Source organism: Pseudoxanthomonas sp. 134C1, from assembly GCF_057773065.1.
On record NZ_JBYMTH010000010.1, the window covers coordinates 1 to 115343 of the forward strand.

96 protein-coding genes and 1 riboswitch (1 of these 97 running past the window's edge) are annotated in these 115343 nt (G+C 64.7%); of the genes, 48 read left to right on the forward strand and 48 right to left on the reverse strand.

Annotated elements, in window-relative coordinates:
- The 20 genes from AC3DEZ_RS16335 to AC3DEZ_RS16430 all read left to right on the forward strand — a co-directional run.
- Positions 1-1536 (forward strand): ShlB/FhaC/HecB family hemolysin secretion/activation protein (locus AC3DEZ_RS16335; RefSeq protein ID WP_488389162.1); only part of this gene is annotated, 1536 nt, incomplete at its 5' end.
- Positions 1537-1571: 35 nt separating this feature from the next.
- Positions 1572-3377 carry a DUF2341 domain-containing protein gene (locus tag AC3DEZ_RS16340; protein ID WP_488388307.1) on the forward strand — a complete coding sequence of 602 codons (1806 nt, stop codon included), beginning with the start codon at positions 1572-1574 and terminating at the stop codon, positions 3375-3377.
- A 10-nt stretch (positions 3378-3387) separates the two neighbouring features.
- Positions 3388-3798: an ExbD/TolR family protein gene (locus AC3DEZ_RS16345; protein ID WP_488388306.1), complete on the forward strand. Its 411-nt coding sequence runs from the start codon at positions 3388-3390 to the stop codon at positions 3796-3798.
- A 4-nt stretch (positions 3799-3802) separates the two neighbouring features.
- Complete coding sequence (tolA, locus tag AC3DEZ_RS16350; RefSeq protein WP_488388305.1) at positions 3803-4489, forward strand: cell envelope integrity protein TolA; 687 nt, start codon at positions 3803-3805, stop codon at positions 4487-4489.
- A gap of 54 nt (positions 4490-4543) precedes the next feature.
- Entirely contained in the window at positions 4544-6262 is a 1719-nt protein-coding gene (locus tag AC3DEZ_RS16355; protein WP_488388304.1) for a putative porin, read from the forward strand.
- An 88-nt stretch (positions 6263-6350) separates the two neighbouring features.
- Positions 6351-6641: a hypothetical protein gene (locus tag AC3DEZ_RS16360; RefSeq protein WP_488389163.1), complete on the forward strand. Its 291-nt coding sequence runs from the start codon at positions 6351-6353 to the stop codon at positions 6639-6641.
- A gap of 49 nt (positions 6642-6690) precedes the next feature.
- On the forward strand, positions 6691-7446 hold the full coding sequence (locus AC3DEZ_RS16365; RefSeq protein WP_488389164.1) for a SapC family protein: 756 nt from the start codon (positions 6691-6693) through the stop codon (positions 7444-7446).
- A 37-nt stretch (positions 7447-7483) separates the two neighbouring features.
- The gene (locus AC3DEZ_RS16370; protein ID WP_488389165.1) at positions 7484-8095 is read left to right on the forward strand and encodes an OmpH family outer membrane protein; all 612 of its coding nucleotides are present in this window, start codon (positions 7484-7486) and stop codon (positions 8093-8095) included.
- Positions 8096-8160: 65 nt separating this feature from the next.
- A riboswitch (cobalamin riboswitch) is annotated at positions 8161-8396 on the forward strand.
- 106 nt (positions 8397-8502) lie between these two features.
- Positions 8503-10365, forward strand: a complete 1863-nt coding sequence (btuB, locus tag AC3DEZ_RS16375; protein ID WP_488389166.1) for a TonB-dependent vitamin B12 receptor — start codon at positions 8503-8505, stop codon at positions 10363-10365.
- A gap of 12 nt (positions 10366-10377) precedes the next feature.
- Positions 10378-10950: a hypothetical protein gene (locus AC3DEZ_RS16380; protein ID WP_488389167.1), complete on the forward strand. Its 573-nt coding sequence runs from the start codon at positions 10378-10380 to the stop codon at positions 10948-10950.
- 14 nt (positions 10951-10964) lie between these two features.
- Positions 10965-11576 carry a hypothetical protein gene (locus tag AC3DEZ_RS16385; protein WP_488389168.1) on the forward strand — a complete coding sequence of 204 codons (612 nt, stop codon included), beginning with the start codon at positions 10965-10967 and terminating at the stop codon, positions 11574-11576.
- The gene (gene cobO, locus AC3DEZ_RS16390; protein ID WP_488389169.1) at positions 11573-12199 is read left to right on the forward strand and encodes a cob(I)yrinic acid a,c-diamide adenosyltransferase; all 627 of its coding nucleotides are present in this window, start codon (positions 11573-11575) and stop codon (positions 12197-12199) included. Before AC3DEZ_RS16385 ends, cobO begins: the two co-directional genes overlap by 4 nt.
- Positions 12200-13501 carry a cobyrinic acid a,c-diamide synthase CobB gene (locus AC3DEZ_RS16395; protein WP_488389170.1) on the forward strand — a complete coding sequence of 434 codons (1302 nt, stop codon included), beginning with the start codon at positions 12200-12202 and terminating at the stop codon, positions 13499-13501.
- A gap of 14 nt (positions 13502-13515) precedes the next feature.
- Positions 13516-14436: an adenosylcobinamide-phosphate synthase CbiB gene (gene cbiB, locus AC3DEZ_RS16400; RefSeq protein WP_488389324.1), complete on the forward strand. Its 921-nt coding sequence runs from the start codon at positions 13516-13518 to the stop codon at positions 14434-14436.
- On the forward strand, positions 14429-15424 hold the full coding sequence (cobD, locus tag AC3DEZ_RS16405) for a threonine-phosphate decarboxylase CobD (protein ID WP_488389171.1): 996 nt from the start codon (positions 14429-14431) through the stop codon (positions 15422-15424). The genes cbiB and cobD overlap by 8 nt, the downstream gene beginning before the upstream one ends.
- Positions 15421-16902 (forward strand): cobyric acid synthase, encoded by a 1482-nt coding sequence (locus AC3DEZ_RS16410; RefSeq protein ID WP_488389172.1) that lies wholly within the window; start codon positions 15421-15423, stop codon positions 16900-16902. Before cobD ends, AC3DEZ_RS16410 begins: the two co-directional genes overlap by 4 nt.
- Complete coding sequence (gene cobU, locus AC3DEZ_RS16415; protein ID WP_488389173.1) at positions 16890-17411, forward strand: bifunctional adenosylcobinamide kinase/adenosylcobinamide-phosphate guanylyltransferase; 522 nt, start codon at positions 16890-16892, stop codon at positions 17409-17411. Before AC3DEZ_RS16410 ends, cobU begins: the two co-directional genes overlap by 13 nt.
- Positions 17411-17977: a histidine phosphatase family protein gene (locus AC3DEZ_RS16420; RefSeq protein ID WP_488389174.1), complete on the forward strand. Its 567-nt coding sequence runs from the start codon at positions 17411-17413 to the stop codon at positions 17975-17977. Before cobU ends, AC3DEZ_RS16420 begins: the two co-directional genes overlap by 1 nt.
- Positions 17978-18329: 352 nt before the next feature.
- Positions 18330-21419 (forward strand): TonB-dependent receptor, encoded by a 3090-nt coding sequence (locus AC3DEZ_RS16425; RefSeq protein ID WP_488389175.1) that lies wholly within the window; start codon positions 18330-18332, stop codon positions 21417-21419.
- A gap of 85 nt (positions 21420-21504) precedes the next feature.
- On the forward strand, positions 21505-23025 hold the full coding sequence (locus AC3DEZ_RS16430) for a tryptophan halogenase family protein (protein ID WP_488389176.1): 1521 nt from the start codon (positions 21505-21507) through the stop codon (positions 23023-23025).
- A gap of 49 nt (positions 23026-23074) precedes the next feature.
- On the opposite strand, the gene AC3DEZ_RS16435 is transcribed toward AC3DEZ_RS16430, so the two are convergent.
- Positions 23075-23962 (reverse strand): LysR substrate-binding domain-containing protein, encoded by an 888-nt coding sequence (locus AC3DEZ_RS16435; RefSeq protein ID WP_488389177.1) that lies wholly within the window; start codon positions 23960-23962, stop codon positions 23075-23077.
- A 149-nt stretch (positions 23963-24111) separates the two neighbouring features.
- Here AC3DEZ_RS16435 and AC3DEZ_RS16440 point away from each other — a divergent pair, with 149 nt between their 5' ends.
- On the forward strand, positions 24112-24792 hold the full coding sequence (locus tag AC3DEZ_RS16440; protein WP_488389178.1) for an ankyrin repeat domain-containing protein: 681 nt from the start codon (positions 24112-24114) through the stop codon (positions 24790-24792).
- Positions 24793-24931: 139 nt separating this feature from the next.
- Positions 24932-26380 (forward strand): amidohydrolase family protein, encoded by a 1449-nt coding sequence (locus AC3DEZ_RS16445; protein ID WP_488389179.1) that lies wholly within the window; start codon positions 24932-24934, stop codon positions 26378-26380.
- Positions 26381-26408: 28 nt separating this feature from the next.
- Here AC3DEZ_RS16445 and AC3DEZ_RS16450 read toward each other — a convergent pair whose 3' ends face one another.
- From AC3DEZ_RS16450 to AC3DEZ_RS16480, 7 genes are all read right to left on the reverse strand, one after another.
- Positions 26409-27110 carry a glutamine amidotransferase-related protein gene (locus AC3DEZ_RS16450; protein ID WP_488389180.1) on the reverse strand — a complete coding sequence of 234 codons (702 nt, stop codon included), beginning with the start codon at positions 27108-27110 and terminating at the stop codon, positions 26409-26411.
- Positions 27107-27676: a redoxin domain-containing protein gene (locus AC3DEZ_RS16455; protein WP_488389181.1), complete on the reverse strand. Its 570-nt coding sequence runs from the start codon at positions 27674-27676 to the stop codon at positions 27107-27109. Before AC3DEZ_RS16455 ends, AC3DEZ_RS16450 begins: the two co-directional genes overlap by 4 nt.
- A gap of 114 nt (positions 27677-27790) precedes the next feature.
- Complete coding sequence (locus tag AC3DEZ_RS16460; protein ID WP_488389182.1) at positions 27791-28027, reverse strand: hypothetical protein; 237 nt, start codon at positions 28025-28027, stop codon at positions 27791-27793.
- Positions 28028-28117: 90 nt separating this feature from the next.
- Positions 28118-28762 (reverse strand): MarR family winged helix-turn-helix transcriptional regulator, encoded by a 645-nt coding sequence (locus AC3DEZ_RS16465; RefSeq protein ID WP_488389183.1) that lies wholly within the window; start codon positions 28760-28762, stop codon positions 28118-28120.
- A gap of 31 nt (positions 28763-28793) precedes the next feature.
- On the reverse strand, positions 28794-29048 hold the full coding sequence (locus AC3DEZ_RS16470; RefSeq protein ID WP_488389184.1) for a hypothetical protein: 255 nt from the start codon (positions 29046-29048) through the stop codon (positions 28794-28796).
- Positions 29049-29051: 3 nt separating this feature from the next.
- A complete protein-coding gene (gene pdxK, locus AC3DEZ_RS16475; protein ID WP_488389185.1) occupies positions 29052-29957 on the reverse strand; it encodes a pyridoxine/pyridoxal/pyridoxamine kinase in 906 nt (301 codons plus the stop codon).
- Positions 29954-30649, reverse strand: coding sequence for a YggS family pyridoxal phosphate-dependent enzyme (locus AC3DEZ_RS16480; RefSeq protein ID WP_488389325.1), 696 nt, complete (start codon positions 30647-30649; stop codon positions 29954-29956). The genes pdxK and AC3DEZ_RS16480 overlap by 4 nt, the downstream gene beginning before the upstream one ends.
- Positions 30650-30877: 228 nt before the next feature.
- On the opposite strand from AC3DEZ_RS16480, the gene ptsJ reads away from it, so the two are divergent.
- Complete coding sequence (gene ptsJ, locus AC3DEZ_RS16485) at positions 30878-32179, forward strand: MocR-like B6 salvage transcription factor PtsJ (RefSeq protein WP_488389186.1); 1302 nt, start codon at positions 30878-30880, stop codon at positions 32177-32179.
- A 2-nt stretch (positions 32180-32181) separates the two neighbouring features.
- Here ptsJ and AC3DEZ_RS16490 read toward each other — a convergent pair whose 3' ends face one another.
- The 6 genes from AC3DEZ_RS16490 to AC3DEZ_RS16515 form a co-directional block, all read right to left on the reverse strand.
- Positions 32182-33822, reverse strand: a complete 1641-nt coding sequence (locus AC3DEZ_RS16490) for an alkaline phosphatase D family protein (RefSeq protein ID WP_488389187.1) — start codon at positions 33820-33822, stop codon at positions 32182-32184.
- Positions 33819-35027: a hypothetical protein gene (locus AC3DEZ_RS16495; RefSeq protein ID WP_488389188.1), complete on the reverse strand. Its 1209-nt coding sequence runs from the start codon at positions 35025-35027 to the stop codon at positions 33819-33821. Before AC3DEZ_RS16495 ends, AC3DEZ_RS16490 begins: the two co-directional genes overlap by 4 nt.
- 108 nt (positions 35028-35135) lie before the next feature.
- Positions 35136-38393: an outer membrane beta-barrel protein gene (locus tag AC3DEZ_RS16500; RefSeq protein WP_488389189.1), complete on the reverse strand. Its 3258-nt coding sequence runs from the start codon at positions 38391-38393 to the stop codon at positions 35136-35138.
- Positions 38394-38482: 89 nt separating this feature from the next.
- Complete coding sequence (locus AC3DEZ_RS16505) at positions 38483-39412, reverse strand: FecR family protein (RefSeq protein WP_488389190.1); 930 nt, start codon at positions 39410-39412, stop codon at positions 38483-38485.
- A gap of 28 nt (positions 39413-39440) precedes the next feature.
- Positions 39441-40010, reverse strand: coding sequence for an RNA polymerase sigma factor (locus AC3DEZ_RS16510; RefSeq protein ID WP_488389191.1), 570 nt, complete (start codon positions 40008-40010; stop codon positions 39441-39443).
- Positions 40011-40267: 257 nt separating this feature from the next.
- Entirely contained in the window at positions 40268-40525 is a 258-nt protein-coding gene (locus AC3DEZ_RS16515) for a heavy-metal-associated domain-containing protein (RefSeq protein WP_488389192.1), read from the reverse strand.
- Positions 40526-40683: 158 nt separating this feature from the next.
- Here AC3DEZ_RS16515 and AC3DEZ_RS16520 point away from each other — a divergent pair, with 158 nt between their 5' ends.
- Both AC3DEZ_RS16520 and cueR read left to right on the forward strand, forming a co-directional pair.
- Positions 40684-43113 carry a heavy metal translocating P-type ATPase gene (locus AC3DEZ_RS16520; protein ID WP_488389193.1) on the forward strand — a complete coding sequence of 810 codons (2430 nt, stop codon included), beginning with the start codon at positions 40684-40686 and terminating at the stop codon, positions 43111-43113.
- Between the two features lie 9 nt (positions 43114-43122).
- The gene (cueR, locus tag AC3DEZ_RS16525) at positions 43123-43578 is read left to right on the forward strand and encodes a Cu(I)-responsive transcriptional regulator (protein ID WP_488389194.1); all 456 of its coding nucleotides are present in this window, start codon (positions 43123-43125) and stop codon (positions 43576-43578) included.
- A gap of 120 nt (positions 43579-43698) precedes the next feature.
- Here the strand turns inward: cueR and AC3DEZ_RS16530 are convergent, their stop codons facing one another.
- Positions 43699-45576 carry a CocE/NonD family hydrolase gene (locus AC3DEZ_RS16530; protein ID WP_488389326.1) on the reverse strand — a complete coding sequence of 626 codons (1878 nt, stop codon included), beginning with the start codon at positions 45574-45576 and terminating at the stop codon, positions 43699-43701.
- Positions 45577-45937: 361 nt separating this feature from the next.
- Between AC3DEZ_RS16530 and AC3DEZ_RS16535 the strand changes: the two genes are divergently transcribed.
- The 3 genes from AC3DEZ_RS16535 (at position 45938) to AC3DEZ_RS16545 (ending at position 48238) form a co-directional block, all read left to right on the forward strand.
- A complete protein-coding gene (locus AC3DEZ_RS16535; RefSeq protein ID WP_488389195.1) occupies positions 45938-46897 on the forward strand; it encodes an alpha/beta fold hydrolase in 960 nt (319 codons plus the stop codon).
- Positions 46898-46985: 88 nt separating this feature from the next.
- Positions 46986-47519, forward strand: coding sequence for a GFA family protein (locus tag AC3DEZ_RS16540; protein WP_488389196.1), 534 nt, complete (start codon positions 46986-46988; stop codon positions 47517-47519).
- A 287-nt stretch (positions 47520-47806) separates the two neighbouring features.
- The gene (locus AC3DEZ_RS16545) at positions 47807-48238 is read left to right on the forward strand and encodes a CBS domain-containing protein (protein WP_488389197.1); all 432 of its coding nucleotides are present in this window, start codon (positions 47807-47809) and stop codon (positions 48236-48238) included.
- Positions 48239-48326: 88 nt separating this feature from the next.
- On the opposite strand, the gene AC3DEZ_RS16550 is transcribed toward AC3DEZ_RS16545, so the two are convergent.
- From AC3DEZ_RS16550 to AC3DEZ_RS16565, 4 genes are all read right to left on the reverse strand, one after another.
- Positions 48327-50996, reverse strand: coding sequence for a TonB-dependent receptor (locus AC3DEZ_RS16550; protein WP_488389198.1), 2670 nt, complete (start codon positions 50994-50996; stop codon positions 48327-48329).
- A gap of 66 nt (positions 50997-51062) precedes the next feature.
- Positions 51063-52280: an MFS transporter gene (locus AC3DEZ_RS16555; RefSeq protein WP_488389199.1), complete on the reverse strand. Its 1218-nt coding sequence runs from the start codon at positions 52278-52280 to the stop codon at positions 51063-51065.
- Positions 52281-52297: 17 nt separating this feature from the next.
- A complete protein-coding gene (locus AC3DEZ_RS16560) occupies positions 52298-53245 on the reverse strand; it encodes a carbohydrate kinase family protein (protein ID WP_488389200.1) in 948 nt (315 codons plus the stop codon).
- 61 nt (positions 53246-53306) lie between these two features.
- Positions 53307-54557, reverse strand: a complete 1251-nt coding sequence (locus AC3DEZ_RS16565; protein WP_488389201.1) for an ROK family transcriptional regulator — start codon at positions 54555-54557, stop codon at positions 53307-53309.
- Between the two features lie 133 nt (positions 54558-54690).
- On the opposite strand from AC3DEZ_RS16565, the gene AC3DEZ_RS16570 reads away from it, so the two are divergent.
- The 3 genes from AC3DEZ_RS16570 to AC3DEZ_RS16580 all read left to right on the forward strand — a co-directional run bounded on the left by AC3DEZ_RS16570 (position 54691) and on the right by AC3DEZ_RS16580 (position 57539).
- Entirely contained in the window at positions 54691-56571 is a 1881-nt protein-coding gene (locus AC3DEZ_RS16570) for a glycoside hydrolase family 9 protein (protein WP_488389202.1), read from the forward strand.
- A gap of 299 nt (positions 56572-56870) precedes the next feature.
- Positions 56871-57308 carry a DUF4124 domain-containing protein gene (locus AC3DEZ_RS16575; RefSeq protein ID WP_488389203.1) on the forward strand — a complete coding sequence of 146 codons (438 nt, stop codon included), beginning with the start codon at positions 56871-56873 and terminating at the stop codon, positions 57306-57308.
- Between the two features lie 99 nt (positions 57309-57407).
- A complete protein-coding gene (locus AC3DEZ_RS16580; protein WP_488389204.1) occupies positions 57408-57539 on the forward strand; it encodes a hypothetical protein in 132 nt (43 codons plus the stop codon).
- A gap of 81 nt (positions 57540-57620) precedes the next feature.
- On the opposite strand, the gene AC3DEZ_RS16585 is transcribed toward AC3DEZ_RS16580, so the two are convergent.
- Complete coding sequence (locus AC3DEZ_RS16585; protein WP_488389205.1) at positions 57621-57953, reverse strand: DUF3653 domain-containing protein; 333 nt, start codon at positions 57951-57953, stop codon at positions 57621-57623.
- A 304-nt stretch (positions 57954-58257) separates the two neighbouring features.
- Between AC3DEZ_RS16585 and AC3DEZ_RS16590 the strand changes: the two genes are divergently transcribed.
- The 10 genes from AC3DEZ_RS16590 (at position 58258) to AC3DEZ_RS16635 (ending at position 77579) form a co-directional block, all read left to right on the forward strand.
- Complete coding sequence (locus AC3DEZ_RS16590) at positions 58258-58512, forward strand: hypothetical protein (RefSeq protein WP_488389206.1); 255 nt, start codon at positions 58258-58260, stop codon at positions 58510-58512.
- Between the two features lie 377 nt (positions 58513-58889).
- Positions 58890-60719, forward strand: coding sequence for a transposase (locus tag AC3DEZ_RS16595; RefSeq protein WP_488389207.1), 1830 nt, complete (start codon positions 58890-58892; stop codon positions 60717-60719).
- 8 nt (positions 60720-60727) lie between these two features.
- Positions 60728-61591 carry a TniB family NTP-binding protein gene (locus AC3DEZ_RS16600; protein WP_488389208.1) on the forward strand — a complete coding sequence of 288 codons (864 nt, stop codon included), beginning with the start codon at positions 60728-60730 and terminating at the stop codon, positions 61589-61591.
- 1299 nt (positions 61592-62890) lie between these two features.
- On the forward strand, positions 62891-63652 hold the full coding sequence (locus AC3DEZ_RS16605) for a SpvB/TcaC N-terminal domain-containing protein (protein ID WP_488389209.1): 762 nt from the start codon (positions 62891-62893) through the stop codon (positions 63650-63652).
- A gap of 121 nt (positions 63653-63773) precedes the next feature.
- On the forward strand, positions 63774-70253 hold the full coding sequence (locus AC3DEZ_RS16610; RefSeq protein ID WP_488389210.1) for a toxin TcdB middle/N-terminal domain-containing protein: 6480 nt from the start codon (positions 63774-63776) through the stop codon (positions 70251-70253).
- Positions 70254-70268: 15 nt separating this feature from the next.
- Positions 70269-70739 (forward strand): hypothetical protein, encoded by a 471-nt coding sequence (locus tag AC3DEZ_RS16615; RefSeq protein WP_488389211.1) that lies wholly within the window; start codon positions 70269-70271, stop codon positions 70737-70739.
- A 308-nt stretch (positions 70740-71047) separates the two neighbouring features.
- Positions 71048-71452 (forward strand): hypothetical protein, encoded by a 405-nt coding sequence (locus AC3DEZ_RS16620; RefSeq protein ID WP_488389212.1) that lies wholly within the window; start codon positions 71048-71050, stop codon positions 71450-71452.
- 71 nt (positions 71453-71523) lie between these two features.
- The gene (locus tag AC3DEZ_RS16625; RefSeq protein WP_488389213.1) at positions 71524-72033 is read left to right on the forward strand and encodes a hypothetical protein; all 510 of its coding nucleotides are present in this window, start codon (positions 71524-71526) and stop codon (positions 72031-72033) included.
- Between the two features lie 432 nt (positions 72034-72465).
- On the forward strand, positions 72466-76200 hold the full coding sequence (locus AC3DEZ_RS16630) for a hypothetical protein (protein ID WP_488389214.1): 3735 nt from the start codon (positions 72466-72468) through the stop codon (positions 76198-76200).
- A 1208-nt stretch (positions 76201-77408) separates the two neighbouring features.
- Positions 77409-77579 carry a hypothetical protein gene (locus AC3DEZ_RS16635; protein WP_488389215.1) on the forward strand — a complete coding sequence of 57 codons (171 nt, stop codon included), beginning with the start codon at positions 77409-77411 and terminating at the stop codon, positions 77577-77579.
- 383 nt (positions 77580-77962) lie between these two features.
- Here the strand turns inward: AC3DEZ_RS16635 and AC3DEZ_RS16640 are convergent, their stop codons facing one another.
- Entirely contained in the window at positions 77963-82324 is a 4362-nt protein-coding gene (locus AC3DEZ_RS16640) for a P-loop domain-containing protein (RefSeq protein WP_488389216.1), read from the reverse strand.
- 187 nt (positions 82325-82511) lie between these two features.
- Positions 82512-83567, reverse strand: a complete 1056-nt coding sequence (locus tag AC3DEZ_RS16645) for a site-specific integrase (protein WP_488389217.1) — start codon at positions 83565-83567, stop codon at positions 82512-82514.
- A 134-nt stretch (positions 83568-83701) separates the two neighbouring features.
- Between AC3DEZ_RS16645 and AC3DEZ_RS16650 the strand changes: the two genes are divergently transcribed.
- Positions 83702-84712: a DNA-binding protein gene (locus tag AC3DEZ_RS16650; RefSeq protein WP_488389218.1), complete on the forward strand. Its 1011-nt coding sequence runs from the start codon at positions 83702-83704 to the stop codon at positions 84710-84712.
- A 197-nt stretch (positions 84713-84909) separates the two neighbouring features.
- Entirely contained in the window at positions 84910-85161 is a 252-nt protein-coding gene (locus AC3DEZ_RS16655; protein ID WP_488389219.1) for a DUF3653 domain-containing protein, read from the forward strand.
- A gap of 629 nt (positions 85162-85790) precedes the next feature.
- Here the strand turns inward: AC3DEZ_RS16655 and AC3DEZ_RS16660 are convergent.
- The 11 genes from AC3DEZ_RS16660 to AC3DEZ_RS16710 all read right to left on the reverse strand — a co-directional run bounded on the left by AC3DEZ_RS16660 (position 85791) and on the right by AC3DEZ_RS16710 (position 91204).
- The gene (locus tag AC3DEZ_RS16660; protein WP_488389220.1) at positions 85791-87089 is read right to left on the reverse strand and encodes a zonular occludens toxin domain-containing protein; all 1299 of its coding nucleotides are present in this window, start codon (positions 87087-87089) and stop codon (positions 85791-85793) included.
- Positions 87090-87398, reverse strand: coding sequence for a phage coat protein (locus AC3DEZ_RS16665; protein ID WP_488389221.1), 309 nt, complete (start codon positions 87396-87398; stop codon positions 87090-87092).
- Position 87399: 1 nt separating this feature from the next.
- The gene (locus tag AC3DEZ_RS16670) at positions 87400-88602 is read right to left on the reverse strand and encodes a hypothetical protein (RefSeq protein WP_488389222.1); all 1203 of its coding nucleotides are present in this window, start codon (positions 88600-88602) and stop codon (positions 87400-87402) included.
- A gap of 91 nt (positions 88603-88693) precedes the next feature.
- The gene (locus AC3DEZ_RS16675; protein ID WP_488389223.1) at positions 88694-88888 is read right to left on the reverse strand and encodes a hypothetical protein; all 195 of its coding nucleotides are present in this window, start codon (positions 88886-88888) and stop codon (positions 88694-88696) included.
- Between the two features lie 52 nt (positions 88889-88940).
- Positions 88941-89078: a capsid protein gene (locus tag AC3DEZ_RS16680; protein WP_488389224.1), complete on the reverse strand. Its 138-nt coding sequence runs from the start codon at positions 89076-89078 to the stop codon at positions 88941-88943.
- Positions 89079-89115: 37 nt separating this feature from the next.
- A complete protein-coding gene (locus AC3DEZ_RS16685; protein WP_488389225.1) occupies positions 89116-89364 on the reverse strand; it encodes a hypothetical protein in 249 nt (82 codons plus the stop codon).
- Positions 89365-89661, reverse strand: coding sequence for a single-stranded DNA-binding protein (locus AC3DEZ_RS16690; RefSeq protein WP_488389226.1), 297 nt, complete (start codon positions 89659-89661; stop codon positions 89365-89367).
- Positions 89649-90701 carry a replication initiation factor domain-containing protein gene (locus AC3DEZ_RS16695; protein WP_488389227.1) on the reverse strand — a complete coding sequence of 351 codons (1053 nt, stop codon included), beginning with the start codon at positions 90699-90701 and terminating at the stop codon, positions 89649-89651. The genes AC3DEZ_RS16690 and AC3DEZ_RS16695 overlap by 13 nt, the downstream gene beginning before the upstream one ends.
- Positions 90698-90820, reverse strand: coding sequence for a hypothetical protein (locus AC3DEZ_RS16700; RefSeq protein WP_488389228.1), 123 nt, complete (start codon positions 90818-90820; stop codon positions 90698-90700). The genes AC3DEZ_RS16695 and AC3DEZ_RS16700 overlap by 4 nt, the downstream gene beginning before the upstream one ends.
- On the reverse strand, positions 90817-91002 hold the full coding sequence (locus AC3DEZ_RS16705; RefSeq protein WP_488389229.1) for a hypothetical protein: 186 nt from the start codon (positions 91000-91002) through the stop codon (positions 90817-90819). Before AC3DEZ_RS16705 ends, AC3DEZ_RS16700 begins: the two co-directional genes overlap by 4 nt.
- Positions 90995-91204 carry a hypothetical protein gene (locus AC3DEZ_RS16710; protein ID WP_488389230.1) on the reverse strand — a complete coding sequence of 70 codons (210 nt, stop codon included), beginning with the start codon at positions 91202-91204 and terminating at the stop codon, positions 90995-90997. The genes AC3DEZ_RS16705 and AC3DEZ_RS16710 overlap by 8 nt, the downstream gene beginning before the upstream one ends.
- A 152-nt stretch (positions 91205-91356) precedes the next feature.
- Between AC3DEZ_RS16710 and AC3DEZ_RS16715 the strand changes: the two genes are divergently transcribed.
- Positions 91357-91749: a DUF3693 domain-containing protein gene (locus AC3DEZ_RS16715; RefSeq protein WP_488389231.1), complete on the forward strand. Its 393-nt coding sequence runs from the start codon at positions 91357-91359 to the stop codon at positions 91747-91749.
- A 163-nt stretch (positions 91750-91912) separates the two neighbouring features.
- On the opposite strand, the gene AC3DEZ_RS16720 is transcribed toward AC3DEZ_RS16715, so the two are convergent.
- The 4 genes from AC3DEZ_RS16720 to AC3DEZ_RS16735 form a co-directional block, all read right to left on the reverse strand.
- Positions 91913-92401, reverse strand: coding sequence for a hypothetical protein (locus AC3DEZ_RS16720; protein WP_488389232.1), 489 nt, complete (start codon positions 92399-92401; stop codon positions 91913-91915).
- Complete coding sequence (locus tag AC3DEZ_RS16725; RefSeq protein ID WP_488389233.1) at positions 92398-99681, reverse strand: FG-GAP-like repeat-containing protein; 7284 nt, start codon at positions 99679-99681, stop codon at positions 92398-92400. The genes AC3DEZ_RS16720 and AC3DEZ_RS16725 overlap by 4 nt, the downstream gene beginning before the upstream one ends.
- Before the next feature lie 323 nt (positions 99682-100004).
- Positions 100005-100421, reverse strand: coding sequence for a hypothetical protein (locus tag AC3DEZ_RS16730; protein ID WP_488389234.1), 417 nt, complete (start codon positions 100419-100421; stop codon positions 100005-100007).
- A gap of 32 nt (positions 100422-100453) precedes the next feature.
- On the reverse strand, positions 100454-101731 hold the full coding sequence (locus AC3DEZ_RS16735; protein ID WP_488389235.1) for a hypothetical protein: 1278 nt from the start codon (positions 101729-101731) through the stop codon (positions 100454-100456).
- 122 nt (positions 101732-101853) lie between these two features.
- On the opposite strand from AC3DEZ_RS16735, the gene AC3DEZ_RS16740 reads away from it, so the two are divergent.
- Positions 101854-102498 carry a DUF2306 domain-containing protein gene (locus AC3DEZ_RS16740; RefSeq protein WP_488389236.1) on the forward strand — a complete coding sequence of 215 codons (645 nt, stop codon included), beginning with the start codon at positions 101854-101856 and terminating at the stop codon, positions 102496-102498.
- 28 nt (positions 102499-102526) lie between these two features.
- Here AC3DEZ_RS16740 and AC3DEZ_RS16745 read toward each other — a convergent pair whose 3' ends face one another.
- The 3 genes from AC3DEZ_RS16745 to AC3DEZ_RS16755 all read right to left on the reverse strand — a co-directional run bounded on the left by AC3DEZ_RS16745 (position 102527) and on the right by AC3DEZ_RS16755 (position 105253).
- Positions 102527-103294: a phytanoyl-CoA dioxygenase family protein gene (locus AC3DEZ_RS16745; RefSeq protein ID WP_488389237.1), complete on the reverse strand. Its 768-nt coding sequence runs from the start codon at positions 103292-103294 to the stop codon at positions 102527-102529.
- 145 nt (positions 103295-103439) lie between these two features.
- On the reverse strand, positions 103440-104465 hold the full coding sequence (locus tag AC3DEZ_RS16750; RefSeq protein ID WP_488389238.1) for an NADP-dependent oxidoreductase: 1026 nt from the start codon (positions 104463-104465) through the stop codon (positions 103440-103442).
- Between the two features lie 173 nt (positions 104466-104638).
- Positions 104639-105253, reverse strand: coding sequence for a TetR/AcrR family transcriptional regulator (locus tag AC3DEZ_RS16755; RefSeq protein WP_488389239.1), 615 nt, complete (start codon positions 105251-105253; stop codon positions 104639-104641).
- 93 nt (positions 105254-105346) lie between these two features.
- On the opposite strand from AC3DEZ_RS16755, the gene AC3DEZ_RS16760 reads away from it, so the two are divergent.
- Both AC3DEZ_RS16760 and AC3DEZ_RS16765 read left to right on the forward strand, forming a co-directional pair.
- Positions 105347-106579 carry a glycosyltransferase gene (locus tag AC3DEZ_RS16760; RefSeq protein WP_488389240.1) on the forward strand — a complete coding sequence of 411 codons (1233 nt, stop codon included), beginning with the start codon at positions 105347-105349 and terminating at the stop codon, positions 106577-106579.
- 54 nt (positions 106580-106633) lie between these two features.
- Positions 106634-107182 carry a VOC family protein gene (locus AC3DEZ_RS16765; protein WP_488389241.1) on the forward strand — a complete coding sequence of 183 codons (549 nt, stop codon included), beginning with the start codon at positions 106634-106636 and terminating at the stop codon, positions 107180-107182.
- Between the two features lie 27 nt (positions 107183-107209).
- Here the strand turns inward: AC3DEZ_RS16765 and AC3DEZ_RS16770 are convergent, their stop codons facing one another.
- Positions 107210-108127, reverse strand: coding sequence for a LysR family transcriptional regulator (locus tag AC3DEZ_RS16770; RefSeq protein WP_488389242.1), 918 nt, complete (start codon positions 108125-108127; stop codon positions 107210-107212).
- Positions 108128-108242: 115 nt separating this feature from the next.
- On the opposite strand from AC3DEZ_RS16770, the gene AC3DEZ_RS16775 reads away from it, so the two are divergent.
- Positions 108243-109085 (forward strand): type 1 glutamine amidotransferase domain-containing protein, encoded by an 843-nt coding sequence (locus tag AC3DEZ_RS16775; RefSeq protein ID WP_488389243.1) that lies wholly within the window; start codon positions 108243-108245, stop codon positions 109083-109085.
- Between the two features lie 42 nt (positions 109086-109127).
- On the opposite strand, the gene AC3DEZ_RS16780 is transcribed toward AC3DEZ_RS16775, so the two are convergent.
- The 7 genes from AC3DEZ_RS16780 to AC3DEZ_RS16810 form a co-directional block, all read right to left on the reverse strand.
- Complete coding sequence (locus tag AC3DEZ_RS16780) at positions 109128-109499, reverse strand: hypothetical protein (protein ID WP_488389244.1); 372 nt, start codon at positions 109497-109499, stop codon at positions 109128-109130.
- Between the two features lie 443 nt (positions 109500-109942).
- Positions 109943-111022: a polysaccharide biosynthesis/export family protein gene (locus tag AC3DEZ_RS16785; protein ID WP_447102194.1), complete on the reverse strand. Its 1080-nt coding sequence runs from the start codon at positions 111020-111022 to the stop codon at positions 109943-109945.
- 154 nt (positions 111023-111176) lie between these two features.
- Positions 111177-111929 (reverse strand): YdcF family protein, encoded by a 753-nt coding sequence (locus AC3DEZ_RS16790; RefSeq protein ID WP_488389245.1) that lies wholly within the window; start codon positions 111927-111929, stop codon positions 111177-111179.
- An 11-nt stretch (positions 111930-111940) separates the two neighbouring features.
- Positions 111941-112999 carry an EpsG family protein gene (locus tag AC3DEZ_RS16795; RefSeq protein ID WP_488389246.1) on the reverse strand — a complete coding sequence of 353 codons (1059 nt, stop codon included), beginning with the start codon at positions 112997-112999 and terminating at the stop codon, positions 111941-111943.
- Complete coding sequence (locus AC3DEZ_RS16800) at positions 112996-113838, reverse strand: glycosyltransferase family 2 protein (protein ID WP_488389247.1); 843 nt, start codon at positions 113836-113838, stop codon at positions 112996-112998. Before AC3DEZ_RS16800 ends, AC3DEZ_RS16795 begins: the two co-directional genes overlap by 4 nt.
- Entirely contained in the window at positions 113835-114983 is a 1149-nt protein-coding gene (locus AC3DEZ_RS16805) for a polysaccharide pyruvyl transferase family protein (RefSeq protein ID WP_488389248.1), read from the reverse strand. The genes AC3DEZ_RS16800 and AC3DEZ_RS16805 overlap by 4 nt, the downstream gene beginning before the upstream one ends.
- Positions 114983-115343 carry the final stretch of a lipopolysaccharide biosynthesis protein gene (locus AC3DEZ_RS16810; RefSeq protein WP_488389249.1) on the reverse strand. It continues 920 nt past the right edge of the window, so 361 of the gene's 1281 nt are visible here — the last part of the coding sequence; the start codon falls outside the window, past its right edge — the gene reads right to left on this strand; it ends in the stop codon at positions 114983-114985. Before AC3DEZ_RS16810 ends, AC3DEZ_RS16805 begins: the two co-directional genes overlap by 1 nt.

Genomic DNA, 115343 nt, shown 5'->3' on the forward strand with positions numbered 1-115343 from the left:
GCGCAGGCGCAGGCCGGCGAGCCGGGAGCGGGGGCGAGCGCGCCGGTGGCGCGGGTGAACATCCAGGAGTACCGGGTGCGGGGCAACACGGTGCTGGAGGCGCGGGCCATCGAGCAGGCGGTGAGCCCGTACCTGGGCCCGGGGCGGACCCTGGCCGACGTGGAAGCCGCGCGCGCGGCGCTGCAGGCGGCCTACCAGCAGCGCGGCTACCAGTCCGTGTACGTGGACCTGCCCGGGCAGCAGGTCAGCGGCGGGGTGGTGCTGCTGCAGGTGACCCAGACCCGGGTGGGGACGGTGCAGGTGGTGGGGGCGCGTTACCACGACCCGGCGCGGCTGCGCGCGGCGGTGCCGGCGCTGGCGGCCGGCCAGGTGCCGGACTTCACCCGCGCCCAGGCCGAACTGGCCGCGCTCAACCGCACCGCGCGCCGGCAGGTGGTGCCGCTGGTCAAGCCCGGGGCGGGCGAGGGGACGATGGACGTGGACCTGAAGGTGGAGGACGCCTCGCCGTGGCGGGTCAGCGCCACGGTCAACAACGACCACAGCGTGGACACCACCCCGACCCGCAGCATTCTGACGGTGGGCCACGAGAACCTGTGGCAGCGCGAGCACAGCGCCTCGCTGACCTGGTTCGCCGCCCCGCAGGACCGGGACGAGGCCAGCGTGTGGTCCGGGTCCTACCGGCTGCCGCTGGGCGGCCCGGACGGGGCGCTGGAGGTGTCCGGCTACCGTTCCGACAGCAACGTGGTGTCCAGCGGGCAGACCCAGGTCACCGGCAAGGGCCACGCGCTGGGGGTCAAGTTCAGCCGCACCCTGCCGGTGAGCGGGCCCTGGTGGCACCAGGTCGCGGTGGGGGTGGACTTCAAGGACATGGACGAGGCGGTGGCCCTGACCGGGATGGCGGCCGACTTCGCGCCGCTGAAGTACGCGCCGGTGAGCCTGGCCTACAGCGGGTTCCGGCAGGGCGAGCGGCACCAGTTCGCGCTGGGGCTGCAGGCGGTGTTCGGGGCGCGCAGCCTGCTGGGCTACGGCAGCGGCGCGGACGCGTTCGACTGGAAGCGGGCCTATGCCGATGCCAGCTTTTTCGTGCTCAAGGCCGATGTCAGCGACACCCTCACCCTGGCCAGCGGGGCGCAGTGGTTCGCCAAGGTCTCGGCGCAGCTGACCGACCAGCCGCTGGTGTCCGGCGAGCAGTTCGCCGCCGGCGGCATGTACACCACCCGCGGCTACCGCTCGGCCGAGGCCATCGGCGACTACGGGGCGATGTTCACCCTGGAGTGGCGCAGCGCGCCGGTGGCGCGCTGGGGCCTGCGCGACTGGCGCTTCCACGGCTACCTGGACGGGGCCTGGCTGGGGCTGCGCAAGCCGCTGCCCGAGCAGGCCGCCGAGGCCTCGCTGGCCGCGCTGGGGTTCGGGACCAGTTTCCAGGTGACCGAGCATTTCAACGTGCGCCTGGACTACGGCCACAGCCTGCTGGACGGCCCCACCACCACCCGCGGCGCCGACCGCCTGCACATCAGCGTGGGCGCCAGCTACTGAGCGCCTTCCCCCGTCTTTCTTTTCTGGAGATTCACATGCAACGCGTGCTCATTCTGTTGTTGACGTGCCTGGGCCTGTTCCTGCCCGGGCTGGCCTGGGCCCAGGCCCCGGCCCCGTGGTGGCAGGCCGACTGGAAGTACCGCAAGCCCATCACCGTGGACGCCGGTCCGCAGGGCGCCGGGCTGGGCGCCAGCGTCGGGCGCATGCCGGTGCTGGTGCGCCTGCACACCGGCAATTTCGCTTTCGACGGGGTGGGCCAGGGCGGCAAGGACCTGCGCTTCCTGGCCGCCGACGGCCGCACGGTGCTCAACCACCAGGTCGAGCTGTACGACGCGGACCTGGGCATGGCCCTCATCTGGGTGGACGTGCCGGCGGTGACGGCCAGCGCGCAGACCCTGTGGATGTATTACGGCAACCCGAAGGCCCCGGCCGCCGGCAACGGGCAACTGGTGTTCGACCCGGACTACACCGCGGTGTACCACTTCGCCGGTCCGGACACCCAGGCCCGCGACGTCACCGCCTACGCCAACCACGCCACCGGCGCGTTCACCCCGCTGGCCGCGGCGGTCATCGGCCGCGGCGCGCAGCGCGGGGAGGCGTTGCAGTTGCCGGCCTCGGCCTCGCTGGCGGTGCCGGCCGGCGGCTCCCTGACGTTCTCGGCCTGGGTCAAGCCCGAGCAGCTGGGCCCGACCCAGGCGGTGTACGCGCGCCGCGACGGCGAGCACGTGCTGCTGCTGGGCGTGGACAACGGCGTGCCGTTCGTGCAGGTGGACCAGGCGCGCAGCGCGCCGGTGCCGGCGCTGACGGCCGGGCAGTGGAGCCACCTGGCCTTCACCGCCGATGCCGGCGGGGTGGTGCTGTATGTGGGCGGGCGCGAAGCGGCGCGGCTGGCCAGTCCGCTGCCGGCGCTGGCCGGCCCGGCGCGGCTGGGCGCCGACCCGCTGGCCGCCGAAGCCAGCGCCCCGGTGCCGGCCGCCCAGCCCTTCGCCGGGGCCCTGGACGAGGTGCGCCTGTCCAAGGTCGCGCGCCCGGCCGGCCTGCTGCGGGCCGAGGCGCTCTCGCAGGGGGCGGCCTCGCGCCTGACCGCCTTCGGGGAAGACGAACAGAACGCCGGGGTGAGCCATTTCGGGTTCATCCTGAAGGCCATGCCGGTCGATGCCTGGGTGGTGGTGGCCATCCTGACCGCCATGCTGCTGCTGTCCTGGGCCCTCATGCTGACCAAGGGCCGCTATTTCGGGGCCGTGACCCGGGCCAACGCGGCCTTCTCGGCCCAGTACCAGCAGGTCGCCGGCCAGCCGGCCGCCGCCCTGCAGGAACGCGCCGGCACCGGCGCCCTGGGCCAGGACGTGTGCCAGGCCTCCTCCCTGTGGCGGCTGTACGCCATCGCCATGGCCGAACTCAAGGGCCGCCAGGCCCACGCCCACGGCCTGAGCGCGGCCGCGCTGGCGGCCATCCGCGCGGCCATGGACGCCGAACTCATCCGCGAGACCGAACGCATGGGCCGGCGCATGAACTGGCTCTCCACCACCATTGAAGGGGCGCCCTACGTGGGCCTGTTCGGCACCGTCATCGGCATCATGCTGGTGTTCGCCGTGGCGGCCATGGCCGGGGCGGTGGACATCAACTCGGTGGCCCCGGGCATGGCCGCGGCGCTGCTGTGCACGGCCGCCGGCCTGGGCGTGGCCATCCCGGCGCTGTTTGGCTACAACTGGCTGGCCGCCCGCGCCGAGGCCATCGCCGCGGACATGGCGGTGTTCGTGGACGAGTTCAGCGCCCGCCTGGCCGAAGAGTTCGACGCCGCCGGCGCCGCGCCGCCGGTGCTGCACTCGGTGCGGGCCTGAGGAGCGCGCCATGGCCGCCAAGAGATTCGGCGTCAAGAAGCGCGAGAAGGGCATCAACGTCACCCCGTTCGTGGACGTGCTGCTGGTGGTGCTGGTCATTTTCATTCTGACCAGCAACGCCACCATCCCCGGCATTGAAGTGAACCTGCCCAAGGCCAGCGCCTCGGTGGCGCTGGAGAAGCCGCAGACCAAGGCCATCACGGTGGACAACGCCGGGCAGGTTTTCCTGGACGCCTACCCGGTGAGCCTGGCCGAACTGGAAGAGCGCCTGCGCACCGAGCAGGCGGTCAACCCGGACCTGCCGGTCATCGTGCGCGGAGACGCGCAGGTGCAGTACGCGCGGGTGGTGGAGGTGCTGGACCTGCTGCGCAAGCTGGAACTGACCCAGGTCGGCCTGGTCACCGGCAAGGTGCCGGGGTGAGCGCATGAGCCTGCCCCCGTCCCCCCCGCCGGCCCGCGCGCGGCGCTGGCCGGTGGCCGCCGGCGTGCTGGGCCTGCTGGCGCTGCTGGCCCTGACGGTCGGGTGGCTGCTGTTCCAGGGCCCGGCCAGCAGCAAGCGGCCGGTCGCCCCGGTGCCGCTGCTGGCCCTGCCGCCACCCCCGCCGCCGCCGCCGGAACCGGAACCCACGCCCGAACCGGACGTGGAACCCGAAGAGGTCATGCCCGAGCCCGAACCGCTGGAGGACGTGCCCAAGCCCACCGAGGAAGCCCCCACCCCGGACACCGCCGACCCGGTGACCATGAACGCCGACGCCCAGGCCGGCAGCGACAACTTCGGCATCCAGTCCGGCAGCGGCGGCGGCATGAGCGGCGCGGGCGCGGGCGGCGCGGGCAACGCCGCCTATGGCCGCTACCTGGGCTACGTGCTGCAGCAGGCCGTGGCCCGCGAGGAGCGCCTGCGCCCGCTGGCCTTCCAGCTGACCCTCAACATCTGGCTCGACCCCGGCGGCGAACTGAGCCGGGTCGAACTGGTGCGCGGCAGCGGCAACCCCGAGGCCGACCAGGCGGTGCTGGCGGCCATCCGCGCCGTGGGCCGCCTGGACGAACGCCCGCCGGCCTCGCTGGCCTTCCCGGCCCGGGTGCTGGTGCAGGGCCGCCGGCCGGCCGGCTGAGCCGGCCCGTCCGCCTTTCTTCCTCTTTTCCTGATGACTTTCTGCGAGCCCCCCATGACCCGTTCCCCCCTCCGTAGCGCCCGCCCGCTGGCCGCCCTGGCCGCCGGCCTGGGCCTGGCCCTGGCCCTGTCCACCGCCGCCCGGGCCCAGGACGCCCCGGCCCCCGACAGCACCCTGGTCAAGCTCATCCGCGGCCTCATCGACAGCGGCGCCCTCACCCCGGAGGTGGGCCAGGCACTGCTGGACGAGGCCCGCCGCGAAGCCGCCGCCCGCCCGGCCACCGCCGCCGGCCCGGCGCTGGAACCGGGCGACGTGCGCGTGCCCTACCTGTCCGAGTCCGTGCGCCAGGGCCTGCGCGAGGAGGTCAAGGCCGACGTGCTGGCCCAGGCCCAGGCCGAACGCTGGGCCGCCCCGGACGCGGTGCCCGAGTGGACCCAGCGGGTGCAGGTGACCGGGGACGTGCGCGTGCGCAACGAGTCGCGCCTGTTCTCCGAACGCAACAGCCCCATCGAGACCGACTGGGCCCGCATCAACGCCGGGGCCGGCTACGACATCAACCCCAACACCCACCTGGACCTGCCGCCGCTGCGCAACACCCGCCAGGACCGCAACAACTCCTGGCGCATCCGCGCCCGCCTGGGCGTGCTGGCGCAACTGGGCCAACACACCCGCGCCGGCGTGCGCCTGGCCACCGGCAACGACACCAGCCCGGTCTCCACCACCCAGACCCTGGGCGGCGGACTGGCCAAGAAGGACGCCTGGCTGGACCAGGCCTGGCTGGCCTGGACACCGCTGCCGGGCCTGGAACTGACCGGCGGACGCTTCGCCAACCCGTACCGCTCCACCGACATCCTGTTCTCCAATGACCTGAACTTCGACGGCGTGGCGGTCAAGTACGAACGGGCCGCGGGCGAAGGGCTGGACCTGTTCGCCACCCTGGGCCTGAGCCCGCTGGAGTACTCGGCCGACAACTTCCCGGCCACCAGTCAGGACAAGCAGGCCAGCCGCGACAAGTGGCTCAACGGCCTGCAGGTGGGGGCCAACTGGCGCTTCGGGGACGACCAGCGCCTGCGCGCGGCCCTGGCCTACTACCAGTTCCGCAACATCTCCGGCGAGTACTCGGCCCCCTGCGCGCTGTATGCCGGCGCCCAGGTCTGCAGCACCGACGGCACCCGCCCGGCCTTCATGCAGAAGGGCAACACCCTCATGCTCCTGCGCAACCTGGCCCTGGACCCGCTGGACCCGGCCAACACCCCGCTGCCGCAGTACGTGGGCCTGGCCGCCAGCTTCAAGCTGGTGGACGTGAACCTGAGCTGGGAAACCCCGGCCCTGGCCGACACCCGCCTGCGCCTGGAAGGCCACTGGCTGAAGAACACCGCCTACGACCCGCAGGCCCTGTGGACCCGCGCCCACGGCGGCATCGTCACCAACCTGGCCACCCCGGCCGGCGCGGCCCCCACCGCCGCGGACATCCGCAGCGGCGACACCGCCTGGCTGTTCCAGGCCACCTTCGGGGACCTGGCCTTGCGCCAGGCCGGGGACTGGAACCTGTGGCTGGGCTACAAGCACATCGACCCGGACGCGCTGCCCGACGGGTTCAACGACTCCAACTTCCACCTGGGCGGCACCAATGCGCGCGGCTACACCCTGGGCGCCTCGTATGCCTTCGACCGCAACGTCTGGCTCACCGGCCGCTGGATGGCGGCCAAGGAGGTGTTCGGCCCGCCGCTGTCCATCGACGTGTTCCAGCTGGAGGTCAACGCCGGGTTTTGAGGCCGTACGCCGCGGCCCCCCTGCGGTGGCCGCGTATCCGCAGGAAGGGAAGGGCGTTGCCCGGATCCCCGCAACAAGAAGTGCAACCGTGAAAGAACGTTTCATCTCGCTGAGGAAATTCACCGACAAGTTCGCCGAAGTCGTGCTGGTGGCAGACGGCCCGGTCCTGGTCACCCGGGGCAAGGTGCCGCTCGGGTTCTACCTGCCAATCAAGGTCTGGGGCGAGCAGCACGATTCGGAGATCCGCCGGCATATGGTTGAAATGGTTCTGCGGCAATCTGGGCAGACGCCGGAGGACATCAGCGAGTGCGTCGATTCCTTCATCGAGGGGAAGCAGATCCTGTACGCCATGCGCGGCCGGTTCGATCCCCCCGCCTGAACCGCAAATCGTCCCGCCGGCATCCGATCACGCAACGAATGGAAAAAGCATGAACACGCAGAACCCCGAATCCGAATCCCCGGCTCCGAACGGCGGCGCCGACGCCAGTTCCTGGCCGCTCTTCTATCGCGAACCGCGCGTGCTGTCCTCGATCGAACACGCCGGCTGGCGGGTGCGTCCGAGCGGCGCCGGCTTCGCCGCCGCCAGCAACTCCGTGCCGGTGGTCATCGGCGAATTCGCCGCCGCTTCGCGCAACTACCCGCTGGTGTTCGCCGGTCCGGAACACACGCCGCTCGCGGTGCTGGGCGTGGAAGCCGGCCGCAACCGCTTCGTCAATGACGGCGCCTGGGCCGAAAACGCCTACGTCCCCGCGTACGTGCGCCGTTATCCGTTCGTATTCGTGCAGACCGGAGAGCCGGATGGCTACGTGCTGGCCATCGATGCCGGCGCGGATGCGGTGATCCGGTCGGGCGAGGAGGGCAACCCGCTGTTCGAGGACGGCCAGCTCAGCGAACTGACCCGGCAGGCCCTGCAGTTCTGCGACACCTTCACCCGCGAGGACCAGGCCACCCGCCTGTTCGCCGCGGCCCTGGCCGAACAGGGACTGCTGATCGAACGCAGCGCCAACATCGCTTTCGCGGATGGCCGCCGTTCCAGTGTCGATGGCTTCCATGTGGTCGACGCCGAGCGGTTCGCCGCATTGCCGGATGCGGTGATCGTCGACTGGCATCGCAAGGGCTGGCTGGCGCTGGTCCATTTTCACCTGGCCTCGCTGGGCCGGTTCAACGATCTGCTGGCGCCCTGAGCGTTTTCCCTTCATTCCCTTCGAACCAGGTATCGCCATGTCCATGTCCCTCACCCCGATGTACCGCCGCACCGCAATCCTGCTGGTGCTGGCGTTCTCCACCGCCGCCGCGCACGCCGCCGACGGGGTCGCCTCGATGGAAGGTCCGGCGGTGGCAGGCGTCTGCTATCTCAGCCGCGAAGCGGTGTTCGCCAATGCCGCCGCCGGCAAGGACGCCGGCGTGCAATTGCAGAAGCTGGTCACCGACGCGCAGGCCGAGATCGAGCGTGACAAGGGCCGCGCCGAGTCGGAACTGTTGCGTCTCGGCCTGCGCGGAAACATCACTGCCGACAAACTCACGCCGGAGCAGACCAAGGCCGTGCAGGAAGCGCAGGCGGTGCAGCAACGCGCCGCACAGCGTTCGCGCGAGATCGAGGCGACCCGGTCAGGCGTCCTGGAACAGATTTCCACCGCGGCGCAGCCGCTGATCGCCGAAGCCTACAAGCAGCATGGCTGCGGCGTGCTGATCGATCGCGGCACCGTGCTGGCCGGCAACATGAGCCATGACCTGACCGCCGATGTGGTCAAGGCACTCGACGCGCGGGTGAAGTCGATTCCGGTGACGCTGCGTCGCGAGACCACCGCGGCATCCGCGCCCGTCGGCCGCTGATCAGCGCGACTGCCAGACCGCTCCGGCACCACGCAAGGCACCGGAGCGGCACTCCCGCCAACTGCTATACTCGCGCCGCCTGAGGTGACCGCCGGCCTGGCCGGTGGTTGAAACGGGAATCCGGTGCGCCTGATCGTGCATGCATGATCGGCAATTCCGGAGCTGCCCCCGCAACGGTAGGCGAGACAAGGTCCGCAAACAGCCACTGTGCTTGATGCATGGGAAGGCGCGGATCCGGAGCACGGCCCACGGCCACGCTTCACTCGCGAGCCCGGAGACCGGCCTTTGAGCGACGTGACATGCGGTGGGCGATGTCATGGGGCTCGATCCGTGTCGGGCTGCCATGACACTCCCTTTCCGCCTGTCCTTATCCAACGTTCCCGCGCGGGCAGGCGCGGTCAAGGAGTGTGTCCGTGCATCCGCAATCGTTCTTCCGTCGCCATCGCCTGGCGGCGTCGTTGCTGTCTTCCCCTTTCCTCGTCGCGCCGGCATTCGCCGAAAGTCCCACCGATCTCGACGGTGTCGTGGTCACCGCCAGCCGCACCGCGCAGACCCAGGATCAGACGCTGGCCGCGGTCACCGTCATCGACCGCGAGGAAATCGAACGCCTGCAGCCGGCTTCGCTGCCGGATCTGCTGACCGGACGGGCGGGGTTCTCGCTCGCCAACAACGGTGGTCCCGGCAAATCCACCTCGGTGTTCCTGCGTGGCACCGAATCGGATCACGTGCTCGTGCTGGTGGATGGCATCAAGCTGGGATCGGCCACCAGTGGCGGGGCGTCGCTGCAGGACATCCCGGTCGAGCAGATCGAACGCGTCGAGATCGTGCGCGGCCCGTTCTCGAGCCTGTATGGATCCGAGGCGCTGGGCGGCGTGATCCAGATCTTCACCCGTCGTCCGCACGGTGCGTTCACGCCCAACTTCAGCGCGGCCGTCGGCAGCGAGCGCACCCGCCGGGTTTCCGTGGGCGCGGGCGGCCGGAGCGGCGACGCAGCCGGCGGCGGCTGGTATGCGATCCAGGCCGGACACGAGGAAACCGACGGCATCAATGCCTATCGGGGAACCCGTAACTTCGATCCGGACCGCGACGGCTACCGCAACACGTCGTTGACCCTGCAGGGCGGCTATCGCTTCGACGAGCACTGGGATGCGGAACTGCGGCTGTTCCGCGCCGAAGGACGCAACGAATACGACGGCAGCCTCAACAACGAGGCCGACACCGTCCAGCAGGTGGTGGGCGGACGGATACGCTACGCCGCCAACGACCAGGTCCGCATCACCGCCAGCGCGGGAACCAGCGCGGATCTGAGCGAGAACTTCCTCGACGGCGTGTATTCCTCCAATTTCGACACGCGCCGCAAACTGGCCTCGTTGCAGGCCGATCTGGGCGTTGGTGGCGGGCTGCTGAGCCTGGGTTTCGACTGGTCCGCCGATCAGGTGGACAGCAATACCCGCTACGCGCGCGATCACCGCATCAACCGCGGTCTGTTCGGTCAGTGGCAGCAGGACTTCGGCGATCATTCGGTACAGGCCGGCGTGCGGCGCGACGACGACAGCCAGTTCGGCGGCGAAACCACGGGCAGCGTGCTGTGGGGCTGGAACTTCACCCCGCAGTTGCGACTGGGCGCGAGCTACGGCACGGCGTTCAAGGCGCCCACCTTCAACGAGTTGTACTTTCCCGGTTATGGGAATCCGGAACTGGGTCCGGAGACGTCGCGCAGTTTCGAGTTGAGCCTGCGCGGTGAACACGGCAAGGCGCGCTGGGCGCTGCATGCCTTCGACACCCGCATCGACGACATGATTGCGTTCGATGCCTCGCTCGGCGACTTTGGTGGCCCGAACAACATCGATCGGGCGCGCATCCGCGGCATCGAGGCCGAGGGCGGGGTGCGCGTGAAGGATTGGGATCTGCGCGCCAGCCTGACCCGCCTGGATCCGCGCAACGACGGCGACAATCCGAATCACGACAACGTGCTGCCGCGCCGCGCGCGCGCCAGTGGCCGCATCGACGCGGATCGGCGTTTCGGCCGCTTCAGCCTGGGCGCGAGCGTCGTCGGCGTGGGCGAGCGCTACGACAACCTGGCCAACACCACCCGGCTGGGTGGCTATGGCCTGCTGGATCTTCGCGTGGGATATGCGTTCGCCCCCGCCTGGAACCTGCAGCTGTCGGGTGGAAACCTGTTCGACAGGCGCTACGAGACCGCGGCGCTGTACAACCAGCCGGGACGCACGTGGTTGCTGACCCTGCGTTACCAGCCCGTCGCACGCTGAGCGGAGGCATCGATGAATCCCTTGTCGTCCTCCGTTCGCCTCGGCCTGCTGGCCACGTTCGCCGTCCTGATGGTGGCCACGCGCTTCCATCACTTCGGCACCGTCCTGCATCTGCCGGATGCTTCGATGGCGCTGTTCTTCCTCGGTGGCCTGTATCTGCGCCGGCACCTTCCATTCCTGGCGCTGCTGGCGCTGGCGGTGCTCATCGACTGGGCCGCCGTCAGCGTGGCCGGTGTCAGCGATTTCTGCGTGACGCCGGCCTACGCGTTTCTGCTGCCCGCATACGCGGTGCTGTGGTACGGCGGTCGGGCCTGGTCCGACAGCGGGATGCGGGGATGGCGCGGCCTGGCCGGCGCGCTGCTGGTCGCATGCGCCTGCGCGTCACTGTCCTTCCTGATCTCCAATGGCGCCTTCTATTGGCTGGGTGGACGCTATCCGCATCCCGAGTGGCCGCAATACCTCGCACGCGTCTGGCAATGGGGGCCGCTGTTCGTGCGCACCACCATGACCTACGTGATCAGCGCATTGCTCGTGCACGCCCTGATCGTGACCTTCCGTCGCCGTTCCGCTTCCCTCGATACCTGAGCAGGAGAACCCCGATGTCCCTGAAGCCCGTTTCCGGTTCCGTCCTGCCGCTGGCGTCGACACGCGCGCAGATCCTGGCCGGCACCGCCCTGGCGATGCTGATGATCACTACCCGCGGCCAGCATTTCGCCAGCGTCGACGCACTGCCCAGCGCGTCCTGGGCGGTGTTCTTTCTGGCCGGCGCGCTGCTGCGGCCGATGTGGACGCTGCCCGCGTTCTTCCTGTTGTCCTCGCTGCTGGATTTCGCCAGCCTCGCCAGCGGCACGATCACCGACTGGTGCCTGTCGCCTGCGTACTGGGCGCTCGCGTTCGCCTATGCGTCGTTGTGGCTGGGCGGGCATGTCTATCGCGGCCTGCACCGGGATCGGATAAGCACTGTGCCGCGGCTGGCGCTGGTGCTGGTGGCGAGCGCGACCGTCGCCTACCTGCTGTCGAAGGGAGGTTTCTTTTTCTTCTCCGGCCGCCATCCGGATCCGACCCTGGGCGGTTTCATCGCCCGCGTCCCGCACTACTATCCCCGTGCGCTCGGCACGCTGGCCGGCTATGTCGGCGTCGCCTTCGCGGTGCGGGCGGTGATCCGCGCCTTCGCCGCGCGGACCGCCGCCCGGACGGGCACGCCGGCATGAGCCGGGGCAGCGAACGCCGCGGCCTGGACGAGGACGCGCACTACCGCGAACGCGCGCAACGCAAGAAGGAACTGGTCGACCGCCGCATCGCCCGCGCCACCATCGATCGCGGCGTGCTGGTGGTGAACACCGGCAACGGCAAGGGCAAGAGCTCTTCCGGTTTCGGCATGCTGGCGCGCAGCCTCGGCCATGGATTCCGCTGCGGGGTCGTGCAGTTCATCAAGGGCAGCTTCTCGACCGGCGAGGAAGCGTTCTTCCGCCGTTTCGGCGAGGATCTGGACTATCGGGTGATGGGCGAGGGCTTTACCTGGGAAACCCAGGATCGAAGCCGCGATATCGCTGCGGCGGACGCCGCATGGCGGGAAGCCGCGCGCATGCTGTCGGATTCCGCCTATGATTTCGTCCTGCTCGACGAACTCAACATCGCGCTGAACAAGGACTACGTGCCGCTGGACACCGTACTCGCCGCGTTGGCCGCGCGGCCAACGCGCCAGCACGTGGTCATCACCGGCCGTGGCGCACCGGAGGCATTGATCGAGGTCGCCGATACGGTCACCGAAATGCGTCTGGTGAAACATGCGTTCAAGGCGGGCATCAAGGCCCAGCATGGGATCGAACTGTAGATGACGGATTCCCCGGCCTCCCTCTGTCCCGCGTTGCTGGTCTCCGCCCCGGCATCGGGGCAGGGCAAGACCAGCGTGACCGCCGCGCTGGCGCGATGGCATGCCCGCCAGGGACGGCGCGTGCGGGTTTTCAAGACCGGTCCGGACTTCCTGGATCCGATGGTGCTGGCGCGGGCCAGCGGTGCGCCGGCGTATCAACTGGATCTGTGGATGACCGGCGAGGCCGATGTGCGGGCGCGCCTGCATGCGGCCGCACGCGAGGCCGATCTCATCCTGATCGAAGGCGTGATGGGCCTGTTCGACGGCGCGCCGTCGAGCGCGGATCTGGCCATCGCGCTCGGTGTGCCCGTGCTCGCGGTCATCGATGGTTCGGCGATGGCGCAGACCTTCGGCGCGCTGGCGACCGGCCTGGCACGCTACCGCGAAGGCCTCACGGTCCACGGCGTCGCCGCCAACCGCATCGGCAGCGCGCATCATGGCGAACTGCTGCGCGGCAGCCTGCCCGCGGATCTGCACTGGCTCGGAGCGCTGCCGCGCGACACGCAACTGGCCTTGCCCGAGCGTCACCTGGGCCTGGTCGCGGCGGAGGAACTGGACGATATCGATCTCCGCCTGGACGCGCTGGCCGATGCCTGGGCCAAGCACGCCAGCACCGCGCTGCCACCGCCGGTGGCGTTCGCGGCGACGGAGGTCGAATCGGTGCCCGGGCTGCTGCGTGGCCGGCGCATCGCCATCGCGCGCGACGCCGCGTTCTGCTTCCTGTATCCGGCCAACCTGGACCTGCTGCGCGCGGCCGGCGCCGAGCTGCGTTTCTTCTCGCCGCTGGCCGGCGACGCGCTGCCGGACTGCGACGCGGTCTGGTTGCCGGGCGGCTATCCGGAACTGCACCTGGATACGCTGTCGCGACGGCATGATCTGAAAGCCGCGCTGCACGCGCATCGCGATGCCGGCAAGCCCCTGTTGGCCGAATGCGGCGGGATGCTGTACGCCCTGGACACGCTGACCGGCAAGGATGGCCGGCGCGCATCGATGGCGGGGTTGCTCGCGGGCGAGGCGGTGCTTCAAACCCGATTGGCGGCGCTCGGCCTGCAATCGGTGGATCTGCCCGAAGGCACCTTGCGCGGGCACACCTTCCACTACGCGCAGGCGCGGATGGCGATCCCCGCGCTGGCCGATGCCCACAATCCGAATGGCGGTCCCAGCCGCGAGGCGGTCTATCGGGATCGCCGGTTGACCGCCAGCTTCGTGCATTTCTATTTCCCCTCGAATCCGCGGGCCGCGCTGCGGCTGTTCCTGCCGTGACCCTGCTGTTGGCGATGCTCGCCGGCATGGGCCTGGATGCCGGCCTGGGCGAACCCCGACGCTGGCATCCGCTGGTCGGCTTCGGCGGTTGGGCGAACCGGCTCGAACGGCGTCTGCACCGTGATGGCAGGGCGGCGGGAGTGCTGGCATGGACGTTGGCCATCCTGCCGTTCGTGGCGGTGGCCGCCTGGGCGCAGCATTCGTTGGCACTCGTGTCTCCATGGTTCGCGACCGGTTTCGGGGCGGTGGTGCTGTATCTGGCGATTGGCCGCCGCAGCCTCGACGAACATGCGCGACGCGTGGAAGCCGCGCTGGGCGCCGCTGATCTGGACGGTGCAAGGCGCGCGGTCGGAGACATGGTCAGTCGCGACACCGCCGCGCTGGACGGATCCCAGGTGGCCGCGGCGGCCACCGAATCGGTGCTCGAGAACGGCAATGACGCGGTGTTCGCCGCGATGTTCTGGTTCGCCTTGCTCGGCGCACCGGGTGTGGTCCTGTACCGGCTGGCGAACACGCTGGACGCGATGTGGGGATACCGCACGGCGCGCTACCTGCGATTCGGCTGGGCGGCGGCGCGCGCGGACGACGTGCTCAACTGGGTGCCGGCGCGCCTGACCGCGTTGACCTACGCGGTGCTGGGGCGAACCTCGCGCGCACTGCACTGCTGGCGCGTCCAGGGGCGGCGATGGAAAAGTCCCAACGCCGGACCGGTGATGGCCGCCGGCGCCGGCGCCCTGCAGATCCGGTTGGGCGGGCCGGCGCCGTATCACGGGAGCTGGCAGGACCGCCCGCCGCTGGGAGAGGGCGGGGTGGCGGACGTGGCCGGGATTGCAGCGGCGCGTCGGCTGGTGAATCGCGGCGTGATGACATGGCTGTTGATCGCATTGTTGATCGCGCTGCTGACCGGAATCGGTGGGGAGGCGATGCATGCTTGAACATGGTGGCCGGTTGCTGCGCGCCGCGCGGCGGCATCGGATTCCCGTCGATGAATGGCTCGACCTGTCCACCGGTGTCAGTCCGTTCCCGTGGCCGGTGCCGACGCTGCCGGCGTCGGTCTGGCAGCGCCTGCCGGAAGAGGACGATGGCCTGATCGAGATTGCGCGCCGGTACTACCGGGCGCCGACGCCGCTGCCGGTGGCGGGATCGCAGGCGGCGATCCAGGCGCTCCCGCACCTGCGCCCGCTCTCGCGGGTGGGCATCATCGCGCCGGGTTACGCGGAGCATGCGCACGCCTGGCGCCAGGCGGGGCACGACGTCGCGACGATGCCGGCGGATGCGCTGCTGGCGGCGGCGGATCGGTTCGACGTGATCGTGCTGATACATCCGAACAACCCCGGCGGCGAACGATTCCCGCCGGAACGGCTGCTCGCCCTGCACGCCGGGCTGGCCAGCCGGGGCGGCTGGCTGGTGGTGGACGAAGCGTTCATCGACGTGGAACCGGAAGCCAGTCTGTGCGGCGAAAGCGGACGCGAGGGACTGGTGGTGCTGCGCTCGATCGGCAAGTTCTTCGGCATGGCCGGCGCCCGCGCCGGTTTCGTCTGCGCAGCCGCTCCGCTGACGGAGCGGCTGTGCGAGCGGCTGGGCCCATGGACGTTGAGCGGCCCCAGCCGGTACGCGCTGCGGCTGGCGCTGTCCGACGATGCGTGGCAGGCGCGGGCGCGCACGCATCTTCGCACCGCCGGCGAGCGCCTGGCCGAAACGCTGCGCGCCGCGGGCCTTGCGCCCGCCGGTGGCTGCGCGCTGTTCCAGTGGTGCCGGCATCCGCGCGCGCGCGAACTGCATGAGGCACTGGCGCGCCGTGCGATCCTGACCCGCCTGTTCGAGGAGCCGGCCAGCCTGCGTTTCGGCCTGCCGCCCGACGTCGCCGGCCTGGATCGCCTGCGCGAGGCACTCGTGGCCATCGACACCGGAGCCACGGCGTGAGCGCGCGGGTGCTGATGGTGCAGGGCTGCACTTCCGACGCCGGCAAGAGCACGCTGGTCACCGCGCTGTGCCGCTGGCTGCACCGGCAGGGCGTACGGGTGGCGCCGTTCAAGCCGCAGAACATGGCGCTCAATTCGGCGGTCACGGTCGACGGCGGTGAAATAGGGCGCGCCCAGGCCGTGCAGGCGCAGGCCTGTGGCCTCGCCGCGCATACCGATTTCAACCCGGTGCTGCTCAAGCCTGACAGCGACATGGGGGCGCAGGTGATCGTGCATGGCCAGGCGGTCGCGCGACTCGACGCCACCGCCTATCACGACTACAAGCGGGTGGCGCGCGAGGCGGTACTGGCCTCGCACGCGCGATTGTGCGAAGCCTACGAGGTGGTGGTGGTGGAAGGCGCGGGCAGCCCGGCGGAGATCAACCTGCGCGCGAACGACATCGCCAACATGGGCTATGCCGAGGCGGTCGACTGCCCGGTCATCCTGATAGCCGACATCGACCGTGGCGGGGTGTTCGCGCACCTGGTCGGCACGCTCGCCTTGTTGTCGGACAGTGAACGGCGTCGGGTACGCGGCTTCGTCATCAACCGGTTCCGCGGCGACCTGTCCCTGCTCGAACCCGGACTGGCATGGCTCGAACGCGAGACCGGCAAGCCGGTGCTTGGCGTCCTGCCGTATCTACAGGGCCTGCATCTGGAGGCGGAGGATGCCTTGCCGACGATCGCCGTGGTCAAGCCGGAGGCACGTCTTCGCGTGGCGGTGCCGGCACTGCCACGCATCAGCAATCACACCGATCTGGATGCGCTGCGCGCGCATCCGCAGGTGGACTGCCGGTTCATCGGTCCCGGCCAGACGCCGCCGGTCTGCGATCTGATCGTGTTGCCGGGCAGCAAATCCACCCGCGCCGATCTGGCCTGGCTGCGCGCGCAGGGATGGGACGACGTACTCGCGCGGCACCTGCGCTACGGCGGCAAGGTGATCGGCATCTGCGGCGGCTTCCAGATGCTGGGCCGAACCATCGCGGATCCCGAGGGCGTGGAGGGAACACCCGGTACCAGCGCGGGCCTTGGCTGGCTGGACATCGAGACCACGCTGGTGGCGGGAAAGCAGCTGCGCAACGTGCGCGGAACGCTCGCCGTCGGCGGTCACGAAGTCCCGGTCAACGGTTACGAGATCCATTGCGGCGTCAGTCACGGCGACGCGCTTGCCTCGGCGCCGCTGCTGCTGGAGGACGGACGTACCGACGGTGCGCGCTCCCCGGACGATCAGATCCTCGGCACCTATGTGCACGGCGTGTTCGATTCACCGCCGGCGCTGGCCGCGCTGCTGCATTGGGCGGGGCTCGCGCAGGCGTTCCCCGTGGACGTCCAGGCCCTGCGAGAGGCCGCCATCGACCGCCTTGCCGATACCGTCGAGACGCACCTGGATACCGGCGCGTTGCGCCGCCTGCTGGCAGTGGAGGATGCATGCAAAGCCTGATCCTGGGAGGCGCGCGCTCCGGCAAGAGCGTATTGGCCGAACGCTGGGCACTCGCTTCCGCACACGCGGTGACCTACATCGCCACCGCCCGCGTCGGTGATGACGAAATGGCGGCGCGCATCGCCCACCATCGCGCGCGACGGCCGGCTTCCTGGGCCTGTGTCGAGGCGCCGACGGCGCTCGCCGCCACCCTGGCGCTGCACGCGGCCGAGGGCCGTTGCCTGCTCGTGGATTGCCTGACGTTGTGGCTGAGCAATCTGTTGATCGATGCCGAGGGCCGGCTGTTCGAACGCGAACGCGATGCCCTGCTGGCGGTCTTGCCCACGTTGCCGGGCGACATCCTGCTGGTCGGCAACGAGGTCGGCTGCGGCATCGTGCCGATGGGCGAATTGAGCCGTCGCTTCGTGGACGAGGCCGGACGCCTGCACCAGGCGCTGGCGCAAGCCTGTGATCGCGTCGTGTTCGTGGCCGCGGGACTGCCCCTGGCGCTCAAGGGAAACCTGCCTTGATGCCGGAGGAGACGAATGGCGGCATCGAACTGTTGCGCCACGGCGACACGGGACGGATCAGCTACCGGGGCCAGCTGGATGACGCGTTGTCACCCCTGGGCTGGACACAGTTGCGCGAGGCTACCACCGACCGGCATTGGGATTGCGTCGTTTCATCCACATTGCGACGCTGCTCGGCGTTCGCCACTGAATTCGCGGCGCGGCGCGGTTTGCCGCTGCGACTGGATGCGCGGCTCATCGAATATCACTTCGGCCAATGGCAGGGCATTCCGATCGCGCAACTGCGGCGCGAGTCACCGGAGGCGTTGCAGCGCTATTGGGCGGATCCCGAGCGTTGCGCACCGCCCGCGGCGGAGTCCTTCGCCGTCTTCCGTGACCGCCTGTTCGGCGCGATGGACGAAATCGCGATCGACGCCCGATGCGGCCGCGTGCTGGTCGTTACCCATGGGGCGGTCATCCGGTTGTTGAGGTGTGTGGTGGAAGCGCGCCACTTCGGTGACATGGCCGGCATCGAGGTGGCTCATGCATCGGTGCATCCATTGGCGTGGGCGGCGCGGTCGGCCTGAAGGCCGGACATGGAACGTGGCAGGGCGGGGATCCACGGGTAGCGCCCGCAGGCCGCGTTTCGACGGCTTTCCCGGCGAAGCGGGTGAGGGCCCGGCCCCGGCGCGGGGATGCTGCGCGGCAGCATGCACCCGGCAAAACCCTGTGGTAATAATCTGTCGCCCGTCGCTTGAATCGATCCAAATAAGGAAGCGGTCACGAGTGGGGAGCGGCGGCGGGGCAATACCGAGGTATCCAGTCATTCCGGCAACGGGGTGATTTCCGCGTATTTGAACGAGGCAAATGGTTCCGAAAATTTAGATCGATATAAATTCAGCGTCAGTAACCGGTTCAATCCAGGAGAGGGTGATTGAAATGAAACAGGTTTCACGCAAGCGCATCAGGAATTCGCTGTCCACAGCGATCGCCATCGCATTGACCGCAACCGCCGCGTTGCCGGTCAGTGTCTTCGCACAGCAGGCCGCGGCCGCCCCGGAGCAGACCGGCGCGCCCGAGAGCGCCACGGACCTCGACAAGGTCACGGTCACCGGCTATCGCTATTCGATCGAGCAGAGCCTCGAACAGAAGCGCAACGCCAACGCGGTCGTCGAAGTCATCACCGCGGAAGACGTCAGCAAGTTCCCCGACAAGAACGTGGCCGACGCGCTGCAGCGCGTTCCGGGCGTGATCATCAGCCGCAGCGGCGGCGAAGGCAAAACCGTCAGTGTCCGCGGCCTGGCATCGGACCTGACCCTGACCCAGTTGAACGGCAACTACATCGCGTCCTCCGAGACCAACGATGAAGCCTCGCGCTCGTTCAACTACACGCTGCTGCCGGCCAACATGTTGTCCAGCGCGGAACTGTTCAAGACGCCGGAAGCGCGGATCGACGAAGGCGGCATCGGCGGCACCGTGATCCTGCATACGCGGCGGCCGCTGGACATGGAAAGCAACTCGGGCTTCGCCACGGTCGAAGGCACGTACTCCGACACCAGCAAGACCACCGACCCGCAGCTGTCGGCGATGTACTCCTGGCACAGCGACGATGATCGGTTCGGCGTCCTGGTGGGCGTGACCAAGCAGAAGCGCACCAACCGCAGCATGGAAGTCACCACCGAGGACTACCAGTGGTACGGCGACGACTACGCGGGCTCGCCTGCGGTCGACGTCAATGGGCGTCCGCAGACGCAGGACGGCATTCATTACTGGTGGGGCCAGTCGGGTTTCTACAACCAGTCCGGCGACTACTACTCGAATTTCTTCATGCCGACTTCGGTCAACTTCGCCGTCCGCGAGGAAGAACGCGAGCGCGAAGGCGCGCAGCTGACCTTCCAGTTCAAACCGACGGACAACCTGACCCTGACCGCGAACTACTTCCGCTTCGAACTGCAGGGCGACTACACCCTGAACATGCTGAAGATCCCGGAATGGAATCTCGCCCGCTATTCGGGAGACGGCAACTGGCCGGGCGGCCGTCTGCTCAACGGCCTGACCTTCGATCGCAGCGGCACCATCGTCACCGGCGCCGAGTACGAAAAGCTGCCGGGCAAGACCTATTACTGCAGCGAGGACGAAGCCGCGGCGGCCGGAATGGATCCGGGCGGCTGGGGCCCGGATGACTGCACCATCCCCACGCCGCAGCTGACCGGCGGCTACAGCCGCGAGAAGGCCCTGTCGCAGACGGCCGATCTGGCGATCGAATGGGATATCGGCCCACTCTGGAAGGCATCGTTCAAGGGGGGCCGGACCTGGTCCGAGGGCGGCCCGTCGATGAACTTCCGCATGTCGGCCAAGCCGCGCCGCATGGTGGATGGCGTCTGGCAGGCGGGCAACACCTACACCGCGTGGGATCTGACCGGCACGCCCTCGGCGACGTTCTCGCCGAATCTGCAGGACATGCTGATGGCCGGTGTCGCCGAGATCGATACCGGTTCGACCGATTCGTCCTGGAAGGAAACCAGCATCGAGCAGAACCACTTCCAGGCCGATTTCACCAAGCTGTTCGAGGATGGCTGGCTGGATTCGATCCAGTTCGGCGTCAAGTATCGCGACGCCAAGGTGCATCGCAACACCGGCAACACCTACTGGGTCTGCCAGGGCGCATCGCCCGACGACTACGATGCGCGGTACCAGAGCAGCGGCTGCGACGACCCGGAGAAGGGCGTGGCCCAGCCGGGCTTCTTCTACTCCAAGCCGATCGGCAACATCGCTGGGGGCTTCAACGCGAATGTATTCCCGGGCATCAACTTCCCGGCCTACATCAACTACCTCAACAGCCGCTACGGTGGCATGCAGAACCGCCGCGAGCCGGATTTCATCTACAACGTCGGCGAGAAGATCTATTCGGGCTACTTCCAGGCCAATTTCCGTACCGAACGACTGCGCGGAAACGTCGGCGTGCGCATCGCCAGGACCAAGCAGAGCGCCGAATCCACCGATTCGGTCGAACGGTTCCTCGATTACTTCGTCGATGGTCCGGATGGCAACCCGCTGGCATGCCCCGCGGGCGAACCGCCGGCGGGAACCGTCTGCGAATCCGGCTTCGTGCGCCGCGACGTGCGTGAGAAGACCTACGAGCTGGCCTCGCTGGAGAAGACCTACACCGACATCCTGCCGAGCTTCAACATCGCCTATGACCTGAGGGACGATCTGGTCCTGCGCGCCGCGGCCTCCAAGGTCATTTCCCGCGCGGGCTACACCAGCATCGCGTATCCCGGCGGCCTCCAGTTCTACAGCGAGGAGTACAGCAACGATCGCCGGGTTGCCGGCGGCACCACCAATCCGGGCTGGTACGGTTCGGGCAGCAACAAGGATCTGCAACCGTTCGAGGCCACCCAGTTCGACGTCGGTCTGGAGTGGTACTTCAAACCCGGCTCGGTGCTGGGATTGGGCCTGTTCCGCAAGAACGTCAAGAACTTCACCGTCCAGGTGGTCCGCGATCAGCAGATCGTGGTGGGCGGCGAGACGGTGACCATCCAGGGCTACAGCACCGACGCCAATGGTCGCGACGCCGTGTCGCAGGGTGTGGAGCTGTATGCGCAGCATACGTTCGACAGCGGCATCGGCTTCCAGGCCAACTACACCTACAACGACACCAACCTGGCTTCGATCGTGCTCGACGGCGAGAGCATCGGTGAATCCCCGCTGGCGGGCAGCGCCAAGAACCAGGCGAACCTCACCGTTTTCTACGAGAACGACAGGTTCCTGGCGCGCGCGTCCTACAACCGGCGTGGCGAGGTGATCGGCAACTTGAACAACGGCTTCACGATCTACAGCGAGCCCTACGACCAGTTGGACCTGAATGCGGCCTACAACCTGACCGACTATCTGACGCTGACGGGCTCCGTGCTGAACGCGACCAAGTCGGAACAGCGTGCGCACCTGGGCAACGACACCGACGCCCGCACGTTCTCCAACTACTACACCGGCCGCATCCTCTACCTGGGCCTGACCTACAAGTTCTGAACCGTGGCATCCATCCCCCTCACCCACGGGTGAGGGGGATTTTTCATTGGCGCGCCGCGAGGCGGACCCTGGGGAGGGGCAGGCCATGACGAATACCGGCAATCGAATCAAGCGCGTGGTGGTGATCGGCGGCGGGAGCTCCGGCTGGATGGCGGCGGCCACCCTGGCCACCTTCATCGGCAAGGGAGCGGACGTCCGCCTGATCGAATCCGAGGAAATCGGCATCATCGGCGTCGGCGAGGCCAGCGTCCCGCACATGCGGCTGTTCAACGCGCACGTGCTGGGCATCCAGGAAGCCGATTTCGTCACCCAGACCCGGGGCACCTTCAAGCTCGGCATCCAGTTCAACGACTGGGCCCGCATTGGCGACAGCTACATCCACGGCTTCGGTACGATCGGGCGCTCGCTCGGGCCGCTGCCGTTCCACCAGTTCTGGCTCAAACTGTTCCTCGGTGGCGGCGCACCGGACATCGGCGCCTACTCGCTGCCCACGGTGGCCGCGCCGCAATGCAGATTCACGACGAGTCCGGACGGCGCACCCGCCGGATCGCCGCTGGCGGATATCGCTTACGGGTATCACTTCGACGCCGGACTGTACGCACGTTACCTGCGCAATCTTTCCGAGCGCAGGGGCGTGACGCGCATCGAGGGCAAGGTGGTCGATGCCGTCCTGCGCGGAGAGGACGGTTTCATCGAAGCCGTCATCATGGAGAGCGGCGAGCGCATCGAAGGTGATCTGTTCATCGATTGCTCCGGATTCCGTGGCCTGCTTATCGAGCAGGTGCTCAAGACCGGTTACGAGGATTGGTCGGAATGGCTGCCCTGTGATCGTGCGATGGCGGTGGCGTCCGAAAGCACCGCTCCACTGACGCCATACACGCGCTCGACCGCGCGCGCCGCGGGCTGGCAGTGGCGGATTCCCCTGCAGCATCGGGTTGGCAACGGCTACGTGTATTCGAGCCGCTACCTGAGCGACGACGAAGCGGCCGCGACCCTGCTTGCCAATCTCGACGGCCGGGCCCTGATCGAGCCGCGTCCGCTGCGCTTCACCGCGGGGCGGCGCCGCAGGTTCTGGAACAGGAACGTGGTCGCGCTGGGCCTGGCGGGCGGTTTCATGGAGCCGCTCGAATCCACCAGCATCCATCTGGTGCAATCGGGCCTGCAGCGACTGCTCGGATTGTTTCCCGATCGCGATTTCGATCCCCTGCTGATCGAACGCTTCAATCGGGATTCGATCTTCGAGTACGAAAGGATCCGTGATTTCCTGGTGCTGCATTACAACGCGACCGAGCGCGACGACACGCCGTTCTGGAATCACTGCCGGACGATGGCCGTGCCGGATACCCTGCGCGAGACAGTCGATCTGTTCCGCCTGGATGGCCGCTATTTCCGCAACGGCGAGGACTTTTTCGCTCTGCCGAGCTGGGTCCAGGTGATGCTCGGGCAGCGCATCGTGCCGCGCGGCTACCATCCCATCGTGGATGAAATGCCCGAAGGCGATCTGATCCGCTTCGTCGACGGGGTGCGCCGGGGATTGGCCCGCTGTGTCGAGACGATGCCCCCGCACCAGGACTTCATCGAACGGTACTGCAAGTCGGCTCCGTGACGGCGGCTCGGGAGCAGGGGCGGCGGGACCGCCGGGCATGTGCCCGCGCTCAGCCCCGCGTCCGCGGAGCCGTGACCAGCCGTCCCAGTTCCGTGGCCAGCGCTTGCACCAGCGCATCCGCGCTCGGGCGATGGAACAGCGCGACTTCGTAGCTGTCCACGGAAGGCAGGCCATGGCGGCGATCCAGCACTTTGTGCTGGCGGGTGATGACGCGGCGTGGCAACAGGCTGATGCCCATGCCGTCGGCGACCGCGTCCTGGATGCTCGCCAGCGATGAACTGGAGAATGCGATGCGCCAGCGCCGCCCGCCGGCCTCGATGGCGCTGATCATTTCCTCCCGGTACAGGCCGCGCATCGGGAAGGTCACCAGCGGCACCGGATCCTGGTGCAGGCAGGGGCGTTGCGGACTGTCGATCCAGTGCAGCGGCTCGGGCCAGCAGCGGACCGCCTCGCGGGTATTGCGACGTTGCTTGACCAGGGCCAGATCCAGTTCTCCGCGATCATAGGCCTGGGTCAGGTCCCGGCTCAGGCCGGTGGTGACTTCCAGCTTCACCTGCGGATGTTTCCGGTTGAAGGCCGCCAGCATGCGGGTGGCGCGGGCGCCGGCGAAGTCATCCGGCACGCCGAGCCGGATGGTCACCGCCACGTTGACGCCGGCGAGGCTGTCGAACAGCTGGTCGTTGACGTTGAGCATGTGGCGCGCGTGGCCCAGCAGCACCTGGCCCGCTTCGGTCGGCTGGACGTCGCGGGTACCGCGGGTCAGCAGGCGATGGCCGGTCAGTTCCTCCAGCCGGCGTACTTTCTGGCTGATGGTCGATTGGGTCGAATGCAGATGGGTCGCGGCGGTGGTGAAGCTGCCGCAATCGGCGACCATCAGCAGGGCGCGCAGCAGATCGAGTTCGACCAGGGGCCTATTCGTTTTCTGGATTCCGACCATTCGAATATTTAATTTCCCGATGGGTGGGAAGCGTTCTAGCATCAGCTCCTGGCCCGGGCAAGCAAGCCCGGCTCCTGCCGGGACATTCGAGGATGCCGTCCCGGGGCCGCGCGCGCGGCCCGTGTCCCGGCTTCAGCCAGGAGTTCCCGATGTCATCGATGGTGTACCGCGTGGCGGGCGGGCTGTTCGCCGTCACGCTCCTGCTGGCGGCATGCGTCGGCGCAAAAGGAGGAGAGTTGGAAAACCGGTTGTGGAAAGCCGCCGGCGCGGGTGACGCGCGGGCGGTCGAACGCCTGCTCGGGCAGGGCGCCACGGTCGACGCGCGTGACGGCGAGGGCCGCACCGCGCTGTTGCTGGCGACCCATGCCAACCAGACGGAGGCGGCACGCGTCCTGATCCAGGCCGGCGCCGACGTGAACGCCAAGGACGCCATCCAGGACAGTCCTTATCTCTACGCGGGCGCGCGCGGCCACCTGGATATCCTGCGGATGACGCTGGCGCACGGCGCCGACCTGCGGAGCGCCAACCGCTATGGAGGCACGGCGCTGATTCCCGCCGCCGAGCGCGGCCATGTGGAAACGGTGCGCACGTTGATCGGTGCGGGCGTGGCGGTCGATCACGTCAACCGGCTGGGTTGGACCGCGCTGCTGGAAGCGATCATCCTGGGGCAGGGCGGCGCCAGCCACGTCCGCATCGTGGAACTGCTGATCGACGCCGGCGCGGACGTGAACCTGGCCGACGGCGAAGGCGTCACTCCGTTGCAGCATGCGCGGCGACGGCATTACCACGGCATCGTCAATCTCCTCGTGCGGGCTGGCGCACGCGGATAGCAGGTCCAGCCGGGTGGTCTGGCCTGTCGTTTCCCTTCCAGCATCGGTTGGCTGCGCGGGTCTCCACTCGCGCAGCCAGCCTTTTCGATTCCCGTGCGTCGTCCGGCGCGGGTTCCACTCCGCAGCTTCGGATTCCTCCATGTTCAAGTCATTGCTTTCCGCGCTCCCCCTGGCCCTCGCGTTCGCGCTTCCGGCGCACGCCGTCGAGCAGGCCGATGTCGTCATCCGTCACGCCGCCGTCGTCGATGTCGCCAACGCGCGCATCCTGCCGGACCAGGCCGTGGTGCTGCGCGGGGAGGACATCATCGCGGTCGGGCCGGACGCGGACGTCGCCGGAAGCTGGCGGGCGAAGCGCGTTGTCGACGGACAGGGCCGTTTCCTGATTCCGGGCCTGTGGGACATGCACGTGCATTTCGGTGGCGGACCCGCGCTGATCGAGGAGAACAAGGCGCTGCTGCCGCTGTATGTCGCGCATGGCATCACCAGCATCCGCGACGCCTCGGGGGATTTGCCGGAGCAGGTGCTGGCCTGGTGCGCGGCGATTCGGGAAGGTTCCCTGGCCGGCCCTCGCTTGTTCACTTCCGGCGCCAAGATCGAGGGCATCCGGCCGGTCTGGAAAGGCACCCTGGAAGTCGGCGATGAAGCCGGTGTCGACGCGGCGCTCGCACGCCTGCGCGAGGATCGGGTGGACTTCGTCAAGATCACCGACAGTACGCTGACCCCGTCGCTGTTCCTGTATGCGCTGTCGCGCGCCCGCGAAGCCGGCATGCGCACCTCCGGCCACATTCCGATGGCGCTGACGGTCTCGCAGGCGGTGGACGCCGGCATCCGCTCGCTGGAGCACATCGACTACGCCTTCAAGGCCGGCGTGAAGGACGAGGCGGCGATCGCCGCCGATTTCACCGCCGGCCGCATCGATCGCGCCGAAGCCAACCGGCGCCTGCAACGCGGATTCGATCGCGATACCGCGTTGGCCGCCTACCGCCGGCTGGCGGCGGCGGGCGTTTTCGTCACGCCCACCCTCAACGGCGGGCGGATCATCGACTTCCTGGATGCGGACGATCACCAGGATGACGATTACCTGGCCTACATCGGGCCGGGCCTGCGCGCGACCTACGCGTGGCGGGTGGAGCGCGCCGCCAAGGCGACGCCGGAACAGGTGACGGCCCGGCACGCGCACTACCATCAACTGGCGGAGGTGCTGCCGCTGCTGCAGCAGGCCGGGGTGACGATCATGGCCGGCACCGATGCGGGCTTCCTCAATTCATACAACTATCCCGGCATCGGCCTGCACGAGGAACTCGCGCTTTACGTCAAGGAAGGACTGACGCCGGCGCAGGCCCTGGCTTCGGCGACGCGGGCCGGCCCGGCCTGGTTCGATCGGCTGGATCGCTACGGCGACATCGCGCCGGGCAAGGCCGCCGATCTGGTGCTGCTGGATCGCAATCCGCTGGAGGACATGGCGGCGACCCGCGCGATCCGCGCGGTGGTGCTGCGCGGCGCCGTCCACGATCGCGCCGATCTGGATCGCATGCTGGCGGAAACCAGGCGTCAGGTCGCGGACTGGAACACGCGGCGGGTCCCCTGATGTCCGTCTCCATCCCGGCGTAGTGGCGTCAGGCGGGCAGCCCGTCCAGCCATTCACCCAGAACCCGCCGGCACAGCTCACGCATCGGGTCGGCCTGTCGTCGACCGGTTTCGAGGAGCGCTTCGGCCTCCACGCCACTCTCGCGAACCTCGCCGGCATGACCCCCGGTCCATTCATGCAGGCGAAGCAGGTCCGTTTCCGGATGGAACTGCAATCCGAGGATGCGCGTTCCCCGTCGGAACGCCTGGACCGGGCAGGCATCGGTTTCCGCAAGGCGCTCGGCGCGCGGCGGCAGGCCGATGGATTCGCCATGCCAGTGCAGCACCGGCTGGCCGTTGGCGAGATGGCGCAGGCATGAGTGCAGGCCCGCGTCGGTCAGGCGCACCGGTGCCATCCCGATCTCGCGCGCCGGCATCGGCGCGACGCTTCCTCCCAGCGCCAGCGCGATGATCTGGGCACCCAGGCAGATGCCGAGCAGCGGGGTGCCGTGTTCGGCGATCACCGTCGCCAGTCTCAACTCGTCCGCGATGGACGGATCGTGGACATGATCGTTGGCGCTCATGGGACCGCCGAGGATGATCAACAGATCGACGTGCAGCGGGTCTATGGACCAGACCTCGTCGGCCGGCGGGTGATAGGTGGTGATGCGATAGCCGCGCTCGCGCAGCAGCGGCGCCAGGTGTCCGGTATCCTCGAAGCCGACGTGCTGGATGACGATCGCGTTCTTCATTCGGCCTCCCCGGTAGAAGCGGACGCGGTGCCGATCGGGCAGCCGTCGTCGGTGCACCCGGCGACGTCGTTCCCGGCGTCGGTTTCGATGCGGGGTTCTCCCAGCAACGCGCCAATCTGTGCGCCCAGCGCCAGGTCGCTGACCTGGCCAAAATGTTGCTGGCGGACGCGGCCCTGGCGGTCGATGAGGGTCAAGGTGGGTGTGCCCTGCATGGCGTAGGCGCGCATGGTCAGCGGAATGGGGCCGCGTGGCGCGGGCTGATCGACGCCGACGGGGAAGGGAACGCGGTACTCGTGCAGGAAGGCCTGCAACGCCGCTGGCGTCATCACGTCGCGATGCTCGAACACGGTGTGCAGACCGATCACGGCCACCTGGTCGCGGGGAAATCCGGCGTGCACGCGGATGGCCTGCGGCAATCCGTGCGAAACACAACCGGGGCAGAGCATCTGGAAGGCTTCCAGCACGATCACTTTGCCACGCAACGATTGCAGCGTCGGCGGAATGGGCGTGTTGAACCATTGCTGCACCTGCCAGTCAGGTGCGGAAGGATGATGGGTGTTGTCCATGCGGGTGGTGCCTCCGCGCCATGGGCGGCGCGGAGGCGATCTCCTTTCGGGAAGTGGACCGGGCGGGCCGAAGCCCGCCCGGCGTGATCGAAACGCGAACGCGAAGGCGGACCGTCAGCGCAGGTCGGCCAGAGCCGCACCGAAGTTGATGTGCAGCGGCAAGCCGCCGAGCACCAATGCGGGCACGGACTGCACACCCGCGGCTTCGGCTTCGGCGATGCGGGCCTTCTGCTCGCCCAGGTGGACGATCTCCACGTCGTACCGGGACGGGTCCAACGATGAAGCCAGCTGTTGCTCGGCATCGACGCAGACCGGGCATCCGGCGTGATAGAAAACGGCTCTATGGCGCATACTTGAATCTCCTCTTGCTGCTCTTCACAGGGTGGGTGGGGGAACCGGGCGGCGACCGATGGCAGTCGGTCGCCGCCCACTCGTTTCCGCCTAGGGCGGATGGCGGAGCCGGAACCGTTCCTGGTTCGCGGCCAGCAGTTCGTCATCGGCGGGAGATTGCTCGGCGCAATCGACGCGCAGCGCGGCGTCGCCGAAGGGCGCGCCGATGAAACCGCAGAAATGCGGTGGGCCCGGTGCCTTCCCGGCGAAAGGCTGAAAGTAGCGGCAACCCAGACAGGTGCGCAGGCCTGTGGCCAGCCCCTGTCGTTGCGCTTCGGCGACCAGCAGTTGGGTTGCCCGCAGCAGTGCGCCCACGTCTTCGTCTTCCAGCCCGTTCAGCAAGCCGGCCATGCCTCGCGCGGGATGCTGGAGGCGGGTTGCCAGGGCGCGACCGGTCCGGCTCAGGCGTACCCGCCATGCGCGGCGGTCGTCCGCATCGACGGTACGGACGATCCAGCCCTTGGCTTCCATCGCCTTGAGCGAATCGCTCAGGCTCGCCGGTGAAACGCTCAGGCGATCCGCCAACTGGCGCGCGCGCGTTCCGTGCGGGGCGCCCGCCAGCATCCTCAGGATCTGGGCCTGGACGGGCGGCAGTGGCGCGCGGGCCTCGTTGCGCCACGCCTGCGCGCGGACCAGCGTGGCCAGTTGTTCCAGGCCGATTGCGGCCTGCTCGCGTTGACGGAGATCCTCTGACATCCAAATACGATAGGAGTCCTAATCAATTGCTTCAAGAGCCGTCCGTCGGTTCCCACGGACGGATGGCCGCGAACAAGGGCTCGCGGGCCAGCACGCGCAGACCATCGGGGCCGCTTTCCAGCAACCGGCGCTCGTCATGCGCGACGGCGAGTTCAAGGCGATAGCCGTCCTGCGCGGGCAATCGCGCCGCGATGTCCCGGACCGCATCGAGGGCGTCGACGCTGTCGGCGTCGAAGTGGCCAAGCGGCTTGTCGTGTCGGTGGACGAAAAGGCGGTAACAGGGCATGGGTCATCCAGAGGAACCGGGGGAAGGTGGCAGCAGCAGTTCGCCACTGCGATGCCGGAGGGTGAGCCGAAGGGCCTCGATGACGTGTCCGCTGGCCTGGGCCACGGCATCCTGCAGGGACGTGCCGGCCAACAGCCGCGCCGCGAGATCGGCATTGAAAAGATCGCCCGTCCCCTTGCTGTCGGCGGCCAGGCGCGGATGCCGTATCACTTCGACGGCATCGCGGGTCACCACCGCCAGCCACATCAAGTCGGGTTCCCACGCGTCGGGCGCCGCGCTGGTGACCACGACCCAGCGCGTACGGCCCCGCAGCAGGCGTCGGGCGGCGGCGATCACGCCATCCAGATCCGTGCCTGCTCCGGGAACCAACTGGGCAAGTTCGAAACCGTTCGGAGTGATGCCCTCCGCCTGCGGCAGCAGATGCCGGCGATACGCCTCGACCATGCCGGGGGCGACATAGACGCCGCTGTCGACATCGCCCATCACCGGATCGATGAACACCCGCAGATCCGGAAGTCGTTCCCGGAGTTGCCCGAGCCATGTCGCCAGCGTCGCGGCCTGGGCGGGTTCGCCGAGATAGCCGATCACCACGGCGCGCAGTTGGCGCAGCGCGGCGCGCGCGCGCAGATCCGACAGGTAACCGGAAAACCACTCCAGCGGAACGGCGCCGCCGTGGAAGGTCGGGTAGTGGGGAGTGTTGCTCAGCAGCACGGTGGGGACGGCGGCCACCGCGAGTCCGTGCGCCCGCAGGGCGGGGACCGCGACGGCATTGCCGACGCTGCCGTAGACCACCTGCGACTGCACGGACACCACATCGATCCGCGGGGGCTTCCGTGTGACGTCGACCTGGTGCGCCACCGTTCCCAGTTGTTCCGACAACGCCGGCGCCTGCGTGCCCCGGACGTTCATGCGCGGCTTTCCCCGGTGGGCCAGAAATGGCTGTCGGGCAGGCTGCGCGCGCCGAAGATGGCCTGGCCCACGCGCACCACGGTCGCGCCTTCCTCGATGGCGATCTCGTAGTCGCCGGACATGCCCATGGAGAGTTCATCCAGTCCGATGCCGGCCGGTGCGTCATCGCGCAGGCGATCCCGGAGTCCGCGCAGCCGCACGAAGCATTGGCGCACCCGTTCGGCATCCGCCGAGAACACCGCCAGGGTCATCAGCCCGCGCACGCGCAGCGCGGCGCAGGCGGGCAGCTCGCGCACGAAGGCGGCGACGTCCTCCGGCGGCAGGCCGTACTTGCTGGCTTCGCCGGACGTATTGACCTGGACGAACACGTCCAGCGATCGGCCTTCCATCTGCAGGCGGCGATCCAGCGTCTCGGCGACGCGCAGGCTGTCCAGCGCCTGGAACTCCGCGGCGAACCGGGCAACCAGTTTCGCCTTGTTGGTCTGCAGATGGCCGATGACCGACCAGCGCAGATCCGTCAGATCGGCCATCGCCTCCCACTTGCGATGCGCTTCCTGCACCTTGTTCTCGCCCAGCAACCGGCAACCGGCCGCGTGCGCGAGCCGGATGTGCGCTTCGTCCATCGTCTTGCTGACCGGCAGCAGCCGGACCCTGGCGGGGTCGCGTCCCGCGCGTGCGCACGCGGCCTGCATGCGCGCCGCGACGGCGGCCAGGTTGTGGCGGAAGTCCTCGACGCTTTCCGCCCGGGGATAGCGGCCATGGCGATCGTGAAGGGTGGCGGTGGGAAGGGACGTATCGGGCGGGGGAGAAGCGGGGGGAGGGGATTTCACTTCCGGAGCCTTTCGATTCGGGGGCGCGGCGGCGCCACGGCAGGTGGATTTCATTGACACAGGCCAGATTCTATATTGTCATAGGACAATATGAAAATCACCGGTTCCACTTCCGCCGAAATCTTCGACCGCATCCGCCAGGGGGTACGGACCGGGCAACTGCAACCGGGCGATCCGCTTCCGCCCGTGCGCGACCTGGCCCTCACGCTGGACGTCAACCGGAATACGGTGGCCGCCGCGTACAAGCGTCTGGTCGCGGCCGGCATCGCGGTTACCCAGGGCCGACTCGGGACCGTGATTCGCGCGAACGAGGTACTGGGCGAGCAGGAAGGAAGCCATCACGACTCGCCACTGATCGATCTGGCCGGAGGCAATCCGAATCCGGAGTGGCTCCCCGATCCGGCCACCATGCTGGCCGCCTCTCGGCGTCCGCCGCGCCTGTACGGCGCGGCGGTGGTGAATCCCGGACTGGAGCGGCACGCGCGGGGCTGGTTCTCGCCGGACTGCCCCGCGGGCTTCGCCATCGATCTGACCCATGGCGCGGTGGATGCGGTGGAGCGCCTGTTGTCGGCCTATCTGGCGCCGGGTGATCAGGTGGCGGTGGAGGATCCGTGCTTCCTCAGCAGCATCAATACACTGCGCACGGCGGGCTTCGAGGCCGCGGGCGTGCCCATCGACGGACAGGGCATGCGCGCCGATGCGCTGGAAGCCGCGCTGGCGCAGGGCGCGCAGGCGGTGATCATCACGCCGCGCGCGCACAACCCGACCGGCTGCGGACTGGGCGTCACCCGTGCGCGGGCCCTGCGTGGCGTGCTGTCACGCCATCCGCACGTGCTGGTGATCGTCGATGATCACTTCGCCCTGCTGGCCGAATCGGCCTATCACAACGTCATTCCGAAGGAAGCGCAGCGCTGGGCGCTGGTACGCTCGCTGTCCAAGGCTTTGGGCCCGGATCTCCGGCTGGCCTTCGTCGCTTCCGACACCCAGACCTCGCATCGCCTGCGATTGCGGTTGGCGGGCGGCACCAGTTGGGTCAGTCACATCCTTCAGGACATCGTCGAGGCCTGCCTGCAGGAACCACGCGCCGCGCGGCTGCCCGAGGCCCGCGCGGACTATGCGCGCCGCCGACGACTGCTCGTGGACGCACTGCGTGCGGAAGGCATCGAAGCGGCGGCCAATGCCGACGGGCTGAACCTGTGGTTGCCACTCGCGGCCGACAGCCAGGCGGTCGCCGGCGAACTGGCGCGCCAGGGATGGCTGGTCCGCGCCGGCGATGCGTTCGGCGTGGCGGAGGCGGCGCGGGGACTGCGCATCACGATATCGACGCTGCTGCCCGAACAGGCCCGACGCTTCGCCGCCGACCTGCGCGGAGCGCTCGATCGCCACGGCTGAGATCAGGCGCCGAACCGGCGCCGTCCGCGTTCGACGGCCAGGCGATGCGTGCCCGCCAGTTCGAGGCTGCGCGCCTTGATCGTGCGCATGAACACCCATTCCCCGGTCACCCGTTGCGGGGTGATGTCGATCATCATGTAGCCGCGCCGGCTGGTGTCGGCCCACGCCAGTTCCGGATTGGTGGCGACGAACGCGCGCGCCACGTCGGCGGGATCCGCGGCCAGCGATCCCTCCATGCCATTGGACGTGACGCTGTGCCCGGCGAACTCCACGCCCGCCGCCCGTCCATCCTCCGCGAGCGAATACGCCCAGGCGTTGTGGCTGTCGCCGGCCAGCATCACCAGATCGGCGTCGGCCTGCTGGGCGGCGTGCAGCAGGCGCGATCGGGCCGCGGGGTAGCCGTCCCAACGGTCCATCCACATCGGCACGCCCAGCCGCGAAGCGCGCACGTCCCTGCGGAACTTGCCGGCGACCCGTTCGCCGGCTTCGGGACGAACCCAGCCCGGCATCTGCTCCGGCATCAGGGTACGTCCGATGATCGTGCCCATGCCGACCAGTTGCCAGGTGGATGCGGCGCTGTTGCGGCGGAACTCGTGGGCCAGCCAGGATTCCTGCGCGGATCCGAGCATGGTGGCGGTCGGATCCCGCCACGCGCCGTCGCGGAAGTGGCGCAGGGCGGCGTCGGGATCCGCGGCCTGGTGTGCGGTGGCCAGTTCCGCGGCGGCCGGGCGCGTGCGGGCGAGCACCCGCGATTCGGTGCGATAGAGCGTGGCCAGCGAACCGATCGGGTAGCTCTTCCAGGGTTCCTCGGAGACCGGCAGCCATTCGCGGTAAGCCTGCATGGCGGCCGCGCGGCGGGTGTTCCAATCGCCCTCGGACGCCTGGTGGTTCTGCGCGCCGCCTTCCCAGCTGTCATTGGTGATCTCGTGGTCGTCCCAGAGCGCGATCATCGGCGCCATCTGGTGCAGCTTCTGCAGATCCGGGTCCGCCCGATAGCAGGCGAAGCGCAGGCGATAGTCGGCCAGACTGATCATCTCGTGGTCATGCGCGGGCATGACGTCGCGATCGGCGATGCGGTCGGGCTCCTTGTACGACGCGATGCCGTACTCGTAGATGTAGTCGCCCACGTGCAACCAGAGATCGATGTCATCGCGCGCGGCCGCGTGCGCGTAGGCGTTGAACCAGCCCATCGGCAGGTTGGAACAGGAGAACAGCCCCAGCCCGAAGCGGGCGACCGGCCCCTCGGGAAGGGTGCGGGTGCGCCCGACCGGCGAGCGGGCGCCATCCGGAGCGATGAAGCGATACCAGTACGTCGTGCCGGGACGCAGGCCGTCCACCGTCAGCTTGGCCGTCCAGTCGCGATGGGCAGCGGTGCGCAGGCTGCCGCCGGACACCACCCGGATGAAATCGGCGTCCAGCGCCACTTCCACATCCAGTCGTACTTCTTCGACGCCACCGGCCGGCACATAGCGCGTCCACAGCAGCATCGAATCCGGTCCCGGTTCGCCGCTGGCCACGTTGTGGGTGAAGCCGCGCGCGCCCAGCAGTTCCGTGGCAAGACCGCGTCCGCCGGGAAGCATCAGGGCGCCCAGCCCCAGGGTGCCGCCGATGATCAGGCGCCGACGTTCGATGTTGATGCTCATGGCAGTTCCTCCGCGCTCGCCGGCACGAACGGCATCCGCGCGTCGCCCGTCCAGCGCACCAGTTCGAGATCGGCGGTCTGCGCGTTGCGGCCGCCGGCATTGCGCGCCAGGTAGAACAGGCCACGCCCGATCGGTTGCAGGCCCACGTCGGCTTTCTGGTGCCAGCCGCGCAGGCCGGTCGCGGTGTCTTCCAGGCCGTCATCGGCCAGCGCGAGCAGGTGTCCCTGTTCCCGGCCTTCGCCATCCGCGTCCGGTACACCGGCGAGGTCGCCCGTCACCGGTACCGCGTCCGCATCGATCGCGAACAGCGAGTAGTTGGGAAACGACGCCTTCCTGCCCGGATAGACGCCCAGCAACCAACGTCCCGGCGTTGCGTCGTAAGCCAGGTTCTGCACGCCGTAGGTGGTGTTGCCGGTCCGGACGAAGTACTTGCCGTGCGGCGTCCGTGGGCCGTTGCGATGTGGCGCGGTTTCGCTCAAAGGCCTGGCCAGCCGATTCCAGTCGCCCACGTCGTACTGGAGCAGCACCTGGTGATCGTTGTCCGTGCGATCGGGATTGCCGTAGATGCCATAGGCGACGGTCAGCAGGGCGGGGCCCTCCCGATGCCCGAAGGCCGGACCGAAGCTGACGCCGTCGATGCCGGAGCAGCCATAGCGATGATCCCGGGTATCGGCGACATCGCCGTCGAAGCGCCCGTTACCATCCATGTCGGCGGCGTAGTCGCGCGCGACTTCCCGCAGGTAGACGGTGCGCAGGATGTCCGCTTCGCCGGTGTTCACGCCGACGCGATCGATCCGGTTCACGTCGATGACCGCGATGTAGAACGCCGCATGGTCCTTGTATTCGAGCGAACCGTAGACCTTGCCATCGGCGGGATTGAAGTCGAGGTCGCCCAGATGGCCGGTCCAGCCCACGAGCGTACCGACCAATCTGCCGCTGAAGTCATACCGGGCAAGCAGGTTGGTGAACGAGTAGTAGATATATCCGCCCTGCAGATCCACGGCGATGCCCTGCACGTGGCCGGAAGGCCAGGTGCCACCGTTCTGCGTCAGCGGTGGTCGCGGCGCGAAGGTCCCGGACGCGGAGCTGGCCATCACGCCCGCAGCGGGCGCCAGCAGCAGCGCCACGAGCAGGCATGCGCGGGCCAGGCGGGGCCGATGGAGAAGGGGATCGACGAACGTGCGGGCGGAGCGGGGAAGCGGCATTGGGGGAACCGGCGGGGGCGTGGGCGGATGGCGGGCGCGGGCGTCCGCCTCCGGACAGAAGAAACCCCGTGGCCATGCGATTGAAGGCGCGGCCGCGGGGACAGGCGATCAGAACCGGGCCTTGATCCCGAAATTCCACATGGAGCCGTAGACCGTGTATTGCTGGACCCGGCCGGGAACGTTGGAATAGATGACGTCGGGTTCGTTGAAGATGTTGCGGCCGGCGATCTGCAGTTCGATGTTGTCGGTGAGCTTGTAGCTGGCGCTGATGTTCCAGAGCTCGCGCGGCGTGTGGTAGAGGATGCCGTTGTTGGCGGTGGTCGGCGTGTTGCCCAGCGCGCTGACCCGGTACTCGCCCTGGCGGTTGCCGTTGATCTGCAGATCGAAGCGGCCGTAGTTGTAGCGGATGCCCCAGTTGGCCGCCTGTTCGGGCATGTTCTGGCGTTCGCCGTCCGGTTTGACCCGGGTGTACGAGCCATACAGGCTGAGACCGCGGAAGGCGCCGGGCAGGAAGGTCAGCTGCTGGCTGTACTCCAGGGTCAGGCCCTCGTTGGTGCTGGTGCCCGGCAGGTTCTGCGCGCTGCGGAAGGTGTAGCCGGAATACTCATCGGGATCGAAGCCGACATCCTCGGGGTCGACCGTGATGCCGGTGACCTGCATGTCCTTCATGTCCAGCCTGTAGTAGGAAAGGCCGACGATGCCGGACGGTTCCAGGTAGTACTGCAGACTGGCGTAGTACTTGGTGGAATGCTCGGGCTTGAGCAGCGGATTCGGCACGGTGACGATCAAGGTGTCGTCGTTCACCGACACCACGCCGCCCAGGTTGCCGTAGTCGGGGCGCAGGATGGACTGGCTGAAGGCCAGTTGGCCGACCAGACGTTCGCTGAAGTCGTACTTGATGCCGCCACTGAGGAACCAGTCTTCGTATTCGCCGCGGCGCATGGAGTAGGCGCCGTTGTTGTACTGGTACAGCAGGCCCTCGACGGTGTTGACCGACAGGCCGGCCTCGGTCACTTCGCTGAGCGGACGGACGTTGGCGACCCGCGCGGCGGTGCGGGTTTTCTCGTAGCGCAGGCCCAGGTCGAAGCGCGCGGCGCCGACGCGGGTCTGGGCCTCGATGTACGCCGCATCGACCTGCTCCTGGATGTGCTTGTTGTTGTCGAGCACCCGCTTCAGGTTGCCCACCGTATCCGGTACGAAGTACTCCGGGTGCGACCGGTAGATGTCGTACATCGCGTAGTGGCTGTCCGCGCGCCAGTTCTGCGCGTTCATGTTGCCGGCGTCGAAACCGTGGATGGCGAACTGGTAGTTGTGGGTCCAGGGAATGACCGCCGCCGGATCCCGCTGGCTGAGATCGCCGTTGGGCCCGACGTACTGGAACTGCTGGTAGGAGCCTTCGTTGGTCCGCCAGTCGTTGCTTCGGCTGCCCATGCCCCCCATCAGGGTGATGGGCTGGTCGAGGACGGTGAGCCGTTTCTTCAGATCCAGATAGGCGCCGTACTGATCGTTGACGGCATCGGATTCCGCGGTGCGGATGTTGTTGCCGACGTCCGCATCGCGGTTGAAACTGGTCGGGTCGCCCCAGGGGCGGCCGGCGGTCTGGTTCAGGGTCCAGGCATTGGAGCTTTCATTGGGCCGATCCATCGTGAAGCCGATGCCGGTCAGCCAGTTGTCCGTGCGCTGGAAGAATCCCTCGCTGTTGTCGCGGAAGTTGAATTCGGAGCGGGAGTAGCTGCCGCGCAGCGTGGCTTCCAGGGTTTCGCCCTTGAATTCGAGCTTGGGCGCGATGGTGTAGGTCGGCGTGCCCGCGTAGCGGTGCGAGTACTCGGTGCGCAGGCGGGTGTTGTTGCCGTTGGGATTCACCACGATGTGGGTGGGCGTGGAATCCGGCGTGGCGTACGAGGCCGTGGGCGTGCCGAAATACAGGAACGTGTACTGGTTGAAGTACTCCACGTCGTAGAGCGAATAGGTGCTGCGCAGCGAGAACACCAGTTCGTCGGTGATCTGGTAGTCGGTGCTCAGGTTGGCGGCGGTGCGGCTGGTCATCTTCGGGCCTGGCCGCCACATCACCCGGTACGGCATGACCCGGCCGTCCGCCAGGTACGACCAGTCGGTCTGGATGCGGTCCTGCTGCACGTAGTTGGCGTTGTAGCTGGTGTTGAACTCCACGCCCAGGCGCCCCTCCATGAACACGTCGCCGAAGCCGAACTGGGCGGACGGGTACAGGGTGGAATGCTTGCGGTCGTCGGGAAAGTATTTGCGCGCCAGGGTGGAATCGGACGTGCCCACGCCACCCAGCTGGGCGACGATCTGGCGGCCGGTGCGGTTGAAGGCGTACTTGCTGCGCAGATTGATCTGGCCGCCGGGAGAGTCGGCGTCCATGCTGGCGGTCAGCGTGTTGTTCAGCTCGATCGATTCGATGCCGGTGATCGACATCTGTTCGAACGAGTTCTGCCGGCCGGTGTTGTTGTTGGAAGTGGCGGTCGCCATGCGGGCGCCGTCGATGGTGAAAGTCGAATACTTCGGGTCCAGGCCGCCGATGCGTACCGCGGTGGCGTCCACCTCGGTGTAGTCCAGCGAGATGCCCGGCATGGATTTCATGAATTCGCCCACGTCGCCCATGGTGAGCGCACCGTAGTTGTCGGCGGCGACCACGTTCTTGGCGTTCATCGCCGCCCGACGTTCCATGATCGCGCTGGCCTGGCCTTCGCGCTTGGCGGTGACCATGATCATGTCCATCTCGGTGGCGCCGCCGCCGGCGGCCGCGTAGGACGGCACTTTCAGTTCGACATCCAGCGTGGCGACCTCGCCACCGGTGACCGTGGTCGTGGTCCTGGCCTCCTGCAGGCCGGTGTACCGGACCACGAGAGTGTGTTCACCCGCCGGGACGCCGGCCAGTCGGAAGTTGCCGCCGTCGCCCGAGTAGGTGACCAGCGTCGAGCCTTCCACGCGGACCTCCGCATTGCGCACGTATTCGCCGGTCGCGGTGTTGAGGATGCGGCCACGCACGCCGCCGCTGCCGGTTTTCTGTTCCGGACGGGAGCGCTCCGGATGGGTGGCGTCCGTCTTCTGCAGCAGGATGACGCCGCCCTCGTCGGATTTGATCTCCAGTCCGGTGTCCCGCAGCAGCTGGTTCAGCGCGTCACGCGCATCCATCTCGCCGGTGATGTCCGGCGTGGTGATGCCGTCCAGCGAGCCGGCCGGCGCGATGATCTGCAATTGGGCCTGTCGCGCCAGCTCCGGAATCGCGGTGACGGCCGGCTGGGCGGGGACTTCGAACTTGCGCTGTTGCGCCATCGCCTGCGGGGAGCAGGCGATGGCGGCGGCGATGGCACTGGTCAACAGGACTTTCTTGTAGCGGGTCATGGTTTGTGGGTTCTCGGCAAGCGGCTGAGGAGCGTTACTGAGAACAAAGAGCCGCGGCGGATGCGCGTTCCGCTATCTGTCAAAAAAATTTAATGCGCCCGGGCGACGACGATGCGGCCATCCTCGCGGCGCACATCCGCATCGAACACTTCGGCGATCGCGCGACTGAAGCCCAGCGGGTTGTGGGTGGCGAACAGCCCGGTGACCTGCATGCGCGCCAGTTCCGGATCCGCGATGACGATGGGCGTGTCGCTGTAGCGCGCGTAGAGGACGGCGGCTTCGGCCAGGGTTTCGCCCTGCAGCGCGATCTTGCCCTCCCGCCATGCCAGTTCGCGTCCCATCTGCCCGGCGGGGAGCGTGGTGGGCTGCCAGGTGCGCGCATCGTCATCGCGCAGCGATAGCCCGGTGTTCGCGCCCAGCGACAGCCGCCCGCGCGAGGGCTGCATGGCCTCCACGCGTCCCTCCTGCACGAGAATCTGGACGGGCAGGCCCTCAAGCTTGCGCACGATGAAACTCGCCTGAGTGGCGGCCAGTTGCCGGCCATCGACTTCGACCAGCGTGGGATCGGACGCGTTGGCGTCCTCGACCAGCATCTCGCCGCGCAGGAGCCGGATCCGTTTGCGTCCATGCTCGTCGTAGACCTGGATGCGGGTATCCGTATTGAGCGTGACCGTGGTGCCGTCGCCCAGCGGCACCATGCGCATCTCGCCCTTGGCCGTGGCGTAGGCGCTGGGCATCTGCAGTGTCACCGCGAGCGCCACGACCAGGAACAGCGAGGCCGCCAGCGCGCCGCCCCATTCCATCCACCGCCGGTGTCCGCGGTTGCGGGGGCGGGGCGGGGCGGCTGCGCCGGGAGGCAGGAAGTCCGCCGGATCGTAGTGGGGCCCCAGCGCCCGCGCCGATTCGCTGCGCAGCCAGATGGCCTTGGCGCGCATGAACGCACCCAGGCGCCGGCGGTCGCCGGCGAGCCATGTGTCCAGGGCCTGGTTCTCGCGTTCGGACAGGGGCTCGCGATCCATCCTCGCCACCCATCGCGCCGCGGTTTCCTCAATGTTCTGGCTGGTTTCGCGCTCTTCCACTGGCACGCCTTCTTTCCCGCTCCAATTGACTAGAGGTTTTGGCGGGCGGGTTTCCGCCACTGGCGAACCAATCGTTCAGCCAGCGGATGCCCCGGACGATGTGCTTCTCCACCGTGTTCTCCGAAATTCCCATCCGCGCCGCGATTTCCCGCTGCGGCAACCCGCGTATCCGGCGCAGCACGAATGCCTCGCGGGTCTGGCCGGGCATGCTGGCGATCACCCGCGCCAGCTGGCGCAGATCGTCGTGTGCGATGGCGCTTTGTTCCGGGGTCGCGGCCTCGTCGGCGAACTCCACCGTGCCCAGGTCCTCGACCGCCAGGATCGACACGATCCGCGCCCGGCGGATGTTGCGGATGACCAGCGAATGGGCGACCTGGAACAGATAGGCACGCGGATTCAGGATGTCGTCCACGCGCTCGCGTTCGGCCAGCACGGCATAGCTTTCCTGGACGATGTCCTCGAGGTCGAACGCGGCCGCCGCGCCCCGGCGTGACAGCCACTGCCTCAGCGCCGCTTCGTGCGGCAGGATGTGGTGCATGAACCAGCGCGTCCTCTCGACATCATCCGGGGCGCTTTCCCTGCCATCCCCTGTCCCGGTTCGATCAGACACCCACGCCCCTCCCTCATCCGCCGTCCGGCAAATCCGGTGGATGCTAGGGGGCGCAGATGAAAGTAGTGTTGCAACCGCGCGATGCGACGCCGCGCCCGGGACGCCGGCATCCATGACGCGGATGCCTTGGAGTGTCCGGCACGGGGATCGCCGTACCCGGCCGGCGCCCCCGTGGAGCAAAGGCCTCAGGCGGCCTTGCAACTGCCGCAGCACTGACCCGCATTCGCGGACGCGCCGCTCTCCGAAGCATCGCTGCCGACAACGGCATAACCCTGGGCGGCAAGCGCTTCGGTCGCTTCCGCGAGGTGGATGCCGCCCTGGACCATGACGGTCTTGCCGGACAGATCCACGGAGACCAGCGCGTCGGGATCCAGTGCCTGGAGCGCGTAAGTGATGGTGCGGACGCAGTGCCCGCAGGTCATGCCTTCGACAATGAGTTTCATGGTGACTCGGATGAGATGACCGGCCCATCGCCGGCGGGAGCACTGTCGGGCTTGCCCCCATGGGAAGGTCAACGGTCGATTCCGGCAGCGGTGGAGCGGTTGACCTTCCCACGATGGGAAGCTGCAAGGTGCCGGCATTCCCACGATGGATTGCCCTGATGAATGCATCTCCGAACCACACCGCGGCCGCGTCCCGGAACGGGTCCGACGAGCGGTTCCGCTTCGGTATCGCCGGCATGACCTGCGCGTCCTGCGTGGGGCGCGTCGAACGCAGACTGCGCGCCGTGCCGGGTGTGACCGATGTGTCGGTCAACCTGGCCACCGAAACCGCCGAAGTGCGCTCGGCGCAGCCGCTGGCCCTGAAAACCCTGGACGCCGCGGTACGCCAGGCCGGCTACGAAGTCGCCACCCGTGAAGTCGAGCTGTCGCTGCAGGGCATGACCTGCGCCTCCTGCGTGTCGCGGATCGAACGCGCGCTCAACGGTGTGCCCGGCGTGGCGGATGCGACCGTCAACCTGGCCACCGAACGCGCGCGCGTCCTCGCCACTCATCAGGCCAGCGATGCAGAACTGGTCGCCGCGGTGGTGGCGGCCGGCTACGGTGCATCCGTCAGCGCGCAGGCCCCGGACGAGGCCGGCAAGGAAGGACGGGAAATCTCCCGCGAGGTCTGGCACCTGCGGTTCGCGTTGCTGCTCTCGCTTCCGCTGGCGCTGCCGATGATCGCGCTGCTGTGGGGCGAACACTGGATGTTGCCGGGCTGGCTGCAGTTCGCCCTGGCGACGCCGGTGCAGTTCTGGCTCGGCGCGCGGTTCTACAAGGCGGGCTGGAAGGCGCTGAAGGCGCGGACCGGCAACATGGATCTGCTGGTCGCGCTGGGCACCAGCGCCGGTTACGGCCTGAGTGTCTACCACCTGTTGGCGGGCACCTCCCATCACGGTGCACAGCCCCTGTACTTCGAGGCCTCGGCGGTCATCATCACCCTGATCCTCATGGGCAAATGGCTGGAGGCGCGCGCCAAGCGGCAGACCACGGAAGCGATCCGTGCCTTGCAGGCGCTGCGTCCCGCGACCGCGCGCGTGCGTCGCCCGCAAGGGGACGTGAATCTGCCGATCGACGAGGTCCGGGTGGGTGACGTCGTGCTGGTGCGGCCCGGCGAACAGATTCCGGTGGACGGAGAACTGCTCGAAGGCCGGACGCACGCCGATGAATCCCTGATCACCGGCGAATCGCTGCCGGTCGCCAAGAACCCCGGTGATCGCGTGACCGGTGGCGCCGTCAACGGCGAAGGCACGATCGCGGTGACGACCACGGCGGTCGGCGCGGAAAGCGCGCTGGCGCGGATCATCCGTCTGGTCGAGGATGCGCAGGCGCGCAAGGCGCCGATACAGCGGGTGGTGGATCGCGTCAGCGCGGTGTTCGTGCCGGTGGTGATCGCCATCGCGCTGGCGACGCTGATCGGGTGGGGCGTTGTCACCGGCGATTGGAACCAGGCGATCCTCAATGCGGTGGCGGTGCTGGTGATCGCGTGTCCTTGCGCCCTGGGCCTGGCCACGCCCACCGCGATCATGGCAGGCACCGGCGTGGCGGCCCGGGCCGGCATCCTGTTCAAGGATGCGCAGGCGCTGGAAATGGCCCGCAAAGTCACGATCGTCGCGTTCGACAAGACCGGCACCCTGACCCGGGGACGTCCGGTGCTGACTGAACGGATTCCGGCGCACGGAACGGAGGAAGCGCTGCTGGCGCTGGCCGCCGCGTTGCAGGCCGGCAGCGAGCACCCGCTCGCGCGGGCGGTGCTCGCGGCGACGGAGGCGCAGGTGGTGACCGCCGCGGCGGACATCCAGGCGTTGGCCGGACGCGGCCTGACCGGACGGGTGGCCGGGCGCGACGTGTGGCTGGGCAGCACGCAGTTGATGCGCGAGCTGGGCATCGATCTGGCTTCGCTGGATGCGCAGGCCGAGCGGCTTGGCGCGTCCGGACACACCGTGTCGTGGCTGGCGGAAGAGCAGGGCGGCCAGCGCCATCTGCGCGGCCTGCTCGCATTCCGGGACGAACCCCGCGAGAGCGCGGCCGATGCGATCGCCCGTCTGCATGCGATGGGGCTGCGCACGGTGATGATCTCGGGCGACAACGCGGGCGCCGCGCAGGCCGTCGCCACCCGTCTCGGCATCGACGAAGTGCGCGCCAACGTGCTGCCTGATGGCAAGGCGGAGGTCATCGGCCAGTTGCAGGAGGCGGGCACGGTGGCCATGGTCGGCGATGGCATCAACGACGCGCCGGCGCTCGCCGCGGCGTCGGTGGGCCTGGCGATGGGATCGGGCACCGACGTGGCGATGCACGCCGCCGGTGTGACCCTGATGCGATCGGATCCGCGCCTGGTCGCGGCCGCCATGGAAATCTCGCGCCGGACGACCGGCAAGATCCACCAGAACCTGTTCTGGGCATTCGCCTACAACGTGGTGGGCATTCCGCTGGCGGCCTTCGGCCTGCTCAACCCGGTGCTGGCGGGCGCGGCCATGGCCTTGTCCTCGCTCAGCGTGCTCGCCAATACCTTGCTTTTGCGCCGTTGGCATCCCACCTTGGATGCCTAGGAGACTTCCATGCCCCGACCTGCATCGACATCACGGCCGGAACTGGCCGAGGCCCGCCAGCAGGGCCTGCACAATATCGGCGAGGCCGCCGCGCTCAGCGGGGTCAGCGCCAAGATGATCCGGCACTACGAGAGCATCGGGCTGCTGGCGCCCGTGGGGCGCACCTTCGCCGGCTATCGGGTCTACCCGGACAACGACGTGCACCGCCTGCGTTTCATCAAGCGCGCACGCCTGCTGGGATTCCCCATCAAGCAGATCGAAGTGCTGCTCGGACTGTGGGACAACCGGACCCGGGCCAGCGCCGAGGTCAAGAAACTCGCCCGTGCGCACGCCGACGATCTGGGCAGCAAGATCGCGGAAATGCAGGCCATGCAGCAGACCCTGCTGGATCTGGCCGAACGCTGCCATGGCGATGATCGGCCGGAATGTCCGATTCTGGAAGACCTGGCCACGCCACGCCCATGATGTACGGAAACGTCATCACTTCCGGAAAGGTCCGGACGACGTTCCGTCGGCATCCGCCGCAATCGAGGTTCGCCCGGCCAGATGGCCGGGCGTGCGTCTGCCGGGAACGTCGTTCGTAGCTCAGTAGACAGGCAATTCGATCGAACTCGCCGCTTCCGGCGTGTGCCAGATCCGCTGCGTCGCCTTCCGGTAGTCCGCCGGCCTGGCGAAGTAGACGTTCGGCACGAAGGTCTGCGGATTGCGGTCATACAGCGGGAACAGGGTCGATTGCACCTGCACCATCACCCGATGGCCCGGCAGGAACACATGATTGGCCTCCGGCAGTGCGAAGCGATAGGGCAGGGTCTGGTCGGAGGGAATCGCCCTGGCCCGCTCGAAACTCTCGCGGTAGCGCCCACGGAAGATCGCCAGCGATACCGGCAACTGGAACCCGCCCATCTCGGGCGACGAGGCGACCTGATCGGGATAGACATCGATCAGCTTGACCACCCAGTCGCTGTCGCTGCCGCTGGTCGACGCCTGCAGGTTGACCCACGGCGTGCCGGCGATGCGCAGCGGCTCGGCCAGCGGTTCGGTGATGAAGGTCAGCACGTCCGGCCGCCCATCGACAAAGCGCTGATCCTTGACCAGCCAGGTCGTCCACATGTCGCGATCGCCGAAGCGCACGGGACGCGGCGCGAACGGCACCGGCTTGGCGGGATCGGAGACGTACTCCTCGAAATCGCCTTCACCGTTCGATGGTGGCTGGAACGAGAGCTGTCCTCCCGCACGCAGGTACAGCGGCCGGGCAGGCGAGGCGCAGCCCTGGGCGCAGCTGCGCGGCCACTGCTGCAGGCGATCCCAGTGATCTTCGCCGGTGTTGTAGACCAGCACCGGCGGCGTGTCCGCCTTAGGCGCGCCCTCGATCAGATACTGGTCGAAGAAGGGCTTGAGCACGTCACGGCGGAACTGCAACGCGGTGTCACCGTCGAATTTCAGCGCACCCAGGTTGCGCGCCTCGTAGTTGACCTGGCTGTGCCGCCACGGACCCATCACCAGGTAGTTGAGGTTGTTGCCGGTGTCGCGCGACTCCATCGCCTGGTAGCTGTGGTTCGCGCCCCACATGTCTTCCTGGTCCCACAGGCCCTGCAGCCACATCGTCGGCACCTTCAGCGGCGTGGCGGCCATCTTCCGATCCAGCGCCTGCTCCTGCCAGAACGCATCATAGGCGGGATGCTCGGTCATCTTCCGCCACCACGGAATCTGTTCCAGCCCGTTGGCACGCGCGTAATCGCCGGCCGAACCGGCGCGCAGGAACGTCGTGTAGTCGTCCAGCCCCTGGCCGGGAAGCGACACGCCTTTGCCTCGCTTGGTCAACTGGCCTGTGAAGTAGCCGAAATTGACCTGCCGGAACGCGCCGTAGTTCAACCAGTCGTCGCCCATCCAGCCATCGATCATCGGGCTCTGGGGCGCCGCCACTTTAAGCGCGGGATGCGGGTCGGTGAGCGCCATCACCACGGTGAAGCCCTCGTACGAAGAACCCAGCATGCCGACACGTCCATTGGATTCCGGTACATGCTTGACCAGCCACTCGATGGTGTCCCAGGCATCCGTGGCGTGATCGACCCTGGTCGGATTCAACGGCCCGCGCAGCGGGCGGGTCATCACGTAGTCGCCCTGGGATCCGTACTTGCCGCGCACATCCTGGAACACACGGATGTAGCCGCCACGTACAAACACTTCATCGCCCTGCGGCAGGATGTCGATCATCCGCGGCGATTCCGTGCGCTGGGCGCGGCCGGCCGCGTCGTACGGCGTGCGGGTCAGCAGCATGGGTGCGTTCTTCGCTCCCTTGGGCACGACGATAACCGTGTAGAGTTTGACGCCGTCGCGCATCGGCACCATGACCACGCGCTTGTCATGGTCGAAGCCGTCTTTCGAAACGGCGAATTCCTTGCCGGTGATGTCCGGCGTCATCGCCGGTGTCTGCGCCATCGCGCCCACCGAGGGGAGGATCATCGCCAGTACCGCCAGCCCGCGGCGCCACGTGGCCTTGCACGTCATCTTCATGGAGTTTCCCGGTTCCGGTTTCGCAACTTGCCGATTAGACAGCGCAAGGTCGTCCGGGGCCAGTGCTGGGGGCGCCAGCCGGATTCCGCGAGGCGGGGAAATGGACGAGGCCTGACGACCACAAGCCTGACTTGGCCTGAAGGACCGCATTCGCATGGTCGGTCCCGCGCCCGCCCGGAGATGATGCCGGTCGGGTTACTCGCCGCCGCCCATCGAACGCAAGCCGAGCGTTGCGGATGATCGTGTACTGGAAGCGTTGGACCTGGTTTCCCCCTTTCAACAGACAATGCCGCTGGCGGCAGGTGCAGAGATGAATCGACGGAACTTTCTGGGGGCATGCGTGATGTTCACGGGTGCCGGCGCCTTTGCCGGATCCCGCGCGGAACACTCCAGGAACAGGAGAGCGCTGGATACCGCGAAGTTCGCCGCACTCCGCCGCTTTGCCGATACGTCTTTCGGGCGGATTGCCTATGTAGCGCAGGGCGATGGCCCGGCGGCCCTGTTCCTCCACGGATTCCCGTTGAACGGCTTTCACTGGCGCGGCGCGCTCGACCGCCTTTCACCTTATCGGCGATGCATCGCACCGGATTTCATGGGACTTGGATACACGGAGGTTTCCGGGCAGCAGGATCTGTCCCCGCGAGCGCAGGCCGACATGCTTGCGGCGCTTCTCGACCACCTCCGGATTCCGTCCGTGGATCTGGTCGCCAACGACAGCGGAGGAACGATCGCGCAGCTCTTCGCGGTGCGGCATCCGGACCGGGTCCGCACGATGCTCCTGACCAACTGCGATGTCCACGAGAACTGTCCGCCGGCGCAGATGCGCAATTCGATCAATGCGGCCAAGGCGGGCACCTATGACCGGAAGATGCAGCGGCACCTGGACGACCGCGTCCATGCCCGCTCGGAGAAGGGCATCTTCGGTTCGGCCTACATGACGCCAGCCGCCGTCGCGGATGACGCGATCGAATACTACTTCCGGCCTCTCGTCGCTTCTCCATCGCGCAGGGCGCAGCTCAATCGCTACCTGGCGGCACTTGAATCCAATCCCTTGCTCGCGATCGTGTCCGATCTGCGCCAGCTGAACGCCCCCACCCGCATGGCATGGGGGACTGCCGATCCCCTGTTTCCCGTCGCATGGGCTCACTGGCTCGATGAAACCTTGCCCGGATCCCGCGGGATCCGGCTTGTCGAAGGCGGAAAGCTGTTCTGGCCGGAGGAAATGCCGCAGATGGTCGCCGAGGAAGCGCGCGCGCTCTGGGGCGTCTAGGGGCGATTCCAGGAACCGTGGCGATCAGCGTGTCGAAATCGCATCTCCCGGTTCGTCGATGAACTGAATCCATGACAGAAGGCCCGACATGCCGACCCTGCCTCTCGCCTGTGCCTGCGGCCGACTCAATCTGAGCGTCCGGGGAAACCCCATCACCAGCGTCGAGTGCCATTGCGACAGTTGCCGCGCGGCCGCCGCGAGGCTGGAGAAATTGCCGTGCGCACGTCCCATGCTCGACCCGCGGGGCGGGACGCGATTCGTCCTGTACCGGAAGGACCGCGTCCAGTTCACCGCCGGCGCGGATCAGCTGAAGGAATTCCGCCTCTCGAACGGCGCGGCAACCCGGCGCGTTGTCGCCACCTGCTGCAATACGCCCGTGTTCCTCGAGTTCGAGGGCGGACATTGGCTGAGCCTGTATGGTGGCCTGTGGCCCGACGGTACGTTGCCGCCGCTGGAAATGCGCACGATGACCGGCGATCTGCCGGACGCGTCGGTCCTGCCCAGCGACGTTCCCAATCTCAAGCGCCAGTCCGGCGTGTTCTTTGCCAGGCTGTTGAAGGCATGGATCGCCATGGGGTTCCGCAGTCCCCGCATCGCGGTAAGCGGCGAAGTCCATGCCTGAGGCCGGGGCCGGGGCCGGGGCCGGGGACGGAGGCTGGGGCATCGATGCGGAATCTGAACTGATGCCTGCCGCAGCGACACCACTGTCTGGATTGCGTCGCTACCACCGGCGCAGGATGGCGTGCCAGATCGCTTGCCGCGCGCAGGGAACATGCGCATTGCCTACATCCGTGGAAGGGTGAATTCCCTTCCGGCCGTCTAGTGAGGCGGGTGGGCAGGTCATAGAGTCTGGACACACAACACGGGCAACGCACCTGATGGGTGCAACCCGACCAGCCAGAGACCCCCATGAAAATTCGTGAACTCCTGAAGTCCAAACCCGGCGATGTGGTCACCATCGATGTCGGGGATACCATCGGCGCTGCTGCCAGGAAGATGACCGCCCACAAGATTGCGGCACTGGTCGTGACCCGCCTGGCGCACCCCGTTGGCGTCGTGTCCGAACAGGACGTCGTGGCCGCGGTGGCGGAACACGGCACACAGGCCGGTGAGCGGCCCCTGAGCCGGCTGGTGGAAACCACCATCGAAAGCATCACGCCCGACAGCACGCTGAAACAGGCGATGTCGATGATGACCCATGCGCGCCTGCGTCATCTGCCCGTGATCAGCGACGATGAGCTGGTGGGCATCGTCAGCCTGGGCGACATCGTCAAGAACCGGCTGGACGAGCTTTCGCTCGAACGGGACGTCTTGCGCGACATCTACATCGCCGCGCATTGATTGACATGGCATGAGACCAGAAAACCGCCCCTGAGGGCGGTTTTTCGGGGCAACGGGTGACCATGCCGGCCAACCGGCAACGACGGCATCAGTAGTCGAAGCGGACGCGCAGGCCGACCGTGCGCGGGTCGTTCCAGTAGGCGCGGATGAAGCCGCCGGCATCGTCGGCCCAGTTCTTGGTCATCTTGTCGGTGGCGTTGAGCACGTACAGCTCCGCGCGCCAGAACGACGGCGACTGCAGGCTCAGACTGGCGTCGATCGTGGCGTAAGCCTCCTGTCCATCCGAGATGTGCGCGTTATCCAGGTTGCGCAGGGTGAAGTACATCTTGTCCTGCCACTTGACGTTGAGCCAGGGCACCAGCTCGTAACCATTGCCGAACTTGAACGTGTGGGACACGTTGACGCCGGCGGTGAACTTCGGGGTCATCGGCAGGTGGTTGCCGGTGATGTCGTAGATCTGCCGGCCCGCGAACTCGGGGTTGGGACCGGTGTAGGGATCCGGACAGGGCACGGCGCCGAATTCTTCGCGCACGCCGCAGTTCCACTCATCGCTGAAGCTGGGATAGTCCTTGATCTTGCTGTTGATGTACGAGAAGAAGCCGCCGATGCGGGTGTGGGCCGTGGGCAGGTAGTCGAACTCCACTTCCACGCCCGGGATGTTCACGGTGCCGACATTGACGGTCTGCCACTTCTTGACCACGTCGCAGGTCGGGTCCCATTCCGGACAGGGTTCGTTGACAATCACCTTGGCGGCGAAGAAGTCGCCGGTCACCTGCATGTCCTTGTAGCGGCTGTAGAACGCGGTGACGGACAGGCTCAGGCGCTTGTCCAGCAGCAGGCCCTTGTAGCCGAATTCCAGGTTGGTGACGGTTTCCGGCCGGTACGGGAAGAAGGTGTAGTGCGGGCCCGGGGGACCATCCACGCAGACCTTGCCATCGCAGGCATCGTCCTTGTCACCGAAGCCGCCGGCCTTGTAACCGGTGGACAACGAGGTGAACAGGATCTCGTTTTCGGACAGATCCTTGGTCAGGCCCAGGCGATAGGTGAACTTGCGCCAGGAATCGGAATGAGCGTTTTCTGCTGGCGGTCCCCACAGCCGATAGGCGCCGATGCCGGCGAACGGTCCCATTCCTTCGGTCAGGTCACGGCCGTTGTGGGGGCGGAAGCCTGGCTCGCCGGGGGTGCCCGGGTTGTAAAGGCCGTTGTAGTAAGCCGTCGATGTGGTGTCCCAGCCGCCGTATACCTGGCCGCCGCGATCGGTCTTGGAGTCACGGCTGAAGCGCGCGCCGAAGGTCGCCGTCCAGGTGGGGGCGAAGCGCCAGTCGGCCTGGGAGAAGATCGCCTTGGCGTCGATCTGGCGATTGGGCTGATGGTAGAACTGGCTGATCGGATAGCCGAACGGCGCGTTGACCAGCATTTCCTGCGCATAGTCGATGGAGTTCTTCTCGTGCATCCAGAACAGGCCGGACACCAGGTTCAGGCGCTCGCCCTGGTGCTTGAACTGAAGTTCGTGCACGAACGACTTGTATTCCGAGTCCAGGGTGATGGAAGTGTTGTCGCGCACCGGCCAGACGCCCCAGTCGCCGTCGGCCGGCACCGGCAGGGTGGCGGTGACCTGCGAGGGAATCTCGTGGTAGCCGCCGTCATCGTCCGAGATCTGGAAGCGCTGCTGCTTGGCGAACGCCACGCTGTATTCGATGCTGTTGGTATCGCTGAGATACCAGTTGAGGTTCGAGCGCACCGTGTCGATGGACATGTCGGTCCGGCCGGGCACGTTGATTTTCACGTCCCACTTGCCGCCCGTGCACGCGAAACGGGTACCGGCCGCCTGCTTGCAGTCCTTCAGCCCCACCTGGCCCGCGCCGGAATTCTGGAACTTCTCGTAGGCCAGCAGCCACTCGACGTTGTCGGTGATGGCGAAGCGAGCCGCGATGCGGGCCGCCCATTCGTCCCGGTTGTAGTAGTACTTGCTGCGCGGAACCTTGACGTTGCGGCGTTGATCCACGTCCGGGATGCCGTCTGCGATGAAACCCCGCTCGGGGATGTCGACGTCGGTGAAGTCCTGCTGCTGATCGATCCAGCCATCGCGCTCGACCTTGGTGGCGGCCACGCGCAGGGCGAAGCGATCGTTCACCGCGAGGTTCTGGATCAGGTTGATCTGGCGCAGGTTGTAGCTGCCCAGCTCGATCTCGGTGCTGCCGAAACTGGAATCGAAACGCGGCTTGGCCGGGATGATGTTGATGCTGCCGCCGGTCGAATTGCGACCGAACAGGGTGCCCTGCGGACCGCGAAGCACTTCGACCTGGTCCACGTCGAACATCAGTGCCAGCGCGCCTTGCGGGCGCGGAGAATACAGTCCGGCCACATGCAGGCCCACGGCCGGATCGCCGATCTCGGTGAAGTTGTTGGCGCCGATGCCGCGGATGCTGACCTGCACGCCGGAGTCCGGGCCGGCGGCGATCTGCAGGTTGGGCATCTTGCCGGACAGGCCGCGCACGTCGCGGATGCCCTCGCGGGTCAACGCCTCCTGGGTGACGGCGGTGACGGTCACCGGCGTCTTCAGCAGGTCCGAATCGAGGCGGGTGGCGGACACCCGCACGGTCTGCAGCGTGGTCGGAGCATCGTCACTGGCGGCTTGCGGATCCCCGCTGGCGTCGGTGGACTGCGCCAGGACCGGGGCGGTGGCACAGCTGAGCAGTACCGCTGCCACCGCGACGGCGATGCCGGTCGGTCGAACAGCGCTGGGATGCTTTTTCATCATGGGCTCCTGGTTGTACGGCGACTCGGGCCGGCGGGCCCGTGCGATGGCGGTGTGGCTGCCCGGTCAGGGCGAAGCGGGGGTGTTTTTTGCGGAGTACAGGGTCTGGTTGCGCACCAGTGGCCTGGCCCAGGCACTGACACTGAGGATGTAGAGCAGGGGAATGAAGACCAGCGACAGACCGACGCGCAGGCCCCAGTGGTCGGCGACGACACCGATCAGCAGCGGCACGATGGCGCCGCCGAGGATGCCGCTGCACAGGATCCCCGAGAACGCGCCGTGATGCTGGCGCACCGAGTTCAGTCCCAGCGAGAAGATCACCGAGAACATCACCGACAAGAAAAAACCCGCAGCGGGAAACGCCAGTGGAGAGACGGCTGCAGGGCCGAAAAGCGCGAGCGCGAGGCAGGCGATGGCCAGAACGGAAAACATCGCCAGCACGAGTTTCGAATCCAGCAGCTTCAGCAGGCCCAGGCCGGCCAGGCAGCCCAGCGACATCAGGCCCCAGAAGCGGCTGACGGCGACGGCCCCCTGTTCGGTGGCCGACAGGCCGTGATAGCTGTGCAGGAACTGCGACATCCAGTTGGCGATGGACTGCTCGGTGCCGACATAGGCCACGATCGCCAGGAAGAACAGGCGGACGTCGCGACGGCGCAGCAAGCCGCGGTAGACGTCGCGGCTGCCGGCGCGCTCGTCTTCCTTCAACTCCACCGTCGGCAACGGCAGCTTGTGGTTGAGCAGGGCCAGCAGCACGAAAGCGGCGCTGAAGTACCAGTAGAACGTCAGCCAGGCCAGCGGCTGTCCTTCCATGCCGGGACGCTGCATGTAGAGCCGGAAGACCAGCGGGCTGAGGAAGGACGCCAGCCCGAACACCAGCTGCGCCATCACCGAGAAGAACGCGAAGTGCTCCTCGCCTCCGGCGGTGCGCATCAGTGGGTTGATCACGACCTGCAACAACGCCATGCCCAGGCCGATGACGAACAGGCCGGCCACGACCGAGACGTAGCCGGGGATCAGGGCGATGGCCAGCGCGCCAATGAAATTCAGCGTGAAGGCAGTGAACAGGGTGAAGCGCGTGCCGCGGATCTCGATCAGCATCCCGCCCGGGATCGAGACCAGGCCGTAGGCGAGGAAAAAGGAGAACGGCATGAAGCCGGCCATGGTCAGGCTCAGCTTGAAATCCTGGATGGCGATCGGCATCAGCGGCCCGATCAGGTTGGTGATGAACGAGATCGCGAACCAGATCAGGAGGATGTAGCTGATGATCATCGGCCGATGCTTCATGATCGTGTCTCCGGAACTCAGGGTTGCGGTTGCAGGCAGTGGGAGAGTTCGCCCGCCGCGATGCGCTTGCGCGGAAAGCGCGGCAGGATCGCCGCGGCGGTCCGGCAGCCGGCGCCGAGTGCGTCCCGCAGGCCTGCACGGTTCAGCCGCGCCGCGAGGTAACCGGTGTTGAAGCTGTCGCCGGCGCCCACCGTGTCGAAGATCCCCGACGCGACTTCGGTGGCGTAGTAGGTGCTCTGGCCATCGACATGGCCCAGCGCGCCGGCGGCGCCCAGCTTGATGATCAGATGGGCGCCGGGCTTGAGCAGGCGGGCGATGTGCTCCACGGCAAGCGTCAGCTCCTGGGTGCCGGCGATGCTCGTCGCCTCGAGCTCGTTGATCAGCAGGTGGTCGCATTGGGCCAGCCAGCCTTCGACTTCCTCGTGTACCCGGGTTGTCCAGCCTTCCGGTGGCCAGCCGGGATCCAGTGCCACCTGATAGCCCCTGGCCGAAGCCTGGGCCAACAGCGCGTCGTAGTGTTCGCGCAGTCCCGGCAACAGGAAGGGAGCCGTGAAGAGGGCGATGCTGCCAGCCGGCGCCTGCGGGAGGTGTGCCAGCACGAAGGCCGGGGTCAAATGCTGCAGGTGCCCATAACTGGTGAAGAACGTGCGCTCGCCATCGGCATGCATCAGACCCACCGACATGGTGGTGTCGCTGGCACAGGTCTGCAGTTCGATCGGAATGCCGGCCAGCTGCAGCCGTAGCCACTGCGCAAGGTCATCGTCACCGATTGCGCCGATCAGCCGGGGGCTGAGCCCGAGATGGCGGGCCGCCAGCGCGGAATTGGCCGCCGAGCCTCCGGCACGCAGCTCGCTGCGTGGCAGCAACTGCTCGGTGCCGATCTTGGGCCAGCTCTTCAACGTGCCCAGAACCAGGTCCACGCTGACGTCACCGATGATGCTGAATTGGGGCTGATCGTGCTTCATGGGGCCGACTATAGGCACCCCAATCCGACCCTGTCAATAAAAATATCCAGTGGAAGTTTAATTAAATGCGACGCCCGCCATTGGCCGGGCGATGGCCGAGCAGTTCCGCTGTCTGGACGTCGCCCAGGTCGTCCTTCTGCAGGACCTGCAGGCGTGGGGAGAGCAGTTCGTGGATGGGCAGCACCGCGGCGCCCAGCAGCGAGCAATCCTCCTCGCGCTGGGAAATCATCACCCGCGGCAGTTCCGGGGCGGGGCGGCCGCGTACCGAGCGGTGCAGCGGCTGCGCCAGCTCGACCAGACGCCGGACCAGCTTCTGCGGCGCGGAGCCGCCGATGACGATGGTCTGCGGGTCGAGCATGTTCTCGATCATGCAGATGGCATCGCGCAGGCGCTGGGCGGCCTGTCGGCACCACTGCTGAAGGGGCAGATCGTCCACGTCGTCCAGCCGGTCGAGCAGGTCCGGCGTCCGGATCTGCCCGTCATCCAGCCCCAGCGCCTCGGCCAGCGAGTGCAGGGACAGGTAACGCTCCAGGCAGCCCTGGTTGCCGCAGTAGCAGGGCGTGCCGCCGGGAACGACCGGCACGTGGCCGATCTCGGTGGCGTTGCCGTCGGCGCCCCGGTAAGTGTTGCGGCCGACGATCAGGGATCCGCCCAGACCCATGCTCAGGTGCAGATAGAAGAACGTGTCCAGATGCCGGGCAACGCCGTACAGGGTCTCGCCCAGTGCGCCTGCGACACTGTCGACGCTGTGGAACAAGGGCAGGCCGGTGGCTTCCTGCAACTGGTCGAGGATGGACAGGTCCTTCCAGCCCTCCAGTGCGGTGGGGCCGACGAAGCTGAGCTCGGTATCACCCAGCGGGCCGGGCAGGGCCACACCGATGCCCCACAGTCGGGCATTGGCCTGGCGGCGCAGGTTGGCCACCAGTTCCAGCAGGCCGGCCAGCAGCTGCGGCCGATCACACCCCTGCAACTGCACTTCGAAACGGGCGTCGATCCGGCCCACCAGGTTCACCAGCGCGCCGGAGGCGCGGCCCGGTTCCAGACTGATTCCGATGGATTGGCCCGCGTCGGGGTTGATCTCGAAAGCGATGGGCGGTTGGCCGCGGGTCTTCAGGTCCTTCTGCCGACGGGAAACGATCAGGCCGATGGATTCCAGCTCATTGGTGATGTTCGCCACCGTCTGCGGGCTGAGCGAGACCTTTTCCTGGATGTCCTTGCGCGACGCCGCACCGTGCTGGCGGATGAAATCCAGCACGAGACGGCGGTTGTAGGGGGCGCTGGATTGCTGGGTGGCGCCGCGGCCAATGTTCATAGGCGTTGAAACCGGTTGAGCGTAGGGGAGGGGAGGCAACAGTCTGTATATTCATACATCCATGTGAAATATTTATTGACGACAGCCGACTGCGTGGCTAAGTTGCGACGCTAGTCTATCCGGAACCGTGCCGATGACCCGTTTGCCGCATTCCCGCAAGACCGGACTCCACATGATGGCCGCGCTGGCGATGGCGCTGGTCCCTCTGATGCAGACAGAAGCCGCATCGGCGCAGGCGTCCGCACCGGCGACCACGGTTTCGGTGAGCCTGCCGACCGAGCCGCTGCTGGTTCAGATCAACCAGGTGGCGCTGGAGCGGCGGGGGCCGAAACAGGCCATCGTCGAGTACGCGGGCGACGCCGGGGAGGGCAGCTACACCGTGCTGCGCGATGGCAAGCCGGTCCGGAACGGCGCTTTGCGCCCGTTGCCGCCGTTCGCCGAATGGAGTCCGGGCAAACGCTATTTCAGCGTCGACTTCTCGGATGCCGAGCATGCCGGCCTGTACCAGGTGGACGTGCGCATCGGCAAACAGCATGCGACGTCGGCACCGGTGCAAGTGCGCGATCACGCCGTCTTCGCCACGACCGGCGCGCAACTGCTGGGCTACTTCCATCGCAGCCGCCACACCGATGATGCCGACCGTGATCTGCCCATCTTCCAGACTTCGCGCCGGGTGAATGCATGGGGCGGCTGGCAGGATGCCGGCGGCGACAAGGGCAAATACCTGTCGCACCTGGGCTATGCCAATCATTTCAATCCGCAGCAGGCTTCGATGGCGGCCTGGGTACTCGCCTATGGCGCGCAGGCGCGGAAGACGCTGTTCGCCGCCCACGGCCTGCAGACGCAGATCGAGGACGAGGCGTTCTGGGGCGCGGACTATCTGCACCGCATCCTGGACGCGGAGGGCTACTTCTACACCACGGTGTTCGACCAGTGGGGCACCCCGGGCGCCGTGCGCATGGTCACTGGCTACGAAGGCGCCGCGGGAACCTACACCACCTTGTATCGCTCGGCGTTCCGCGCCGGAGGCGGCATGGCGATCGCGGCGCTCGCGCGCGCTTCGATGCTGGCAAAGCAGACCGGTCGTCACGGCGAATTCAACGGCACGACCTATCTGGCGGATGCACGACGCGCCTACGAGCATCTGCGCGAATTCAACCCGCGGTACTGCGCCGACGGCAAGGAAAACATCATCGATGACTACACCGCGCTGATGGCGTTGGTGGAACTGCACAATGCCACCGGCGAGCAACGTTACCTCGATGATGCGCGCGGACGCGCGGCCAGTCTGATGGCGCGGCAGGCGGCGGATGGCGGTTTCATCAGCGATGGCGGCAGCCGCCCTTATTACCATGCGGCGGAGGCGGGCTTGCCGGTGATCAGTCTGTCCGCCTATGTCGACATCGAGCCGGAACAGGCGCGTCGCCAGCGTGCGCTGGATGTCATCGGGTTGGCGCTGAAACACGAACTGACCGTCACCAACGCGGTCGCCAATCCGTATGGCTACGCCCGCCAACGGTTCCAGTTGACCCAGAACGGGAAGGCCGCGGGAGACGTGCTGGAAGGATTCTTCATCCCGCATCGCAATGAAACCGGCTACTGGTGGCAGGGCGAAAGCGCCCGCCTGGCATCGCTGAGCGCGGCCATGGTCATCGGCGGACGCAAGCTGGCGGAAAACGGTACGGCCGGATATGGCCTGCCCGAAGAACAGGCCCGCTACGCACAGAGCCAACTCGACTGGACGCTGGGCCGCAATCCATACGGCATGTCCATGCTCTACGGCTTTGGCGCGAAGAACCCGCCCACGGTGCTGGAGAGCGCCGGTGAAATGTTCGTGGGCGGCATCTCCAACGGGATCACCGGTGCGGTGGGCAGCGACAGCGGCGCCGGCATCAGCTTCGCGCCGGGCCCGGATTCGGAACAGTGGCGCTGGGTGGAACAATGGATTCCCCATACCACCTGGATGCTGTTCGCGGTCATGGCGATGAGCGAGGACGCCGGCTCGGCACCCTAGGATTCGTGGTCGTGAACGTCAGGTACCGGAAGGGCCGTAGCGCGAGAACATGAACCTGGAGCGTCCGAAGCGCCGTACGGCTCGATTTATAACCCGTACCGGCAGCGAGAGGCCCAGCCGCCGCGCGAGCCGCCACAAGCGCCTGCGGGGCAGGGCGGGTACATGCGCCTGTGGCGATAACATTGCCCGGCGAGGTCACCGACGTGGGCGTGACATCAAATGTCGTGAAAGCGCCGGCCAGTCATTTTTGATTGTCTGGTTGATTGGTATACCCTTCGTTCCTAGGGAAAGGGGATGCCATGTTCAGGATGACCGGAATGCTCTTTTTGCTGGCGGTTGCCACCGCGCAGGCCCAGCAGTTGCACAAGTGCGTGGACGCCAAGGGGCACACCAGTTACCAGTCGGACCCGTGCAATGCGGGCCAGCGCGAGGTCTGGGTACGCGATGCCACGCCCGAGCCACCGCCGACGTATGCGCAGCAGCGCGCCGCGCAGCTTCGTCAGCGGCGGCAGGAAGCTGAGTCTGCTGATTTGAGGCGGATGGCGGGGACGGATTGGACGACGAGCCGGTCCGGGTCTGGTGTCGGTGTTTCGCTGCCGGCATATTCGGGAAAGAATCCCGATGCCTGTCAGGCGGCCAAACAACAGCGCGAATCCACACTCAAGGCGGCGGGTATCAACCGCAATTTCAGCCTGTTGCGCAGTCTTGATGATGCGGTGTGGAACGCCTGCAAATAGGGGTGTAGGGGCAACGTCGCCTACGGCGACGCCTTCCGTCTCTGGCGGTGAGATTTCCGGAGGTCTATGCTGGTTTCGGCTTCATCCGGAGGGCGCGCTATGAAACTGCATGGCAATCAACCGGTGTTGGTCCTGCTGCTGGTCGCCGCGGCTGTCGTGGCGGTACTGGCCATACTCTGGTATTTCACGCCGGTAACGTCTCGGGTCGAGGGGTTGGAGCTTTTGTCCTGACCGGTGGCCACAGACATCCTGCCGATAGAACAGTCCTGACAACTGCAGGGGTGTAGGGGCAGCGCCCCTACGGTGACGCCTTCAACCGGCGCGGGTTCCGAAGCGTTGGGCCTGCCAGTCGGCCAGGTCTACGACGATGACCTTCACCATCTGCTGCCGAACCGCCTTTCGTGACGCGTTCCGATTGCGGGCGGCGGTCAGTCGTTCCTCTTGCTGGAGACACCACAGGACGCCTTTCATGCGTTCCGGACTGATGCGGTCACCCGCTGGCGACACCAGCCAGTGACCGCGTTGTTTCCAGCCCAGCCAGTCGGCGGTCAGGTCGTTATGTCCGTTGACGACGCGGGCGTAGTGCGCCAGCGCGCACGGGTTGGGTTGGGTGCGGTCCTCGGGCCAGCACGGGGGACGGTTCATAGGCATAGGGCCTCCATGGCTTGGGAATCGTCCCGGTTTCCCTGCAACAGCCGGTCCAGCACCAGCCGCAGCAGGGACCAGTAGTACCGCCAGTGTCAGTGAGCTTAAATTGTGCGCACGGGAAAAATGTATTATTTTCAACGGTTTAAGAAGTTCGAATCGGGGCATCAAGCACCAAGACGCAGCAGCAGACACGAACTCAGAATAGGACCCAACTCCGGGACACGATCTAGGGCGAACATATTTCTCACTTTCCGGTCATCCTCCCATTCGCTGACAATGACACTTTGACTGGAGGCGAGACATGGCCGATGAGAATGAGCTGCCGTCGGCAGGTTACGACCCCGCGAACTTGCGCGTGCTTGAGGGGCTCGAGCCACCAAGAGTCCGCGGAGCAACGATCATCAATGGCGCCAATCTTTCCAACGCGGAAGTGCAGCATTTGTGCAGCTTGCTGGCAGCCAACAAAGAGCTATGGCAGATCGAAGTGATGGACAAGCATCTTCGAAAGACCGTGGTTTTTCGCGATCAGATGCCACCGGACCGATTGCTGCGCTAGCAATCAGTTGCCAATGAGTTGGCGCCAAGCATTGCTCGACGTTCGAACCAGCGCTTGAGTCCGATATATTTATATCAAACTCCATGTAATTCATGGAGTTGCGTAAGTTTTGTTCAGCTAGATCTCGACCGAAAAAAGGCGTATTAGTGCGTTAGACCAGCCGCACTGGAGCGCTGACGACGCCACCGAAAACGCCGCATACGACTTCCTGAACTGAGCAAACGTGAAAGCCCGAGCGCGCTAACGCCCGGGCTTTCATTGGTAACCGGTTGACGTCCGATTACCACTCAGCCTGCTCCCTTAAATGCCTTGTCGTCAAGAGGAGGGTGTCGTGCGGCCTGCCATTTGCCGGAGGACCCATGGTACAGGCACGAGGAATGAGCAGGAAATCAAGTTCCCGCATCAAGGCGGAGGTTGCCGCCTTTCGACTCGTCGAAGGTGTCCAAGCTGTTCTGGATGGACGTGCGGTTCGCGTCCTTACCGTTTGCAGCCCGCAACGCATACAGGTGCGTATCGAAGGGCTAAGGGAGTTAGTGTGGGCTCGTGCAGAACAGCTCTCAGCGCCCATCGCTCGGCAGGAAAATCGGTCGATCGTCCCCGCTTGCGATGCCAACCCAACTGCAGAAGAACATGCTAGGGCGTGGAGTGATGCACTGGCATCGTTGCCAAGACGACCCTCTGGCAATCAGATCGATGTCGTCGCAGTAAGAATGGGCGTGCACAGGAGAACGGTCGTGAGGAGGTTCGCGCTCTTCTTGACTGACCCAACGCCGACCTCACAGCTAAAAGCGCTGCCCGGTCCGTCCCCGGGCGCGAAGCATCTGCGACCATCCATCGAGGCCATCGTCAACCGCGCCATTCAAGAAGTTTGTTTGAAACGCCCTGGGGGCACGATCGCCGCAGTGCATAGACGAGCATCCGAGCTCTGCAACGAAGCCAAGCTACAGGCGCCCTCTTACAAGGCAGTAAGAAGCAGAGTGCGATCTGTCGACCCAATGATCGCGGTTACCAGGCGTCTCGGGGCTGATCAAGCGTTGACTTTACAGGCACCCGCAGTCCGAGGAATCACTACTCATCGCGCCTTGGAGATGGTGCAGATAGATCATGCTTTGATCGACCTCATTGTGGTCTGCCCCCGAACTCGCTTACCGATAGGTCGTCCATGGATCACGATCGCCATTGACGTACATACTCGTTGCATCGTCGGCTACTACTTGAGCATGGATCCACCGACACAGACCTGCGTTGCACTATGTTTAGCCCATGCCTGTCTTCCAAAAGGCGAATGGCTACAGCGCTTGGGGCTGAATTTGGCGTACCCAATGTTCGGAATATTTGAGAAAGTTAGCTGGGACAATGCAAAAACATTTCGCGCGGACGGAATTCAAGCACAGTGCGAGAGATACGGCATCAAAGTCCATCTTCGACCAGTGAAAAAGCCCCATTACGGCGCCTACATTGAACGATTCATCGGCACGCTGATGGGGCAGATTCATCTCTTGCCTGGCACCACCTTCTCCAATACGCAGCAACGCAAGGACTATGACTCAGAGCGACATGCGGTCATGACCATGAAGGAGTTGGCTTCGTGGATCGGCAACCAGATCGTTGGTGTCTATCACCACACCCGACACCGTGGTCTACAGGGTAGGACTCCATATGAGGCTTGGGAAGCCAGTTGGACTGATTCCACTGGCAAGATCCAAATACCACCAATGATCGCAAACCCAAAGAACTTTCTGGTGGGATTCTTGCCGCAGGAATTGCGTGCGGTCACCCGCGAAGGAATATCCGTCCTTGGACTGAAGTACTGGGACCCTGGAATCTCGCAGCTTGTCAATGATGGGCAACGTCACGCCGTCCACTATCACCAAGGAGATCTATCCAAGGTCTATCTGTATTTTCAAGGGGACTACATTGAAGTGCCGCTGGTGGATCGCTCCCAGGGTCCTTTTTCATTGTATGAGCTGCGTGAAGCGAAGCGAATTATGAGGGATATCTCTCCGGGAGTTATCGGTGAGGAAGCTTTGTTCTCCGCGATGGAGCAGCAACGACAGATCCAAGATGAAGCCGCCGCTACCACTAAACGAGAGCGTCGCAAGCAATCAAGACGACCTGAGTCACCACATCGCTTCCCAGAAAAAAGCTCGGTGGACTACTCAATCCCGACAATGCAAGTCGACTTGGATGAGGCGGAAAATATATGAGCGCGCCCATGCATTTGCATCCCGATGCCGTTCCTCTTCTGACATTGGGGCCGCAGGAGCGCTGCGACATGATGCGTGCTCAGCGATTTGTGCCTTATCCAGCAGGAATGGCTGCGCTTCGTTGGATGCGGCACATGTACGTCAACGAGTTCGGGCGAGACCGCCCACGTAATCTCCATATTATTGCTTCAGCTGGCATGGGAAAGACCAGAATCCTGAAGCATTACTTAGGGCTCCATGGCAAGAGCGAACGAGACGACAATGGCCATCGTGCGATGCCCGTGATATTCGTGGAACTTCGCAACGGCGACTACAAATCGTTATGTGCTGACCTTCTGATGGCCTGCCTATCCGACTTCCGTCCCGTGCGGGTCGCGCAGTACGCGGAACGAGTAGCGGTCATCTTACGACAATGCGGCGTTCGCCAAGCCTTGCTCGATGAGGGCGGTCTCCTCCTGCTTGGCGGAAAGCACACTCAACAGCAAGGGCTTGCGCTGCTAAAGTCAATAACAAATCAAGGGATTACAATCTGCATTGCCACCACAGAGAACATGAAAGCAGTTCTCGCCGCAGATGAGCAGTTGTTCTCCCGCTTCAAGCAACTGCGACTCCCGCTTTGGTCCGAGTCCCAAGAGCTACGTCAGTTCTTGGCGGGAATAGAAGCGCAGCTTCCGTTGCCAGAACCCTCTAATCTAGACCGTGTCGAGGTTATTCGATGGCTCATGTCCAGGGGCCATAGGACCACATCCGGAATCTTGGACTTGATTCGTGATGCCGCAGCTGTAGCCATTATGACCGGCGGTCCATGCATCACGATGGAGCTTCTCCAGGAAGCAGCTTCGGCCGTGATGCCCCCCGGGACATCAGGCTGATGGACTTCTCGGTTCTACCTTACTGGCCAAATCCAGTAGCTGGCGAGAGCAGGCAGTCTTGGTTGCAAGCTGCGAGAAGGTTGCATCCGTTGGAGGATCAAGATTGGCTGGAAGTTGTACGTCCCTCCCATATGGAGCCTGAGCGGCCAGAGCGGGGTACCAAATGGGTGGGGCTTCCAGACCAATTGGGCGACATATCAGAGGTCACTCCTGCATGGCGATTGTCACCAGAACGCAGACATGTATATTGCCCACATTGTCTCACCCGAACTGACAAAGGCGTGCGTTGGCCCACTCTCATTGCCTGGCTCGATGCTCGTCAGCTGCAATGTCTAAAACACGGATGCGCGCTGCACTATCTCGACCCTGCTATAGGGTCGGACCCAGGCCACCTCAATTGCTTGGCCAACCCTGAGCTGCTAGATCTGTACGACTGGACTCGACAATGGGTGAGGCTTGATGACTGCTCATTGGCCTTGGCGATACTGGAGCGCCAATGGCGCCGGGACCTTGTGCGTCTGATGTCTCGAAACTGGGTTCATGTGAGGTCTCACTCGACGGGTAGTTTGGGGGCCATGGAGCTCTGGCTAATGGGATGGTATGGACAGGAGAGGTGCGGTGCCCTCGATCCAGGCCAGCCAGGCAGATTAGGAGAACTTTCCCCACCCGAGCGACTCGGTAGCCTGCTGCTGGCCTATAGGGCTTGGCGCGGTTTCCAGGGTGAGGATGTAACTATTCCGACGCTGCCAAGAGTGGCTTGGCTGTGGCTATCGCGAAGGTGGGAGCGGAGACTGGTCGGGCTTCAGCTAAGGAAGTTTCGTGCCTTTACCAAGATGATGATCTCCAGGAGATAGGCATCCGCGCTGCTAAGCGTCGGGGCTATGACGACGCGACGCGACTGAAAGTCGCACCATCTGACTCTTCTCGACCCTTGCCACAGGCTTGACTGCTAACCGATTTGGCAGTGTTATCGCGGTATGAAACGGCAACAAATTGGTATTCAGCGTCAAACACGCCGTACCATCATCAAAGCGACTGGAGCAGCGCGCCGAACGCGCTGGACGCTGCGACGGTTCCTGATGCGTCGCCAATACGAGATTGCCGGAAATTTGTACAAATTCCGTTAAAATTGATCGTCGGGCTGGAGGTGATGATACTGCGGCGGCGACCTCACCACGCGTTGAGGATCGCAATCTGCAACTCCGGTGGGGACCGGTCGCAGTCGGGCTTCGCAAGGGTTGTCGTCGCTACGGTGGTTAACCGCGCGGTGGAGTCTCTGGCGCGGAAATGGAGTTCCGCATGTCCGATCAGACTGCCCGTCGTCTTTCCGTCAGTGCGTCCGCCCTATTGCTGCTGGTGGCCGGCCTTCTCCTGACGCCGCTGAGCCTCTTCGTCTTCGAGGTGGTCGCGCAGGTCACCGGGGGTGGTCTGCCGCCACGCGTGTTGGCGAATCCCGACCCGTTGTCCGATGCGGTATCCGCCACAGGCGCGGAGTTTCGCGTCGATGAATCCGGCGCAGCGACCTACACCGTGCCGCTGTATACGGTGCCGGGTACCGCAGGTGTGACCCCGCAGCTGTCGCTGAACTATTCCAGCCAGGGCGGAGCCGGCGCGCTGGGTAAGGGCTGGTCCATTGGCGGGCTATCTTCCATCAGTCGTTGTCGCGCCACGCGTGAGGCCGGTGATTTCCTGGGCGCTTCTACGCCGGACGGGAACCCGCGGCCAGTCAACTTCAGTGCCAGCGATCGCTACTGCCTGGATGGCCAGCGCCTGGTCCCGTCTTCGGCGGCCTGTCCGTCGGCCGGCGGCATGAGCGGGGTGGCGCTGGCTACCGAACTGGATAGCTTCAGCCTACATAGCCTCTGGCGGCACCCAGGGCCCGTCGTTTTTTACGGTCGAGCGCAAGGATGGCTCGATCAGTTGGTACGGCGATCGCGACAGCAACGCGGGCGGCGCCACCCGTCCGGACGGCTACGTCGAGACGACTTCGCCCCTCAATACAGGAGCCGCCATCAGCTGGGCACAAACCCGCTTCCAGGATTCAAGCGGAAGCTACATTGACTACGTCTACGATGAGAATCCCTCCGGCGCCGGTACCGGTGAACATCACATCCGCGAGGTTCGTTACACCGGCAAGGTCGCGCTTTCGGGCCAGTCCACCGCCAGTGCGCCGTACGCCAAGGTGCAGTTCAACTACAGCACGCTGCCGACAGCGCAATGGAGTCGCGGATACCTTGCAGGTGGCCAGGTCACCACGACCCGACGCCTGGAGAGCATCACCAGCTGCGCCAGCGCCGACGCGGTCTGTCCTTCGGACCAGCAAGCGCGCCACGTCGTGCTGACCTACGCGCCATCCCCCTCGGGTAGCGGCCAGGACACGCTGGTCGGCCTGCAGGAATGTCGCGACAGCAGCGCCGCGGTCTGCTCTGCGGCGACGATGTTCGGTTGGGGTACGGCCACCCATGCGTTCTCGACGTATGAAGCGCCACCGAACCTGACGCTGGCCACCGACCACTTCAAGGGATTCAAGATCGCCGACATCAACGGTGATGGACGCCAGGATCTGGCCGTCCTGTATCTGGCAGGCACCGGCTGCACGGGCGGTAGCTGGGTCATCACGATGCTCGGCACGCTCAATGCCAGTGGGCAGCCGGCTTACGCCAACGCCACCTGGAACTGCGTGCCGGCCAACATCACCGATCGCGGCGATGGCGCCTGGCACCTGTTCGACTACAACGGAGACGGTCTGGACGATTTGTTCGTCTCCAGTGTCATCGGTCAGGGCTGGCGCGTGCATCCGTCCAATGGCGTGCATTTCGACATGGCCACCAACCTGATTGCGGGTTTGTCGCCCGCTGTGCCTTCCGTCCAGGCCGTCACCTCGCAGGTGCAGTTGGCGGATATGAACGGCGACGGCCTGACCGACATCGTCTATTTCCGGGACGGCGCGCTCCGTACCCGCGTCATGGAGCGGCAGGCCTCAGCATTCGGATGGGGGAACGAACGGACGACTTCGGTGGATGCGCAATCCCTGGGCGCCCTCATCCCAGGATGTGACGATCCGTCCAATCCGGAAGTTCAAAACTGTGAAATGCAGATTGCCGGAACGCCTACGACCAAGACGGACTTTGTGCAGATGGTCGATTTCGATGGCGATGCGGCCTCGGATCTGATTATCCAGGTCAATGCGCAGGCGGAGCTATGGACAGGCGGTCCGGGTTGTGAGCTTTCCGCCCTGTCCCAACGCCGCGCCAGCGCCGCATCCAACGGGCTGGTAAGCCGTTACCAGGACCCCGACCAACCTGAGAACCAACTGCTCGCGGACCCCTGTTGGGAACGCGTCCAGTCCAAGGGGCTGTATTCCATGGTGGTCAAGGAGCAGACGCCCAGCGCGATTTTGTTGGCCAAGCATGGTTATGTTGCCAACGCCAATAGCGCTGAATACTCCATCGTCCTGACGGACATCAATGGAGATGGTCTGTCCGACCGCGTGGTGCGGACTTCCTCCTCGGGTGACTGGACGTACGCGATCAATACCGGTCGCGGCTTCACAGCGCAGACGGTCCTGCCGCTGACTGAGTTCAAGGACCAGGCCAGGTTCGTGGATGTCACCGGCGATGGCCGGGCCGACTTGCTGTATCTGGTCAACTACGGCAGCTTCAAGGGCTATGCGGTGCGCAAGGCGCTGCCCGACGGCACGTTTGCCGCCGGGACCGCACTTCCTGGCGGCAATGCGCGGTTGTGCCAAGGCAGTGGATGTGACCAGAACAAGCACGTTCCTATCTTCGGGGACGTGGATGGCGACGGCAACATGGATTTCCAGACGCTGAGCTTCGCGGGAACTACCGTAGGCACCGCGTTTTCCCGGGGTCCCCAGGCGTTCCAGCCGCGTGATGTCATCACCAGCTTCACCAACGGTCTGGGCGCCACGACGCAGGTCCAATACGTCCCGCTGACCAACAACGCGGTGTACCGACGCGCCAGTGGGTCGCGCAACAGCTTGAACTGGGGCCGGGGCGCCCCGGTGCAGGACGTCCTGGCATCCAGCTACGTCGTGGCCCGCGTGTCCAGCAGCGCGCCGCGCGCGGCCGATGCGACGGCGAAGGCCAATCTCTATTACCGCTACGCCAATGCGCGCGTGCAGGCGGGCGGGCGGGGTTTCCTGGGCTTTGGCATTCTGGAGACCATCGACCCGAACCAGACCGGCGGACACGTCGTCACCACCACGACCTACGCGCAGAACTTCCCGTTCACCGGGCTGCCGCTGCAGACGATGAAGAAGGCCATCGGCGCGGCCTATGCGGCGCCGGCCTGCCTTGGCGCGGTGACCAATGCCTGTTTCAGCGGGCCCGGTGCCACGCATCCGGACTTGGGCGGGCAGTGGTTTTCCAGCAGCGTGCAAAGCTGGGAAATGGCCGGTGCGCTGACGAGTCAGACGCCCATCCACGTGCGCACCCAGGGCACTGAGGAAACGCTGCGCGATCCGTACACCGGCGCCGTCACCAGCAAAATCGCCACGGCCTTCAGCTATGGCAGTTACGGCAATGTCACCCAGACCGTGGCCGATACCTACACCGGCGCCAGCACACTGACGGCCACGCAAATCACCCAGAATACCTACAGCGACAACGCCAGCACCTGGCGGCTGGGCCGCCTGACCGCGAGCACCGTCACCCATCGTCGCCCGGGCTATCCGGACGTCGTGCGTACTGCTGGCTTCAGCTACGCCATGGGCGGAGCCGGTACCGGTCTGCTGACCGAAGAGCGTACGCAGCCCGGCGGGGCTGCCGACCAGGCTTCGGCCACCGCTTATGCCCTGGACGACTACGGCAACCGCCTGCAGTCCGTGGTCTGCGCCGCGCCGGCAACCGGGTGCTCTGCCAGCGGGCAGGTCTTCCGACCTTCCTCGCTCGATGCGCTGCGCCGATACTCGCGGGTGGAATTCGACGCGCGGGGCCGCTTCCCCGTGGCCACCTATGCGCCGTTCTGGAACGGAACTGGCGCGGAGGAACGCCGAACCAGCGTCGTCATTGCGCGCAACCTGTTCGGCGACGCCACCGACGTGCGCGACGTCAACAACGTCCGCAGCGTGGCCCTCAAGGGGATACTGGGCCGCGACTACGTCAGCTGGAGCCAGAGCTCTCCATTTTCCTCTCCAGGCAGCGGGGGTGTTACCAGCACGACCACCTACCGCTGGTGCAACAGCGGGCCGGAAGCTGTCGCCTGTCCGGCTGGCGCGGTATTCCGCCAGCAGGTCGCCGCCACGATGGCACCCCGGCAATGGGCGTACTTCGATGTACTGGGGCGCCCCGTCATGAAGGCCACCGAGACTTTCAATGCCGGCGTCAGCGGCCAAGACGTCTCGGCGGTGTGCACCGAGTATGACGGCGTGGGGCGGGTGGCGCGCACCTCCAACCCGTTCTTCCTGTCCGGTACGGCCGGCACCACTGGCCCCGCGGATGTGGCGGGGGTCTGCACCAATGCCAGCCGCGCCTGGACCACCACCCAATACGACCTCCTGGGCCGCCCCACGCTCACACAGGCGCCGGACGGCAGTCAGGTGACGTCGCAGTACGCCGGCTTGGCCACGACCACGCGCGACGCGCGCAACAACCCCACCACGCAGGTGCGTAACGGCAAGGGTGAGGTGGTTTCGACGCAGGATGCCAGCGGCTTCATCACCCAGTTTGCCTACCGGGCCGATGGCAACCTGATCAGCGTGACCCGCGATGCGGGTACCGGGGCTATCACGAACAGCTTCAGCTACGACCTGCTGGGCCGGAAAATCCATCAGGTCGACCCGGACAGCGGCACCACCACTTTCGCCTACAACGCGCTGGGCGAGTTGATAGCCCAGACCGACAACGGCGGGTACCGCACCGAGCGCGAGATTGACGCCCGTGGTCGCACTTGGCGAGTCACCACCAAGCTGGCCAGTGGCACCATCGAAACGCAGTCCACTACGGAATACGACACGGCCGCCGGGAGTAGTGGACAACCCACCTGGGAATCCATTACCGGACAGTACGCGGCCTGGTCGGGGCAGACGGGCACCGGGCTGGAGTATCAGCGCCATTTTGGTTACGACACGATGGGCCGCCCGACCAGCAACGGGGTCATCGTCGAGGAGGGCATGTTTGGCTCCGAGGTGCAGTACGACGAACTGGGACGGCCCTGGAAATCGCGCGACGCCAGCGGCCTGTGGAGCAAGACCGAGTTCGGCGCACGAGGGGCGGTGGCCACCTGCGCCAGCGATGGCATGGACAGCCATCCGGCCTGTACCAGTCCCGTGGATACCTATACGCGCACGCTGGCCACCGATGCCTGGGGCAACGTGGTCCGGGACATCCGGGGCGGGCAGGCCAACCTGGAAGTGCGCCGGCAGCACCATGCGTTGACCGGCCGGCTTACCGAAATCTGCGCCGGCAACACCAACTGCAACCTGGTGAAAGAAGCCTACGTATGGGATGCCGCCGGCAATCTGGCTTCGCACCAGAAGGAAGGCCGCTACCTGGAGCAGTTCACCTACGACAGCCTGAACCGGGTGACCGAAGGTCGGCTGACGATGGCCAACGGCGCCACCGTCAACCAGGTGCTGCTGGCCAATGCCTACGATGCACTCGGCAACGTGTGCAGCAAGGATGGATTGGGTTATGCCTATCCCGGTGCCGACGGATGCGTGGGCGCGTTGCCGATGGGGCAGGCCGCCGGCATCCCGGTCCTGACCGCCCAGGCCATGTCAATCCCGCAACCCACGCAAGCGAGCGCGCAGCAACCCAGTGCACTCCCTTATGCGTCGGGCGCCACCGGCATGGTCACCCAAGCCGCCGTGTCCTCCATCGCCAACAGTCCGCATGCGGTGAACCAGGTCGGGGCAGGCGCGTCCGCCACGTACTACCACTACGACGAACGCGGTAACCAGACCCTGCGCGATGCCCCGGGCACCGGTAACGATCGCACCATTCGCTACACAGCTGACAGCCGTGCGCATGAAATCCAGATGGGCAGCGGGCAAATCACGCGGTTCTGGTACGGGCCGGATGGTCAGCGCTTCAAGCGTACCGATGGCGCCACCACCACGCTCTACATCGGTGGCGTGGAAATCCTCATCCAAAACGGAGTGCAGACAAGCGCCCGCCGCTACGCGGCCGGCGTGGCTCTGCAGACGGTCGTGAACAATGTGGCGCAGAGCACGCGCTACCTGTTCCACGACCATCTCGGCAGCCTGGTGCGTATCGCCAACCCAAACGGCGCCGTGGCCGAGGCACTGGACTATGCCACCTTCGGTGCACGCCGCACCTATGGCAATCCCGCCGGTACCGGCAGCGCCTCCAACTACACGCCACGCGGCTACACCGGGCATGAATATGTGGATGGTGCGCAAGTCACGCACATGAACGGGCGCATCTACGACAACCAACTGGCCCGCTTCCTGCAGCCGGACCCGGTGGTGCAGGCACCGAGCAACGGCCAGAGCTGGAACGCCTATACCTATGTGTTCAACAACCCGCTGGCCTATACCGACCCCACCGGTCAGTTCGGCATCCTGGGTGGCCTGGCACTGGGCTGGTTCATGCACAACAACGTCCACAAGGGGCTGATTCGCGGCGCGATGCGATCACTGGGGCCCAATGCCACGGGTTTGGCGGTGGGCGTCGGCTGCAGCTTCGCCGGACCCTGGGGCATCTTGTGCGCGGCAGGGGGCAGCTACGACGCGGCCCGCGCGTTCGGAGCCTCTTCGAAGGAGGCACGTCAGGCCGCGGTCGCGGGCGCGTTCACGGCGGCGGTGGGGTATGGCCTGAACGTGAAGTACGGCGGCCAGGTCACCTACGGGCGGGTAGCCATCAGCGCGCTGGCCGGTGGCATCGCGTCGGAGATCCAGGGCGGTAAGTTCGGCAACGGCTTCGTCGCGGCGGGGCTGACGACGGCGGTGATGCCACAAGTGGGTTACATCGACAATGATTTTGGTCGTACTGTCATGGGAGCCATCATTGGAGGCACAATCTCGGAGGCCACCGGCGGGAAGTTCGTCAATGGGGCGATCAGTGGCGCCATCCAGGCCGCAATGATGGGCCGCCCTCCCCAAAGCGAAATACTGGATGACGGCGGCGTTCACGACGAAGGAAATCCCGCACTCGCTAGAGAAACGGAGGATCTGGTCAACAATGCCATGCTCAAGAGCGGGGTATTCAAGCACGGAGGCTATGGCACTGAACAAGAGGCCGCCGATGCCTGGTGGAACGCCATCAAGCGAATTCCACTAAGGGCCGAGGTAGGCGTTCTGATTTCCGTGAAAGACGGGAGGTACTACTTGGGAACTGCATTCAGCAAAGGCGCATATTCCAATGTCAATGGACTAATCTCAGACGGTTACGTGGCTGCCGGAACAAGCGTTACTGCTTTTGCTCATACTCACCCGTTCAACCCCAATCTTTCTGGCGGACACTTCGGGTTCCAACTGGGGAACTTCGATGATGGCCGCCCCATGGGGTGGGACTACTACGGAGACATGAGGGCTGCGTATGAATCCCAACTCAACGCATACGCCTTCCATTCGACCGGAAGTGACTACTTTAACTACTCGCAGTATGTTTCGCTGCAGCGAGCTCAGCCAACGGTTAGGGTGCCACTGTGCTCTGCAGCGAGCATGGGTTGCAGGTGAAACCAAGGAATCCACATGAAGCTGAACATTTTCCCATTTGCAGGAATGCTGATCGCGATGAGTCTAATCGGGTGCAAGCCGCGGCAAATTGAATCCCCCGCCAATCCGGTCGCGCAGAAGGTCGACATACGCTGCACGGTGCATGGCGGCTTTAAAGAGCGGGTATGCGCAACGTCCACAATGGCCGTGATCTCCAATCCAAGCAAGTATTTCGGACTGACGATTGCTGCGCGCGGTTTTTTGGCTGACGTTAATGGTGAAAAGTTGTTGTTTTTAACCAAGGATGCTGCCCTAATCAAAGACATTTCATCTGCAATCTTATGCGACGACTCGAAACATCCACTTCAGGGTGAAGTTGGTGGCTACGTCACGCTCTATGGCAAATTCTCCAAGGCGCCAGATTCAAACTATTTGTTCGTTCCCGCTGGCAAGATGGTGGTAGATAAATCCCAGGATTCCTACGTTCAGCGGAAAGAAGAATCGTAAGGATTGCATTGATCGGCCAGATCCGGCGCGATGCCGATAGGGGTGAACGAGAGCACAGGCGTGAGGGATGCCGAATTCTGGCCCAAATATGTCCCGCCGAATCCCGAGATTAGGGATGTTTATCGGGGGTGGGGGGCGACTGGTTACACAGCGGCTTGTTGGCCGGATCCAGCGATCCCAAGATCGAGCGGTATCAAGTGGGGTGGTCGACCATACTGTGCGCTGTGGATATGTCGTATAACCAGGCCCCGGGATCCGGCTATTGGACAATTGGGCGACATTGTTCGATTCATGCAAAGGGGAAAATCATGAAGCGCACTCTCACCGGCAGTGATGGCAAAGCGATCGTCATTCCAGATGGCTGGCACGGGCTCCAAGGCAGCGATGGGCGCATGGTTCCAATTCCGCCCGGTGGTCGTGGGCTGCAAGGCAGCGATGGCCGGATGGTGGCTATTCCTGAGGGTGGTCGGGGGCTTCAAGGGAGCGATGGGCGCATGGCTGCAATCAGAACGGGCGCTCGGGGGTTGCAAGGCAGTGATGGACGCATGGTCGAGATACCTGCCGGCGGTCGTGGCCTACAAGGTTCGGACGGTCGCATGGTCGCAATTCGTCAAGGCTACCGCGGTGTTCAAGGATCAGACGGTCGTATGGTCGGCATCGCTCCCGGCAAGCATGCGGTTCAAGATGCTCGTGGCCGCATGCGTGCAAAGTAGGCCGTCACCTAACGATTCATTCTAGCCGAACCCGCTTGCGGGTCAGCGAAATTCAGGCGTGAGGACTCACCATGTTCAATCGTTGGCGTCAACGATCCGTAGCACTTTCACCCTATCTCGCAGACCCGAATAGGCTTGGCGATGTCATCGCTGCGATTCAAGCGATGGCCGTCTATAAGTTCTACAAGCTTCCTTTCTCAGGCTGGGCTGATCGCATTTCCGCGGATGAAAAACAAGCCGAGAAATGGCGAGCCGTCTTTCTTCAACACCCAGAGTTCTTTCGCCTGGACTCAGCGAGAGAAAGGGCTTCCCTAGTGTGGCGGAGGCAGTTCCCGAAGCGATTTGACGTAGATGCGGAGCGCGTGCTTTCGACCACTGAGTACGCTGCACTGATGCCTGACCAGAAATCTAGAGTGTCTAGAACTCCATTGACTCCTGGCGACATCAAGGCGCTCGTAGATACCGCCGTGAACCTTCACTCTCGGGCCCTTGAACACCAAAAGGACAAGCGGTGGTGGATAGCTCTCGCTAGTGCCAGTGGAGGCCTTATTGGAGCAGTTATTGGTGCGCTGCTCAAGTGATACAGAGTTCGAAGAACTCAAGCAGGCCAAACTCGCTTCGCGGGTCGGCTAGTTTTAGGCGTTCGATGACCGCTTCTGGCCGATAGCCGACCTCGGGGTGGGGCACCGGATTAGGAAGATTTATCGCGGGTAGTGCCTCCTGTCGATGTGTTTCTACGATGTCGTGTCAACCAGCGTGAGTTCGGCCCGTAAGGATCTAAGCAATTCAGCCTGATCGACGGGACTTCGCCCGGTGGCGAACAGCCCTTCGTTAATGTCAACGCGCTGGATGCTAGACCGCTATTGCGAGAACAGCGTCCGACTGCAGCGATCGCTAGTAAGCCGTGCATGGACGGATGTGATAAATTTCCGTTTGCTGCTGGCTTGGAGTGATTGCTTCGGCGAGTCGAATCGACGACAGTTCTGACTGAACGAATAAGGACAACGGCATCCATGTCCAAGCGAAAACCCAAAAGAAAGTCTCATCGACGCACGTTTCAGACGCCAAAGCGCCCGCTAAGCGATATGGAGAAGGCGCTGAATCGCAGCATTGAGGCCATTCGCGCTCACCTGACCGAAATTAACGCGATCGACGCATACCTTGCGCTGCTCATCGCCGAATTGTGGCTTCCCAACCTGTCGGCACAGACCCGTCAGGCCTTGGCGCTGTCTGTCTTCGTCTCCGTAAAGGCGCCCGTCCTTGGCGATCGCCGCCTGACAACGTATGCGCAATTCAGCGATTTCATCAGGCGCTTGCACGAGCTGTTGCCCACATTTCCGATGACGGACGACTACGTGCCCGAGTTGGACTGGGGACAGGTGCGCTTCGTCTTTGAAGGAAAGAGCTATCGCCTGATGTACGGCGGCGCTTTCGAGCGCATACCGGATTTCATCGACGCTTTTCGCCTCACAAGAGCCGGAGGCGCAGCGGGGCACTACGACATGCGTGCGGTGCTAGCACTGCAGGATCATTTGCTGGAAAACATTGCGCAATCCGACGAGGTCAGCGGCCTTGATTCCGGCCATCTCGAAGTTCCGCCAGAAGAGTTCTGGACGAAGGCCCGACAGGTCTTGCAGGCGATTCCAGACATGACGGCCGGGCTGGCCGTTAGCCCTGCACTGGTCGCGCGCCCCGGAGCCATCCCGCCGCTGGACGCTGCTACTTTCACGACTAAGTTCATGACGGGCAAGCTGCTGCCCTTCGCCTGGCTTGATTTGGATGGCAAGCGCTTCCCGCTCAGCCCGCGATGTCTATGCGCCGTGGTGATTCAGCACTGGGAAGAGCGCGACGCCCGGTCTAGCGGACAGTTAGAGCGAGACACATCGACGCAAACCGCTCGCTTCCTCGATGCGCGCTTTCCACCTGCGGACATGATCCCTGGCCCATTGCGCGTGTCGCTTCGTCATCCGAAACTGACCGATCTTCAGGTCGGCGCGTTGCTCAGCACCCGAAAAGCGCTTTGGGTCGTGGTCCTGGTGGATGTTCGGCGTACGAAAGACTTGCTTGTGGCCGAGCAGCGGCTTCGCGCCTTGATCGAGGAAGATGGCGGCTTGGTAGCGCAGGACCTGGCCACCGGTCAGATCCTGCACATACCGCTTCAGGGGCGCTCACCAGATTCTGTGCGTGTGCTGGCGGTCATTGTCGCACCCATCACTGGTGGCGCCTCCGTCACGCTTCCGCATGCGTCCAACATCAGGACGTTGCTCCTCGTGGACTTGGTCTCGATCGTGGAGTCGGTCGAGCGATCGCAAGATCTTGACGACTACTTCGCCTTCGTCGATGCCAATGAGGAGTCGGCCTCGCCGTTCACCGGGCCGATGGATCACTTCGCAGCGTACCGACAGTCGCACGGCGTACTTATCGGTGGTGCGGTCCGCCCAACCATGATTATGCTCGACCCGCACGGCGGGTCCAATTTTCGGTTTGAAGCGCTTCGAGAATTCTGGGCCTCGGCGCCGCGTCAGTTTCCTGATGACCACCCCACCACATGGTCGGTGAAGCCCACCGACAAGACCTTGCATCAACTGACCAATCGCGGTCGACCGCTGCTGTCGTGGAGCGCCGATGGGGCGGTGCCCACCTTGCATTTCTTGCTCGATGTCGACGCCCAGGAGCTGGAAGTTCGGCACGGCAGTTTGTTGGAGTTGTTCATCCATTGCGTGGCGGACGCGTGGAATGAGCGGGCTGACTTGTTTCCGGCGGATCTGTTCACGCACCAGCGAATCGTGACTCATTGCCGCGCCAACCTGAAGTGCCTACCCGCGGAAAGTGGCAGCGGGCCGTCGACCGAGCCGCTGCTCACCGCGTGGCGAATCTGCGAGTGCAATGTCGACTCGCTGGTGCTGGAAGTCGAGGTAGATCTGTCCCAGGTTGCCGCGGACCTAGAGGATGCCTCTGATGCGCGGTTCGAGGCCTTTTGCGCCGGCGAATGGCTCCGAGGCACGTGCACGGTGATTGGCATAGCACTGGACGAGAAGGTCTTGCGAGGGCTGGCGGCGACGGCGGAGAGAACGCCGCGCTTCACGCTCTCGCACCGGGAGCGAACCGTTGACGTGCCCGATCGTCCTAATCCGATCTCGGCCGATCTGGAGCACTTCAAACTTGCCCGGCGCGATCTGGCGATGGAGTTCAAGTCCGAGGGAGTCGCGCCGGGGCGCTACGAACTCAAGCCGGCCAAAGCGGTGATTGACAAGATTCGCGATCGCTATCGGTCGTTGGTGCACGAACACATCCGCCAGTTTGATCAGCACGCTCTCGTCCGCCTGGCGGTAGAGCAGTTCGATCATCTGGTGGCTGAGTACGATCGCCAAAGCACGCGGCTTCGCATGAGCCTGACGCATGAAGTCGATTTCGACCGCACCCAGGAGCAGGCCAAGACGCACGAAGAGTTCATTCGGGCGACTCGGAACGTACGCTACCTGCTCGAGCTTGGCTACAGCCGCGGCGTATCGGGCGGTACGATACCCACCGTTGATGAATGGAAAGCGTTGGTTGCGCAGGCGGATTGGCTGCTGGTGCTGTATGGGGCGAGCGACACCCTGCATAACGAGCTGGAGGTGGGCGGCGTCGACGTTGACAGCGACTTCATCCCTGAAGTCTTCTACGAAGGCGACGACGACCAAGCCTATCAACAGGAAGCCGCGAACGAGCTGCTAGAGCGTGGCGGTGCTGAAGATGGCGTCGCGTCGATGGACGAAGCACAGCGGCAACGTCTCAATGCGGCCTTCGTGAACAGCGTCGGCTTTTCCTTGGCCACACTTTTGCCCGTGTTGGCGGTGCTGGGGCGGTGGGTAAGCGCCAAGGAAGGATTGGTGCCGTTGGCTTGGTCGTACGAGGGGGCCAAGGCGGACGTGCTGGCCACGCTCGTCACGCATTTGCCGCTGCAGGTGCCGCCGGCCGAGGTGGAAGCGGCGCTGGACTTTCTGACGCTGGACCCGAGCCGCGTGTGCCTGCTCGCCGGTCAGGATACGAAAGCGGACGATGTGCCGATCTGGGAGCATCGCAAGCGCGTGCACCGATACGGCATTCGTCCTGTACTGCGGTGCGGACAGGGCCGGTTGTTGTGGGGAGCGGCGGCCGCGCATCGCGCCTTCGGCATCTGGAATGGGACTTTCTCGGACGGCTATCCGCCTGCTGACTTTGGGTATCCCCAGATCGAAAGCGTCGCGGCCTCGATCAAGGCGCACATTGAACAGGATCTGGAACTGCGAGCCGTCGAAGTGTTTGGACGGCATCTTACGTACGTCGAGCACGGCGTCGATTTCCACCGGAGATTCCGGCAAGAAGGCTTTGAGGATGTCGGCGATTTCGACGTGCTGGCCTACGAGCCAGAGAACAACCGGTGGTTTATGGTCGAGTGCAAGTACAACAAGCCGGCATTCTGCATCAAGGACATGCGGCGCCTTCGCGAAGACGTTTTCGGCAAGACCCCGACGACGGGGCAGCTAGCGAAGATGGCGCGTCGACACGCTTTTTTGGAGACCAACGCGGCACGACTGCTCAAGCTATTGAAGTGGCCGACGGGTGCTGCCGCCGAGCAGCGAATAGAGGACTTGTACGTGTGTCCGCGCATCTTTCCTTTCATGCGTCGCACGCCGCGTCCGGTGCCCGTGCAGTTTGTTCGACTCGGCAAGCTCGACGCGCTGTTGCGTAGCTTCGTAGAAAGTGGAGAAGATCCCGGTGACTAGGGTCGGCGCGAGGCCATGTGTCGAACAAAAGGGGAGGGCGGCACTCTCAACTTGCGTCGATCAGCTTCAGCAATTCATCGGAAAAGCCAACGAAATTCGATCTCATTGAACTCAACTAGAAAGATCCCTGACTGCAGAAGTACCCCCTCTCCGGAGGCTATACCGATGCCGTACCAGAAGGCACATCAATCATCTCCTAGCCCAAGTACCAGCACTTCCTGTGTAGGGTAAATGGGCCAGATCCGTCATTGCCCATACCAGTACTAACCCATCGCCTAGGAACTTGTGAAGGGCTGCGTTGGCAGGGCCGTGGGAGGTGCTTCGCTGCACTTCGAATTCCTTCATAAGAGAGTATGGCCGTAGTGCGAAGTACTCTTCCATTTTCCGTGTTCTCTCTCCCGATTCCAAACATTGACACACCAGACGTAGCCGAGGCGGGACCTGAGATCATTCTCTATGTCTGTTGCGGCTCGCCTAGTCACCTGAGTACATGTTGCAATTGGCGTTGGCCATCCTCGAGGTTGGCCCGGGCTCCAGTTCCATAGCCACCATTGCCACGAACCAATCTCTTGCCCACTTGATCGAATGTTAAGTTTGTCCTCACCGGGAATGTACTCCAGCCCGGGGAAACTCGTTGTCGCTAAAGGAAGGTAAGGCGGTCGCTGCAGGAAGTGAAACTGTAAATAGCCTATGCCATCTCCGAGTACAGGCATCACAACTGGCAGGAAGGGGACGGCGTCTCCTTGCGCCTCTATTCGCTTTGGGAGCAGAGCACGCAAGCCATCTCGAGCCGGTGCATACTCGACGTGGGGTTGCCGGTAGAAATTTACGACATGCTGGGCGTTCAGCTCTTTTCGAGTCATTGCCACTGAAAATACTTCAAGCTCGGCATGTTGCAAAGGTGTATCAATGACAGGCAATGAACAATGCATCACCCGGCGCTGTAGTCCACCCTCGATCTGCTGAATCGTCGATCGGACAAGGGCTTCAGGGTCGGCGGCCAGAGTCTCTTGAGTGTGAACTGAAGACGCCCAAGCAGGGGGCGTATGTGGAGCAATGCGCAGGAATATTGGATCCGCTGGCAGCGCGCCTCGCGCGAAATGGCGAGCCGCATCGAGAGGCATCCCCCAATGATCCGCGGCACAGGCAAGTGTGCGTAGGTACGCGGATCGGGCTAGGTGTCCTTTCCGCGTCACGAATTGACCGGCGTGAGCCCGCCCAGTGTCGAGGAAATGGCCCAGATACCCTTCATCAACGTTGCCAACGCGGCGAAGAAGCGCACAGAACTCAAACGCCCATTGGCGCAAGAAGGGGAGACCTGTACGCTCCTCCAATCCTTTGAAGCTCTTGCCGAAAACAGGGGGAATGAACTCACCTGAAGCCAACCTCCGCATTTCCTCATCGAGCTCAAGCAGGTCCGCTACGGGTCCCGAGTGGCAGCCTATCCAAGAAGGCACCAACGTGTGATCGTCCATGACCAACGAGAAAATGAGGTCAGATGCGATCGACGGACTCGGGATCGCTTGGCGCAACCGCTTCACGTAAGCTGGATCTATTGGTGAAACAAAAAGTGTACAAAGCGCCTCGAGACACTCGGACTCAAGGCAGCGCGTTCCTATCCAGCTTGCCATAGCATCGACGAAGACTTCACTCGTGGGCTCGGAAAGGGCTGAGGCGAGCGATTGGATAGCTACCAGCTTGGCCATCGGTATCGGGAGCCCAAGGCGTGCAAATGCCAAATCGGCGATACGTCTTGTCTCAATCATGGATGATCCCGAAGCCAACCAGGTTGCCCGAGCGGCTGCATCTCGAACTCCTCAGTAGCTATGTCCAATAACACCTGCAAGATCGAAACAGCACGTGACACCTCGCCAACATGCAGCAGCAGCGTGATCAATCCGGTGTCCGGTACGGTCCGCCCACGTTCCGATTGCCCCTCAATAGGCATTGTGGACATGTCGACGAACTCGGCCCAGCGCTTGGGGTAGTCCTTTGCCGCCAACTTGATCCGATGGTCTGCCTCTGAGTGGCCGTGAAAGAGTCCGGACCATCCTTGTCGATGGCGATGGGCCGCAACGAGCCACCGGAATGCTTTGGCAGGACCTTGAATCTTGCGGCTCAGAACATAAGCCAGATCGAGAAGCCGCGTTCGGCGCCAGCCAAGTTTACCTTGCCCGAGAAGCGAGTCGATCGCATTTAGCAGTTCAGCACCCCCGCCCTGTACTTCCCAATGGCGGAACCATTCGGCTACCCACTTTGACTCAAATTTGCTCTCGCCGGACGCTTCCACAGCAGCAAGGAAATCGTCGAGCATGTTGGGAGGATAGCTTGCAACACTCGGCAGTTTCGAACGATCTGGCGAGGCGCCTTCTTGATCATCCTGGCCGTCTGATTCCTGGGGACGAACTGGTTGGATTCCATTGATCCACGGCTCCAACAACATGTCCGCATCATCATGTTTACGGGCGCGGATGGCGGCCCGTGCTTCCTCGCTTCCGAGGAACGCGAAAGCGGGGCCTACTTCAGGTCGCGCGACATCACCCAACTCCAGATACTTAGCGAAGGTTCTTTCTGCTTCGTACCACTCGCCAGTGTCTAACAGAAAGCTGTAAAAGCGCACGTATGTATCAGGCATTAGCTTCAAGAGCATCGGAGCTAAGTCCGATGCTCTTGCGCCAGATTTCTCCGTCATGTTGCTTATGTGAGTATAAATCGGTGCTAACACCCTGATTGCTTCCATTGCGGCTGCCGTGTCGTGCTCGGCAACCTCTTCTACACTCCCAAGAATTGTGGGAAGTTGCCAGTCCTTCCGCCAACCATAGCCAATGGCGCAACGATAGGCTTTTGAAAGCAATCGCTCGGCCAGATCATGGAGTTGGTATGCGCTGGCCCATGTGCATAGCCCTGCAAGCTCCGTGGCCAGCTCATTGAATGGCTGAATAACCGCAAGACTCGTCCGTTCGCGTTCTTCGATGTCCATACGTGCAGCATCTGTATCCAAAATGCGGAAGCCACGTTCAAAGAACAGATCCCGCCAATGTTCCAGTGCGAAGAAGGGCGATCCCTTGCATTTTGACCATTCGCAGGCAGAGACGCACTCGATGTGAGAGAGGGGACGGGAGAGGAAGTAGAGGTCGGCTGTAATCATTGCCAGCGCTCTTCGCATGGCACGGTAGTCGAACCATCCATCATGCTCGTAGGCCTTCGGGGCTTCTATGCCAAGACGTCGATAGGCAATGGAGAACGCCGGGATCTCTCCTCTTGAGAGATAGGAACCACAGGCATGCGCGATATCTGCCAGTCCATCCAAGGCGGAGTTCATCCATGCCCGATTCGATCGGACGCCCAGGCCAGCGGGATCCTTAGCCCCTCTAATGAGTAGCGTCCGAGCGAGTGCGTCGAAGAACAGGTGATGGATATAGAGCGAGAATCCTTCTTCATCTGCTGTGTTGTAGGAGGTAGCCAGTGCCTCGTGAGCAGTCAAGTAGGGCCGTCGAGGTGGCAGGCTAGTCCCTTGGTACAAGAGATGCCAGCAAATCGAGAGAGAACTTTTCCTGAGGCGGCTGAACTCCGCCCGCGCATGCAATTGAACGTTCGCCCAAGATGCAGTCCTTATGGTCTCAAGTTCTAGTGAGCGGCGAAGCTGTGCGGGCATGGGCACGCTACTGAAAGAAGTTAGTGCGTCAAGGTCTTCTCCTTGGCTTGCCCCGTTAAGAAATCGCGCAAAAACCTGCGTTGCACGATGATGCTTTAGCGACAGCTTGACGATTCGAGCGGGATCGTAGCGATGAGTCCCCGCCGCGACCTCCAGAAATTGCTCAATAGCTTTTTGGTATTGGTCCGACTTCAAGACACCAGACTCAATCTGGTCATTGATCTTAAGACGAAGACGCTCTTGAACTCCCGATGCGCGATCAGTCTGACCAAGCGATAGGTAGAGGACCGCAAGTCGATGCAGTCCATCAATACTTGATTGGTTCAACTCGGAAGCAAGAAGCAGTGATGGATATGGATCCTTCGCAACGCGTAGCGCACAGCGCTCCAACTCATCCACATCATCCAGTTGGAAGCTAAGTCCATTGTGTAGACGTGTCTTAAGTGCGCGCTTGCGAATCGCCTGCTCGTAATCTCCAGCGGCAAACGCTACTTCCTCAGCCACTTCGAGAATGTGAATCAACTGCCACGAAGGGTAGGCCTTAGTTAGCGCCTCAATAGCCCACGATCTGGAGGTATTGGACAGCAGTGCCTCATGTCCTCCTTGTCGAGACTCGTACACCCAAAGCCAAGCCCAGCGCAGATACGGCGGAGCGTAGGTCTCAAGCCAACGCTTAACTTTAGGTAGCAGGGTACGGACCCGTTCATCCCGACTCGGTTGGCTGGAAATAAAGACATACAGCGAACCGTGAAAGGCTACGAGTCCCGCATCGACTGTGGCCAAAAGATGTCCGATCTCGGACTCGATACTTGAATCCGATCCAAGGCATTGTTCAAGAGCGCCAACTGGCCAGATAAAGTCCTCGACCGCCATTAGGTACAAGGCATCTTTCGCTTTTGGAGAAATCCGCTGCCATAGCGAAGAGTAATAGGCGCGGGAATCCGATACAGGTACTGACGCGTGCCCGTCAACCAGACTTGCGGTGAGTATCCGGTTCTGGCGAATTAGCGCCAAGAACGTGTAAGTAAGAACTAGCGGATGGCCGTCGCTGCAGCGTTCGAAAGAGACTGCTAGCTTTGCAAGCTGTTTCTCTATGGAAGGTCCGGGTTTAGTCCGGAATGTTCCCGCATCATGCTGAGTTGCAATCCACGCGTGGATCGATGGCAACCGCATCCGCGGAAGCTCAATCCAGTGCTCCGGCAGTAGGTGGGCATTTAGTCGCGCAGGAAGTTGCTTATCGTCTACCCTCTGGGTGCCAACGATAAGCGTTGTATTCGTTGGAAGCGGTAGCAATTGATCGAATAGCGACTTCAGCGGCGAAATTTCTTCGTCGTTTTCCCTCCAGACATGATCTAGTCCATCAATGACGACGATGAACCTTTTTCCTTCAGTCTCATAGGCTTTACCGCATATAGCAAACCAGTGCCGGAGATCTTCAGGATTGTCGCCGAGATGATCCAGGCCATCGACCCCAAGAGAGCGCATCTGGGCCATCAGCGAGTCTGAGACTCGGCTTGGGTTGAATCGGTCCGACGAATCCTGTAGATCCAAGAAATAGTGATGGCGGATGACTGGCGATTCCCGTTCCTTGAGACACTTACATCCATAGCTTAAGAAAGTACTTTTCCCTTGGCCAGGCGACCCCCAAAGCACTCGGAGGTCCCAAGTACCTTGCTCGGCCTCATTGACGAAGCTATCCGCAAAGTCAACATCGGGGGGACGGTACCCATCTGGAACCCGGAATTCTTGATCTAAAGGGCGCGGCCGGCGCTGCGAGATGGTGCTTCGCAAGAGATCGAGTGTTATTCGACCATCAGGGGCCGGACAGTTCTTACGAATACTCCAATCCACCGCGGCCCGATACAGGGCTAACCATCCCGAGTGATCGGTGTGACGCTCTTCTAGTGCGGCAACGATGGTCCGCTCCAGTGATTCGAGCCCAAGAAAACTGTGCTCGAACACAAAGCGGTCGAAGAACTCTTTTGCCCTCCGAGGGTCGCCCAGGTGGGACTCGATTTTCGCCCGCGTCGGTGCCGGCAATGCGTCCAACTGAAGCTTGCCCCCTAGAAGCCATGCAGACAACTCGGCATCAGGCCGCCGATTGGTGATCAACCTAACATCAGCAATTTTGCTGAGGTCCTGGGAGAATGTGGCAAAAGACCACTTCTCAAGAAGCGACTTGCCCTTCTTTCCGGTGCGATTTGTCAGCCACTCCAACGAGAGAGCATTAGCCTCGTCGAATGGGTTGACAGTGAACTTCACCTGCTTAAGTTCCAGACGTCCATCCCTGCGCTGCAAGATGACGTCATCCAGCCCCTGGGCAGACTTCATTTCATCTGCCTCGAACTTCACCCATTCGAAAAGGTTTGGATCATCAAGCCAGTCGCAGAGCACTTGGATGCCCGCGAGGGTCTGATAGAAATAACCGCTCGCAGGAATTGCGCTTCGCTTGATCGTGCTGACACTCATACTTCCCCTTTCGCAGCAGATATCACGTTATAGCTAGATGCTTGATGCGGTCTGTCACCTGATGCCAAGATGCGCGCACCAGTCAGTATGCGAAATGATGCTTCTGCCAAGGAGGAAACATCCGGTTTGACTATATCGGAGGCCATCTGCTCGTCTGCAGACGGTTCTTTCCAAGAACCGAGATGGATCAGTCTTCCAAAAGTCGAGCAGCTGGGTTGCCGATAGCCCCACCGGCCTGGAAGTACCCCACGACGCTCGATACCGCCCGGTGCTCTGTCAATTGCATGATCGCTGGCAAGGGCACCCCTTGACGGCCAGCTTCGGTCACGAACCCCGACCGCAGGCTGTGCCCGCCAAAATCCCCCTCCAGCTCGGCCAGGCGAGCCCGACGCTGCACGATTTCACCCACCGCGGCCGGGGAGAGGGCAGGGCCGATACGGTTCTTCCAGAGTCGGCGGAAAATCGCCCCCTCGGCGAGGCCGGCGGCCTCCAACCAGTCTTCTAGCGCCAGAGCGGCCCGATCCAGTACCGGCTTGTCCGGCGTGGAAGAGGCGGTGACGCCGGCCTGCTGGGTCTTGCTGTACTCCAGCCGGTAGATGTAGCCCTGGTCGCCAACCCGGCGCAGATCGCGCAGGTCGGCGGCAGCGATCTCACTGCGCCGGCGCCCACCGCTAGCGAATCCAAAGCAGAGCAGGGCGCGGTCCCGGATTCCTTCCAAGCTGTCGTCGCAGGTCGCCAGCATCGCCTCGAGCTCGGCCAAAGTGATTGCGGTCTTCTTGCGCGGCCGCTCGCCGCGTTTTACCGAAGCGCGAGCCGCACGGCTGAGCACGGTGCGGATCGCTGGCTGCTCGCAGGGATTCGGCTGCTGCTTGAGTCGGTGCGCGGTGGACAGCACCGCCACCCGATGCCGGACGGTGGACAAAGTCCAAGGACCCGGCTTGGCCTTCAGGCCAGCGTCCACCAAGGCCTGGTCAACTGCCGACGGCAGTTCCCACGCCAGCTCGCCGTCGGCGTTGCGCCGGACCACATGGTCAACCACGAACTGCAGCACGGCGGCCTCGGGCACCGGCAGCGTCATTTCGATCCCGTAGCGCGCCACATGCCAGCCGGCCCAATAGCGCAGCGCGCTGGTGTAGCTGCGGGTGGTGTTGGCGGCGGCCGCTTCGGCGAGCAGTTCGCGCACCGCGTCGGCGGCCTGTTGGGCCAGCTGAGCGGGCAGGGTCAGGCTGGCCGCCGGTTGCATTAGGGCATGAATCCCAGGAATATCTTTCATAGTATGTATGTTTTACTACGATAAATGGTCAATAGCCACGATAATCATCACTTATCGCTAGTAGGTATTCAACAGAGTAGGGCGCCCGCGTAGGAGGCATTTCCATGGCTCGAGGCATCACCGAAACCGACGTCCACGCGGCAGCCGACGAGCTCGTCGCCGCGGGCGAACGGCCGACGGTCGAACGCATCCGCGCGCATTTGCGCACCGGTTCGCCGAACACGGTGACCCGTTGGCTGGAGACGTGGTGGCAGCGGCTAGGGCAGCGGCTTGAGACCCATGCCGTGCGTGTAAATGTGCCGCACGCGCCGGAGGCGGTCAGCCTATTGGCCAGTCAGTGGTGGGCAACGGCACTCGCGAGCGCGCGCGCCGTCGCGGATCTGGCTTTGGCGGAGGACATGGCTTCCCTGGAGGCTGGCAAACAGGAGCTGGTCCGAGCGCGCGACGCATTGAATCTGGAAAATGAAGCCACCAGACAGCGACTGGCATCGGCACTTCATGCCGAACAGTTGGCTCAGACCCAAGCCGAGGAGCTACAGCGATTGGTCAGTCAGCTGCAGGGCCAATTGTCCGAAACTGCTCAGTTGCGACACGCGGCGGTCCTCCAAGCCACTCAGGCCCAAGAGGCTACGCGCCTGCTCCAGGAACAGTTCCAGGAGCAACAAGCTACGCACAGTCGTGAGCGCGAACAGTCCAATCAGCACATCCGGGCAGTGGAAGACCGCGCGCACCAAGAGGTCGACAGTTGCCGGCAAGAACTCAAAGAACTCAAGGCTCGCCTGGCGGCTTTGAATAAAGAACACGCAAGTCGCGAGAAAACGCTCGTTGCCGATCTCCAGCGCGTTAACCGGGATCTGGCCGCCGCGCTCAGCCAGGCCAGTAGTCAGCGGGCCCGGGCTGACGTCCTGGAATCGCAGCTGACGACGTTGCGGGATTTGCCGGCGGCCGTCCGCGCCATCCTGCGGCGGGAAGCTCCTCAGCGAACGACCGTCGTGGACCAACTTCCTGTTGGACAACAATCGGGAGAAAGGACAGCAACGAGGAAGAATGCGCGAGGTTCTTGGTCTAATGAAATCAAGGACAAGCGCGAATTAGGCAAAAAGGGCAGCAATTAGGAACACTGACACAAAGGTAGTAGTTGCACACTCGCGCCAACCGACGCACCCAACATTTCGCATAATGAATATTATGTAAAGACGCGGATGGGTCAGTCGTTCCGGGTCTGGCGCTACTACTGGTCCCTGCTGAAATTGCTCCTAGACCGCCTCTTGCATGGCGATAGCTCCCCCGCGGAGAGCAGGAGCTTGGAAGCATGCAAATAGACCTTGATGGTGAATGGTACGGGTGGAAACAGCGTGGCCGGTATCTGGTCTCACCTGAGGGCGACCGGATGACCTTGGAGCGCATGAAAGGCCTTTCATGGCGCTTGCACATGGAGGAACGCCTGTCCGCCGCCCGCAACCGTAACGCATCACAAAAAGCGGTTCGGCAGCAGATGGTGAAAGTCGTCGTAGTGGAACTGGCCGACTGGCACAGCCAACGCTTCGGAACGCGTGCCGGGTAACGGCGTCACCGTAGGGGCGCTGCCCCTACACCCCAAATTGCCCGGAATAATTACACCTGTAGTCAAGCCCAAACCCTCGCTCAAGGAGAGCGCGTTTGAGTTGTCGTATTGGCTCGCGCTGGGCGTAGGCATTGTGCTCTCAAATCCGTTCGGACGACCTCTCAATGTGCCGCAGGTAACTCCCTACGGCTGTTTTTGGCTTGTTAGGATCCGACTGGGAAACGCATCACAGGAGGTCGCATGGACCGCACTGAACCAACGCTAGGCAATCTGGACGCTCATGTAGGGCGAACACACCACTATCCGGCACCGCAGATCATTGTCTACGGTCCCTCCGTGTGGAAGATCGCCCTAGGTGTTGCGCTAGGGATGCTCATGTTCGCTGTCATTTCATGGCTGGTTGCCATGCTCTTAGGCAGCGCGTTGCTCTACGGACTCAGTAGCTCGCTGAGTCGTCAGACCAGCGCCCCGCGGCGACCGCATGTCACATACCCCGAGCCTGTACACGAGCAGTCCAAGGACACTTATCGACCGCTGGCCAGTGATGAACGATGCATCAATCATCAGCGGTTCCAGCGGGTGGATAGCGGCTGGATGCAGATAGGTAACGACTGCTAGACCAGAGCCAGCTATTGCGCACGGTTCTCGGTCGCAAGCCCGCTGCCATAACCTACCACCGCAGACCCATATAGGGTGTGCGCCCGCTCCCCGCCGCCCTCACTCGCGCTGCTCGCAAGGTCGGCGGTGCCGGGCGTCATCCCCGCCTTGCTGGTGTTGTAGAGCTTGGCCTCGGCATCGCGTACCTGGACCACGCGGGGCCACGGTGTGGCAATGATGGTGTGATCGCCGGCCACGAGCTCGAAACCGAATGCCTTGCCGGTGACGACCATCCCCAGCTCTCTTAGCTGGGTCAGGTCCAGTGACTCGACGGTGTTCCCGGACCCGTCTACCCATTCGATGACCGCCAGTTCGCGATCATTGATGCTGGCCCGGGCGGCCAGCCGAACCCTGCCCTTGTCCGTCAGCGAGGCCACGTAGCGCTGGCCGGGGCTCAGACCCTTGTAAGGGTCGACGACCTCTACCTCTGGACTCCCCTGCCCTGTGGGCAGCCCTTCCGTGGCTACATGGTTTCCTTGCAGGTCGTAGACCTCGGTAGGCGTTTCGGCTTTGGCGGATTCGCCCTCCTTGACCAGCCCCATGTTGCCGGAGAAGAACAGGAAGAACACCACGATGCCGGCGATGCCGACCACGCCGAAGATGATGCCCTTGACGGCCAGCGCACCCCAGACATTGGTCCCGCCTTCCTTGTATACCTCGGTGTTGTCCGCTCCAGGGGCGTATCCGTCGTACAACGGGAAGATGGCTTTGTCGTAGGTCTTGGTCGCATTGCCGATCTTCTCGAACTTCCCCGCGGCTACCGTCTGGTAGTACGTGACCAGGTACTTGCCCTCCATGCCCACGGCGGAGAGCTTCTGGAAGCTGTTCTTCTTCTCGATGCGGGCCTTGATGGCGCTGTGCACCCGATTCAGCCATTGCGTCAGGATGACGCCGTCGCCGCCGTTCTGGCCTAGCAGCGCGAAGAAGTTCTCTACCTCGGGCGGCAGCGGCTTGCGTTCCTGAACATAGAACTCGTGCACCTCGTCAATGACGATGAGCGCATCCTTGAATTGCTCCGGGATCTTCCACTGCCCGGACTCATCGTCCCGATAGCACTGGAAGGTCTTGACCACGTCCTTCGTGTCCACGGAATGAAGCAGTTCGCGCACCTGCTCTGGCGGCACCTTCAGGTAATCGGCAATGGCATCATGCTTCAGTCCATTGAGGCGAGCGTAAACCCGACGCCCACGCTTGAGCGCCGGAAGGATATGGTGCTTGACCGCGTCATAGCTCTTGCCAGCCCGTGGGACGCCTTCGTTGAAAACGAGCATTTACCAGATTCCGATGGTCAGGATTCGGCGCAGAACGTAGAACACCATTGCGCCACTGATGAGGGCCGCAGCCTCTCCCACTTTGAAGATGGTGATGGCCCAAGCCACCGTGGGGCCAGCGCTGCCCAGCAAGGATCCCAGCGTGTGCTGGGTCAGGAATTCGGGGGATGGGATGTTGTTAATCATCCACAGCACCAGCGTCAGTTGATGTTCCAGCCAGAACAGGAACAGGTCCTGCATGAACTTGAAGAACGCATCCCATACCGCGATGAGCTGCTCGCGCAGCCAGTTAGTAATTGCTTCAATCATTTCAAGTCACCGCTATCCGCACCGCGACATAAGCGGCGATTGCCAAAACAATCCATCCCATCGTCTGTAGCAACTGGAGCCATGTGCCACTGCAATGCGCGTCGAAGGTCATGGCATCCCAGAAGGACGAGGCCGGGACCGTGAACACCGGACAGCTGCCACCGGCGCTGCTGATGCCCATGAAATTGGTGATGCCCTTCATTACCTGGGCGTTGCTGGCCTTGCTGTAGAAGTTTCCCATCAGACCCGCCACGGTCTTGTCTGTGCCTTTGTAGAGCTCCCCTACCCCAGCTCCGGGTTTGTCCCCCTTGCCGTCACCTTCGTCCTTGCCGCCACTCTCACTACCACTTCCGCCTTCACCGTTGCCGTTGCCGTTGCTGCCACCATTGCTACCTCCATTCCCGCTACCAGTCCCGTTGCTGTTCCAGTTGTTGACGTTGTAGTTGTTGGTGGTGCCACCGCCACCTGCGGAAATGCTGCCGCTCCCGCTGTTCTGCCACTCACCACCATCGGTTGGCGGCTTGGGCGGGGGGCTAATGTCTGTTCCCTCTGGGGCCTTCGTGGCCGCCTCGTTCCCGGAGACCTTCGTACCGGTTTCGGTCGATTGCCAACAGAATTTCTTTCCGGTGGATGCCACGGCGCAATGCTTTCCGTCCTTCGTAACGCACTGCGTTAGCGTCCCGGTTTTCTGGCACTGATCATCAGTAACCGGCGTGTCGTCCTTGGTCGCATCGTAGATGCACGTGTCGCCGGTCGGCTTGGCATTGGAAGCCTGATAGTAGACCTTGGTTCCCAGCACCATTCGTGATGTGATGGTTCCCCGATCGTAGCGACACCCGCCGCTGCACGAGGTCTGTGCGCCAGACTGAAAGAACCCGCCCGAGGTGGACGGGCGACTGGAGCAGGTGTTCTTGCGCGGGTATCTGTAAGCGCTGCTGTTGTGGCCGCTCCCGTTGACGCCGCACCAGTACTCGGCCACCCCCTTTTCATAGAGAGTGCATCGATAGAGCAGCTCCGAACCACCGGGGTCTACGAACTTGCACGCGTCAGTGATAACTATTCCCCGGTCTGGATCGCTGGCTTGGCGCTTGCGATTCACCGCCAAGTCCGCCTGACATGCCGCAAAGGCAGCGCCTTGGTCGGCGAACACCGGATCACCAGCCCAAGCGGATGCATTCCACGACGTGGGGACCAGCAGCGCCAAGACGACCCACAAGGCCCACCTCATGCGTCCAGCCCCTTGACCGCCGCCATGCCGCACAGTGCGCCCAGGAAGCCGCAGAACAGACACAGAATCATCCTCGGCTCCTCATCCGTGCCAAGCGGTAACGGGCCATGGCGCGACGCTCGTTGTCGCCATTGAAGAAACCCGCGACTTGGCGAGTCGCCCAGGTGACGAAATCAAGCGTTGCATAGAGAACGCCTGCCAGCAGTACCGCCACGACCGCATGGTCAACGGTAAGACCCGAAAGAATCTGACTGAAATCCATTGCCACTTCTCCCCTCAAAAAAAGGGGGCGACGCGCCGCCCCCCCTTGTTGCTTAGCGGCCGAAGAAACCCGCGACCTTCTTGGTGGCCCAGCCCGCGAAGCCGAGCGTGGCGAGGATGGCGCCCGCCGCGATGACGGCAGTGACGGCGGTGGCGGCGCTCAGGCCATTGAGGATTCCGGAGAAGTCCATGTTGCGTACCTCTTTTCGTTGTTGATGGAACGGTCGGCTAGTGCTTGAACATCGCTACGACGCTGCCGACCATGCGCGCCGCGACGAACCAGACCATGACCGCGCCACAGCTGCCGACGAACCACTCGGCGGCCTGCTGGGACGTGGGCATGGCAAAGGCTTGGTGAACGAGCGCGTAGAACGAATGCTCGGCACCGGAAACCAGCACGTAGCCCGTGCAGGCTTCGACCGGCTGGCCGGTCGGCACCAGCGTGCCGTCCGCACGCAGGGCTACGCAGATGGCCATTCAGGCGGCCTTGGGCAGCGTCACGCCGCACTCTTTCAGCCAGGTGGCCAGCGGCTTGAGCTTGGGACGACGACTCAAACCGATATCGCCGTACTGGCCGAGGGCGTAGCTGTCGCCATCGAACAGATAATCGCCCACCGAATGCACGGAGCCATCACCGAGGCCGATGTTGAAGGTGGTTTCGTACCCACCACCGAGCAGGATGCACGCCCGCTGCTCACGGAAGATTTGCGCTTGACCTTTGATGGTGACGTGGCGCTCGATGACGCGTTCATCCTTTACCCTCACGATTGACATAGCTCAGCCCTCAGCTGTTGGACAATTTCGGATGCCTTTCCTTTTCCGCTGAAGCGCGTGGGCATCCCATCACGCGCAACCCGTTCTTTGATGTAGTCGCTGAACTCATCGCCCAGCACTTCCAGCAGCAGTCCCAGCGCCTTGCCACCCTGCCGCCGCAACCAGCGCTCCAGCGCCGTTGCAGACGCCTCTACGGCGCGTTTGGTGTATTCGATGACCGCTGCGGCCCCGGCGCGGACGCGCACCAGCAGCAGTTCCATGTAGCCGTAGGAGCCGCGCAGGTATTTCATCGGGTCGGTGAGGATGTCGGTGGGCACTTCGCAGTGCTTGCCATACAGACGCGCCTCGTAGCGCACCCATGGCGACTCAGCGACGCCGAACTGCTTGCCTTTCTCGTATACGCACAGCTGCTTGTGCCCCTTGCCGCCGACGTACAGCGTGCAACCGGAGCCGCCGCCGTGGTCGTCAAGAAACCGTGTCTTGGGTGGCGTGCCACCGTTGGCGAACAACTTGCACCCACCCTGTTCGGTCAGCGTTTCGCGCGCCTTGGCTTCCAACTCGCGCACCGTGCCCAGGTCACCGTCATAGTCATCCCATGCCACGTCACAGCGGCTGATGCGGCCGCCGCAGGCTTCCACCTGCATCCGCACCCTTCGCCAGTCATCTTTCGTGCGGATGAACTTGCATGCGGCACCGGAGAGGCTGACGCACACGGTGTCGCCGTTGCCTTCGCAGCCTATGCGACCGACCAACTGTCCGTCCGCGTCGATGATGGGCGCACTGGCTCGGTAGAATTGCCAGCGCTTGGCATGCAGCTCCCCTGCCCTCACGTCAGAAGGACGCAGGCCGAAGATGCCGGGAAGCAGGAGCGAAATGCGGGTGAAGCCTCGCTCCGCGAGCCGGCCCTGTGAAAAAACCACGGTCAAAAAGTCCACCAGCGCGTCCCGTTCAATGACCGGGGCGGACTTTTGGCCCGTGTTACTCCTCGGGCCAATCTGGCTTCCCACCGCTCCGACCGGGGAAAAGGTCGCTGCGCTCACGGCGTGGCTCCAATGGCGACGATGCGAGCCGCGATTGCGGCATCCCAGCGAGCGACCTCACGCATGGCGCCCCACCTCAACGCGACCTTGCGCGCGGCGTACAGCTGCCACAGCTTCATTCATCACCCCTGCGCGAGAAGGCGGCCTCGACGAACGCCTGTGTCCAGTAGTCGCCCAGGCGGACCTCCTCACCGTCCACGATGATGATTCGGTCGGCGATGTCGAAGGCGGTGATGACCGGCGTATTGACCGGCGTGAGCATGCGCGGCGGGCGCGGCTTGGGGGCGCGGTCTTCACGCATGGTCACGCTCCCCGTCGAACGGATGATGACGACCGCGCCGAGCAATCTCGGCCTCAGCCAGCGCCAGTTGCTCCCGGAACGCCGCTTCGTCGCGGCGGCGGAGGCAGTCCAGATACCAGCGAGCGACGCGAATCGCGCCGAAGCACAGGCCACACATCACCAGCAACATGACAACGCCGAACAACCCGTCAGAAAGCTCCATGTCTCTACCCCCTGCCCTAGCGCCCTAGAGACCCCTGCCCCGGCCTAGGGCGGTCCGGGGAGGGGTGACCGAGCGAGCTCGGCCGTGTTGTCAGCCTGACAACACAGCGCAATGTATTCTGGGTGTGAACATCAAGTCAACAGGGTGACAACATGCAGTCCATCGACCAACTGCTAGATGCCGCGAAACAAGCTCAGGGGCTGGAGACGGATATGGCCTTAGCGAAGGCTCTCGGGGTTGGCCGGGCGGCAGTGAGCGCATGGCGGCACGGTTCCCGCCTGCCTGACCCGGTTGTGTGCGCCACTCTCGCAGGATTGACCGGCGAACCGCTGGCAAAGGTGCTCGGAATCGTGGGCGAGGCTCGCGCGATCAGCCGAGAAGAAAAGGCCGTCTGGAGGAAGCTCGCAGCGACCGCGATGACGGCCCTATGCGCAATTGGCTTCGCGCTGCCGGTGGTCGGAAAGGCCCATCAAACCGACGTTTCGCCCTCCTCGCCCGATAGCGAAATCGGCACACTGCATATTCTGGAGCATCGCGACGCTTAGTCCGGTTCGCTTCCTGCGCGGCGTCCTGGCCTCCTGAAGTACGGCCCGACCTGGAGTGGGGTCCTCCGGCAGGGTGTTCTGAGCAGAGACGAGCCAATGTCCACTTTGGACTGGAACGGTGGCTGCCTACCCTACTCCCGACAAACATCCCCAATCGACGATTTCATTTTCCCTGGGCGAATACCTTGACCTTTTTCTCCAGTGCCTCACGATTTCCCCGCCGCCCTACCCAGTCAAAGTACACGTAGGATCCCCTTGTCTTCTCATCTTTCAGTGCCTCCGGAGGGAGGAACTTCGAGAAGTCGGAACCTGTTCTGTCCATCACAACGAAGAATGCCGCATCCCCGACCACGAAATTGCTTGCCCGTGCCGGAATTCCGCGCGGATCCGGCATCGGACGAACGTCATCCACGCAGTCCGCAATGGCTGAAAGTGAATAATTCTTTCCAGTCATGAGCTGATCGTAAGCTGCATCCATCCCGCGCTGTCCCGGCCTGAATGGAATGAGCCTGATTTGCTTGACGAGGTCGCAGACAGCCACCTCACGCCCGACATGACCTGCCTTCGCCTGCGGTTCCGATGCATGACAACCTGAGATCAGGCCGCCAACCAACAGGAGCGGAGTTGCGGAACACCTGATGAATCTATTCATGGACGATTGCTCCGCGGTTCGTATCGGATGGGCCTCTGACCGTCGTCTGGTCTCATGTACACCGGCTTTGCCGGTGTCCACGGCGCAAAGCCGGTGCCCACGGGCTTGAAAGCCGGATCATTGCTGAAGTGCAAGGAACTCTGGAAACCATACGCCGGCCTGTCCATATACCATGCCAGATGATCCGCGATATTCGGGTAGCCTGGATATCCGGCATTGCAGGAGTAGAGGTACACGGCGGCACCGGCCACCAGTCTTCCCGCCCGCAGTTCGCGCGCATTGTTGAAGTCCACATTGGTGCGATCCCCGGGATTCTCGCCCGGATGCAGTGCATTGTAGGAGGAGTGGCCATAGTAATAGACAGCACCGACAGGTGATCCGGTGTTGAGCGCGGCCAGGATGTCGTCGATCGAGGAGACCCTGACGATCTCGACCTCGCCGCCCGCGGCGCGGATCCGTTCCGCTGCCGTGTTGGCGGCATCAATGAAGGCGGTGCCGACATTCCGATTGCCCAGTCCGGCGTCGCCCACGAGAATCAAGGCCCGGTTGCTCGCGTTGCGCATCGCGATGCGCTGCCCCATCTGATTCAGTGCGAACTGCATTGCGCTGGTCACCGCGCCATTGGAGAACTTGCCGCCGGTTATCTCCGATATCGTTCCACCCGCTATGGCAGCCAGCGCCACGTCGGCCGACAGATGACCGGTATCGATGTTGGACATGGTGAGCTTCGACAAGCCCGCGCTCACGAAGCCTTGCCCGAAGTTTCCGCCTTGCAGGGTCTCCACGATGCCGCCTGTAACCGCATGCATCCCCATCCGGGCGGTATCGGTGGCGCGGATGGCGTTGGCATACTGACCCACGCCATAGAACGCGACTGCCGAGAATGCTCCTATCAATCCTCCTTTCAATGTCCCTGTCATGATGGCGCCTGATGCGAATCCACCCAGCGCGACCACGCCGTAGGCCGCCAGCGATCCGGCGGTGATGCTGGCGCCGAAGAAGCTCCAATATCCCGCCGCGGCCCCGCCGGTATAGACGGTGATGACAATCGCTATGACGATGCGCAGGAATCGGCCGAGATTGAACAAGCCGGATGGATCGGTGAACGTCAGCGGATTGTTGAAGGCATAGGCGTACGCATTCCAGCTCTGGGAGTTCTCGGGAGCCTGGACTACCGGGTCAGGCTGCAGGAAACGGCCAAGCCTGGAATCATAGATGCGTCCGTTCATGTGGATGACATCGGTGCCGTCGACCAGCTCGTGACCGGTGAACCCCCGCGACGTGTTGGTTGACGGCGTGCCCGCGCCGTTGGGATCGCCGTATGCGCGCCGTTCGCCAAATGCCGTGAAGTCCAGACCTTCCGCCAGGGTGCCGTTGGGGTTCGCCAAGCGTACGAGACTTCCCAGATGGTCATGGAAAAGGTACTTGGTGGACTGCACCACCCCGTTGACGACGACCTGCAGCGCCACGCCGGCGACATATCGCCGGATCGTCTCGGCCGTCCCTTGCAGAATGACCTCCACCCCACCGACATAGAGGGTGACCTTGCCGGCTTCCTCTTTCTTGTAGCGCTGGCCGTCGGGCCCATACCAGAAACTGACCCGCTGCCCGTTCCCCATCTGTATTTCATGGGCCATGCCATCGGCGGTGTAACGGATGACCCGGTCCGTCGCCGTGCCGGGGGCGTCACGCTGTGTCTGGTTTCCGCGATCGTCGTAGTAGTAGAAAGAAGCCGCGGTACCGTTCCCGGTCTGGCTGACCGCATGCGGGCTTCCCGTGATGGCGCCCAGTAGCGTCACGGCGCCACCAGGCGATGTACCCGCGGTTTCGGACGTCGGCGTACCCTGTTCCGATTGATCCGTTGAGGCCTGCCACTGGTTCCGGGGTCCCAGATAGTCGGTCAGCGGGCGGATCGTGGCCCCGGCTCCCGTCAGTCCCTGCGTTCCCGGGCAGCCGTCGGCACCTGGATAGCCGTAACCCACCGAATTCTTGCTGCACAGGTTGCCGAGCACATCGTAGGTGTTGGCCAGGGTCACCTGGTTGACGTTGACCCCATTGACCATCGACAACCGCGCCTCGGTCATGCGATTGAGATTGTCGTATGTGAATGTCTCGAGATAGCGCGATTCTTTCTGGTGAGTACTCAGGTTGCCGGCCAGATCCCAGGCGTAGGCTTCCTTGACGAGTCCGCAACTGCTGGTCCCGGCGCAGATCTCCGCGATGCGGCCGTTCTGGCCGTGATACAGCCGACGGATCTCCATCGCGGCGCTGTCACCGCGCTTTTCCAGGGTCGTGTTTCCCCACGCATCCGTCGCCAAGGTTCGCTGGAAGGTCGCGGAGCCCGCAGGACAGCTGGGATCGGTGTCCCCGAACGTGCTGTCGCAGATTGCGACAACGCCGCGTGGCCCATACTGCGTCTTCTGGTAAAGCCCTGACGCATCATGGGTCTGCCAGGGACGACTCAGGATGTCGTATGCGGTTCCGGTGCCGTAGGTCCGGCCGTCAACGGTCGTGGTTGTGCTGACAGAGCGACCCAGGTTGTCGAAATGGAATTCTCGGCTCAGCTGCAATCCCATCCCGGTCTGGCCGGTCCATGCGCCGTATGTACCGCTGATGGTTTCGCGAACAAGTTGGCCCGAGGCGCCCATGCCATCATCGAACTCGAAGGTGGACTGCGACTCCATGTTTCCATTGGGAAGTTTTGCCGTCTTCCGCCAGACGCGGCCTCGAGCATCGAATTCCTGGTCAATTCGATATCCGCCATTGTCGATCTGCGCAATCTGCTCGCCCAACGCGTTGTACTGGAATGTGGAGGTGCCGGTGTCGGGGTCGACCTGCTGTGTTTTCCTTCCCAGAACATCATGCGTGAACGAATTGACGATCGCCCCGGCGCCCGCGTCCCTCGATACGCTTCGAATCTGGCCCGCGGCGTTGTAGGCGTAAGTCGTCTGCAGGCCGCTGGCATCGGTGACCGACACGAGTTCACCCCTGCCATTGCGAAGCTGTGTCGTGCTGTTGTTCCGCTGGTCGCGAACGGTCGTCGTCAATCCGGCATAGCTCGACAGCAGTTGGCCGCCATCGGGCATGACCACGGCGGTGGCTCGACCAAGAATGTCGTAGGAAGTCACGGTCCAGAGCCGCTCCGGCGCCGAACATGCCGTTCCCACATCGGTGGGCCCATCGGTGCCGCCTGTGCCTGTCAGGAAGAACGGGTTGGACACACGCTGGGGGCGACCGGCGGCGTCGTACGCCGTGCAGATCGCGGATACGTCCTGGCCACTGACGCCAACATTGAAGCTCTCGGTGGCGACCATCATGGGACGCCCCAGCGCGTCGAAGTAGCTCCATTTCCGGGGCGCCGCCGAGGCGACTTCCTGGAGCCGGTAGCGGGCTCCGGCCGGACACGGAACGCTGCCCGCACCGGAACACCAACGATACGTCATCCGTGTGGTGATGCCGCCGTTGGGGAGTTCCAGGAACTGCGTCGTCTGGGTAAAGGTGTAGTACTCCCTTCCCATCATGCCTTTGACGGCGATCGTTCTCACGCCATTGACGTCAGCCGCCGAAACCGGGTCGCCGAATATGTTCCGGTCCAGGATGTAGGCGGTACGCCGCTCCTCTCCCCCACCGGGTGTCCAGAATGGTTCGTACGTCGCCACGGGGAATCGACCCTGGGCGTCGTACTCCACGCGTGTGTACCGGCGAACGCTGTCTGGCGAGGACGGGTGGAACTGCAGGCCTGCCGCCGTGCAGTTCGTAGTGGGTGCCGCGCAGACGGTTTCCTGGACTCGATTTCCAAAGCTGTCCAGCGTGTAGATCTTGGAGGAAGCAAGATTGGCAGCACCGCCAGGCTGAGTGTGCTCGGCCGTGAGCAGGCCGGTCTTGGCCGCTCCCATGTCATAGCCGAACCCCGCCGTTCTCACGACGTCCGATTGACCGGGGCGCCGGTGGGTCACCGTACTGGCCGTGAGACGCCCCAGGCGCCATCGAGCCACATCATCGGAATAGGTATTGCTGGTGATCTGCGTCGACGTCAGAGTGCTGCCACCGGTGTAGGTATCGACCACGGATTGGGAGACGTTGCCTCGACTGCCATAGCTGAACGCGGTCGTTATCTTGCTGGTCACCGCCGCCGCGTAGGGATCACGTACCGATTCCTCGGTTCCCTGGGTCCGGACGTGCAAGGGGGCCTGGGAGGCCAGCGTCGCTGGCGCCACTTCCCACGACTGGATGTTGTTGGAGAACCAACTGCCGCCCACAGCAGGGAATGGGGTCCCCGGCGCGGTAAAGCAGCTGTTGCTGACGATGGAGTTGAGACAGGTAGGTACGAGGTACGCCTGATTCAGTATGGCCGCCTTCGACGTCTGCAGGGGGAATCCCGAAAACGGGAAGTTCTGGGCATATGTGGTGGTGCTTGCGACATAGCCACCGGGCTGGTTGACGTCGAACACCGTGATTTCACGGAACCCCAGATAGCCACGGCCACCGGCCTGCATCCTGGCTCCCGCGTATCGGTAGTGCAGACTGGCCTTGGCAGCCGCGTTCGCATGCTGTGGCGAAGTACTGTCAACGCGCGTCACCAGATAGGTGGGCGTCAAGACATCCTGCACCGGAGAGCCTCGCCCCCAGTTCGTCCCGTTGAGGGACCCCGTGTCGCGTCGATAGACGTCGCCAAACGTCATGGGCGCATAGCTGATGTCCGTTTCATTTCCCAGGCCATTGACAACCTTGGTGATCACGTCACGGGGTGAGAAGCGCTGGTTCGATCGGGATATATACAGTTCCGCCAGGCCAGCGCCCATGCCCATGGACAGGAAGTCCTGATTGCCGTCGCCGTCGAGGTCCGCAAAGAAGGAGATGCGCTGTGCCTGGTTGCACCCTGTGCCCTCGCATATCCGGGCATTTCCTCCGGGCAGTGCGGTGCCGGCCGCGAAAGTCCCGTCCGGCAACGCCTTGCGGACGGCGTATCCCTTGTAGCTGCCGTAGTCCACCAGATACAGCATGTCGACCCGGCCATCACCGGTCACATCAACGAACCGGACTTCATTCTTGAACGACGTCGCCAGCACACCACTGGGTACCCACTGGAAATGCTTGCCACTGTTGTGGAGCATCGTCCACTCGCTGTTGGCGAAGTTCCGATAGAACACGTCAGTCAGGCCGTCGCCATTGACGTCGCCGAACTCGAGGCCTGCCGGACTCATCGTGCCGATGCTGGAGTAGTACTTGAGCCCGACGACCGTCGGCGCCAGCGCATCGACCACCCAGGCGACGCTGCTCTTCTCGTTCCGGCGCTCGATGCACGGATCCGCCATCGGCGCGACCACCACGTCCATGGGAAGCTCGGCGTAGCCACGCGATGGCGTCCCGGAGCGCACCATGCGCCTTTGCTGGCAGTCGGGATTGGTGGAGTCCCATATCTCCAGTTCCCAGTTGACACTTCCCACGATGTCCGACGCGGCATCACCGTTGAAATCAATCATCTGCATGTAGTCGGCGGCAGAGTGATTGGGAAATGCGGTGCCCAACGTGCACGTCACGTCGGGACTGTCGCAATCCACCGGCCGGGGAATCGAAGCTGTATCAATCTGCAGCGAGCGTTCACCGCCCCAGGCAAAACCTCCCGCCTTGCGCTCCATCACACGAATCTTGGTGCTGTAGATGATGTCCACCAGGCCGTCGCCATTGACATCGGCCATCGTGGTGGGCCAATCGGAGGGAATGGCCGGCGAGTGCCCCGCAATGAGGTCCTGCGCGGTATTGAAGCCGGTTCCCGTGGAGGGATACAGGCTCCAGGGCGTCCCGTTGGCTTTCGCGACGAACAGATCGTCGCGGCCATCTCCGTTGAAGTCGAAGACGTGCCAGCCACCCTTGCCGCGACTGGTGATGTTCGCGGGCAGGCACAGTGTCTGGCTGGCGCTGTAGGTGGGTCGGCTGCTTGAATCAAAGGTGGCCAGCAGCACGGTCAGGTAGTTGGTCGAGCACGCGCCGTTTCCACTGCGCAGGTAGATAAGATCCAGCCGGCCATCGCCGTTCACGTCGGCGAGCTTGTGGCCCAGATAGGTGTTGGTATCCACCGTCAGGGATGCGGGTTTCTCGCTGGATGCAAACGCGTGCATGCCCGGGGCCCAGACAAAGGACGTGGGTGCCGTGCAGACTGCTGCCGTGTTGTCGCGGCACTCCTGGATGCCGATAAGCGTGTCCTGCCCGCTGCCCGATGGACTGGTGCCGTAGGTAAGGAGGATATGGCGTGCCTGGTCGACAGCGGCGCAGGTCCCCGTCGTTGCACACGCGGTAATGCTCTCCAATCGTTGTGATCCCCGCACGGTGCCGTTGGAAACGTAGCCGAGGGATTGTGCCGTCGCCGGGCGCGTACTGTAGTTGAATTGAAGTTTGGCGTAAGGCGGAAGCGTTACCGATTGACCGCTCAGTGCGATTTTTCCGGTGTAGCGGATTTCCTTGATGACATGCTCGCCACTGTTGGCCGCAACCGGATTCTTGGTATAGACGTAGTCGATGTACCCGCCTGAGGAATCCTGGAACCTTGTCTGCGCCCAGAAAAGTGCCGCGCCCTGCACCCCGTAGGCATTGGATTCCATGTACCCGTCAGGGCGATTCGCACTGCTGTAGGAGTCTCTATCGCCGTACCAGCTGATGGAGCCGTCACGCCCCTCGACCGTAAGGAATGCGGGCCCCACCGCAGCGTTCGCCGTGTAGGCGCAGATTCTCCTGAACGAGTCGATTTCCGTCGCCAGGGCCGCGATGGTCATCCCCGCCGCCGCGGTGCAAGTCTCGGAGCTCGGGACCAGGCGTTGCCCATCCAGGCAAAGGCGGTCGGAAGCGGTGAAGTTGATGGGGCGAGGTGATCCGTCGGGCGTACTCGCACCGATGAAATCCCCGGTTTCCCGCGCGGCGCGACAGCGTGTGATGTAGGACAATCCGCCGATCGACCAGCCTTTTCCAAGCGCTCCGTAGCTTCCCTGGCTGGAGTAGTTCAAGCTGATCTTCGGCGCGACGCCCGCCGTGCCAGGGACGGTATAGATCTGAACCGTATAGGTCGCCGCACCGGATTCGTCGACACGGAATTCGGCTGATGTCGCGGCGACCGCATCGGAAACGGGATCCGGAGAAGCCAGCACGAGCGGCGGCGATGAACCACCGGTCACCTGCGCGATGACATTCGCGATATGAAGCCCCAGGGGCACCGATAACGCGGTTCCGACCAGAAAGAACAGGAAAGCGGCAAGGCGCGTGGGCCGCGCGGCAGGATCATTAGGCACAGTGGAACTCCTTCCCCCGCGCCCGCATGCACCCGCCCTGGCGCGATAGTCCTAAAAACTCCGCCTTCGGTCATGAAGGTCGATTACTGCCCCGACTTCCATACCAAGTGGCAGAACCTTGGCGCTCATAATCCCCTTGCGCCAGGCGCAATACTACGCCTGGCTATCGCTGATGCAAATAACGAGTTAATAACACCATCGGCATGAGTCGTCCCTCCCCCACCTGTGACAAGCACCGCGTATGAATCGTTGTGGCGTGACCCCACGGTAGCGCGAATGGACCAGCCTGCACGGCGGACCTGCCCCGTGAGGGGAAGAAACAGCTAGCCTCCCCGGCAGCGCTGCCAGCCGCCCTCGCGGGCATGCACTTGTTCCCAGCCATTCACGAGACGCTTGAACGCCTGTCCACCGATGCAGGCATAGCCCAGCTGCCGGGCTTCGGGGGTGCCGAGTCCAGGAAGATCGACGATGCTCTCCGAGGGCCCGGGTCTACCCGCGCGTCTGGCCTCATCGGCAAGGATCGTGTTTTCCATCCCTTGGCAGAAACCGTACATGCCGGGATGCGGGTGGTTGCGATACTGATCGCATCTGAACGGTGTCGTGCCGTTGGGCATCGAGTTGTGGGCCGCTTTCGGACTCGACGTCGCACGAGGCGTCCCCTTGCCTCGCGCGCTCTGAACCTGTCCAACGGCAGCAACCGAATACACGACCAACGCGGCCGACAGGAATATCCTTTTCATGCAGTGCCTCCAATTGCTGGACGCAGAAGACATCAGCGCGTGGGACTTCGTTCCTTTCCTCGGGAACCAGGGCCTTTCAATACGTAGTCCCCCGAACGGACACCAGGCGCCAGCGTCCAGCCGGGGTTCAACACCAGCTTCCAACCGGGACCATGTGATGGCTCGGAGGCATCGGGAGCGGCCAGGATCACCACTTTCCAATCGCTGCTCATCACCGCGCCATCCGCCACTTCCAGCGCGCCCCAATCGTCGGTGACACGCATGGTGGGATAGACCGTGCCGACACCGTCAAGGGGCTGCAGATTGCCGGGATTGAACTGGATACGCATGTGTATCAGATCAAGTTTCAGCACCGGGCCTTCGACAAAGCGAGCGCGATTCCGTTCGAGTTGCGCCAGCCGCTTTTCTTCCCGCGCCGTTTCCGTTTCGCGCAAGGCGGCGCCGTCATATCGCGCGGCCGCGGCGGTCAGAGGCGCGACGCCAGCCGCATCCTTGAACCGGGTCGCGTCACGCAAGCGCGTACCGAGATCCCGTGTTTCGTTTCCCAGACGTTTGCGCCATCCCGGATCGAACTGGTCGAGCAGAATGCCGTAGGCCGGGCCTGTCGCATAGGCAAAGGAGCGTACAAAACTGGGGTCGCCGACATGCGTTTCGAGATCGTGGAGCGCCGCCCGCAAACGCGCATCCTGCGTCGGGTTTCCGAGCATCACGCCGGTGTATTCGGCCAACCCTTCATTGGTTTCGAGCGCCGTCTCGTCCGTCATGGCATCTGGAAAAAGCCGGTAGCGTTCGGCACGGAACGCCAGGGCATCGGTTATCGCCGCCTGTCGGGTTGCGCGGGTGCCCGCCTGGAGCGCCTTGGCCAGCGCCCGCCACTCCAACTGCAGCAGGTAACGTCCCTCCAACGTGTCGAGATGCGGGTTCTCACCGCCCTTCGCTTCGGCTATCGGCAAATCGGGCTGCAGGCGATGGAACATTTCGTGGGCGATCAGCGTGCCGCGCTTCCCGTCGCCTTCCGGCAAGGGCCACAGCATCTGGGTCCAGCGCGTACCGGACCATTCGACGGCCGTATTGGCCGCGGTCGCCTCCTGCGGCAACTGTCCGACGAACACGCCGTCCAGCTCGCGCAGGACGCCCTCCGCATCGGCTTGCGACGCGACGATCCGGCGCGTCTTCGGATCGACCAGCCAACGGACTCGATACTTCACATCGCCCCCTCGCCCGGTCCACGGCCCGGCACTGAATACTACCGGGCCGGGCGTCATCGCAGTGCCATTGGTTGGCTCGCGGCGACGAAGCCATGTGGTCATTGACTCATCGGCCACATCCCTGAGGCCTGACGGACGGCACTCTGACAAATGGCACTCCGCGCATCCGTCCCGGACCCGCACGATCCGGCGACCTGTCCGGGCTGACTTGCGGGAACCCTCCAATGCTGGGAAAGACGTTGGCATGGCTGGTGATGACGTTCCTGGCGCTGGCCGTCGCGTGCTACGCGGCCGCCTTGTTGGCCATTCCCGACTTTCGTCCATCACTCGTCCGGACGCTCATCGCTGAGCGTCCGGTCGCGGCGATCGCCCATTTCGCAGGGAGTGGACTGGCTCTGGCCATCGGCATGTTCCAGCTCAATACCTGGTTGCGTTCGCGGATCCCCGGGATGCATCGCTGGCTGGGGCGCCTCTACGTGATGAGCATCGCCGTGGGTAGCGTCTCCGGATTCGTCCTGGCCCTGGAATCATCCGGCGGTTTAGTCGCGCAGGCGGGTTTCGCCTTGATGGCGGTGTGCTGGGCCGCGTGTACGTTCGCGGCCTATCGTCATATCCGGGCCGGCCATCTGGTGGCTCACCGGAAATGGATGATCCGCAGTTTCGCAATCACATTCGCGGCGGTGACGCTGCGACTCTATCTGCCGGTCAGTCAGGTCATCGGGGTGCCCTTCCCCGTGGCGTACTCCGCGATCGCGTGGCTGTGCTGGATTCCCAATCTGCTGGTCGCGGAGTGGTATCTCCGGGCCACGTCGGGTGTGTTGCCGGGCACAGGTCGCCGGGGCATCGCGGCCAGGGGCTCTGTCGCATGACCCAGGCCGGGCCGCCGGCGACGGACCATCAGCCGCCCATGACGCCCACGGCCTTCCGTTCGCCCGTACGCTGGTTGACCTTGACGCGCCACGGGTAGTGGTCCCCTTCCCCGCCGGCGTCCCGCTGCTGGAGATGGTTGGTGACCGCCTTGCGCCAGCCGGCGCTCTGGTTGGCGGTGCTCATGTGGGGGGTCTTGGAATGATGGAACGCGACGTCTCCGCGTCGCATCGGACAGACCACCGTTCTTGATTCGTCCACCGCGCAGGTCAGCAGATCGCTCTGGACGCCCTCGACAAGATGATGCGGCAGGACGCCGAGCCGATGTCCCTCGTCGATGAAGTGCATGCAGCCATTGACCACGTCGACGTTCTGCAGCGGTATCCAGCCGGTGATGCCGCGATCGTCCAGGTTGCGTCCCCAGTAGCCTTCATCCTGATGCCATTCGGTGACCGCGCCGTGGCCGGGCGGCTTGCCGAGGAACTGGTCGTACCAGAAGGCCATGTCCAGATCCATCAGCTGCGAGGCGAACCGTTCGAGCCAATGGCGATATGGCTGATCGGCGATGTCGGCCCAGACCTTGCTGGGCGAGGATTGCACGATGCGGAACGTCCGGTTCTCCCGGGATTCGCCTTCGCGCCATGCCCAGTCATTGGCGAGTTCGTGCTTCTGCGCAATCAGGACGTCGCAGTGTTTTTCCAGTTCGTCCAGGTCCTGTTGGGGAACGGCCTGCCGGACGACCAGATAGCCGTGCGAGCGGAAGAAGGCGATCTGGTCGGCGTCTGCATCGGGATACATGTTGGCCCGCGGGAGGATGACTCGAGTGTGGCGCCAGTACATGCCTCCCGACGCGCTTGATCAATGACGCCCGCTTATATTGAGTCGTTAGAAAAAGTACCGGCCTGGGCGCGCGATCGGCCGCTGCCGCCCGGTGCTCCCTGGCCTATGCGGTCAGCTTTACCACCAGCTTGCCGAAGTTGCGTCCCTTGAGCAGTCCGAAGAATGCCTCGGGGGCGTTTTCCAGCCCCTCGACGATGTCTTCCCGGTACCGTACGCGTCCGTCCTTCAGCCATTGCCCCATGTCTTCCAGGAAGTCCGGGAACAGATGGATGAAATCCCGCTGGATGAACCCGCGCACCGTCAGTCGCTGGCGCAGGATCTGGCTGACGAAACCCGGCAGGCGGTCAGGCCCCGGCAGCACCCGGTCGCGTTCGTTGTAGGTGGCGATGGTGCCGCAGACGGGAATGCGCGCGAAGTCGTTGAGCAGCGGTGTGACCGCGTCGAACACTTTGCCTCCCACGTTCTCGAAATAGACATCGATACCGTCCGGCACCGCGTCGCGCAGTTGCCCGGCGAAGTCTTCGGCGCGGTGATCCAGCGCGACATCGAACCCCAGTGTTTCCAGGTAACGGCGCTTCTCCTCGCCACCGGCGATGCCGACTGTGCGGACGCCCTGCATCCGGGCGATCTGGCCGACCGTTGCGCCAACCGGTCCGCTGGCGGCGGCCACGACCAGGGTTTCCCCGGGCTGCGGACGGCCTATCTCGCGCAAACCGGCATAGGCGGTGAAACCCGGCATGCCGTAGACGCCCAGCGCGGTGCTGAGCGGAAGATCGAGGTCATTGAGCCTGCGCGTCACCGTGTCGCCTTCCACCACCGCGTGGGTCTGCCAGCCGCCGGTGGCCATGACCTTGTCGCCGACGGCAAAGTCGGGATGCGAGGAGGCGAGCACTTCGGCGACGGTCCGGCCTTCCATCACGTCGTCGATCGCCACCGGCGGGGAGTACGAGCGGCCCTCGTCCATTCTTCCGCGCATGTAGGGATCGAGTGAAAGGTAGAGGTTGCGCAGCAACACCTGGCCCGGACCGGGCGTGGCGACGGGGACGCGTTCGAGCCGCAGGTTGGAGGTGTCGGGCTCTCCGCGGGGACGGGAGGCCAGAACGATGCGCGTGTTGAGAAGTCCGCTCATGGAGGCAGGTGATGGTGGGTGCGCCAGCATCGCACCCTCGCCCCTCGTGACGGCACCTGATTGGCATGAAAACTGTGTTCCAGCCGCGGCAGCAGTGGGCGACCCGCCCGACCCCGCTGTACCGGCGCCTCGGGCAGGATCCGCGCCGGCGTCGAGGGAACCTCGGGACGCGCTCAGCGCCCCGCTTCCGCTCCGCCGATGAACAGCCGGGTGGCGTCGGCGAACTCGCGCCGCAGCGACAGGCCCGGCACGGTCAGCCAGCGCAGCAGCGCCGCCAGATAAAGGTGGTGGAACCAGGTCGCCAACTGCGCCGGATCGCGGCCGGCATCCAGTTCCCCGGTTTCCTGCGCAGCCTGGATCAATCGCTCCCACAGCGCGACGATGCCGCCATCCTCGATATCGTCCTGGCTGGTGGCTTCGCCCAGACAGGTGAACCGGTAACGCAGGTAGGCCATCAGGTGCTCGGGATGCGCGCTGCACCACGCCGCCGAGGCATCGAGGATGCAGGCTGCCCGCGACGCGAAGCTGCGGCGCCTGGCGATGCCGGTCTGCAGGTGCGCCAGGTCGTGCTCCAGTTGCCGATCCAGCCAGCGGGCCAGGATCGCGTCCTTGGTCGGGAAGTGGTTGTACAGCGTGCGCTTGGCGACGTCCGCTTCCGCCGCGATCTGCTCCATCGTGACGGCGTCGTACCCCTGCGCCTCGAACAGCCGCGCGGCGGTGCCCACCAGCAGGTCCCGCATGTGCGCGCGCTTGCGCGCCCGGCGACCGGGTTCCTCGATGTCGGCCATCGCTGGCGCCTCCGATATTCATGTACGATGTAAATAAATATACGTCGTGTACTTTTCCCTGTACAGCCGGCGCACGGCATTCCGGAGACGATCATGAAATTCGCGGTGGCAACCTACGGTACCGAGGGCGACACCCGCCCGCTGGCGGCGCTCTGCATCGGCCTGAGGGAGCGCGGGCACGAGGTCCATCTGCTCGCCGATGCCGCCACGCTGGGCAGCGCGCGATCGGCGGGAATACCGGTGACGCCGCTGTCGGGCGACATCCGCGGCGCGCTCGCGCCGGGCCAGGCGCTGGCGGGCGCGGTGGACCGCAAGGGTGGATTCAATCAGACGGCCCGTGCCCTGGCCGACATCGCCAATGCCAACGTCATGGACTGGATGCGGGAGATCAGGGACGCGGCGGCGGGATCCGACGCGCTCATCATCTCCGGTCTGGCGGCGTTCGCCGGGCTCTCGGTCGCCGAAGCCCTGGACATTCCCGTCATCGGCACTGGTCTCATTCCGATCTCGCCGACCCGCGCATTCGCCTCGCCGTTCCTGCCCGCGGGCGCGATTCCGGGGCCGCTCAACCGGATCAGCCACCACGCGGTCAACGGGCTCCTGTGGCGCGCCTTCCGTCGCAACACCAACGCCGCGCGTGCCGGGGTGCTCGCACTGCCGCCGCGCAAGCGACTGTGGACGGAACACCCGATGCTGTACGGAATCTCCCCCACCCTGCTGCCGCGTCCCGCGGATTGGCCGGAGAACGCGTGGATGTGCGGGCAGTGGGAACTGCCGGCGCCGGCGTGGACACCGCCGCCCTCGCTGGAGCGGTTCCTCGCCGAGGGCGAACCGCCGATCTACATCGGCTTCGGCAGCATGGCCGGATTCGATCGGGAGGTGCTGGCGGGCGCCATGATCGATGCGGTGGCCGGACGCCGGACGCTGTTCCATCCCGGCTGGAGCGGCGTGGACGCCGGCCGGCTGCCGGACAACTTCTTCGTGGTCGGAGACGTGCCGCACGCCTGGTTGTTTCCCCGCACCGCGATGGCGATCCACCACGGGGGTTCCGGCACCTCCCATTCGGCCACGCGGGCCGGTGTGCCGTCGGTGGTGATGCCGTTTGCCGGAGACCAGCCATTCTGGGCGGAGCGGCTGCGTCGCCTCGGCATCGCGGACCGGCCGGTCGATGGAAGGCGTCTGGATGCGCGGACGTTGCGGCGTGCCATCGCATTCGCCGATCACGCCGATACCCGCGCGCGGGCCGGGGATCTGGGCGTGCGCATGGCGGCCGAGGAGGGTACCGGCGTCGCGGTGGCCGCAATCGAGCAATTGCTGTCAACCTGATCCGGGCATCGTGACTGCACCGGCGGCTCGTCCGCTGCCTGCGAGGAAACCACGATGACCGTTTTCCGGACCATTTGCCGGACCCTGCTCGCCAGCTTGGCGCTCACATCCGCCGCCGCATCGGCCCGCGACACGCCTGCCTCGCCGGCACCACCGGCGACGACGCAAGCCGTGAGCGTGCGGGATCTCTATCCGCTCATCACCACGCCGGCGATGGCGGCCGCCCGCGACTTCCATGTGCGTCACTTCGGTTTCCAGGTGCTGTTCGAAGCGAACTGGTTCGTCTATCTGTCCGGCCCGGCCGATGGCGAGGGGCGCGGCGCGACCCTCGCGTTCATGACACCGGATCATCCATCCCGTCCACCGGGGCCGGAAGCATTCAACGGTGACGGCATGATCCTGACCATCGAAGTCGCCGACGCCGCCGGGCTGTACGAAAGGCTGCGCGGCGAAGATGCGCCGATCCTGCATCCCCTGACCGACGAGGCGTGGGGCCAGCGTCGCTTCATGACCCGGGATCCGGCGGGCGTGCGGATCGATGTGGTGCAGCAGATCCCGCCGGAGGACGGCTACTGGGAGCGATACGCGCCGCCGACTCGCTGATGCCGCCGGCCCCCGGAGGCGTCGCGTTCAATCCGCGGGCGATGCGTCGTTGCCGCCGGCAAGGCTGTCGATGAGCCCGCGCGAAGCCGCGGAGAGGCGGCGGTGCGGCGCGTAGATCAGCGAGAACGGGCGCGATCGCCCGCGCAGTTGCGGCAGGACTTCAACCAGGCGTCCCTGCCGCAGATACTCGGCCGCGATGAAGTCGTAGGTCTGGCAGATGCCGGCGCCGCCCGCCGCGAGCGATACCACGCCCAGTACGTCGTCGGATACCGACAGCCCATCGGGTGGCATCCATTCGACGTCCACTTCCCCGTCGCGAAACAGCCACGGCGCGATGCGCCCGCTGCTGGGCATCACGAAGGGAATGCAGGCATGTTCCGCCAGATCCTCCCGGCGCGCCGGGACGCCGGCGCGCCGCAGGTAATCGGGAGCCGCGACCACGCACAGCGCCGCGTCTTCCAGCCGGCGCGCGGCCAGTCCACTGTCGGGCAGCACGCCCAGGCGGATGGCGAGATCGAAACCCTCGGCGACGAGGTCGACATTGCGATTGGAGATGTTGAGTTCTACCCGGACCTGCGGATGCTCGCGTGCGAACCGGGCGAGCTTTTCCGGCAATCGATAGTGGCCATAGGTGGTGGGCACGCTCAACCGGACACGACCCGCGAGGGTGCCGGCGCGTCCCTGCACCGCGCGCTCGGCGTCGTCGAACAGCGCGAAGGCCGCACGCGCCTGTTCCAGGTAAAGCTGGCCGGCTTCGGTCAGGCCCAGCCGGCGGGTCGTCCGTCGCAGCAACTGGTTGCCGAGGCGGGTTTCCAGGCGCGCGATGGCGCGGCTGATGACCGACGGCGTCGTACCCAGCGTGATCGCCGCCGCCGTCAGGGAACCCTGCTCCACGACGACGACGAACGCCTCCGCGTCGCCCAGATGATCGAACCGGCGCCCCATCTTTGCCTCTCCGGGAAAAATAAATTGCCTGGCGGCGAGTTTATACCTTGTGGAGAGGCGAATAGAGTGCAGGCCACTTTCGCCGCACCCGCGGCTCCTCTACAAGGCATCTCCCATGAAATCGCTCAAAGCAATGGTGGTGGCGCTCGCGCTGGCCCTGCCGGCCGCGCAGGCCGACGCGGCGCACATCCTGGTCATCCTGTCGGATTCGGATCATCTGGATCTCAAGGACGGCCGTGTGTTTCCCACCGGCTTCTACCTCAACGAACTGATGCAGCCGGTCAAGCTGTTCCTGGACGCCGGCCACCAGGTCACGTTCGCCACCCCCACCGGCATGGCGCCCACGGTCGATCGCGGATCGCTGGATCCGATGTATTTCGGCGACGACACCGACGCATTGAAGACGCACCGGGAACTGCTGGACACGCTGGCCCTGACCCGGCCCGCGCAATCCCCGGTGCTGAGCCTCGCGCGGGTGGAACAGATGGGCTATGGACAGTTCGACGCGGTGTACGTGCCCGGCGGCCATGCGCCGATGCAGGATCTGTTGCGCGCTCCCGCGCTGGGCCGCCTGCTGGGCGATTTCCATCGTCGCGGCAAGACCACCGCGCTGGTCTGTCACGGCCCGATTGCACTGCTGTCCACCTTGCCGGGCGAGCCCGGTTTCATCGCCGGGCTGGAACAGGGTCGCACGCCGGCGGCGCCGGCCGGCTGGATCTACGCCGGATACAAACTCACCGTGATCAGCAACCAGGAAGAAGAACTGGCCAAGGGCGCGTTGCAGGGCGGCGAAATGAAGTTCTATCCGCAGGCCGCGCTGGAAGCAGCCGGTGCGCGGCATGTCGGCAATACCACGCCCTGGACCGCGAACGTGGTGGCCGATCGCGAACTCATCACCGGCCAGAACCCGGCGTCCGCGGTCGCGGTTGCCCGGGCCGTGCTCGAACGACTCGATTGAGGCCGCGGCGATTCCGGGGGCGCGATTGCGGCGCTCCCGGATTCAATGCACGTGCGGACGGCTTCCCGCCGCGAGCGACGTACTCACCCTCAGGCTTTCCAGCGGCGCGCCCATGCGCAGCCACACTTCGCGCAGGATGGCTTCCACCTTCGTCCATGCCAGCATGTTCCAGCTGTCGAAGGTTTCGACGTACTTGTGGTGAAGCATGTCAATCACGTCGGCCAGCGACTGCGCGTGATGGTGCAGATACGCATCGTAGGCGAATCGCAGGACCGGCTCGTATCGCGAGAAGGGCGTCCCCGCCTCGTGGAAATCGCGGGTCACGTACTCCAGCTTCCAGTACCTCACTTCAGCCTGCACATCGACGACCTCGCAGCGGTACCAGCGGCGTGCCGGGGGATGGATCGAACCCATGTGCGTTTCCTCCTCTGACGAGGCATCGGAATAGCATCCGCGCTGTGTTCATATCGTCAAATGCGACCTGAACATGGCGGCCCGATAACGCTTTCGCGACATGGAGTGCACCCGCTCTTGCCATCGCGGGCGGCATCGTGGACGCGTGGCACCGGCACCCTCCTTTGACGATACGCCGGCCTGACCGACATTCAGCAGGGTCCGTTTTCCGCAGTTTCCGGACTCCCAGGACCATCGGTTGCCACGGGAGAACCTCATCGGACGCTCAGCTTCTCGTCCGGTGCGCAGGGCCGGTCACCCGTCTGGATGGCTCTCCGGTTCTCCACAGGAGCCTTTCGCAGGGCACATGCAAAGGCGACGGTCGGAAACGGCCGTCGCCTTTGGTTTGCCGGGAAGCGGGAAGAAACCCTCCGCCGGCGCGAGCGCCGACGGAGGGCCATGCATCAGTTGCGATCGAAGTTGTACTGCGCCGAGGCCGCGTTGCTGATGATGCCCGACAGCGGCAGCAACTGGGTCAGGAAGCGGTTCCAGCGGGTGACGCCAGCCGGCCCCACCCAGACCACGTCGCCGGCGCGCAGGTGGAAACGATCCGCCAGTGCGAACGCCGCCGGTGAAACGGCATCCAGGTGATACACGGTGGCCGGCTCGCGCTGCAGATCGTCCATGCCGCGGATCACGTAGACCGCGCTGCCCTTGGCGGTGATCGGATTCAGGCCGCCGGTGCGTCCAAGCGCCTGGGTGAGGCTCATGTCGGTGGTCTTGAAGTTGATGGCCTGCGGACGCATCACCTCGCCCACCACATAGACTTCCTTGCGATCGTTGAACGGCAGGTACAGTCGATCCCCCGGCTTGAGGTACACGTCGGCGGCGACCTTGCCGTCGCGGTTCAGCGCATCCAGGTCCAGCGGATAGTCCTGGCCGTCACGGGTCAAGACGAATCCGGCCAGATCGGCTTCCTCGACATTGATGCGCGCCTTGCCCACCGCCTGCGCCAGGGTCAGCGGCACGGTGGTGAACTCCTGCGGCGAGGTATCGACGAACGCGCCCTGCAGCGCCACGCGGCCGCCGTGGCCCACCACGTTGACGTCCACCTGCGGTGAACGCAGGTATTGGCCCAGTCGCGAGGACAGGCTGCTGCGCAGTTCCTCGATGGTCATGCCCTTGACGTTCATCTTGCCCGCGTACGGATAGAAGAACGTGCCGTCCGGCTGCACCAGCCGTCCATTGGTGACGGCCTGCTGCTGATTGCCCGCGGGCGTGGTCAGCTCCGGATGATCCCAGACGGTGACGAGGACCGTATCGCCCGGCTGGATGCGGTAGATCTCGGGCTTGTAGCCGGCCAGCGCGGTCGGCAGGCTGACGGCCTGGCGGGGCGCGGCCACCAGTTCCGGCGTGATCGCGATCATGCGGGCATCGCTGCCTTCGACGGATCCATCGGAGGATGAACTGACATGCGTCATGCGCTGGCCGGCGCAACCGGCCAGCAGCGCCGCCAGCAACAACGAAGTGGATAGGGATTTCACTCGCACACCTCTGTCTGCGGAAAACGATGCGCCATCCGGCATGGCCGGGTTCGCTCGGGCATGGTGGCAAGGGCGGCGTGAAAAGAACGGCGGCGGCAGGACAATGGCGGATGAACGTGTGCGCCCGTCGCGCGCGAACGCGCGTCCGTCCTGTTCACAAACGCAGGTGCGCGGCGGTCAGCGCGACGATTTCCTTGAATGCGCGGCCGCTGCGCCACAGGGCGCGTGGCGATGGCAGCCAGTAGCGCCACCAGCGTCGTGGCGCCCTGCCCTCCGGTACCGGCACCGGCGTGACCTGCGCGCCGGCCTGGCGGAACAGCAGCGCCGCGCGCGGCATGTGCAGGGTGGAGGTGACCAGCAGTAGCCGTGGATGCGCCGTGCCCGCCAGCGGCAGGCTGTAGCGCGCGTTGTCGCGGGTGTTGCGGCTGCGTTCCTCCAGCACCAGCGCCGAACGCGGCACGCCCAGGCGCACGATGGCGTCGGCCATGCGGCGCGCCTCGGTGTTGTCCCCTTCCCCGCCGCCGCTGAGGATGACCACCGGCGCGCGGCCGGCCTGCCACGCGCGCGCGCCGGCGGCCAGGCGGCTGTAGCGCAGTTGCTCGGGACGCACGTTCTCGCGTTCCAGCCAGGCGTAGCCACCGCCTCCCCCCAGCACCACGATGGCATCGGCGGACGGCAATCGGGCTACATCGTCCACCACCGGATAGCGTCGCTCCAGCAGGCCGCGCAGGGTATCGGACGCGAACGGGAACGACCACAGCGCCGACCACAGCAACGCCGCCACCGCCACACCCGCGCCCAGCCTGCGGCGACGGCACCACCACAGCAGGGCGGCGAGCACCAGCAGCGACAGGGTGAGCGTGGGTGGATAGGTCAGCGAAACCGCGAAATCCCTGAACATCGACATCGCGCCTCCACTCATATGACGATTCCGCGACTGACGTAGACGTAGAACACCGCGCACGACGCCAGCAGCCCGACCCGGATCAGCAGCGGATTGCGCAACGGCGCGATCCGCGCGTGGCACAGCACCGCCGCCAGGATCATCGACACCGCCAGCCACGCCGGCAGCAGGTAGCGGTTGGAGAAGAAGCCCCAGCCGATGATGAAGAACGGCAGCGACATCACCAGGTAGACGGAGGTGCTGTCGAGGATGCGCTGGCGCCAGTTGGCCTGGATCAGCGGCGCCAGCAGGTGCGGCAGCAGATACCAGAAGATCGTGAACACCGCGAAGTCCACCCGCACGCCCGAGCGATACAGCGGATTGGCGGTGTATTCCATCACCACGTCGTAGAAGCCGGGCACGGCCATGCGCACCGCCAGCATCGACAGTCCGGACACGTAAGCCAGGAACGCGCCGGCGGCCAGCACCCGCAGCCAGCGCGTGCTCAGCAGCAGCGCGGGCGCGCAGACCAGGTACATCGCCGAGGACAGATGCAGACTGGCCGCCAGCGCGCCGGCCAGGAAGAACGCGCCCCACTGGCGCCGGTGGAACGCCAGCAGCGACACGAACACCAGCGGCGCCGCCAGTCCTTGCCGGATGGCGTTGATGGAGGCGTTGGTGAACATCGGCGAGACGAACAGCAGCATCAACGAGGCGCACAGCAGGGTCTGCCAGGTGACCGGGGTTTCCAGGTAGCGCTGGTAGCGCCGGACCGCCAGCGCCACGAGCACCAGCAACAACGCGAACAGCGTGAACTGGTAGCCGGGAACATCGAGACCGAACTGATAGAGCGCGTAGCTCAGATAGACGAAGCCGGGTTCAAGCCGGGTTTCCGGCATGCCCTGCACCAGGTTCTCGAAGAATCCGGCGTAGGTTTCGGTGTCGCTGCCGATATCGAGCGGGCGGGCGCCGACCAGCCAGCAGGCGAACAGGGCCACGCCGCCCAGCAGGATCAGGCCCAGCCACCAGCGCGCCACCGCCTCGCCCCGCCCACGTTGGCTGTCCTGCAGGGCGCGCGCGTGAACGGTGTTCACGAGGCCACTCCGGACTGGCGCGATCGCATCGCGAGCAGCAGGCGCCGTCGGGTGCGCCGGACGATGCCGATGCTGCGCGCGAACCAGTGTTCGGCCGGCGTGACCAGGCCCCGGCGCAGCAGTTCGTGCCGCACTTCGCGCCCGGCGCGATGCATGGCGTCGAGATCCGCGGTCAGGCCGCCCGCGCCATAGGTCGGCTTGTGCCAGTACGCGAGCACCTGGTTGAGTTTCGCGCAGCGGTAGCCGGAGAAACCGATCTCCGCCCACAGCAGGAAATCCTCGACCCGCCGGAACCGCTCGTTGAAGCGGAACGGCAGATCCCGGCGAAGCACCACCGACGCGGTCGGGAACGGATTGTTGAGCAGGAAGCGGCGGCGGCCGATCGCGGTGACGCGCACCGGCGGGCGCAACGGCACCGGTCCGGCCCCGCGCTCGCGAACCGCCATGCGATGCGCGATCAGGACCAGTCCGGGATCGGCTTCCAGCGCATCCATCTGCAGTTCCATCTTGCGCGGCACCCAGGTGTCATCGGCATCCAGGAACGCGATGTAGGGCTGGGTGGCATGCTCCCAGCCCAGGTTGCGCGCCCGCGAGGGCCCGCCGTTGACGGGAGCCGCCACCACCACCACCCAGCCGGGCGGATAGGCGGCGGCGACCGCGTGCAACGCATCGAGCGTGCCGTCGCCGCTGGCGTCATCGACCAGGATCACCTGCGCGGGAAGCCGCGTCTGCGCCGCCGCCGAGGCCACCGAGTCGGCGATGGTGTCCGCACAGCGATAGCAGGGAATCACCACGCTGACCGGCGCGCCGGCGGAATCCGGTGGAGGATGCGGTTTCATGCGTGTGCGTGCTCCAGCGCCCATGGCGCGCATTTGAATATGTCTTCCGCCCGATCGGCGTATACACCGGGTGAAGAGCATTCCAACCGGCGCTCGGCCAGCAAGGTACTGATCACGTCGCTGAACGGATGACCCTGCGCGGTGGTGATGCGGCGACGTTGCGGCAGACCGATGTCGTCGGCGAAGTCGCGGCATTTGCGGTGGTAATCGACGATCACGAACGGCACGCCGCACAGCCAGGCGACGATCGCGCCATGCAGGCGCGCGCTCACCATCACGTCGCAGCGGCCGATCGCGGCCACCATCGCCAGGGGATCCGGCTGGGTATAACGCCGCACCTCCACCGCGACGCCGCCGGCGCGCAGGCGCTGGGCCAGCGTTTCGGCCAGTTCGCCGTCGCCATGGCGGGGATGCTCGTTGAGGCTGAAGACATCCACCACCAGCCGCCGCGAACGCGCTTCAGCCAGCGTCGCCTCCACGAAGGCGTCCTCCCAGGCGCGCATCGCCGGCGCGGCATGCGCGCCACCTTCGGCGTAACGGCAAGGCGCCACGCCCACGCGAACGGGGGCTTCCGATGCCTGTTCCGCGCGCATCGGCATGGACACCAGCCGTGGCAGCAGCACGGCCAGGTCGCAGCCGGGATGCGCGAGCGCCGACAGGCCCATGCGCTGGATCCACTCGTGCGATCGGCGATCCCGGACCGAAATGTAGCTGAAGCGGTCGAGGAAAGAGGCCGATGCGGCTTCCTGCTGCTGGTTGGCGAACGGACCGATGGAAACGCCGATCGCCGCCAACTTCAATCCGCGGTGACGGCGCGCGGCCTGCATCATCGGCTTGCGGAACGACTCGCGCGCGGTGATCACCGAGCCGCCGCCCATCACCAGGACATCCGACCCGACCGTGGCGCTGGCGAAACTGAGCAATCGGCTGCCCTTGCCCAGCGCACCCATCGCGCCGTACCAGTCGCGCGGATAGAACGCCGGCACGGTGCTGACCCCGGCCATGCCAGCCAGCGGCGGGCCGACCAGTCGCGGCGCGGCGTTCCAGTAGCGCTCGGCCGCCCGCGTGCAGATCACGCCGAACAGATCGTCGCCGAAGTTGCGCATCCCGTAGTAACCGGTGAAAGCGATACGCGACCTTTCCATCAGTCCAGCTCCAATGCGTCGACCCGACGGGCACCGCGATACATGAGGCCGAGCAGCAGGGCTTCGGCGATGACGGTGGCGATGGCCGCGCCCATTTCGGCGAAGGCGGGAATCAGCGCCAGGTTGAGCAGCACCGCCGCCAGCGCGGCCAGCGCCATCGCGCCGACCCGGTAGCGCATGTGGCCCTCGGTGAGCAGTACCGAACCCACCGCGGTCGACAGGAAGCGCAAAGGTACGCACAGGGCCAGCAGTTGCAGCAACGGCACCACCGTGCGATAGCCGGCGCCGAACACCTGGGTCGCCAGCGGCGCGGCGAACGCCAGCACGACGCCGCCGACGATGCCGCTGGCGAGCATGGCG

Excerpts from the sequence above, each read along its gene's own strand:
- AC3DEZ_RS16440 (WP_488389178.1), top strand. The coding sequence starts at position 24,112 with ATGTCATCGATGGTGTACCGCGTGGCGGGCGGGCTGTTCGCCGTCACG.
- AC3DEZ_RS16745 (WP_488389237.1), bottom strand. The coding sequence starts at position 103,294 with ATGTATCCCGATGCAGACGCCGACCAGATCGCCTTCTTCCGCTCGCAC.
- AC3DEZ_RS16625 (WP_488389213.1), top strand. The coding sequence starts at position 71,524 with ATGTTCAATCGTTGGCGTCAACGATCCGTAGCACTTTCACCCTATCTC.
- AC3DEZ_RS16660 (WP_488389220.1), bottom strand. The coding sequence starts at position 87,089 with ATGCTCGTTTTCAACGAAGGCGTCCCACGGGCTGGCAAGAGCTATGAC.
- AC3DEZ_RS16535 (WP_488389195.1), top strand. The coding sequence starts at position 45,938 with ATGAATCGACGGAACTTTCTGGGGGCATGCGTGATGTTCACGGGTGCC.
- AC3DEZ_RS16770 (WP_488389242.1), bottom strand. The coding sequence starts at position 108,127 with ATGGGGCGCCGGTTCGATCATCTGGGCGACGCGGAGGCGTTCGTCGTC.
- AC3DEZ_RS16365 (WP_488389164.1), top strand. The coding sequence starts at position 6,691 with ATGAACACGCAGAACCCCGAATCCGAATCCCCGGCTCCGAACGGCGGC.
- AC3DEZ_RS16805 (WP_488389248.1), bottom strand. The coding sequence starts at position 114,983 with ATGGAAAGGTCGCGTATCGCTTTCACCGGTTACTACGGGATGCGCAAC.
- AC3DEZ_RS16385 (WP_488389168.1), top strand. The coding sequence starts at position 10,965 with ATGTCCCTGAAGCCCGTTTCCGGTTCCGTCCTGCCGCTGGCGTCGACA.
- AC3DEZ_RS16735 (WP_488389235.1), bottom strand. The coding sequence starts at position 101,731 with ATGACCACATGGCTTCGTCGCCGCGAGCCAACCAATGGCACTGCGATG.
- AC3DEZ_RS16515 (WP_488389192.1), bottom strand. The coding sequence starts at position 40,525 with ATGAAACTCATTGTCGAAGGCATGACCTGCGGGCACTGCGTCCGCACC.
- AC3DEZ_RS16705 (WP_488389229.1), bottom strand. The coding sequence starts at position 91,002 with ATGCGTGAAGACCGCGCCCCCAAGCCGCGCCCGCCGCGCATGCTCACG.
- AC3DEZ_RS16600 (WP_488389208.1), top strand. The coding sequence starts at position 60,728 with ATGCATTTGCATCCCGATGCCGTTCCTCTTCTGACATTGGGGCCGCAG.
- cobO (WP_488389169.1), top strand. The coding sequence starts at position 11,573 with ATGAGCCGGGGCAGCGAACGCCGCGGCCTGGACGAGGACGCGCACTAC.
- AC3DEZ_RS16585 (WP_488389205.1), bottom strand. The coding sequence starts at position 57,953 with ATGAACCGTCCCCCGTGCTGGCCCGAGGACCGCACCCAACCCAACCCG.
- AC3DEZ_RS16575 (WP_488389203.1), top strand. The coding sequence starts at position 56,871 with ATGTTCAGGATGACCGGAATGCTCTTTTTGCTGGCGGTTGCCACCGCG.
- cobU (WP_488389173.1), top strand. The coding sequence starts at position 16,890 with ATGCAAAGCCTGATCCTGGGAGGCGCGCGCTCCGGCAAGAGCGTATTG.
- AC3DEZ_RS16640 (WP_488389216.1), bottom strand. The coding sequence starts at position 82,324 with ATGAGTGTCAGCACGATCAAGCGAAGCGCAATTCCTGCGAGCGGTTAT.
- AC3DEZ_RS16445 (WP_488389179.1), top strand. The coding sequence starts at position 24,932 with ATGTTCAAGTCATTGCTTTCCGCGCTCCCCCTGGCCCTCGCGTTCGCG.
- AC3DEZ_RS16420 (WP_488389174.1), top strand. The coding sequence starts at position 17,411 with ATGCCGGAGGAGACGAATGGCGGCATCGAACTGTTGCGCCACGGCGAC.
- AC3DEZ_RS16370 (WP_488389165.1), top strand. The coding sequence starts at position 7,484 with ATGTCCATGTCCCTCACCCCGATGTACCGCCGCACCGCAATCCTGCTG.
- AC3DEZ_RS16740 (WP_488389236.1), top strand. The coding sequence starts at position 101,854 with ATGCTGGGAAAGACGTTGGCATGGCTGGTGATGACGTTCCTGGCGCTG.
- AC3DEZ_RS16550 (WP_488389198.1), bottom strand. The coding sequence starts at position 50,996 with ATGAAAAAGCATCCCAGCGCTGTTCGACCGACCGGCATCGCCGTCGCG.
- AC3DEZ_RS16655 (WP_488389219.1), top strand. The coding sequence starts at position 84,910 with ATGCAAATAGACCTTGATGGTGAATGGTACGGGTGGAAACAGCGTGGC.
- AC3DEZ_RS16455 (WP_488389181.1), bottom strand. The coding sequence starts at position 27,676 with ATGGACAACACCCATCATCCTTCCGCACCTGACTGGCAGGTGCAGCAA.
- cbiB (WP_488389324.1), top strand. The coding sequence starts at position 13,516 with ATGCTCGCCGGCATGGGCCTGGATGCCGGCCTGGGCGAACCCCGACGC.
- AC3DEZ_RS16665 (WP_488389221.1), bottom strand. The coding sequence starts at position 87,398 with ATGATTGAAGCAATTACTAACTGGCTGCGCGAGCAGCTCATCGCGGTA.
- AC3DEZ_RS16460 (WP_488389182.1), bottom strand. The coding sequence starts at position 28,027 with ATGCGCCATAGAGCCGTTTTCTATCACGCCGGATGCCCGGTCTGCGTC.
- AC3DEZ_RS16580 (WP_488389204.1), top strand. The coding sequence starts at position 57,408 with ATGAAACTGCATGGCAATCAACCGGTGTTGGTCCTGCTGCTGGTCGCC.
- AC3DEZ_RS16465 (WP_488389183.1), bottom strand. The coding sequence starts at position 28,762 with ATGTCAGAGGATCTCCGTCAACGCGAGCAGGCCGCAATCGGCCTGGAA.
- AC3DEZ_RS16490 (WP_488389187.1), bottom strand. The coding sequence starts at position 33,822 with ATGAGCATCAACATCGAACGTCGGCGCCTGATCATCGGCGGCACCCTG.
- AC3DEZ_RS16755 (WP_488389239.1), bottom strand. The coding sequence starts at position 105,253 with ATGGCCGACATCGAGGAACCCGGTCGCCGGGCGCGCAAGCGCGCGCAC.
- AC3DEZ_RS16700 (WP_488389228.1), bottom strand. The coding sequence starts at position 90,820 with ATGAAGCTGTGGCAGCTGTACGCCGCGCGCAAGGTCGCGTTGAGGTGG.
- AC3DEZ_RS16565 (WP_488389201.1), bottom strand. The coding sequence starts at position 54,557 with ATGAACATTGGCCGCGGCGCCACCCAGCAATCCAGCGCCCCCTACAAC.
- AC3DEZ_RS16340 (WP_488388307.1), top strand. The coding sequence starts at position 1,572 with ATGCAACGCGTGCTCATTCTGTTGTTGACGTGCCTGGGCCTGTTCCTG.
- AC3DEZ_RS16780 (WP_488389244.1), bottom strand. The coding sequence starts at position 109,499 with ATGGGTTCGATCCATCCCCCGGCACGCCGCTGGTACCGCTGCGAGGTC.
- AC3DEZ_RS16595 (WP_488389207.1), top strand. The coding sequence starts at position 58,890 with ATGAGCAGGAAATCAAGTTCCCGCATCAAGGCGGAGGTTGCCGCCTTT.
- AC3DEZ_RS16570 (WP_488389202.1), top strand. The coding sequence starts at position 54,691 with ATGACCCGTTTGCCGCATTCCCGCAAGACCGGACTCCACATGATGGCC.
- AC3DEZ_RS16730 (WP_488389234.1), bottom strand. The coding sequence starts at position 100,421 with ATGAAAAGGATATTCCTGTCGGCCGCGTTGGTCGTGTATTCGGTTGCT.
- AC3DEZ_RS16560 (WP_488389200.1), bottom strand. The coding sequence starts at position 53,245 with ATGAAGCACGATCAGCCCCAATTCAGCATCATCGGTGACGTCAGCGTG.
- AC3DEZ_RS16800 (WP_488389247.1), bottom strand. The coding sequence starts at position 113,838 with ATGAAACCGCATCCTCCACCGGATTCCGCCGGCGCGCCGGTCAGCGTG.
- AC3DEZ_RS16690 (WP_488389226.1), bottom strand. The coding sequence starts at position 89,661 with ATGTCAATCGTGAGGGTAAAGGATGAACGCGTCATCGAGCGCCACGTC.
- AC3DEZ_RS16765 (WP_488389241.1), top strand. The coding sequence starts at position 106,634 with ATGACCGTTTTCCGGACCATTTGCCGGACCCTGCTCGCCAGCTTGGCG.
- AC3DEZ_RS16590 (WP_488389206.1), top strand. The coding sequence starts at position 58,258 with ATGGCCGATGAGAATGAGCTGCCGTCGGCAGGTTACGACCCCGCGAAC.
- AC3DEZ_RS16435 (WP_488389177.1), bottom strand. The coding sequence starts at position 23,962 with ATGGTCGGAATCCAGAAAACGAATAGGCCCCTGGTCGAACTCGATCTG.
- AC3DEZ_RS16680 (WP_488389224.1), bottom strand. The coding sequence starts at position 89,078 with ATGGACTTCTCCGGAATCCTCAATGGCCTGAGCGCCGCCACCGCCGTC.
- AC3DEZ_RS16540 (WP_488389196.1), top strand. The coding sequence starts at position 46,986 with ATGCCGACCCTGCCTCTCGCCTGTGCCTGCGGCCGACTCAATCTGAGC.
- AC3DEZ_RS16710 (WP_488389230.1), bottom strand. The coding sequence starts at position 91,204 with ATGGAGCTTTCTGACGGGTTGTTCGGCGTTGTCATGTTGCTGGTGATG.
- AC3DEZ_RS16495 (WP_488389188.1), bottom strand. The coding sequence starts at position 35,027 with ATGCCGCTTCCCCGCTCCGCCCGCACGTTCGTCGATCCCCTTCTCCAT.
- pdxK (WP_488389185.1), bottom strand. The coding sequence starts at position 29,957 with ATGAACGTCCGGGGCACGCAGGCGCCGGCGTTGTCGGAACAACTGGGA.
- AC3DEZ_RS16395 (WP_488389170.1), top strand. The coding sequence starts at position 12,200 with ATGACGGATTCCCCGGCCTCCCTCTGTCCCGCGTTGCTGGTCTCCGCC.
- AC3DEZ_RS16430 (WP_488389176.1), top strand. The coding sequence starts at position 21,505 with ATGACGAATACCGGCAATCGAATCAAGCGCGTGGTGGTGATCGGCGGC.
- AC3DEZ_RS16750 (WP_488389238.1), bottom strand. The coding sequence starts at position 104,465 with ATGAGCGGACTTCTCAACACGCGCATCGTTCTGGCCTCCCGTCCCCGC.
- AC3DEZ_RS16630 (WP_488389214.1), top strand. The coding sequence starts at position 72,466 with ATGTCCAAGCGAAAACCCAAAAGAAAGTCTCATCGACGCACGTTTCAG.
- AC3DEZ_RS16500 (WP_488389189.1), bottom strand. The coding sequence starts at position 38,393 with ATGACCCGCTACAAGAAAGTCCTGTTGACCAGTGCCATCGCCGCCGCC.
- AC3DEZ_RS16425 (WP_488389175.1), top strand. The coding sequence starts at position 18,330 with ATGAAACAGGTTTCACGCAAGCGCATCAGGAATTCGCTGTCCACAGCG.
- AC3DEZ_RS16480 (WP_488389325.1), bottom strand. The coding sequence starts at position 30,649 with ATGCAGGCCGCGTGCGCACGCGCGGGACGCGACCCCGCCAGGGTCCGG.
- AC3DEZ_RS16450 (WP_488389180.1), bottom strand. The coding sequence starts at position 27,110 with ATGAAGAACGCGATCGTCATCCAGCACGTCGGCTTCGAGGATACCGGA.
- AC3DEZ_RS16530 (WP_488389326.1), bottom strand. The coding sequence starts at position 45,576 with ATGATCCTCCCCTCGGTGGGCGCGATGGCGCAGACACCGGCGATGACG.
- AC3DEZ_RS16645 (WP_488389217.1), bottom strand. The coding sequence starts at position 83,567 with ATGCAACCGGCGGCCAGCCTGACCCTGCCCGCTCAGCTGGCCCAACAG.
- AC3DEZ_RS16545 (WP_488389197.1), top strand. The coding sequence starts at position 47,807 with ATGAAAATTCGTGAACTCCTGAAGTCCAAACCCGGCGATGTGGTCACC.
- AC3DEZ_RS16760 (WP_488389240.1), top strand. The coding sequence starts at position 105,347 with ATGAAATTCGCGGTGGCAACCTACGGTACCGAGGGCGACACCCGCCCG.
- AC3DEZ_RS16520 (WP_488389193.1), top strand. The coding sequence starts at position 40,684 with ATGAATGCATCTCCGAACCACACCGCGGCCGCGTCCCGGAACGGGTCC.
- AC3DEZ_RS16510 (WP_488389191.1), bottom strand. The coding sequence starts at position 40,010 with ATGCACCACATCCTGCCGCACGAAGCGGCGCTGAGGCAGTGGCTGTCA.
- AC3DEZ_RS16380 (WP_488389167.1), top strand. The coding sequence starts at position 10,378 with ATGAATCCCTTGTCGTCCTCCGTTCGCCTCGGCCTGCTGGCCACGTTC.
- AC3DEZ_RS16345 (WP_488388306.1), top strand. The coding sequence starts at position 3,388 with ATGGCCGCCAAGAGATTCGGCGTCAAGAAGCGCGAGAAGGGCATCAAC.
- AC3DEZ_RS16675 (WP_488389223.1), bottom strand. The coding sequence starts at position 88,888 with ATGGATTTCAGTCAGATTCTTTCGGGTCTTACCGTTGACCATGCGGTC.
- AC3DEZ_RS16355 (WP_488388304.1), top strand. The coding sequence starts at position 4,544 with ATGACCCGTTCCCCCCTCCGTAGCGCCCGCCCGCTGGCCGCCCTGGCC.
- AC3DEZ_RS16720 (WP_488389232.1), bottom strand. The coding sequence starts at position 92,401 with ATGAATAGATTCATCAGGTGTTCCGCAACTCCGCTCCTGTTGGTTGGC.
- AC3DEZ_RS16685 (WP_488389225.1), bottom strand. The coding sequence starts at position 89,364 with ATGGCCATCTGCGTAGCCCTGCGTGCGGACGGCACGCTGGTGCCGACC.
- tolA (WP_488388305.1), top strand. The coding sequence starts at position 3,803 with ATGAGCCTGCCCCCGTCCCCCCCGCCGGCCCGCGCGCGGCGCTGGCCG.
- AC3DEZ_RS16615 (WP_488389211.1), top strand. The coding sequence starts at position 70,269 with ATGAAGCTGAACATTTTCCCATTTGCAGGAATGCTGATCGCGATGAGT.
- AC3DEZ_RS16650 (WP_488389218.1), top strand. The coding sequence starts at position 83,702 with ATGGCTCGAGGCATCACCGAAACCGACGTCCACGCGGCAGCCGACGAG.
- cueR (WP_488389194.1), top strand. The coding sequence starts at position 43,123 with ATGCCCCGACCTGCATCGACATCACGGCCGGAACTGGCCGAGGCCCGC.
- AC3DEZ_RS16790 (WP_488389245.1), bottom strand. The coding sequence starts at position 111,929 with ATGTCGATGTTCAGGGATTTCGCGGTTTCGCTGACCTATCCACCCACG.
- ptsJ (WP_488389186.1), top strand. The coding sequence starts at position 30,878 with ATGAAAATCACCGGTTCCACTTCCGCCGAAATCTTCGACCGCATCCGC.
- AC3DEZ_RS16775 (WP_488389243.1), top strand. The coding sequence starts at position 108,243 with ATGAAATCGCTCAAAGCAATGGTGGTGGCGCTCGCGCTGGCCCTGCCG.
- cobD (WP_488389171.1), top strand. The coding sequence starts at position 14,429 with ATGCTTGAACATGGTGGCCGGTTGCTGCGCGCCGCGCGGCGGCATCGG.
- AC3DEZ_RS16470 (WP_488389184.1), bottom strand. The coding sequence starts at position 29,048 with ATGCCCTGTTACCGCCTTTTCGTCCACCGACACGACAAGCCGCTTGGC.
- AC3DEZ_RS16555 (WP_488389199.1), bottom strand. The coding sequence starts at position 52,280 with ATGAAGCATCGGCCGATGATCATCAGCTACATCCTCCTGATCTGGTTC.
- AC3DEZ_RS16715 (WP_488389231.1), top strand. The coding sequence starts at position 91,357 with ATGCAGTCCATCGACCAACTGCTAGATGCCGCGAAACAAGCTCAGGGG.
- AC3DEZ_RS16605 (WP_488389209.1), top strand. The coding sequence starts at position 62,891 with ATGTCCGATCAGACTGCCCGTCGTCTTTCCGTCAGTGCGTCCGCCCTA.
- AC3DEZ_RS16505 (WP_488389190.1), bottom strand. The coding sequence starts at position 39,412 with ATGGATCGCGAGCCCCTGTCCGAACGCGAGAACCAGGCCCTGGACACA.
- AC3DEZ_RS16620 (WP_488389212.1), top strand. The coding sequence starts at position 71,048 with ATGAAGCGCACTCTCACCGGCAGTGATGGCAAAGCGATCGTCATTCCA.